The organism is Streptomyces sp. MNU89 (genome assembly GCF_020982505.1).
In the GTDB taxonomy this organism is placed as follows: domain Bacteria; phylum Actinomycetota; class Actinomycetes; order Streptomycetales; family Streptomycetaceae; genus Streptomyces; species Streptomyces xinghaiensis.
In genome coordinates this window covers 1,198,106-1,313,448 of record NZ_JAJKLL010000001.1, presented here as the reverse complement: position 1 = coordinate 1,313,448, position 115,343 = coordinate 1,198,106, and the positions used below count along the sequence as shown (strand labels likewise).

General features: G+C 73.6%; 83 protein-coding genes, 2 tRNA genes, 1 other RNA gene and 5 pseudogenes. 54 read left to right on the top strand and 37 right to left on the bottom strand.

What is annotated here, in order from left to right:
* The first annotated feature begins 491 nt into the window (after positions 1-491).
* Positions 492-1,484 (top strand): L-glyceraldehyde 3-phosphate reductase, encoded by a 993-nt coding sequence (gene mgrA / locus E4N63_RS05715; protein ID WP_230240108.1) that lies wholly within the window; start codon positions 492-494, stop codon positions 1,482-1,484.
* Between the two features lie 34 nt (positions 1,485-1,518).
* Here mgrA and E4N63_RS05710 read toward each other — a convergent pair whose 3' ends face one another.
* The 7 genes from E4N63_RS05710 to E4N63_RS05680 all read right to left on the bottom strand — a co-directional run bounded on the left by E4N63_RS05710 (position 1,519) and on the right by E4N63_RS05680 (position 8,092).
* Positions 1,519-2,520: a phosphorothioated DNA-binding restriction endonuclease gene (locus E4N63_RS05710; RefSeq protein ID WP_230240107.1), complete on the bottom strand. Its 1,002-nt coding sequence runs from the start codon at positions 2,518-2,520 to the stop codon at positions 1,519-1,521.
* Between the two features lie 292 nt (positions 2,521-2,812).
* Positions 2,813-3,241 carry a pyridoxamine 5'-phosphate oxidase family protein gene (locus E4N63_RS05705; protein ID WP_125624235.1) on the bottom strand — a complete coding sequence of 143 codons (429 nt, stop codon included), beginning with the start codon at positions 3,239-3,241 and terminating at the stop codon, positions 2,813-2,815.
* Positions 3,242-3,396: 155 nt separating this feature from the next.
* Positions 3,397-4,377 (bottom strand): PDR/VanB family oxidoreductase, encoded by a 981-nt coding sequence (locus E4N63_RS05700; RefSeq protein ID WP_230240106.1) that lies wholly within the window; start codon positions 4,375-4,377, stop codon positions 3,397-3,399.
* Positions 4,378-4,390: 13 nt separating this feature from the next.
* Positions 4,391-4,627, bottom strand: coding sequence for a hypothetical protein (locus E4N63_RS05695; RefSeq protein ID WP_125624237.1), 237 nt, complete (start codon positions 4,625-4,627; stop codon positions 4,391-4,393).
* Positions 4,624-5,685, bottom strand: coding sequence for an aromatic ring-hydroxylating dioxygenase subunit alpha (locus tag E4N63_RS05690; RefSeq protein WP_230240105.1), 1,062 nt, complete (start codon positions 5,683-5,685; stop codon positions 4,624-4,626). Before E4N63_RS05690 ends, E4N63_RS05695 begins: the two co-directional genes overlap by 4 nt.
* A 368-nt stretch (positions 5,686-6,053) precedes the next feature.
* Complete coding sequence (locus tag E4N63_RS05685) at positions 6,054-6,965, bottom strand: IclR family transcriptional regulator (RefSeq protein ID WP_230240104.1); 912 nt, start codon at positions 6,963-6,965, stop codon at positions 6,054-6,056.
* 266 nt (positions 6,966-7,231) lie between these two features.
* The gene (locus E4N63_RS05680) at positions 7,232-8,092 is read right to left on the bottom strand and encodes a PaaX family transcriptional regulator C-terminal domain-containing protein (protein ID WP_268270973.1); all 861 of its coding nucleotides are present in this window, start codon (positions 8,090-8,092) and stop codon (positions 7,232-7,234) included.
* A 181-nt stretch (positions 8,093-8,273) separates the two neighbouring features.
* Between E4N63_RS05680 and E4N63_RS05675 the strand changes: the two genes are divergently transcribed.
* Genes E4N63_RS05675 through E4N63_RS05660 form a run of 4 tightly spaced genes read left to right on the top strand, consistent with a single transcriptional unit; the run spans position 8,274 to position 12,911 of the window.
* Positions 8,274-9,461 carry an ABC transporter substrate-binding protein gene (locus tag E4N63_RS05675; RefSeq protein WP_125624240.1) on the top strand — a complete coding sequence of 396 codons (1,188 nt, stop codon included), beginning with the start codon at positions 8,274-8,276 and terminating at the stop codon, positions 9,459-9,461.
* Positions 9,458-10,240: an ABC transporter ATP-binding protein gene (locus E4N63_RS05670; RefSeq protein ID WP_125624241.1), complete on the top strand. Its 783-nt coding sequence runs from the start codon at positions 9,458-9,460 to the stop codon at positions 10,238-10,240. Before E4N63_RS05675 ends, E4N63_RS05670 begins: the two co-directional genes overlap by 4 nt.
* A complete protein-coding gene (locus E4N63_RS05665) occupies positions 10,237-11,880 on the top strand; it encodes an ATP-binding cassette domain-containing protein (protein ID WP_230240103.1) in 1,644 nt (547 codons plus the stop codon). Before E4N63_RS05670 ends, E4N63_RS05665 begins: the two co-directional genes overlap by 4 nt.
* A gap of 35 nt (positions 11,881-11,915) precedes the next feature.
* Entirely contained in the window at positions 11,916-12,911 is a 996-nt protein-coding gene (locus E4N63_RS05660) for a branched-chain amino acid ABC transporter permease (protein WP_230240102.1), read from the top strand.
* An 85-nt stretch (positions 12,912-12,996) separates the two neighbouring features.
* Here E4N63_RS05660 and E4N63_RS05655 read toward each other — a convergent pair whose 3' ends face one another.
* From E4N63_RS05655 to E4N63_RS05645, 3 genes are all read right to left on the bottom strand, one after another.
* Positions 12,997-15,306, bottom strand: a complete 2,310-nt coding sequence (locus E4N63_RS05655; RefSeq protein ID WP_125624244.1) for an ABC transporter permease — start codon at positions 15,304-15,306, stop codon at positions 12,997-12,999.
* Between the two features lie 5 nt (positions 15,307-15,311).
* Positions 15,312-16,037, bottom strand: a complete 726-nt coding sequence (locus E4N63_RS05650) for an ABC transporter ATP-binding protein (RefSeq protein ID WP_043464277.1) — start codon at positions 16,035-16,037, stop codon at positions 15,312-15,314.
* A gap of 140 nt (positions 16,038-16,177) precedes the next feature.
* Entirely contained in the window at positions 16,178-16,684 is a 507-nt protein-coding gene (locus tag E4N63_RS05645; RefSeq protein ID WP_125624245.1) for a PadR family transcriptional regulator, read from the bottom strand.
* 172 nt (positions 16,685-16,856) lie between these two features.
* On the opposite strand from E4N63_RS05645, the gene E4N63_RS05640 reads away from it, so the two are divergent.
* From E4N63_RS05640 to E4N63_RS05620, 5 genes are all read left to right on the top strand, one after another.
* On the top strand, positions 16,857-18,134 hold the full coding sequence (locus E4N63_RS05640) for an ABC transporter substrate-binding protein (RefSeq protein WP_230240101.1): 1,278 nt from the start codon (positions 16,857-16,859) through the stop codon (positions 18,132-18,134).
* 239 nt (positions 18,135-18,373) lie between these two features.
* A complete protein-coding gene (locus E4N63_RS05635; RefSeq protein ID WP_125624247.1) occupies positions 18,374-20,029 on the top strand; it encodes a glycoside hydrolase family 13 protein in 1,656 nt (551 codons plus the stop codon).
* Positions 20,026-21,360: an ABC transporter substrate-binding protein gene (locus E4N63_RS05630; protein WP_125624248.1), complete on the top strand. Its 1,335-nt coding sequence runs from the start codon at positions 20,026-20,028 to the stop codon at positions 21,358-21,360. The genes E4N63_RS05635 and E4N63_RS05630 overlap by 4 nt, the downstream gene beginning before the upstream one ends.
* A gap of 15 nt (positions 21,361-21,375) precedes the next feature.
* Positions 21,376-22,770, top strand: a complete 1,395-nt coding sequence (locus E4N63_RS05625; RefSeq protein WP_230240100.1) for an ABC transporter permease subunit — start codon at positions 21,376-21,378, stop codon at positions 22,768-22,770.
* 153 nt (positions 22,771-22,923) lie between these two features.
* Positions 22,924-23,754 carry a carbohydrate ABC transporter permease gene (locus E4N63_RS05620; RefSeq protein WP_228430371.1) on the top strand — a complete coding sequence of 277 codons (831 nt, stop codon included), beginning with the start codon at positions 22,924-22,926 and terminating at the stop codon, positions 23,752-23,754.
* A gap of 435 nt (positions 23,755-24,189) precedes the next feature.
* On the opposite strand, the gene E4N63_RS05615 is transcribed toward E4N63_RS05620, so the two are convergent.
* The 4 genes from E4N63_RS05615 to E4N63_RS05600 form a co-directional block, all read right to left on the bottom strand.
* Positions 24,190-26,109: an N-6 DNA methylase gene (locus E4N63_RS05615; RefSeq protein ID WP_308188652.1), complete on the bottom strand. Its 1,920-nt coding sequence runs from the start codon at positions 26,107-26,109 to the stop codon at positions 24,190-24,192.
* 854 nt (positions 26,110-26,963) lie between these two features.
* Positions 26,964-28,298, bottom strand: coding sequence for a glycoside hydrolase family 6 protein (locus E4N63_RS05610; protein ID WP_308188771.1), 1,335 nt, complete (start codon positions 28,296-28,298; stop codon positions 26,964-26,966).
* A 738-nt stretch (positions 28,299-29,036) separates the two neighbouring features.
* Positions 29,037-29,534, bottom strand: coding sequence for a DoxX family protein (locus E4N63_RS05605; protein WP_230240099.1), 498 nt, complete (start codon positions 29,532-29,534; stop codon positions 29,037-29,039).
* Positions 29,531-30,550 (bottom strand): glycoside hydrolase family 6 protein, encoded by a 1,020-nt coding sequence (locus E4N63_RS05600; RefSeq protein WP_230240098.1) that lies wholly within the window; start codon positions 30,548-30,550, stop codon positions 29,531-29,533. The genes E4N63_RS05605 and E4N63_RS05600 overlap by 4 nt, the downstream gene beginning before the upstream one ends.
* A gap of 1,500 nt (positions 30,551-32,050) precedes the next feature.
* Here E4N63_RS05600 and E4N63_RS05595 point away from each other — a divergent pair.
* The 5 genes from E4N63_RS05595 (at position 32,051) to E4N63_RS05575 (ending at position 38,052) form a co-directional block, all read left to right on the top strand.
* On the top strand, positions 32,051-34,663 hold the full coding sequence (locus E4N63_RS05595) for a glycoside hydrolase family 48 protein (protein ID WP_230240097.1): 2,613 nt from the start codon (positions 32,051-32,053) through the stop codon (positions 34,661-34,663).
* A gap of 166 nt (positions 34,664-34,829) precedes the next feature.
* Positions 34,830-35,828, top strand: coding sequence for a hydrolase (locus E4N63_RS05590; RefSeq protein WP_230240096.1), 999 nt, complete (start codon positions 34,830-34,832; stop codon positions 35,826-35,828).
* 483 nt (positions 35,829-36,311) lie between these two features.
* Complete coding sequence (locus E4N63_RS05585) at positions 36,312-37,355, top strand: LacI family DNA-binding transcriptional regulator (protein WP_228430297.1); 1,044 nt, start codon at positions 36,312-36,314, stop codon at positions 37,353-37,355.
* A 255-nt stretch (positions 37,356-37,610) separates the two neighbouring features.
* Positions 37,611-37,883, top strand: coding sequence for a WhiB family transcriptional regulator (locus tag E4N63_RS05580; protein ID WP_019710803.1), 273 nt, complete (start codon positions 37,611-37,613; stop codon positions 37,881-37,883).
* A gap of 95 nt (positions 37,884-37,978) precedes the next feature.
* Positions 37,979-38,052: transfer RNA gene (locus tag E4N63_RS05575), tRNA-Met, on the top strand.
* A 128-nt stretch (positions 38,053-38,180) separates the two neighbouring features.
* Here the strand turns inward: E4N63_RS05575 and E4N63_RS05570 are convergent.
* Together E4N63_RS05570 and E4N63_RS05565 are read right to left on the bottom strand one after the other, a co-directional pair.
* The gene (locus E4N63_RS05570) at positions 38,181-39,152 is read right to left on the bottom strand and encodes an acyl-ACP desaturase (protein ID WP_125624299.1); all 972 of its coding nucleotides are present in this window, start codon (positions 39,150-39,152) and stop codon (positions 38,181-38,183) included.
* A 187-nt stretch (positions 39,153-39,339) separates the two neighbouring features.
* Positions 39,340-40,956 carry an ABC-F family ATP-binding cassette domain-containing protein gene (locus E4N63_RS05565; RefSeq protein ID WP_230240095.1) on the bottom strand — a complete coding sequence of 539 codons (1,617 nt, stop codon included), beginning with the start codon at positions 40,954-40,956 and terminating at the stop codon, positions 39,340-39,342.
* Positions 40,957-41,378: 422 nt separating this feature from the next.
* Between E4N63_RS05565 and E4N63_RS05560 the strand changes: the two genes are divergently transcribed.
* The gene (locus E4N63_RS05560) at positions 41,379-42,116 is read left to right on the top strand and encodes a GPP34 family phosphoprotein (protein ID WP_230240094.1); all 738 of its coding nucleotides are present in this window, start codon (positions 41,379-41,381) and stop codon (positions 42,114-42,116) included.
* Positions 42,117-42,208: 92 nt separating this feature from the next.
* On the opposite strand, the gene E4N63_RS05555 is transcribed toward E4N63_RS05560, so the two are convergent.
* The gene (locus E4N63_RS05555) at positions 42,209-42,622 is read right to left on the bottom strand and encodes an SsgA family sporulation/cell division regulator (RefSeq protein WP_043471725.1); all 414 of its coding nucleotides are present in this window, start codon (positions 42,620-42,622) and stop codon (positions 42,209-42,211) included.
* Positions 42,623-42,838: 216 nt separating this feature from the next.
* Here E4N63_RS05555 and E4N63_RS05550 point away from each other — a divergent pair, with 216 nt between their 5' ends.
* Positions 42,839-43,927: an iron-containing redox enzyme family protein gene (locus E4N63_RS05550; protein ID WP_230240093.1), complete on the top strand. Its 1,089-nt coding sequence runs from the start codon at positions 42,839-42,841 to the stop codon at positions 43,925-43,927.
* 62 nt (positions 43,928-43,989) lie between these two features.
* Here E4N63_RS05550 and E4N63_RS05545 read toward each other — a convergent pair whose 3' ends face one another.
* The 3 genes from E4N63_RS05545 to E4N63_RS05535 all read right to left on the bottom strand — a co-directional run bounded on the left by E4N63_RS05545 (position 43,990) and on the right by E4N63_RS05535 (position 46,597).
* Positions 43,990-44,235, bottom strand: coding sequence for a CDGSH iron-sulfur domain-containing protein (locus E4N63_RS05545; RefSeq protein ID WP_374112690.1), 246 nt, complete (start codon positions 44,233-44,235; stop codon positions 43,990-43,992).
* 157 nt (positions 44,236-44,392) lie between these two features.
* Complete coding sequence (locus E4N63_RS05540) at positions 44,393-45,046, bottom strand: HemK2/MTQ2 family protein methyltransferase (protein ID WP_125624302.1); 654 nt, start codon at positions 45,044-45,046, stop codon at positions 44,393-44,395.
* Positions 45,047-45,073: 27 nt separating this feature from the next.
* Complete coding sequence (locus tag E4N63_RS05535) at positions 45,074-46,597, bottom strand: FAD-dependent oxidoreductase (protein WP_125624296.1); 1,524 nt, start codon at positions 46,595-46,597, stop codon at positions 45,074-45,076.
* 161 nt (positions 46,598-46,758) lie between these two features.
* Here E4N63_RS05535 and E4N63_RS05530 point away from each other — a divergent pair, with 161 nt between their 5' ends.
* The 7 genes and pseudogenes from E4N63_RS05530 (at position 46,759) to E4N63_RS05500 (ending at position 54,540) form a co-directional block, all read left to right on the top strand.
* The gene (locus E4N63_RS05530) at positions 46,759-46,956 is read left to right on the top strand and encodes a hypothetical protein (protein WP_125624295.1); all 198 of its coding nucleotides are present in this window, start codon (positions 46,759-46,761) and stop codon (positions 46,954-46,956) included.
* A gap of 186 nt (positions 46,957-47,142) precedes the next feature.
* On the top strand, positions 47,143-47,850 hold the full coding sequence (locus E4N63_RS05525; RefSeq protein WP_230240092.1) for an endonuclease V: 708 nt from the start codon (positions 47,143-47,145) through the stop codon (positions 47,848-47,850).
* Between the two features lie 207 nt (positions 47,851-48,057).
* Entirely contained in the window at positions 48,058-48,357 is a 300-nt protein-coding gene (locus tag E4N63_RS05520) for a YciI family protein (protein WP_125624293.1), read from the top strand.
* 307 nt (positions 48,358-48,664) lie between these two features.
* Positions 48,665-49,817: pseudogene (locus tag E4N63_RS05515) on the top strand (CaiB/BaiF CoA transferase family protein).
* Positions 49,814-50,956, top strand: a complete 1,143-nt coding sequence (locus E4N63_RS05510; protein ID WP_125624291.1) for an acyl-CoA dehydrogenase family protein — start codon at positions 49,814-49,816, stop codon at positions 50,954-50,956. Before E4N63_RS05515 ends, E4N63_RS05510 begins: the two are co-directional and overlap by 4 nt.
* 138 nt (positions 50,957-51,094) lie before the next feature.
* On the top strand, positions 51,095-52,309 hold the full coding sequence (locus E4N63_RS05505) for an acetyl-CoA C-acetyltransferase (protein WP_230240091.1): 1,215 nt from the start codon (positions 51,095-51,097) through the stop codon (positions 52,307-52,309).
* A 50-nt stretch (positions 52,310-52,359) separates the two neighbouring features.
* Positions 52,360-54,540: a 3-hydroxyacyl-CoA dehydrogenase NAD-binding domain-containing protein gene (locus tag E4N63_RS05500; RefSeq protein ID WP_230240090.1), complete on the top strand. Its 2,181-nt coding sequence runs from the start codon at positions 52,360-52,362 to the stop codon at positions 54,538-54,540.
* Positions 54,541-54,674: 134 nt separating this feature from the next.
* Here E4N63_RS05500 and E4N63_RS05495 read toward each other — a convergent pair whose 3' ends face one another.
* The 3 genes from E4N63_RS05495 to E4N63_RS05485 all read right to left on the bottom strand — a co-directional run bounded on the left by E4N63_RS05495 (position 54,675) and on the right by E4N63_RS05485 (position 59,165).
* Positions 54,675-56,153: an ABC transporter substrate-binding protein gene (locus tag E4N63_RS05495; RefSeq protein WP_125624288.1), complete on the bottom strand. Its 1,479-nt coding sequence runs from the start codon at positions 56,151-56,153 to the stop codon at positions 54,675-54,677.
* Between the two features lie 61 nt (positions 56,154-56,214).
* The gene (locus E4N63_RS05490; RefSeq protein WP_230240089.1) at positions 56,215-56,892 is read right to left on the bottom strand and encodes a hypothetical protein; all 678 of its coding nucleotides are present in this window, start codon (positions 56,890-56,892) and stop codon (positions 56,215-56,217) included.
* Between the two features lie 1,544 nt (positions 56,893-58,436).
* On the bottom strand, positions 58,437-59,165 hold the full coding sequence (locus tag E4N63_RS05485; protein WP_125626295.1) for a MerR family transcriptional regulator: 729 nt from the start codon (positions 59,163-59,165) through the stop codon (positions 58,437-58,439).
* A 140-nt stretch (positions 59,166-59,305) separates the two neighbouring features.
* Here E4N63_RS05485 and E4N63_RS05480 point away from each other — a divergent pair, with 140 nt between their 5' ends.
* The 4 genes from E4N63_RS05480 (at position 59,306) to E4N63_RS05465 (ending at position 65,267) form a co-directional block, all read left to right on the top strand.
* Positions 59,306-60,061: a DNA alkylation repair protein gene (locus E4N63_RS05480; RefSeq protein ID WP_125626290.1), complete on the top strand. Its 756-nt coding sequence runs from the start codon at positions 59,306-59,308 to the stop codon at positions 60,059-60,061.
* 445 nt (positions 60,062-60,506) lie between these two features.
* Positions 60,507-61,367 (top strand): oxygenase MpaB family protein, encoded by an 861-nt coding sequence (locus tag E4N63_RS05475; protein WP_374112689.1) that lies wholly within the window; start codon positions 60,507-60,509, stop codon positions 61,365-61,367.
* A gap of 196 nt (positions 61,368-61,563) precedes the next feature.
* Positions 61,564-63,594, top strand: coding sequence for a BCCT family transporter (locus E4N63_RS05470; protein WP_374112688.1), 2,031 nt, complete (start codon positions 61,564-61,566; stop codon positions 63,592-63,594).
* Positions 63,591-65,267 carry an ABC-F family ATP-binding cassette domain-containing protein gene (locus E4N63_RS05465; RefSeq protein WP_230240088.1) on the top strand — a complete coding sequence of 559 codons (1,677 nt, stop codon included), beginning with the start codon at positions 63,591-63,593 and terminating at the stop codon, positions 65,265-65,267. Before E4N63_RS05470 ends, E4N63_RS05465 begins: the two co-directional genes overlap by 4 nt.
* Here E4N63_RS05465 and E4N63_RS05460 read toward each other — a convergent pair.
* From E4N63_RS05460 to E4N63_RS05445, 5 genes and pseudogenes are all read right to left on the bottom strand, one after another.
* On the bottom strand, positions 65,254-66,201 hold the full coding sequence (locus tag E4N63_RS05460; protein WP_230240087.1) for a DMT family transporter: 948 nt from the start codon (positions 66,199-66,201) through the stop codon (positions 65,254-65,256). The two genes, E4N63_RS05465 and E4N63_RS05460, sit on opposite strands and share 14 nt — an antisense overlap.
* Before the next feature lie 92 nt (positions 66,202-66,293).
* Positions 66,294-68,704, bottom strand: a pseudogene (locus E4N63_RS05455) (Tex family protein).
* 111 nt (positions 68,705-68,815) lie between these two features.
* Complete coding sequence (locus E4N63_RS30475; RefSeq protein WP_019710773.1) at positions 68,816-68,941, bottom strand: LPFR motif small protein; 126 nt, start codon at positions 68,939-68,941, stop codon at positions 68,816-68,818.
* A 188-nt stretch (positions 68,942-69,129) separates the two neighbouring features.
* A complete protein-coding gene (locus E4N63_RS05450; RefSeq protein ID WP_125626869.1) occupies positions 69,130-69,999 on the bottom strand; it encodes a hypothetical protein in 870 nt (289 codons plus the stop codon).
* Between the two features lie 149 nt (positions 70,000-70,148).
* Positions 70,149-70,976 (bottom strand): enoyl-CoA hydratase/isomerase family protein, encoded by an 828-nt coding sequence (locus E4N63_RS05445; RefSeq protein ID WP_268270972.1) that lies wholly within the window; start codon positions 70,974-70,976, stop codon positions 70,149-70,151.
* 1,240 nt (positions 70,977-72,216) lie between these two features.
* Between E4N63_RS05445 and E4N63_RS05440 the strand changes: the two genes are divergently transcribed.
* Complete coding sequence (locus E4N63_RS05440; RefSeq protein ID WP_308188651.1) at positions 72,217-72,630, top strand: ATP-binding protein; 414 nt, start codon at positions 72,217-72,219, stop codon at positions 72,628-72,630.
* 179 nt (positions 72,631-72,809) lie between these two features.
* Here the strand turns inward: E4N63_RS05440 and idi are convergent, their stop codons facing one another.
* Positions 72,810-73,436 (bottom strand): isopentenyl-diphosphate Delta-isomerase, encoded by a 627-nt coding sequence (gene idi / locus E4N63_RS05435; RefSeq protein ID WP_125625430.1) that lies wholly within the window; start codon positions 73,434-73,436, stop codon positions 72,810-72,812.
* Positions 73,437-73,654: 218 nt separating this feature from the next.
* Positions 73,655-74,599 (bottom strand): cation diffusion facilitator family transporter, encoded by a 945-nt coding sequence (locus tag E4N63_RS05430; RefSeq protein ID WP_230240086.1) that lies wholly within the window; start codon positions 74,597-74,599, stop codon positions 73,655-73,657.
* Positions 74,600-75,039: 440 nt separating this feature from the next.
* On the opposite strand from E4N63_RS05430, the gene E4N63_RS05425 reads away from it, so the two are divergent.
* The 7 genes from E4N63_RS05425 (at position 75,040) to E4N63_RS05395 (ending at position 82,179) form a co-directional block, all read left to right on the top strand.
* Positions 75,040-76,878: a DUF5941 domain-containing protein gene (locus E4N63_RS05425; RefSeq protein WP_230242358.1), complete on the top strand. Its 1,839-nt coding sequence runs from the start codon at positions 75,040-75,042 to the stop codon at positions 76,876-76,878.
* Entirely contained in the window at positions 76,875-77,627 is a 753-nt protein-coding gene (locus tag E4N63_RS05420; RefSeq protein WP_125625427.1) for a sugar phosphate nucleotidyltransferase, read from the top strand. The genes E4N63_RS05425 and E4N63_RS05420 overlap by 4 nt, the downstream gene beginning before the upstream one ends.
* Positions 77,615-78,676, top strand: coding sequence for an iron-containing alcohol dehydrogenase family protein (locus E4N63_RS05415; protein ID WP_019710766.1), 1,062 nt, complete (start codon positions 77,615-77,617; stop codon positions 78,674-78,676). The genes E4N63_RS05420 and E4N63_RS05415 overlap by 13 nt, the downstream gene beginning before the upstream one ends.
* Positions 78,654-79,433 (top strand): CDP-alcohol phosphatidyltransferase family protein, encoded by a 780-nt coding sequence (locus E4N63_RS05410; protein ID WP_125625426.1) that lies wholly within the window; start codon positions 78,654-78,656, stop codon positions 79,431-79,433. Before E4N63_RS05415 ends, E4N63_RS05410 begins: the two co-directional genes overlap by 23 nt.
* Before the next feature lie 11 nt (positions 79,434-79,444).
* Positions 79,445-80,326, top strand: coding sequence for a glycosyltransferase family 2 protein (locus E4N63_RS05405; protein ID WP_125625434.1), 882 nt, complete (start codon positions 79,445-79,447; stop codon positions 80,324-80,326).
* A gap of 118 nt (positions 80,327-80,444) precedes the next feature.
* Positions 80,445-81,383 (top strand): ABC transporter permease, encoded by a 939-nt coding sequence (locus E4N63_RS05400; RefSeq protein ID WP_230240085.1) that lies wholly within the window; start codon positions 80,445-80,447, stop codon positions 81,381-81,383.
* Positions 81,376-82,179, top strand: coding sequence for an ABC transporter ATP-binding protein (locus E4N63_RS05395; protein ID WP_230240084.1), 804 nt, complete (start codon positions 81,376-81,378; stop codon positions 82,177-82,179). The genes E4N63_RS05400 and E4N63_RS05395 overlap by 8 nt, the downstream gene beginning before the upstream one ends.
* A gap of 78 nt (positions 82,180-82,257) precedes the next feature.
* Here the strand turns inward: E4N63_RS05395 and E4N63_RS05390 are convergent, their stop codons facing one another.
* A complete protein-coding gene (locus tag E4N63_RS05390) occupies positions 82,258-84,498 on the bottom strand; it encodes an MMPL family transporter (protein WP_230240083.1) in 2,241 nt (746 codons plus the stop codon).
* Positions 84,499-84,582: 84 nt separating this feature from the next.
* Here E4N63_RS05390 and E4N63_RS05385 point away from each other — a divergent pair, with 84 nt between their 5' ends.
* The 8 genes and pseudogenes from E4N63_RS05385 to hpnH all read left to right on the top strand — a co-directional run bounded on the left by E4N63_RS05385 (position 84,583) and on the right by hpnH (position 94,294).
* On the top strand, positions 84,583-85,251 hold the full coding sequence (locus E4N63_RS05385; RefSeq protein ID WP_230240082.1) for a TetR/AcrR family transcriptional regulator: 669 nt from the start codon (positions 84,583-84,585) through the stop codon (positions 85,249-85,251).
* Positions 85,252-85,672: 421 nt separating this feature from the next.
* Positions 85,673-86,534, top strand: a pseudogene (hpnC, locus tag E4N63_RS05380) (squalene synthase HpnC).
* Entirely contained in the window at positions 86,531-87,538 is a 1,008-nt protein-coding gene (gene hpnD, locus E4N63_RS05375) for a presqualene diphosphate synthase HpnD (RefSeq protein WP_374112687.1), read from the top strand. The pseudogene hpnC and the gene hpnD overlap by 4 nt, the downstream one beginning before the upstream one ends.
* Before the next feature lie 112 nt (positions 87,539-87,650).
* A pseudogene (gene hpnE, locus E4N63_RS05370) lies at positions 87,651-88,987 on the top strand (hydroxysqualene dehydroxylase HpnE); the annotation flags it as partial.
* Between the two features lie 350 nt (positions 88,988-89,337).
* Positions 89,338-90,396, top strand: a complete 1,059-nt coding sequence (locus tag E4N63_RS05365) for a polyprenyl synthetase family protein (RefSeq protein WP_230240081.1) — start codon at positions 89,338-89,340, stop codon at positions 90,394-90,396.
* 345 nt (positions 90,397-90,741) lie between these two features.
* On the top strand, positions 90,742-92,622 hold the full coding sequence (shc, locus tag E4N63_RS05360) for a squalene--hopene cyclase (protein ID WP_230240080.1): 1,881 nt from the start codon (positions 90,742-90,744) through the stop codon (positions 92,620-92,622).
* Complete coding sequence (locus E4N63_RS05355) at positions 92,622-93,278, top strand: 1-hydroxy-2-methyl-2-butenyl 4-diphosphate reductase (RefSeq protein ID WP_125626482.1); 657 nt, start codon at positions 92,622-92,624, stop codon at positions 93,276-93,278. The genes shc and E4N63_RS05355 overlap by 1 nt, the downstream gene beginning before the upstream one ends.
* Positions 93,279-93,283: 5 nt before the next feature.
* Positions 93,284-94,294, top strand: a complete 1,011-nt coding sequence (gene hpnH / locus E4N63_RS05350; RefSeq protein WP_019710756.1) for an adenosyl-hopene transferase HpnH — start codon at positions 93,284-93,286, stop codon at positions 94,292-94,294.
* A 122-nt stretch (positions 94,295-94,416) separates the two neighbouring features.
* Here the strand turns inward: hpnH and E4N63_RS05345 are convergent, their stop codons facing one another.
* Positions 94,417-95,232, bottom strand: coding sequence for a tyrosine-protein phosphatase (locus E4N63_RS05345; protein ID WP_125626481.1), 816 nt, complete (start codon positions 95,230-95,232; stop codon positions 94,417-94,419).
* Between the two features lie 284 nt (positions 95,233-95,516).
* The gene (locus E4N63_RS05340) at positions 95,517-95,981 is read right to left on the bottom strand and encodes an ATP-binding protein (RefSeq protein WP_230240079.1); all 465 of its coding nucleotides are present in this window, start codon (positions 95,979-95,981) and stop codon (positions 95,517-95,519) included.
* 137 nt (positions 95,982-96,118) lie between these two features.
* On the opposite strand from E4N63_RS05340, the gene E4N63_RS05335 reads away from it, so the two are divergent.
* The 6 genes from E4N63_RS05335 (at position 96,119) to E4N63_RS05310 (ending at position 104,681) form a co-directional block, all read left to right on the top strand.
* A complete protein-coding gene (locus E4N63_RS05335; RefSeq protein WP_230240078.1) occupies positions 96,119-96,985 on the top strand; it encodes a helix-turn-helix transcriptional regulator in 867 nt (288 codons plus the stop codon).
* A gap of 3 nt (positions 96,986-96,988) precedes the next feature.
* Entirely contained in the window at positions 96,989-97,234 is a 246-nt protein-coding gene (locus E4N63_RS05330; RefSeq protein WP_230240077.1) for a DUF397 domain-containing protein, read from the top strand.
* A gap of 78 nt (positions 97,235-97,312) precedes the next feature.
* Positions 97,313-98,152 (top strand): SAM-dependent methyltransferase, encoded by an 840-nt coding sequence (locus tag E4N63_RS05325; protein WP_125626479.1) that lies wholly within the window; start codon positions 97,313-97,315, stop codon positions 98,150-98,152.
* A 438-nt stretch (positions 98,153-98,590) separates the two neighbouring features.
* Complete coding sequence (locus E4N63_RS05320) at positions 98,591-99,814, top strand: MBL fold metallo-hydrolase (protein WP_230242356.1); 1,224 nt, start codon at positions 98,591-98,593, stop codon at positions 99,812-99,814.
* Positions 99,815-99,865: 51 nt separating this feature from the next.
* The gene (locus E4N63_RS05315) at positions 99,866-100,177 is read left to right on the top strand and encodes a trypco2 family protein (protein WP_230240076.1); all 312 of its coding nucleotides are present in this window, start codon (positions 99,866-99,868) and stop codon (positions 100,175-100,177) included.
* A 55-nt stretch (positions 100,178-100,232) separates the two neighbouring features.
* Positions 100,233-104,681 (top strand): trypsin-like peptidase domain-containing protein, encoded by a 4,449-nt coding sequence (locus E4N63_RS05310; protein ID WP_230240075.1) that lies wholly within the window; start codon positions 100,233-100,235, stop codon positions 104,679-104,681.
* Positions 104,682-105,069: 388 nt separating this feature from the next.
* Here the strand turns inward: E4N63_RS05310 and E4N63_RS05305 are convergent, their stop codons facing one another.
* On the bottom strand, positions 105,070-105,822 hold the full coding sequence (locus tag E4N63_RS05305) for a uridine kinase (RefSeq protein ID WP_125625883.1): 753 nt from the start codon (positions 105,820-105,822) through the stop codon (positions 105,070-105,072).
* A gap of 208 nt (positions 105,823-106,030) precedes the next feature.
* Positions 106,031-109,351 (bottom strand): amidohydrolase family protein, encoded by a 3,321-nt coding sequence (locus E4N63_RS05300; RefSeq protein ID WP_230240074.1) that lies wholly within the window; start codon positions 109,349-109,351, stop codon positions 106,031-106,033.
* 526 nt (positions 109,352-109,877) lie between these two features.
* Here E4N63_RS05300 and E4N63_RS05295 point away from each other — a divergent pair.
* Positions 109,878-110,267 (top strand): MmcQ/YjbR family DNA-binding protein, encoded by a 390-nt coding sequence (locus E4N63_RS05295; RefSeq protein WP_230240073.1) that lies wholly within the window; start codon positions 109,878-109,880, stop codon positions 110,265-110,267.
* Between the two features lie 231 nt (positions 110,268-110,498).
* On the opposite strand, the gene E4N63_RS05290 is transcribed toward E4N63_RS05295, so the two are convergent.
* Entirely contained in the window at positions 110,499-110,789 is a 291-nt protein-coding gene (locus tag E4N63_RS05290) for a YiaA/YiaB family inner membrane protein (protein WP_019710747.1), read from the bottom strand.
* Positions 110,790-110,988: 199 nt separating this feature from the next.
* On the opposite strand from E4N63_RS05290, the gene E4N63_RS05285 reads away from it, so the two are divergent.
* The 3 genes from E4N63_RS05285 (at position 110,989) to rnpB (ending at position 114,480) form a co-directional block, all read left to right on the top strand.
* A tRNA-Pro gene (locus E4N63_RS05285) sits at positions 110,989-111,065 on the top strand.
* A gap of 999 nt (positions 111,066-112,064) precedes the next feature.
* Entirely contained in the window at positions 112,065-114,023 is a 1,959-nt protein-coding gene (locus E4N63_RS05280; protein ID WP_230240072.1) for a zinc-ribbon domain-containing protein, read from the top strand.
* Positions 114,024-114,075: 52 nt separating this feature from the next.
* Positions 114,076-114,480: RNase P RNA component class A (gene rnpB / locus E4N63_RS05275), an RNA gene on the top strand.
* A gap of 278 nt (positions 114,481-114,758) precedes the next feature.
* On the opposite strand, the pseudogene E4N63_RS05270 reads toward rnpB, so the two are convergent.
* Positions 114,759-115,249: pseudogene (locus E4N63_RS05270) on the bottom strand (IS5 family transposase); the annotation flags it as partial.
* Positions 115,250-115,343: the final 94 nt, after the last annotated feature.

Sequence of the window (115,343 nt, the reverse complement as noted above, 5' to 3'; positions counted from 1 at the left end):
AAGATGTATGGCCGGCCGAACTCGGCTGAGCGACAAGCCCGTTGGGACGGCCTCTGCGGGGCGCACCCCGGCCCGCCGCGATCGCCGCGAGCCGTACCGGCCGCCTGGCCAGGGGATTTCCGGACCGGTGCGGGGCTGCTCTCCTGCGGCCGGGCGGCGCGGAGAGGTGCGGACGGAAGCCGGGGCCGGCTGCGGGGACTCCCGCCTGTCCGCCCGCCGGAGCCGGAATCGGGTCCCCCGGGCCGGAAGCGGTTGCAGAACGGAACGGAGCGCGGTCGCCGCGGGTTCCGGAGGGGCGACGGGGCCCGGGCGCGCTCCGGGCGGAGGCGCGGTACGGCGGCCCTCCGCCCGCGTCCGGTTAGGGTGATCCGCGGCGCGGGGATGCCCGTCCCGTCCGCCGCCCCCGTCCTTCCGTCCCCTGTCCCCGTCTCCCGGTCCCGCTGTCCTCGTTCCTCGTTCCTCGTTCCTCGTCCTTCGTCCCAAGGAGCACCGTGACCCACGTCGCCGCCGAGCAGCGCTATGACACCATGCCCTACCGCCGGACCGGCCGCAGCGGGCTCAAGCTGCCCGCCGTCTCCCTCGGGCTGTGGCACAACTTCGGTGACGAGAAGCCGCTGGAGACCCAGCGGGCGATCCTGCGCCGCGCCTTCGACCTGGGCGTCACGCACTTCGACCTCGCCAACAACTACGGGCCGCCGCCCGGCGCGGCCGAGCGGAACTTCGGCGAGATCTTCGCCCGCGACTTCCGCCCGTACCGCGACGAGATCCTGGTCTCCTCCAAGGCCGGCTACCACATGTGGCCCGGCCCGTACGGGGAATGGGGATCCCGCAAGAGCCTCCTGTCCAGTCTCGACCAGAGCCTCGGCCGGCTCCGCCTGGACCACGTCGACATCTTCTACTCCCACCGCCCCGATCCGGACACCCCGCTCGAAGAGACCATGGGGGCGCTGGACTCCGCCGTGCGGCAGGGCAAGGCGCTCTACGCGGGCATCTCCAACTACTCGCCCGAGCAGACCCGCGAGGCCGCCCGCATCCTCGCCGGCCTGGGGACACCGCTGCTCATCCACCAGCCCTCGTACTCGATGTTCAACCGCTGGGTGGAGGACGGCCTGCTCGATGTCCTCGACGAGACCGGCGCGGGCTCCATCGCCTTCTCGCCGCTGGCCCAGGGCCTGCTGACCGACCGCTACCTCAAGGGGATCCCGGAGGGCTCGCGCGCCGCGGGTTCCAGCCCCTTCCTGACCGCCGAGGGCATCACCCCGCAGACCCTGGAGAGGGTCCGGGCGCTGCACGGGATCGCGGAGCGGCGGGGGCAGAGCCTGGCGCAGATGGCTCTCGCCTGGGTGCTGCGCGGGGGGAGGGTGACGTCCGCGCTGATCGGGGCCAGCAGCGTCGAGCAGCTGGAGGCGAATGTCGCCGCCGTCGGCAACCTCGACTTCGACGCCGGAGAACTCGACGAGATCGACCGGCACGCGCCGCGGTAGGCAGGGGCGGGCCGGGGCGGGGAGCGGACGGTGCCTACCGGTCGCCGCCCTCCGCCTGGGCCGGTACGGAACCGGGCACCCGCTCCGGCGTGTGCTTGAAGACCTGCCGGGAGTGCCAGGCGACGTACCGCGGCGCGGGAGCGGGGGAGCCCGGCCGGGGGGCGGCCAGGCGCTTGTCGTGGAGATCGTCGACGGCCCGGCCGGCGTCACTGCGGCAGGTGTAGAGGCCGGAGACCCGGATACGCAGATCCTCGGTCAGCCCCAGGACGCCGTAGTCGAACAGCGTGTGGTGCTGAGCGCAGAGGGCCAGCGCGTTGTCGGCCGTGTCGGGGCCGTCCTGGCTGTGCCAGCGGATGTGCGCCGCTTCGAGGCCCACCGGGTTGCGGCCCAGCGCGCCGTCGTAGCCGCACATGGCGCAGGCGTAGGCGTAGGCCCGCAGCACCTCCTCGGCGAAGCCGGCCCGGCGGGCGGACGGAGCGGATGCCCGGACGGGTGGCTGCCGCCGCGGCTCACGCGAGGGGGAGGGGAGGCACAGCTCCGCCCCCTCCTTCGCGGCGGGCGAGTCCAGGCCCGTGTCGGCGCGGATGGCGGTCTCCAGGGACGGCGTGAAGTGCTGGTCGAGCAGGATCCGCGTGGCGGCCGTGAGCGTGCCGGGGTCCGCGAGCAACTGTTCGACGTGGGGGAGGAGCCGGCCGGTGGCGCCGTGCTCCCGCAGCCAGGTGCCGCGTTCGGGCGCGTCCGGGCCGATCGGCCGCCCGTTCCCGTCGCACAGCGCCCACAGGGTGCGCTCCAGATGGACGAAGGGCATCGCCGCGCGCTGCCGGGCGAGGGCGGGGCTCATGACGGCCGGGCCGTAGTCGTTGATCAGCCGGCTGACCGGCTCCTCGGCCTCCTCGTAGGCGACCGCGGTGGAGCCGGTGGCGGTGAACCGCCCGAGCAGCCACAGCAGCAACAAGGGTTTGTGCGGGGCGCGGACCGCCCCGATACGGGCCCGGCGCAGGGCGGCCAAGGCGTTCAGGAGTTCGTCCCGGGTCACCGGACCACCTTTTCACGCCGCCCGCGGGAGTGGGGTACTCCGCGTCGACAATGTCCGGCCGGTGATGTCACCGATGACGTTCACCGGGCCCGGCCGCAGGATGGCGGACGGGCGGCCGGCGGGCCGCTCACCCCGGAACCCCCGGCCGGGGCGAGCCGGAGCCGCGCCGCCGCGCCCCGGCCGGGTTCCCACCTCGGTTCCCGCACCTCCGGCCGCCGTACGGAGCCGGCCCGTTCGAGCGGCCGCGGCACCGTGGTGTGCCGCGCCGCGGACCGCCGGCACCGTCCGCGGCTCAGACCTGGCCCAGGTCCGAACTGACCCAGCGCTGGGGGCGCATGGTGATGACGACCTGTTCGCCGTGCTCCTGCCAGGCGAAGTCGACGTAGCCCTCCACCTTCTCCGGCGGGAGGTAGCGGGCCGAGATCTCCCGCAGCAGTTCCTTCTTCGCGGGGGTGGTGGAGACGACCGGGCCCTCCACGGACACGTACCGGATCGTCGGTTCGAGGCGGTCCACCATCAGGCAGAACCGGCCCGCCCTGGTGATGAGGCGTTCCTTGCGGGAGCCGAGGCCCGTCATGATCCAGATGTCGCCGCCCGGCTGGTACTGGTACCAGATCGGCACGGTCAGCGGAGCCCGGTCCTCCTCGCCCGCGTCCACCGACAGGGCGGCGACATGGGGTTCGGCCAGGAACTGCTCACGCTCTTCACGGTTCAGGGGCATGCGGTCTCTCCTTCGCGGACAGGTCGGTCGGGACCGGCACGGAGCGCGCCGGCCCCGACCGACGCTAGAGGATTGCTCGGGGGACGGAGCGTTGTTCCGCGCTCCGCGGCTCGTCGGCCAGGGGCTCGCGCGGCGCCACAGGCGGAGCCGGGCCGTCAGAGATCCAGAACGAGACGGGGGCAGGCGGCGCGCGAGACGCAGATGAACATGGTGTCGTTGGCGACCTGTTCGTCCGGTGTGAGCAGGGAGTCACGGTGGTCCACGGCCCCGTCCAGGACGGCGGTCTCGCAGGTCCCACAGGTGCCCTCTCGACAGGAGGACAGCACCGGCACACCTGCCTCCTCGACGGCCTGGAGGACACTCCGGTCCGGAGGCACGGACACCGTGATACCGCTGCGGGCGAGCTCCACTTCGAACGCCTCGCCGGGACCGTGCGGGCCGGGGTCCACGGGGGCGAACCGCTCCAGGCGCAGTACGCCCGGTGGCCAGGCGAGTGAGCAGTGCTGCTCCACAGCCTTCAGCAGACCCTCGGGCCCGCAGCAGTAGACCAGCGTGTCCTGCCGGGGGGTGGCCAGCAGCCCGTTCAGGTCGAGTACGCCGCACTCGTCCTGGGGATGGAGGGTGACCCGCTCTCCGTAAGCCGCCCGGAGTTGTTCGTGAAACGCCATCGTGGCGCGTCTGCGTCCGCCGTAGGCCAGGTGCCAGGCGGCTCCGTGCCGTTCCGCCTGGGCGATCATGGGAAGGATCGGGGTGATGCCGATGCCGCCCGCGATGAACAGGTACCGGGGTGATGCCTCCAGTGGGAAGCGGTTGCGCGGCCCGCGGACCCTCACCCGGGTCTCTTCGGGAAGGTCTTCGTGGACTTGTTCCGAGCCGCCACGGCTTTCCGGTTCCCGCAGGACCGCCACCTGCCACCGGGAGCGGTCGGCCGGATCGGAGCACAGTGAGTACTGCCGTACCAGGCCGGGCCCGAGACACAGATCGACGTGGGCGCCCGGGGTCCACTCGGGCAGCGGTGATCCGCCGGGACGCGTGAGTGTCAGGCGTACGACGCCCTCCGCGAGGGCCTCCTTGCGCGCCACGGTCAGATCGAGCTCCACCTCGGCCGCGACGCCGGGGGTGATCACGGTGGGCACAGTTCTTCCTCCGCTATGCCGGGACGGGGTGCGGCCGGGGACGGGTGGGGTGGGAGCCGCCGGGCTCGACGGCGGTGCCGGGGTGGTGGTCTTCGGGATGGCCCAGCAGCCAGTCCCACACCTCCTCCGGGTCCTCGAACTGACGCTCGGCACCGCAGTGGCAGACGGCCAGCAGCCGGTCCGTGCCCAGCAGCCAGTGAATACGGAAGATGCCGTCGCCCGTCAGGACGGCGGGGTGGAGGGCCTTCACCGGGCCACCGTGGTCGGCTGGTCCGCACCGGTCTGCGCCAGGCGGGCGAGGATCCGCCGGGCGGCGAGGCCGCCGGTGTCGATGTTGATGCTCAGCTCCTGGTAGCCGGCCTTCTCGGTGTCCAGGGACTTCTGCAGCGCGTTGAGTGCCACCACGTCCTGCATGACCACGGTGTGGTTGCTGGTGTGCAGGAACTCGCTGACCTTCTCGTCGCCGAGGGCGAAGTCGCGGGCGACCGCCCAGAAGTTGTAGGTGGTCCGCTCGGTGGAGGGGGTGATGCCGTAGACGACCTCCACGTGAAAGGCGTGCGGGTCGCTGCCGTCCGGGCCGGGAGCGGGGGCGCCGACGGGGGCGATGCGGGAGTGGAGCAGGTACAGGCCCGGGGCGTGGTACTCGATGTCCTGCCACCGGGTGATCCGGGTTTCGATGCCGGTGGACTCCGCGTAGAACGGCGGGCACTCCGCGTCGTCCATGTGCCGGCTCACGTAGACGATCCCGGCCGCGTCGTCGACCTCGGTGGTGATGGGCGTCTGCGCGACCTCCGGGGTGCCGATGTAGCCGCCGTGCAGGTAGGTCTCGTGGGAGAGGTCCATGAGATTGTCGACGAGCAGCCCGTAGTTGCCGTCGATCGGCTCCATCCCGGACACGACGGTGTAGTCGGGGGAGTCCATCCAGTGGGCGCGCGGCGGCACGATGTCGCCGGGCTCGTGGTCGCCGATCCACACCCATACGAAGGAGTCCTGCTCGATGACCGGATAGGTCTTCAGGCGCGCCGTGCGGGGGATGCGCTGTTGTCCGGGTACGAAGACGCAGACGCCGTCGGTGCCGTAGGTGAAACCGTGATAGCCGCACATCACTTGATCACCGTTCAGGCGGCTCGGTGCCTGGGACAGGGGAAACCGGCGGTGCACACACCGGTCGGACATCGCCACGGTCCGGCCGTCCTCGGTGCGGTACATCAGGATCGGCTCACCCAGTACGGTCCGTCCGAGGAGTTCGCGCCCGACCTCGCGGCCGTAAGCGGCGACGTACCACTGATTTCGCACAAAAGCGGTCATGGTTTTCCCTTCAGGTATGGGGTCCGGTGCCGCTCCCGGCGGGGCCGGGGCGCAACGGCAGGCGAGTCCAAAGGGGCGGGACGCGGCAGTTCTCCGTGGCCGAGTGCAGTGCGGTCGTCGGAGCCCGGGGCGCACACCGGCCGGCGTGGCCCGGCGGCGAGTGGTGGCCCGGACGCCGAATCGTCGGTTCATGGTGCCCGCCGGGCCGCCCGTCGCCCAGAGGCCTTTCCGGATGCCGGGAAACATTGTCGAAATACTCGCCGCGTGCGTGGGTGCGTGCCTGCCTGCGTGCGGCCCATGGGGGGCGGCAGACGGTGTTCAGCCGCCCGCAGTCACCCGCGTGAAAGGCCGGCGGGTGGGCGGTGACGTCAGGCGTGCGGCGCGGCCATGGCGCGGGAGATGGCCCGGGCGCTGGTGCAGACGAGTTGCGCCAGCGCGCGCGGTGAGGCACTGCCGTGGTGAACCACCAGTGACACGGCGGCGATCACCGCGTTCTCGCCGTCGCGCACCGGGGCGGCGACCGACAGTGAATCCATCGTGACCTGACGCTCGCTGACCGCGTAGCCGTTGGTCCGGATGTCGGCCAGCAGGCGGCGCAACACCTGCGGATCAGTGATCGTGCGGGGCGTGAAGTGTTCGAGGGGGCCGGTGAGCACCTGCTCCTGCACGTCGACGGGGGCATGCGCGAGCAGCACCAGTCCGACGCCGGTGGCTGTCAGGGCGAACCGCCCGCCCACGCGGGTGAGCACGGGTACCGCACCGGACCCGGCGATGCGCTCGACGAAGACGAGTTCGGTCCCTTCACGCACAGCCAACTGCACGTTCTCGCGGGTGATCTGGGAAAGGTCCTGCAGAAACGGCATCGCGTGTTCCCGCAGTCCCTGGCTGCGCGGCGCCAGCGAGCCGACCTGCCACAGCCGCAGGCCGATCCGGTAACGGCCGTCCGCGCCCCGTTCCAGAGCTCCCCAGGCCGTCAGCTCGCCCAGCATCCGGTGCACGGTCGACACCGGAAGACCGGACTTCCGGGACAGCTCGCTCAACGACATCTCGGGGTGGTCCGTGCTGAAGGAGCCGAGGATCTGCAGTGCCCGGCCCAGCACGGGGCCGCTGCCGGACTGGGGGACGCGACGGATCCTGCCGGGCTGTCCCGTCCGGGGGTGCTGTGAACCGGGGCCGTGGGAGAGCGGACCCGTGCGGCTTCCCCGTCCCTGGGTGTGCGGCTCCGCCGCCGGTGGTTCGCCTCCGGTCTGCTCGGCTCCGTCCGCGGCCGCGTTCCCCACCGGCACTCCCGTCCCATCTGTTCGCCGTGCCCGTCGGAAACTCACCGGATGCCTCCCCGCCGCGCCGGTCAGTGTGCAGGACGCTGCTTCCCGTGTCGAGATTCGGGGCACCGCGGAGCGTGACGCGTTTCTGCGCCCGAGGCGGCACCGCCACCGGGCGTTCGGCCGCCCGCCGGGTCTCGCCGTCTCGGATGCGCGGGAGGTGGCAGGGGCGCCGCCGGGGCTGCTCGGGCCCGCTGCGCCGGGAAACCGCCGGGTGACTTCCGTCAGACCGCCGTCTCGTCGGGCACGGTGTCGAGCATGCGGTTCGCCATCTCCCGGGCCGGGCCCGAGACCCTGGCGTGGACTTGCCGGAACACCTGTTGCGCGGGGCCGGCGGGCCAGTCCCCGGGCAGGTGCCGCACGGGCAGCCGCGGATCGGTCCTGATGATGCCGAGCCACTGGGTCTCGAGCCGGAGCTGGAGCACGAGCGGGTCCTCGGGCTCGCCCGGGGAGGGCGGGCTCGCCAGGCGGGCCCATTCATCGTGGAAGGCCCGGTACCGGGCGGCCAGTTCCTCCAGGTTGTAGGCGTCTTTGATCATTTCTTCGATGTTCATGCCGGGATCGGCCTGTGCGCGGAAGACCTTGATGTGCGCCTCCAGTCCCAGCCCCGTGACGATCTCCTGGACGTCCACCTCGCCGGGGGCGATCCACAGCCCGCTGAGCACCGGCCCGAAGCCTGCCCACGCCAGCTTCGACCGCAAGTTGTGGCGCTGGCGCTGCCAGGACTCGGGGAGTGAGAAGCCGAGGATCGTCCAGGTGCCGTCCCAGCTCTTGTTGACCGCACCCGTCTTCCAGATGCGTTCCTTCCCGTTGTCGAGGATCTCCCGGGAACGCGGGGTGAGGCCGAAGTACATCCGGCGGCCCTTCCGCTGGCGCCGGAGAAGCTGGCGGTTGGCCATGCGTGTGAGGGTCGAGCGGGTTGCCTGTTCGGACACGCCCTGGCGGGCGAAGACGTCGATGATGCTGCCCGAGAAGACGCAGATGTCCCGCCCGAGGACGCACCTCCCGAGGAAGCCGAACATCAACGACTGCGGGCGAAGGGACGGGCCGTACCTGGTGCCGGGCGGCCATGGCGTGCCGTTCAAGGTGATGCCTCCGAGGGGTTCCCGAGCCGGGGCGCGTTCGGCGGACCGGCGGGAAACAATATTGTGCATCTAGTTGACGGTGGTCAAACGTGCGCCTAGGTTCGCCCCCACGGCGCTGAGAGGTGCGCACGAAGCGCCCCAGACGCGCATCAAACCCCCGTGACCCACCCCAGGAGATCCCGTGCGTCCCCTCGTGCCCATTGCCGCCCTGGTCCTGTCCGTGAGCCTGACCGCCACGGCCTGCGGATCCCCCTCCGCCTCCTCCGAGGACGGTCCGGTCAAGCTCGGCCTCATCGCCTCCCTCACCGGCAACTACCAGCCGCTCGGCACCGACAACAAGAAGTCGGTCGAGCTGGCGGTCCAGCAGATCAACGCCGACGGCGGGATCCTCGGCCGCACGATCGAACTGCAGGTCAAGGACGACAAGAGCCAGCCCGACCAGTCGGTGCTCGCCTTCAACACCATGAAGGACGACGTGACCGCCGTCATCGGCTCGCCGTTCTCCAACTCCGCGCTCGCCACCATCCCGGTCGTGGACCGGGCGGAGATCCCCTACCTGTCCCTGACGCCGGCGGACGAGCAGGTGGACCCGATCCACCCGTACGTCTTCCTGGCCCCGGCCACCTCCAACACCTACGCCGAGCGGCTGCTCCAGTACTACAAGGCCACGGGCGTCAAGAAGATCGCGGTCGCCTACGACACCAAGAGCTCCTACGCGGTCGCCGGCTACAAGGGAACGAAGGAACTCGCCGCCGAGTACGGCGTCGAGGTGGTGGCCACGGAGACGTTCCACACCACCGCCACGGACTTCAGCTCCATGTTCACCCACATCAAGCCCACGGACGCCCAGGCCCTGCTCGTCTGGGCCACCGGCGCCCCCGGCGTCATCATCACCAAGCAGTACGCGGCCTCCGGCCTCGACGTCCCCCTCACCCTCACCGGCGCCCAGGCCAGCAAGCTGTGGGCCGGCCCCGCCGGCAAGGCGGCCGAGGGCGTCACCGTCGCCAGCTCGGTCGGCGTCGTCGCCGACCAGCTCCCCGAGAGCAAGCTGACCAAGACCGCCGTCGACTTCGCCCGGGCGTACAACAAGAAGTACGGGGAGAACCCGCCGCAGTTCGCCCAGGACGGGTACAGCGCGGTGCAGTTGCTGGTCGCGGCCATCGAGAAGGCCGGCAGTACCGACCACAAGAAGATCCGCGACGCACTCGAGGGCATGACCCTCACGACCCCCAACGGCATCTACCGCTACAGCGCGAAGGACCACTCCGGCCTCACCGCCGACCACATCTCCGTCAACACCGTCAAGGACGGCGCCTTCGTGCCGACCGAGTGGGCCAGGGCCGAACTCGCGAAGGGCGCCGAGAAGTGACGGAGCCCGGCGCCGGTCCGCTTCTCCAGGCCACCGGACTCGCCCGCTCCTTCGGCGGGGTGTATGCCGTGCGCGACGTCGATCTCCGGGTCGCGCACGGCGAGGTCCGCGCGGTGATAGGCCCCAACGGCGCGGGGAAGTCGACCCTGTTCAACCTGGTGAGCGGCCAGCTCCCCGCCCAGCGCGGGCAGATCACGCTGGGCGGGCGGCGCATCGACCAGCTCTCCCCGCACCGCCGCGCGCACCTCGGGGTGGCCATCGTCTTCCAGGGCGCCAGGGTGTTCCACGGGATGTCCGTCCTGGAGAACGTGATGGTGGGCGCGCACTCCACCGGCCGTGCCGGATTCCTCGCGGGGTCGCTCCGGCTGCCACGCCACCGCGCCGAGGAACGCGCCATCCGGGCACGTGCCGAGGAGGCGATCGAACGGGTCGGGCTCGCGGCGTGGGCCCACCGCCCGGCGCAGACACTCCCGCTGGGACAGCAGCGCGTCCTGCAGGTCGCCCGCGCCCTGTGCGGCGATCCGCGGCTGCTGCTCCTGGACGAACCGGCTTCCGGGCTGCGCGCGGCGGAACGCGAACGTCTCGCCGTGCTGATCGAGCAACTGCGCGCCGAGGGACTGACGATGATCCTCGTGGAGCACGACGTCGCCTTCGTCACCCGCCTCGCCGACCGGATCACCGTCCTCGACCTCGGCGAGGTGATCGCCGAGGGGACCACCGGCGAGGTGCGCACCGACCCGCGGGTGGTCGCCGCCTACCTCGGGAAGGAAGCCACATGACTCAGCAGACCGGGCGCGGTGCGGCCACTCGGTCCGCACCGGCCGGAGACCGCCGGAACGACCACGACGTCATCGAGGTCAACGACCTGGTCGTCCGGTACGGGGCCGCGACGGCTCTGGACCGGGTCAGCCTTCGGGTCGCCCCGGGCGAGGCCGTCGCGCTGGTGGGGCCCAACGGCGCGGGGAAGTCGACCCTGGTCAACACCCTCACCGGCCTGCTCGCCCCGGCAGCGGGAAGCATCGCGGTACGCGCCCCGATCGCCCAGGTGCCCGAAGGCCGCCAGATGTTCGCCGACCTCAGCGTCGACGACAACCTCCGGCTCGGCGCGTGGCGGCTGCGCGACCGCCACAAGCGGGACACCTCCTGGGTGTACGAACTGCTGCCCGAACTGGTACGGGTGCGCCGCCAGCGCGCCGGGAGCCTGTCCGGCGGCCAGCAGCAGATGGTGGCGGTCGGGCGGGCCCTGATGAGCCGTCCGCAGGTGCTCGTGGTCGACGAACTGTCGCTCGGCCTCGCCCCGCTGATCGTCGCCGGCCTCGCCGGCCATCTGACCGAGCTCAACCGGGAGCAGGGAATCGCCGTGCTGCTCATCGAGCAGAACGCCCGGCTCGCCCTCGAGCTGTGCACCCGCGGCTACGTGATGGAGGCGGGACGCATCGCGCTGGAAGGGACCAGCGCCGAACTGGCCGCGAACCCCGCCGTGGCCCGGGCATACCTGGGCGGTCACGCCGACACCCCGGCACCCCGGGGCCACCGACCCCGACGCCGGAGGCACGCCGTGAACGACTTCCTCGTCTACCTCGTCACCGGCCTCGGTGCCGGATGCGGATTCGCGCTGGTCGGCAGCGGGATCGTCGTCATCCACCGGGTGACGCGGGTGGTGAACTTCGCGCAGGGGGCCTTCGCCGTCATCGCGGGACTCACCGTCTCCTCCCTGCTCGGCGCCGGACTGCCGCACATCGCGAGTGAGGCACTGGCCGTCGTCGTCGCCGCGGTCGCGGGCCTGCTCGTGGGACTCCTCGCCACCGGCCGCCGGGACACGAGCCCGCAGTCCGCGCTGATCGTCACGCTCGGCGCCGGCGTCCTCATGTACGCCGTGGAAATCATGATCTGGGGTGACCAGACCAGGTCCTCCGAGGGGGTGCCCGGTGCCGTGCATCTCTTCGGGGCCCGGATACAGAGCCACTACCTGCTGATCATCGGGGTCACCGCGGTCGTGTTCGCCGCGGTCGCCCTCTTCTTCAGCCGTACGGACCTGGGCAAGGCACTGACCGCCTGCTCCGCCAACCCGTACGCGGCGCGCGTCGTCGGTATCGACACCAGGCGCATGGGCCTCGTGGCCTTCACGTGCGGAGGTGCGCTCGGCGGTCTGGCCGGGGTACTCGTCACCCCGATGCAGTCGATCAGCTTCGACTCCGATGTCGTGCTCATCGTCAACGGGTTCGCCGCAGCCGTCCTCGGCGGTCTGGCCCGGATCGGACTCAGCCTCGCCGGCGGCCTGCTCCTCGGCGTCGCCCAGGCCCTGGTGGCCGGCTACGGCAATGCCGCCTACCAGCTGGAAGTCGCCCTCGTCCTGATGCTCGCGCTGATGATCGCGCAGGGTGCCCGCGTCCGAAGCGTCGTACAGGAGACAGCGTGATAAAGGATCGAATCGGAACCCGGACCGAGGAGTCCGTGAACTCCGCGCCAGCCGTCCGGAAGCCCGCGCCCTCGCTCGCACACCTCACGACGGCGCTGCCGGCCCTGGTCTCCCTGGTGCTCCCGTTGGCGCTCGACGACAGTCAGATGTCGGTCTACGTCCTGCTCTGCCTCGCCGGCACGGTCGTTGTCGGACTGTCCCTTCTCATGGGGTACGCCGGGCAGGTCTCCCTCGGCCAGGCCTCCTTCTACGCCGTGGGTGCCTACACCGCGGGTCTGCTGTCCGTCCACGGCTTGCCGCCGCTGCTCGCGCTGGCTGCGGCTCCGTGCGCGGCGGCGGTGTTCGCCGTGATCGTCGGTGTGCCCCTGCTCCGCCTGCGCGGCCACCATCTGGCGTTCGCCACGCTCGCCCTCCAGTTGATCACGGTGTCCCTGGTGGGCGAGGCGGAGTGGGCGGGCGGAGCCATCGGCCTGCAGGGCATCCCCGACATGTCGCTGTTCGGATTCACGCTGACCGAGGACATCCACTACGCCTATATGGCGTGGGCGGCGCTCGCCGTGACCGTGGTGCTGGCCCGGAACATCGTCAACTCCCGCAGCGGGCGCGGTCTTCGCGCGCTGGCCACCAGCGAGACCGCGGCGAGCGCGAGCGGTGTCCCCGTCGGCCGGTACAAGCTGACCGTCTTCACCCAGGCCGCCGCCTTCGCCGGCCTGGCCGGAGGCATCTACGCCTTCTACCTCGGCTATGTCGCCCCGGGATCCTTCCCGGTGCTGCTCTCCATCACATACGTGGTGATGGTGGTCGTCGGTGGGCTGGGCACCGTCTGGGGCGCCGTTGCCGGGGCCGCGGTGATCACCCTCCTCGTCCAGCTTCTCAACGCGCTCGGCACCTCGCCGGGCATGCCCGACTCCGCGCCCACGGTGCTGTCCTACGCGGTCTACGCGATCCTGCTGATCGCCGCCGTGCTGTTCGCGCCCCGCGGGCTCGTGCCCACCCTCCAGGACGCGTGGCGGCGCAGGCGGCAGCCCTAGGGCAGGGGTCGGAAGGGGCGTCGTCCGCCCGAAGGGCGGGTCCGGCGGCGTCCAGGTGCGTGCGACCGCAAGGTCCGCCGGCCCCTCAGAGCGTGTCGCTCAGCGAGTCCGCCAGGCGCCGGCGCACGGCGCGGGCGGCGGGCGGGACCGAGACGGCGATCGCTCCGGCCACCACGGCGGTGCCCATCAGCGCCAGCGCGGCCGGTGACGGCGGCCGGGCGATGCCCGCGCCGATACCGGAGGAGGCGCCCTGGAGGTCGATCAGCCAGCCGGCGGCCGGGGCCCCGAGGAGGATGCCGGCCGCGGTGGCGGCCAGGGCGGTGAAGCCGGTGCCCGCCACGATCACCGCCATGATCTGACGAGGCGTCAGCCCGATGGCCTTGAGCGCCAGCAGGTCGCGGCGGCGGTCCCGCACCCCCGCGGCGATGGTCGTCGACAGCTCCGCGAGACCGATCAGCGCCAGCACCGCGACCAGCCCCACGATCACGCCCCGCACGGACGACAGCCGGTCCGCCGGATTGGCGGTCTGCCGTACGTCGAGCCCGCCGTCGGCGTCCCGGGACAGCCGGGCGCCGACGGCCGCCGGATCGGCGCCCTCCGCCAGCACCAGCCGGTAGAAGCCCGGCCCGTCCGCGGCGCCGCCCTCCCGCAGGGTGTCGAGGGAGGTGGAGACCACCCGCCCGCCGTCCTCCGGCTCGATGCTGCGGCCGACCAGGTGGAGCACCTGCGGGCGGCCGCCCACGGTCATGCGGACCCAGTCGCCGACGTCCACGTGCAGCAGGTCGAGGAGCCCCTGCCCCGCCACGGCCTCGTCCGGCCCCCGCGGCGCCCGGCCCTCGGCGACGGAGAACGGGTACGGATCGCGCGCCGTGCCCAGTCCGCGCAGGGTGATCGTGCCGGTCTGGCCCGGGACGAGCGCCGCGGCCTCCGAGCCCGGATGCGCCGCGGCCACCGCGTCCTCGGCGGCCAGCCGCCGCCGCAGTTCCCCGTCGTCCATCCCGTCCCCGCGCACGACGAGGGAGGCCGCCAGACCGACCTCCTCCGGCCGGCTCTCGAAACGGTCGAGGGTGCTCCACGCGCTCAGCGCCACGGTGATCAGCAGCAGCGGAACGGCCAGCCGTCCGACGGCGGCGGCCGACCGCCCGGGCCGGTGGAACGCCCCCCGCCAGCCCAGCACCAGAGCCGGCGGCAGCCGCAGGCCGAGGGCGCGCCGGGCCGTGCCCGACATCCGGCGGCCCGCCGGGACCGCCGCGCGCGCCACGGGCACGGGCGGGACCCGCCCCGCCCGCCAGGCCGCGGACGCCGTGGTGGCGGCGATGAGGAGCACGGCGCCCGCCGCCGTCACCAGGGGGACCCAGGCGTGCTCGGGGAGTTCCCGCCACAGCCGCATCGCCTCCCCGGTCCGGCCGGGCAGGTGCGGGCCGAGCAGTTCCGTGAGGAGGGCCCCGGCGGCCACCCCGGCCAGCGCCAGGGCGAGATGCTCGGCCAGGAACATCCGGACGAGCTGTGCCGGGGTGAAACCGATGGCTTTCAGGACGGAGATGTCCCGCAGATGGCCGTGGACCCGGGTGCCGACGGCGCCCGCGACCGCCATGGCCGCGGCCAGCAGCGCGCCGATCCCGAACGCGCCCAGCAGCAGCCCGAGGAGCCGGTCGCCGCCGACGGCCTCGGCCCGCGCCTGCTTCCAGGTGGACACCTCGGCGATCTGGTCGGCGCCGAGCGCGGTGACGGCCTGCTGGACGGCGAAGTCGGTGTCCTCCGGGTCGTCCAGCCGCAGGCCCACCGCGAGGCCGCGGCGGTCCTCCTCCGGCGCGAGGCGCTCCAGCGCCGCGGGGAGCACCCAGCCGGTGCCGGGGTTCTCACCCGGGGCGTACTGCGGCTCCGCGCTGTCGGCGACACCCACCACCCGCAGCCGGCGGACGCTGCCGTCCGGGCCCCGGACCCGCAGCGCGTCACCCGGCTCGGCCCACAGGGCGCGGGCCACCGAGCTCTCCAGGACGACGCCGTCCGGGGTGCCGGGGCCGAGCCACCGTCCGGAGCCGAGCAGGGGACGGCCGACCGCGGGCGGCCGGGCCCCGGCGGCGCGCAGCCGCACCGCTGCCCGGTCGCCGCCCAGCTCGGCGGTGACGCCCGCCGTGGGGAACGGCCCGGAGGCGGCCCGGACACCGTCGAGCCCGGCCAGCGTTGCCGCGTCGGCCGACGCCTTGGTGTGGATCCACACATGCGCGCCGGACGACTGGGTGAAGACCCGCTGCCAGGGGTTGGCGGCGTAGGTGAGGAAAGCGCCCGCGAGCAGCAGCGAGGCGATGATCCCGGCCGTGGCGAGCACCAGGAACAGCGCCTCCCCGCGGTGCACCCGGAGATCGGCGCGCACCCAGCGCACCGTGGCACGCATTCCGTTCAGCCCTTCAGTTCGAGCACGCCGGACACGCCGCCGGTGCGCGGGGCGCCGCCGCCGAGTACGGCGTCGTCCGCGATCCGGCCGTCGAAGAGGCTGATCACCCGGTCCGCGGCGCTCGCCATCCGGGCGTCGTGGGTGACGAGCACGATGGTCTGGCCGCGCGCGTGGAAGCGGGAGAGCAGCCGCAGCACCTCGCGGGTGCCCTTGCTGTCGAGGCTGCCGGCGGGTTCGTCGGCGAGCAGCACGTCCGGGTGGTTGACGAGGGCGCGGGCGAGGGCCACGCGCTGCTGCTCGCCGCCGGACAGCTCGCCGGGCGTGCTGTTCTCCTTGCCGTCCAGGCCGAGATCGGCGAGGAGCTCGGCGCGGCTCTCCCGGGCCTCCTTGGGGGAGCGGCCCGCGAGCAGCGCCGGCAGCTCGACGTTGTCGGCCACGGTCAGATGGGAGACCAGGTTGAAGAACTGGAAGACGATGCCGACGCCGCGGCGGCGGAGCACCGCCCAGCGGGCCTCGCTGTAGCCGTCCACCCGGCGGCCGTCGAGCCAGATGCGTCCCTCGTCCGGCCGGTCGAGTCCGCCCAGGAGGTGCAGCAGGGTGGACTTCCCCGCGCCGGAGGGGCCGGTGACCGCCAGGAACTCGCCGCGACCCACGCTCAGGTCGACGCCGCGGACGGCCCGGACCGGGGCGCCGTCGGCGCGGTGGGTCTTGACCAGGCCCTCAGCGCGCAGGAGGGGACCACCCGGTCCGTCACCGCTGCCACCGGACCCGTCACCGGCGCGGGACGCCGCTCCGGCGGCGTCCGCACCCGGCTCCCGGGCCGGGCCCGTCCCGCCGGTCCCGGCGGGAGCCGTCTCGTGGTTCTCGCGGCTCACTCCAGCTCCTCCTGACAACGCTCCAACCAGTCGAGATCCGCCTGCAGATGCAGCATCGCGCCCTCGATGAGCAGCTGAGCCACGCGGTTGTCCCGGTCCTCGGCCGCGGCCAGCTTCGACAGATCGCGCATGGTGTTGAGGTAGTGGCGGCGCTGCTTGTTGATCAGGGCGATCTGGTCGGCCACCCCCGAGTCGGGAGCCAGGGCGAGCTTCATGAAGAACTCGTCCCGCACCCGGGGCTCGGCGGTCGGCTCCTCGAACCAGGCGGCCACCGCCTCCCGCCCCGCGGGCGTGAGCCGGTAGATGCGCTTGTTCGGCCGTGCCGTCTGGGCGACGTCCTCGCCCTCGATCAGTCCCGCTTTCTCCAGCCTGCCGAGAGTGACGTAGATCTGCCCGATGTTCGGCTGAGGGTACGCGGCGCCCAGAAGCTTCTCAAGAGCCTGCTTGAGCTCGTATCCGTGGGCGGGCCCCTTCGCCAGGAGTGCCAGGAGGGGCAGACGCACGGACTCCCGCCTCCTTCCCCGGCCCTACCTGCTTGTTGGGGGGCCGGCTCCGGCTGTGAGCCCGATCGCCCCAGCACATTGTCGCAACCCCTAGTATCCCGTATGCCCAACGGGTATACAGGGGCCTTGGACGCCGGGCGGGCCGCCGGCGCCGAGTGCCAAGGAGGAACCTATGCGGTGGACGCGGGCCGCGGGTAGGGGGCTCCTCGCCGCCGCGGTGATCCTCGCCGGTTACGCGGGCCCGCAGGCCGGTGCGGGGGAGCGGACCGCCGGCTCCGGAGGCCGCGGCCCTCTGACGCTGGTGACGGGCGGCGACCTCACCGGCTATCTGCGGGGCGTCCTGGCGGACTGGAACCGCGCACATCCGCGCGAGAAGGTCACGCTCGTCGAACTGCCCGAGGCGGCCGACGAGGTGCGGGCCCAGATGTCCACGAGCCTGCGCTCCGGCAGCGACCGCTACGACGTCCTCAACATCGACGTCGCCTGGACGTCCGAGTTCGCCGCGGCCGGCTGGATCGCCCCGTTGAACGCCGACCGCTTCCCCGTCAAGCGCTTCCTGCCGCCCGTGGTCGACACCGCCACCTTCGGCGGGCGGCTGCACGCGCTGCCGTATGTCACCAACGCGGGCCTGCTCTACTACCGCAAGGACGTCCTGGAGCGGGCGGGCGAGAAGCCGCCGCGCACCTGGGGCGAGCTGGAGCGGCTGGCGCGCACGGTGGCCCCGGAGCACGGTCTGGACGGCTACGCCGGGCAGTTCCTGCCGTACGAGGGGCTCACGGTCAACGCCGCCGAGGCGGTGCAGTCCGCCGGCGGCTCGATCCTGGCCGGCGAGGGAACCCGTGTCACGGTCGGCTCCCCCGAGGCGCGGGAGGCCCTGGAGTTCCTGGCGGACGGGGTGCGGGAGGGATGGATCCCGGAGGAGGCCCTCACCTACAAGGAGGAGGAGTCCCGGCGCGCCTTCCAGGAGGGCCGGCTGCTCTTCCTCCGCAACTGGCCGTACGTCCACGCGCTGGCCGGCGGCGCGGAGTCGAAGGTGGCGGGCAGGTTCGGCGTGGTCCCGCTGCCCGGCCGGGACGGTCCCGCCGCGGGTATTCTCGGCGGCTCGAACCTCGCGGTCAACGCCCGCTCCCGGCACCGGGAGTCGGCGGCGGACCTGCTGGCCTATCTGACCAGTGAGACGGTCCAGCGGCGGGTGCTCACCGAGGGCGCGCTGCCGCCCGTGTGGGCGGAGCTGTACGAGGACCCCGGGCTGGTGCGGCGGTTCCCGTATCTGCCGACGCTCCGGGAGAGCGTGCTGGCCGCGAAGCCGCGGCCGAAGAGCCCGCGCTACGAGCAGGTGAACCTGGCGGTCCAGGCCGTGGTGCACGACGTGATGGCGCAGCGGGAGACGCCCGCGTCCGGGGTGGCGCGTCTGGAGCGGGAGCTCCGGGCGATCGTCCGCAAGGGCTGACGGCTCGCCCCGCGCTGTTCTCTCGGGTTCTCCGGGAGACTCTCCTCTACTTACCTGTTAGGTAACGGCCTGCCGGATTTCTACGGGCATAACGGAACGAATCCCCCTGCCTTCGCTGCTTTGTGCTGCACGCTCGTTGACACCCGTTCGTCATCGCTACATAACATGCATGCATAGCAGCGGCGCCGGAACAGCGCGGCCGCAGCACTGCCGAGCGACCGAGCGAACAGGTGTCAGCCATGCTCACCACCACCACACCGACCACCACCGCGCACTGGTGGCGGGATGCCGTGATCTACCAGATCTACGTCCGCAGCTTCCTCGACAGCACCGGGGACGGCATCGGGGACCTCACCGGCGTCCGCGCCGGGCTGCCGTACCTCAAGAAGCTCGGTGTGGACGGCATCTGGCTCAGCCCGTTCTACCCCTCACCGCACCACGACCACGGCTACGACGTGGCGGACTACTGCGGCGTCGACGAGACCTTCGGGGACCTCGCCGAGTTCGACCGCCTCGTCGGCGACGCCCACCGGCTCGGCCTCAAGGTCGTCATCGACATCGTCCCGAACCACTGCTCCAGCGAGCACCCGTGGTTCCGCGCCGCCCTGGCGGACGAGCCCGGCGGCCCGGACCGCGCCCGCTTCCACTTCGCCGACGGGCGCGGGGAGCGGGGCGAACTGCCGCCCAACAACTGGCGCGCCATGTTCGGCGGACCGGCCTGGTCCCGCGTCACCGAACCCGACGGCCGGCCCGGCCAGTGGTACCTCCACCTCTTCACCCCCGAGCAGCCCGACCTCAACTGGCGCAACCCGGAGACCGGCCGGTCCTTTGAGGAGATCCTGCGCTTCTGGCTCGACCGCGGCGTGGACGGCTTCCGCATCGACGTCGCCGCCGGCCTCTTCAAACACCCCGAACTCCCCGACTCCCCGGACCCGGAGGCCGACGAACGCGCCCGCGACTCGGTCAACCCCCTCGCCTGGAACCAGCCGGAGGTCCACCAGGTGTGGCGCGACTGGCGCGCGGTCTGCGAGGAGTACACCGCCCGCGACGGGGTCGACCGGCTCCTCGTCGGCGAGGTGTCCGTGCCCACGGCCCGCGAGCACGCGCGCTACGTACGCCCCGACGAACTGCACCAGGCGTTCTTCTTCGACCTGCTGAGCGCCGCATGGGACGTGGACGCCTTCCGGAAGACCATCGGCGAGGCCCTCACCGACATCGCCGGCACCGGATCCACCGTCACCTGGGTGCTCAACAACCACGACCAGGTGCGGACCGTCACCCGCTACGCCGGCGAGAACACCACCGTCGGCCCGGCCCGCGCCCGCGCCGCCGCCCTGCTGATGCTCGCCCTGCCCGGCGCCGCCTACGTCTACCAGGGCGAGGAACTCGGACTGCCCGAGGTCGTCGATCTGCCCGACGAGGTGCTCACCGACCCCATCTTCCGCCGCACCGGCAGCCGCCGCCGGGTCCGCGACGGCTGCCGGGTGCCGCTGCCCTGGTCCGGCCACGCCTCACCGTTCGGTTTCACCACCGGCGAGGGGGCGGCCAGCCCGTGGCTGCCGCAGCCCCAGTGGTTCGCGGAACACGCCACCGACCGGGCGCTCGCCGACACCCGCTCCTTCTGGCACCTCTACCGCGACGGACTCCAACTGCGCCGCACCCTGCCCCAGTTGCGCCAGGACGGCCTGCGCTGGCTGGAGACCCCGCCGGAGGTTCTCGCCTTCGTCCGCGGCGACGGCCTGGTGTGCGCGGTCAACTTCGGCCTCCACCCCGTACCGGCGCCCGTCCCCGGCACCCCGCTGCTCGCCAGCGGGGACTGCCCCGCCGGGATCCTCCCCGGCTCGACCACCGCCTGGTGGATCAGCGATCTCTCCACGAAGGGAACCACCCGATGAAGCACACCACGAGACGGCGGCGCACGGCGGCCGGCACCGCGGTGCTCGGCCTCGCCCTCACCGCGACCGCATGCGGCGGCGGCACCTCCGGGGACTCCGGCTCCGGCTCGCAGAAGCTCCGGGGCGAGACGGTGACGGTCGCCGGCGTGTGGACCGGCACCGAGCAGAAGAACTTCCAGAAGGTGCTGGACGCCTTCTCCGAGAAGACCGGCGCCGAGACCCGCTTCGTCCCCACCGGCGACAGCCTCTCCACCTTCATCGGCACGAAGATCGAGGGCGGCAACGCCCCCGACGTGGTGATGGTCCCCCAGCCGGGCGTGCTCCAGCAGTTCGCCGACAAGGGCTGGCTCCAGAAGCTGTCCGCCAGGACCTACCAGAAGGCCGGCATCCACTTCGCGCCGGTCTGGCGCGACTACGGCACCGTCAACGGCACGTACTACGGCCTGTACTTCAAGGCGTCCAACAAGTCGACCGTCTGGTACAGCCCCGGCGCCTTCGAGCAGGCCGGCGTCGAACCGCCCGAGAGCTACGACCGGATGCTGGAGACCGGGAAGACCCTCTCCGAGTCCGGTATGCCCGCCTTCGCCGTCGCGGGCCAGGACGGCTGGACGCTCACCGACTGGTTCGAGAACGTCTACCTCTCCCAAGCCGGGCCCAAGAATTACGACAAGCTCGCCGCCCACGAGATCCCCTGGACCCACCCCAGCGTCATCGAGGCCCTGACCACACTCGGCGAACTGTTCGCGGACAAGAACCTCGTCGCGGGCGGCGGCGCCGGCGCGCTGCGCACCGACTTCCCCGAGTCCGTCGAGCAGGTCTTCGGCAACGAGCCCGAGGCGGGCATGGTCTACGAGGGCGACTTCGTCGGCGGCATCGTCGCCGGCGACCACAAGAAGAAGGTCGGCGAGGACGCCAAGTTCTTCCCCTTCCCGGCCGTCGGTGACGGCAAGCCGCCGGTGGTGGGCGGCGGGGACGCGGCCGCCGTGCTCAAGGCCGGCAAGAACCCGGAGGCCGCCCAGCAGCTCGTGGAGTTCCTGGCCACGCCCGAAGCAGCGGAGATCTGGGCGGCGGAGGGCGGCTTCATCTCGCCCAACGAGTCCCTCGAGCCCGAGGCGTACCGGGACGAGACGACCCGCGAGATCGCCGTCTCCCTGGTCGAGGCCGGTGACGCGGTGCGCTTCGACATGTCCGACCAGGCCCCGGCCGCCTTCGGCGGCACCGCCGGAGTCGGCGAGTGGAAGCTGCTGCAGGACTTCCTCCGCGACCCCTCCGACCCGAAGGCGACGGCGGCGAAGCTCGAGGCCGCCGCGGCCAAGGCCTACAAGGACTGAGGACTGAGACTCCCCATGTCGGTCACCTCCCCGCCGGGTGCCGCGGCACCCGGCACCACCGAAGGCACGGCGCCGCTCCCGAAGACGGACGGCGCCGTGCCCCCCGGGCGCCGGCGCGCCGCCCGGCGCAGGCGGCTCACCACCGTCCTCTTCCTGCTGCCCGCGCTGCTCCTGCTGGGCGCGCTCGTCGCCTACCCGATCCTCTTCACCATCGGCCGGAGCCTCTTCGACGCCTCCGGGAGCCGCTTCGTCGGCGCGGACAACTACGCGGAGATGTTCCGCGACCCGGCCACCCTGACGGCCATCCGCAACAGCACGGTCTGGGTGGTGGTCGCCCCGGCGCTGCTGACCGGCCTCGGCCTCGTCCTCGCCGTGCTGACCGAGAAGATCCGCTGGGCCACCGCCTTCAAACTGCTGATGTTCATGCCCATGGCGATCTCCTTCCTCGCCGCGGGCATCATCTTCCGCGTCGTCTACGAACAGGATCCGCAGCGCGGCGTGCTGAACGCGGTGGCGGTCGGCGTGCACGACGTCTTCGACGAGAGCACCGGCTACCCCACCGCCCGGGCCCGGGACGGCGAGATCCTGGAGAAGCGGCCCGACGGCTCGTACCGCTCCGCGGAGACGGTGTCGCCCGGCGGCGTCCTGAACCTGCCGCTCGTCGGCGTCCCGCCCAAGGACCTGCCCGCGGAGGCGGAACCGGCCCGGACCGCCGCCGCGGCCCCGGCGGCCGGGGACGAACTGCGCGGCGTGGTCTGGATCGACTTCACCCCGGGCGGGGGCGGCGAGCCGGACCGGGTGGACCCCGCCGAGCGCGGACTGCCGGGAATGACCGTCGAGGCGGTACGGGACGGCGAGGTGGCGGGAACGGCCACCACGGCCGCCGACGGCTCCTACCGCTTCACCGGCCTGGCGCCGGGCGGCTACGAACTCCGGCTGCCCGCGAAGAACTTCGCCGAACCGTACGGAGGCGTCGCCTGGCTCGGACCCGCGCTGATCACCCCGGCGATCATCGGCGCCTATCTGTGGATCTGGACGGGATTCGCGATGGTGCTGATCGCCGCCGGGCTCTCCGCGATGCCCCGGGACGTCCTGGAGGCCGCCCGGATGGACGGCGCGGGGGAGTGGCAGATCTTCCGCCGGATCACCGTGCCCCTGCTCGCCCCGGTCCTGGCGGTGGTCTTCGTGACCCTGGTGATCAACGTGATGAAGGTCTTCGACCTCGTCTACGTCATCGCCCCGGGCCCCGTGCAGCAGGAGGCGAGCGTGCTCGCCATGCAGATGTGGCTGGTGTCCTTCGGCGGCGGCAACGACCAGGGCCTCGGCAGCGCGCTGGGCGTACTGCTGCTGCTCACCGTCACCCCGGCCATGATCTTCAATATCCGACGCTTCCGCAGGAGCCAAACATGACCGCCCAGGGAACCGTCACCCCCGGCTCCGCACCGGACTCCGCCGGTCCCGGGACCGCCCTCCGGCCCGGCCCCCGTCCGCCCGGCGGGCCCGAACCCGCGCCGCCGCCCGGCCGGGACCGCCGGCCCGCCGCGGCCGGGTCTCGTCTCCCGGCTGGCCGGGCGGACCCGGGGCGGTCTGGTGCAGGTCCTCCTGGCCGTCATCGGGCTGGTGTGGCTGACCCCCGTCGCGGGCCTGCTCGTCGCCTCCCTCCGGCCCGAGGAGGACAACACCTCCAGCGGCTGGTGGACCGCCTTCGCCGACCCCGGCCGGCTCTCCCTCGACGGCTACACGGCCCTGCTGCGGGACTCGGGCATCGTGGACGCCTTCTGGAACACGGTACTGATCTCCGTGCCCGCGACCGTCACGGTGATCGTGGTGGCCGCCCTCGCCGGATACGCCTTCGCCTGGCTGGAGTTCCCCGGCCGCGACTGGGTCTTCCTGGTGGTCGTGGCCATGCTGGTCGTCCCCGTCCAGGTGGGACTGCTGCCGGTGGCCAAGATGTTCGGAGCGCTCGGACTCTTCGGCACCATCCCGGGCGTGATCCTCTTCCACGTGGCCTACGGACTCCCGTTCGCGGTCTTCCTGCTGCGCAACTACTTCGCGGAGATCCCCCGGGAGATGCTGGAGGCCGCCCGCATGGACGGCGGCGGCGAGTGGCGGATCTTCACCCGGCTCGTGCTGCCCCTGGGCCGGCCGGCGATCGCCTCCCTGGGCATCTTCCAGTTCCTGTGGGTGTGGAACGACATGCTGGTGGCGCTGATCTTCGCCGACAGCGGGTCCCAGCCGCTGACGGTCGCCCTGCAGTCGCAGATGCGGCAGTTCGGCAGCAACATCGGCGTCCTCGCACCCGGCGCGTTCCTGTCACTGATCGTCCCGGTGGCCGTCTTCTTCGCCTTCCAGCGGCACTTCGTCCAGGGCGTCATGGCCGGCTCGGTGAAGTGACGGACGGCTGTACGGGTCCGGTATCCGCTCCCCGCCGGCCCGTACGCCGGCCCGCCGCCACCACGCTCCAGCGTCCGTGCGGACGTGAGGCCCCACCCGGCCTCGCCCACCGACACGGCGCTGCCGCGCCGATGAGCGCTCGGGGTTCATCGGCGCGGCGGCGCCGCCACGAGAAACCGGCCCCGCCCCGGCCCAGCCGTCGGTCCCGCCCCCGGCAGCCGCCCACGGGCGGGCGGGCGGCATGACGACGCCCCCTGCTCCAGCCCGGTCCGGCCCAACGGCCTCGCCCCCAGCGGGGGTTCGTCCTGCCGTGTGCCGCAGACTCCGGAGCGGCCCCCGGTTCCCGGCGGCCGGGCGCCGCCGGAACGAACGCACCCCCGTCGGTGCGGCGAGTCCCCGGCCTCGCCGCCTCGCTCCGTTCCGGCCGCGCCCGGCTCAGCCCTCGTTCCCCCGGTCCTCCGCCGTGAGGCGCCCCGCCGCGAGGCCGTCGCTCAGGGTGCGGGTCAGCTCCGTGCCCAGGGCGCGGGCCTCGCGCAGCAGGCCGTCGAAGGAGGCGAGGCGGCGGAAGACCTCGCCGTAGCGCCGCTGTTCCGCCAGCGGCAGGCGCGGGATCTGCAGGCGCCGCACGTCGATCCGCGAGGTGGCGGAGGCGTGGGTGCCCGCCTGCCGGGCGTTGGCCGGGGCGCGCAGGCAGCCCGCGAGGAACCACGGGTCGAGGACCGACGGATCAACCCGGAGGGCGTGGATCTGGGGGCCGAGGACCGTGGGGCCGCCGTCGTCCACCCAGGCGTCGAAGACGCGTGAGGAGCCGATGACGACGACATCGGCCGGCTCGGTCACCGTGAGCGTGCCCGTCTCGCGCCCCTTGGCCGCGTCGGCGTGGGAGACCCGGCCGTTCGGCGCGCTGCCCAGCAGGAGATGCTGCACGGTCAGATACGGAACCGAGCCGTCGACGGCCGCGGAAGCGGCGTCCCGGACCACCCCGTCCGCCGGTGACTGACCGGTGTGGACGGTCAGCGCCCCGGCGCGGGCGAGTTCGCCGACCGTGGTCGGCCCCTGGCTGCCCGGCGCCTCACCGGCGTCCGGGGCGAGCGTGAGCGGGGACAGTTCGGCCGCCGTGGCGCGCAGCCGGTCCAGGAGGCCGTCGAAACCCGACCAGGACTCGCCGAGTCCCGGGCCCGCGACCGGGGCCGCGACCGGTACGTGCCGGGCCGGGGTCAGGTCGACCTGCTCGTCGAGGAGGTCGATGACGGGAACGGCCTTGGTGCCCGGCGGGACATCGGCGCCGGCGGCGGCCCCGCGGTCCGAGTCCGGGGCGTGGTGGGCGCGTACGGCGGTGAGCACCGTGTCGCGCAGCACCGTCCAGTCGAGGGCGGCCTTGCCCGCGGCGCCCGCCGCCGTTGCCGTGCGCGTCCCGTCCGCGCCGGGACCGGCGGGCGGCGCGGCACCCGCCGCCCGGCCGGGACGGCTCTGTGCGGCGTCGACGAAGAGCAGCTCGCTGCCGGCCTCCGCGGGGGACACCGGAGAGCGGAGCACCCACAGATGCAGCGCCACGCCGTGCGGCGGCGCGGCACCGGGCGGCAGGGCGATCACGGCCCGCAGCGCCCCGGCGCGCAGCAGCGCCGCGCGGATGCGGCGGCCCGCCCGACGGGAGGCGACGGCGGGCGGCAGCAGCAGCACCGCCGTGCCGCCCGGCCGCAGGCAGGCCAGCGCGTGCTGCACCCAGGCGAGTTCGGGCTCGGTCCGCGGCGGGTGACCGTAGACCCAGCGGGGATCGGTGGCGAGTTCGGCGTGCCCCCAGTCGCGTTCGTTGAACGGCGGGTTGCACAGCACCACGTCCGCCTCACCGCGGAACGCGGGGCCGTCCTCCCGCAGCGAGTCCGCCGGCCGGAGATGCGTGGTGCGTACGGGGCGCGGGGCGGCGGCCGCCCGCTTCCTGCCGCGCCGGGCCCCGGGGCGGCCCGCCCGCGGTTCGGGCGGATCGGTGAGCGCCAGCCGGGCGGCGGCCAGATCGACGAGGACGGGGTCGCTGTCCTGTCCGGACAGCCGGAGTTCACCGTGCGCGCCCCACCGGTGGACGGCGGCGGTCAGCAGCCCCCCCACGCCGCAGGCGGGGTCCAGCACGGTCCAGGGGCCGCCGCCGGCCCGCTCGCTCTCCGGCCCCCCGCCGACCAGCTCGGCGAGCTCCGTCATCAGCGCGGCCAGTGGTTCGGGGGTGGTGGTGATCTGCCGTACGTGGGTGCCGAGCCAGCGGCCGAGCAGGAACCCGAACGTCTCCGCCAGGCCGTCCTCGCCCGCCACCCGCACCGCCTGTTCCACGGCCTGCTCCTGCGCCTCGGACAGCTCGGCGTCCACGGGCGGGGGGACGGAGCCGGAGGGCGCGAGCGGCGTTCCGGGGCGTCTTCAGGGGTGCGGACGGGGAGGGCCCGGCCGGGTCGGCGCGGCCCGCCCGGGCGCCGACGGCGGCGATCGCCAGGCCCATCAGTACCCGGTCGCCCAGCGCCTCGAAGCGCGGCCAGAGGCGCTCGCGGCCGCCCTCGTCCGCACCGAGCTTGCCCTGGGCGCGCAGCCACTCCTCGACCTGGGAGAGCGAGAACTGGGGGCTGGTGTCGGTGCCGCCCACCGGGCGGGGGAAACTGCTGTGCCGGCGGCGCCAGTTGCTCACCGCGGCGCGGCCGACACCCGCGATCCTCGCGATCTCCGCCAGGGTCACCGAGACATGGGGTTCCGGGGTGTCGGGCATGGCCTCTCCGGCGGGATGGGGATCGGCGGGCCCCGGGCGTGGTGGCCGGGGTGGGGATGGCGGGTTGCCAGCCGCCGTCACCGTATACCGAAAGCGTAACGCTGTGCTAGCAGGATCCTTGACTCAGTTCACGTTTGCCCCGCTTTATTCTTGGCCAATGGTCTCTGCCCGTGACGAGCGGGGCCAAGGGTAGGAGACGCACACACCGGGCATCGGGTTGCTCCGGTCCTGCGGAGAGGGGTACGGAAGGCCCGCCTGATCCGCTCACCGGCTCGCCCGCCCGGCGGTCCCGGCTCGCGGCCGCCGCCCGGGCGGTGCGGGTCCGGGCTTCCGGGGCCCCGGCGTGCGAAGAGGGGCCCGGCGCGGCCGTATCGGCCGTACCGGGCCCCTCGGGGCTGTGCGTTCGAACCGGGTTCACCGTCGGGCGGTCACCCGGCTCCGGTGCTCAGCTCACGCGTCACCGTGGTCAGTTGACCGGCGGGTAGGCGTTCTCGATGAGCTCCTCGAACTGCGCCTGGAACCAGTGGCCGGAGACCGGCGCGTCCGGCAGGGCACCGGACATGTTGTTCTGGTTGCGCGGGTTCCCCTCGTAGGTGGGGTCGCACATCCGGTCGAAGCCCTTGCCCTCGTCGTTGTCGATCTCCTTGCTGGAACCGTCCGACTCGCCCGGGGGCTTGATCCACGCGTAGGCGTCGATGCCCGGAGCGGGCGAGGCGGTGGGCCGCTCGCCGAGGCCGGCGCCGGCCTGGTTGCACCAGTTGCCGAGGTGGATACGGCGGTCGACGCGGCTGGAGTCGACGTACTCGTCGGCGGTGCCGCTGGTCGAGCCCGGACCGGTGGGCCGCTCGGACCCGCCCCAGCCGTTGCGGGAGGTGTCGATGATGACACCGACGTCGCTGTTGAAGCCGGCGGAGACGGCCTCCTCGCGGAACGCCTGCGAGAAGGACAGCTCGTCGACGTAGCGGTTCCAGTCGACCCACTTGGAGCCCTCGCGGATCGACTTCCCGCCGACGGTGTCGTCGATCGAGAAGTACGGCTCCTCGGTGGCGCCGTAGTTCGCCGTGTTGGCGGCGAAGCCCGCGACGTCGTCGACGGTGGCGCCCTCGGTGGTCGCCGCCTCGTGCAGCAGGTCGGCGGTGGGCCCGAAGTTGTCGTCCCAGCCGATCCACCCGTGGTGGCCGATGTCGATGTAGTTGTAGACGTTCTCGATGTCGCCGAGGGTGGCCAGCGCGTAGCCGACGCCCTTGACGTAGTTGCCGTTCGCCTTCATGACGTCGCACTCGGGGGTGGCCGTCTCGCGGCTGCCGACGTTGGTGATGAGGTTGGGCAGCGAGTCGATCTCGACGACGTTGATGATCCGGATGCCGGCGTACTTCGGGTCCGACAGGATCTCCGCGATCGGGTCGATGAACTCGTTCTTGTACTTGTCGATCTCCTCCGGCCCGAGCTGGCCGTTGGAGGCCAGCGCGGCGCAGTCGCGGCCGGGGAGGTTGTACGTGACCATCTGCAGGGCGTTGGCACCCTGGTCCAGGGCCGCGTCGAGGTGGTCCCGCAGGCCCATGGTGTTCTCACCCGCGGAGCCCGAGTCGATCGCCTCGATGCGGTCCAGCCATACGGCGGTCGGCTCGTCGGCGATGGCCTGGCCGCCGCTCGCCGCCGCCTGCCGGGACCAGTCTTCGTTCACGTACAGCTGGGCGCCCTCGTAGGGGTTGTCCACGCGCGCCGCGGCCGCCGAGGAGGACGCCTCGTCACCGTTCGCCGTGTTCCCCGCGGCGATCATGAAACCGGAGGCGAGCGCCATGGCGCTCACTGCCGTAACGGCGCGACGGAAGCGCGTTTTTCGCATTCCGCCTGGGGAATCGGTTGTCATCTGAGCTCCTATTCGGTGTCATCCCGCGGCGCGTTGACCGACGCGAGACGGTGGGGGACTGGGAAGCGCCCGACGGCTCAATGGGAGCGCTCCCACAGCAAGGACGCTACCAGTGGCGGAAGAAACTGAGAAGACCTCCGACACATGGAATTTCAATGACCGCCGCACGGACGAAACATCACCCCACCACCATGGCGTGAGTGGGGTACGAACCGGCCGGTGCGCTCTTTGCCGGCGGACTTCCCGGCACTCCGTACAGCGCTGTGCGGTGGGGCCCGGAGCCGGGCAGCGGACGACGGCCGGCCGGTGGGCATCGAGGGAGCCCCGGGTGGGCCGGACGGCATGGCGTCCGGCCCGCCCGGGGAACTCGGGAGACCGCTTTGACCAGGGAGTATCCGAGTGTCCGCAGGTGCGGCGGGTGGTGTGGTGCGGCCGTGCGGGCCGCCGCCCGGCACCGGTGCGGAGTATGGGCCGGGCGGTCGTTCCCCGGCCCGGCCGTCCGGCCCCGGGCCGCCGGATCCCCTTCTTTCCGGTGACGGAATTCGCCGTGCTTCCGCAATCCGCTTTTCGGTGACTTAACCGGGTGCCGTCACCGAAAAGCGGTGGGCTTCGAAGAGATCCTCATGCGAGGGAATCCGGGCTGTGCGGATCCGCGCAATGGCACGGAATTCACACGGCGAGCGCATTCCTTCCGTCGCTCTCCCGCTCCCTCTCGTACGCCGGGCGGAAAAGCGAATCAAGAGCCAGCCTGCCGGGGCCGAGCACGGCGATCAGCAGGAAGGCCCAGCAGAACATCGCGGCGGCCTCGCCGCCGTTCTGCAGCGGGAACAGGGCCTCGCCCTGGTGGCTGACGAAATAGGCGTACGCCATGGAGCCGGAGCAGATGGTGGCCGCGATGCGCGTCCAGGCGCCCAGCATGACCAGGCCGCCGCCGACGAGCTGGATGGCCGCGGCCCACCAGCTCGGCCAGGCCCCGACCTGGGGTACCACGCCGCCGTGCGGACCGCCGAGGACGTTGAAGAGGGTCGCGGCGCCGTGGCAGGCGAAGAGGAAGCCGACGACGATCCGGAAGAGGCCCAGCACATGGCCGCTGCTGCGGTTCAGCGCACCGGTCAGTCCTCTCCCGCCCGACGCGACCGTCACGGGGCTGACTCGGGATTCACTCATCGTGCACCGTCCTCGGAAGCGGTCCTGGAAGAAGAAGAGGTGGCAGCGGCGGGCGCCGCGTTGGCCATGTCGTAGGCGAGCTGCGGCACGAACTGCCCGGCCGCGGCGGCACAGCCGTCCGCCTCACCGGGGAGCTTGACCCACAGATAGGCGTCGATCCGGTCCTGGCCGGTGTCGGCGGTGGTGGGGGTACCGATCGCCCGGCCCGGCGGGTCGCACCATTCGCCCCGGGCGTCCGGGCCGTTGCCGTTGCGGCTGGTGTCGACCACGGCGGTCAGCTCGTTCGAGCCGATGGCGTTGAGCACGGCCTGGCTGTAGGCGACCTCGTCGGCCGTGTGGTTGTAGTTCGACACATTGTTGGAGATGCCGTCGGCGCTGTTCACGATGTCCGAGGCGGCCAGCCGGGAGGCCATCTCCTGCGGGGAGTGCCAGCGGGAGTGGCCGGCGTCGAAGTACACCTTGGCCTCCGCCGAGCCGGCCTTGAGCGCCTTGCCCGCGTAGGCCATCGACTCCTGGGTGGCCCGCTGCTGCGAGGCGTCCTGGCAGTTGGACATCAGGGCCAGCACATCGGGTTCGATGATGATCGCGGCGGGACGCCCGTTCAGGCCGGCGGCGATCTCGTCGACCCACTGCCGGTACGCGGAGTGGTTGGCGGCGCCGCCGCTGCTCGCCCCACCGCAGTCGCGGTTGGGCATGTTGTAGACGACCATGATCGGGATCTGCCCGGCGCTCTGGGCGTCGCCGACGAAGGCGTCGACCTCGGCACGGACCTCGCCGGTGTTGGTCGTGGTGAACCAGCGGCCCTGCGCCACGGAGGCGATCCGGTCCCGGATCACCGCCGCCCGTGAGTCACCGGGGTTCGCGGCGACCCACTTGGCGGACTGGGTCCCGGGGTCCACGTAGTACGTGCTGTCGGCCTCCGGCCCGGCCTCGGAGGCGCCGGCGGGGGCGGGGGTCAGGAAGGCGGCGACGGCCAGGGCGGCCGCACCGGCCGCCGCACAGGAGGATTTCTTCATGGGTGAAGCTCCATGGGGGTGGGGTGGAAAGCGGTCCCGGCCCGGTGCCCGGAGAGGTGGAAGCGCTTCCAGGAGGGGGTTCTGGAGCGCTTCCGGGCACGTCAGGGACGGGACGTGGGCTGCGGGAGCTGGCGTCGGTGGAGTCCTCCCGGGGATGCGGGGGCCGGAGAGTGAGGGGCCGGGGTCCGGCGCCTGTCCGGCGGACGGGGGTGGCGGCGCCGGGCGCCGGACACGGGCCGGGTGCGGGGCCGGTCCGCGGAGGGCGGTGGTCGTGGCGGTGGTGGCCGGGCGGGGAGGGGCCGGGCGGGCGGGCGGCACCCGCCGGGACGGTGACCGGCGTCCGGCCGCGAAGGGGTGCGCGCCGCCCGGCCGCCCGGTCCGGCACGGACCGGGCGGGGTCGGCCGTGCCGGAGCTCGGGCTGGGCGGTTCCCGCCGCACGGGGATTCCCCGGTGCGGCCGGGAGGGCCGTGGCGGCGGTTCCCCGCCGCGGCAGCGCCCCGCACCGGCCGGCCCGTCGGCGGTCCGGGCCGGCGCGGCAGCCGTCAGCGCGACGGGGGACGAGGGCCGCCGTCGCGGCGGTCCGTCCCCCGTCCGCTGTCGGATGGGGTTCATCTGCAAGCCTCCGTGCTCGCGGTGGGGCGGTACGGGTGGGGGTGCTGCTTGCGGGTGGTGCGGCGGGGTGCTGCTTGCGGGGTGCGGCGGGCGGTGCGGGTGGGGGCGGAGCTCGCGGTGCGGGGAGGTGCGGTGGCACGGCGGCCGGTGTGCGGTCGGCCGGACGGAGGCCGGGTCAGGGCAGTCGCTTCCGTCCGTCCCGGGCCGCCGTGCCGGGACGATCACTGGGCTCGCGCCGACGACGGGGTGCGCGGTGGCCGGCCGGTGATCGGCTCCGTCGGTCAGGACCTGGGAGCGCTCTTAGAGTGAGCGCGGCCGGTAGCCCTGTCAATAGGAGCGGTGCGAACCACTTGCCAACCCGCAGGTCAGAGAGGCGAGTTGGGGAGACTTCGGCTCTCGCGGCGATTCATCCGCCGCCGTGTCAACAAAAGCGCTGGTGAATGGCATGGTGCCGAACACAGCCGCTTACTTTGTCCAACTGGACTGACGAGTAAGGGTTTTCAGAGCCCGGCGTGACCGCTACAGTCCCGGCACTGGAAGCGGTTTCAGTACACCGTGCCGAGAGCTGACCACCCCCCACCCGCGTACGGCTCCCGGGAAGCCGTTGACGACGGCACGGTACGAGGAACCGCGGACCCGAGCCGCACACCCCCACCCGTCCGGCCCGCCCGCACCGTCCCGACCCCACGGTGCCCGGGCCGTTCCGCCCCCACGATCACCGGCCCCGTGAGTGGCCGCACCGCACCGCACAGCCCACTCACGGGGCCGGATCCACCGTGTGACGCGCACACCCCGACCGGGCGCGCCCGTCCACGCCCGACAGCACCACCCCTCCATGCCCCACACATATGGCCCCACACCATGTGACAGAGAGGAACCAGCAGGCAATGAGATCACACCTACGGCGCAGGCTACGGCCCGGCCCGGTCACGGGAGGACTCGCCCTCGCCGCTCTCGTCGCGGGGGTGGTGCCGGGGACGACCTTCGCCTCCGAGGCCGCCGGATCCGCCGAGGCCCAGGCCATCGGCGTCGCTCTCACCTCCTCGGAGACGGGCGCGGACAACTACGCGCTGGCCCCCGAGGGCGTGCCGCTGAAGGCGAAGACCACCGGGGACGTCGCCAAGGTCGAGTTCTACGCGGACAGCAAGCTGCTGGCCACCGACTCCAAGGCCCCGTTCGAGGGCGAGTGGAAGAACGCCCCCGAGGGCCAGTACTCCATCACCGCCAAGGCGTACGACAAGGACGGCAAGCCGGTCGGCTCGCACCCGTCCCTGGTCAACGTCCTGGAGAAACCGGCCGTGATCGCCTCTCCCGTCGCGCGGCAGGTGAAGCAGGGCGGGGAGACGACCGTCGGCGTCAAGCTGTCCGCCAAGCCGTCCTCGGACGTGCGGGTGACCCTGGAGCGCGCCTCCGGCACCAAGGACATCAGCGCGGCCAAGTCGGAGCTGACGTTCACCCCCGAGAACTGGGACCGCGTCCAGCAGGTGCCCGTCAACTCCGCGGACACCACCGGTGACCTGGCCAAGGCCGTCTTCAGGGCGACCGCCGCGGGCCACGACGCCGGCTCCGTACCGGTCCAGGAGATCTCACCGCAGGCCTCGGAGTACCAGCAGGACTTCCTCGACCTGTACAACAAGATCAACGACCCGTCGAGCGGCTACTACCGCACCTTCAACGGACTGAAGGTGCCGTACCACGCCATCGAGACGCTGATCGTCGAGGCGCCGGACCACGGCCACGAGACCACCTCCGAGGCGTTCAGCTACTACCTGTGGCTGGAGTCGGAGTACGGCCGGATCACCGAGGACTGGGGCCCGTTCAACGACGCCTGGGCGTCGCTGGAGGAGTTCGCCATCCCGGGCACCGAGGACCAGCCGACCAACGGCGCCTACGACGCGAGCAAGCCGGCCACCTACGCGCCCGAGCACCCGAGCCCGACCGCGTACCCGGCGAAGCTCGACTCCGGCGTGTCGGTCGGCCGGGACCCCATCGCCGGCGAGCTCAAGTCGGCCTACGGGACCGACGAGATCTACGGCATGCACTGGCTGCTGGACGTGGACAACACGTACGGCTTCGGCTTCTGCGGCGACGGCGAGACGGCGCCCGCGTTCATCAACACCTTCCAGCGCGGCTCCCAGGAGTCGGTCTGGGAGACGGTGACACAGCCGTCCTGCGACACCTTCGCGCACGGCGGGGAGAACGGGTTCCTCGACCTGTTCACCGACGACGCGGAGTACGCCAAGCAGTGGAAGTACACCAACGCCCCGGACGCCGACGCGCGTGCGGTGCAGGTGGCCTACCAGGCCAAGAAGTACGCCGAGGAGCAGGGCAAGGCCGGCGAGGTCGCCGACGTGGTCGGCAAGGCCGTCAAGATGGGCGACTACCTGCGCTACGCCATGTTCGACAAGTACTTCAAGAAGATCGGCAACTGCACCAGCCCGTCCTGCCCCGCGGGCAGCGGCAAGGACAGCGCGCACTACCTGATGTCCTGGTACTACGCCTGGGGCGGCGCCAACCAGGACGCCCAGTACCCGTGGGCCTGGCGCATCGGTGACGGCGCGGCCCACCAGGGCTACCAGAACCCGATGGCCGCCTACGCCCTGGCCGAGGACCCGGACATGAAGCCGAAGTCCTCCTCGGGCCAGGCCGACTGGGCCAAGAGCCTGGACCGGCAGCTGGAGTTCCTGCAGTGGCTGCAGTCCTCCGAGGGCGGCATCGCGGGTGGTGCCACCAACAGCTGGGACGGTCAGTACGCCAGCCCGCCGTCGAACGCCTCCACCTTCTACGGCATGTACTACGACTGGCAGCCCGTCTGGCACGACCCGCCGTCCAACCGGTGGTTCGGCTTCCAGGTCTGGGGCCTGCAGCGCACGGCCGAGCTGTACGCCGAGACCGGTGACGAGCGCGCCGGGAAGATCATGGACAAGTGGGTCGACTGGGCCCTGGAGAACTCCACGATCGACGGCACGGGCAACTACCAGATCCCGTCCGACCTGGAGTGGAGCGGCCAGCCCGACACCTGGAACGCCTCCAACCCGGGCAGCAACAGCGGCCTGCACGTCGAGGTCCTGAACCACACCAACGACGTCGGTGTCGCCGCCTCGTTCGCCAAGACCCTGCTGTACTACGCGGCCGGCTCGGGCGACGCGGAGGCCAGGGAAGCCGGCGAGGGCCTGCTCGACGGCATGCTCGCGCACAAGGACGACCTGGGCATCGCGATTCCCGAGGTCCGCAAGGACTACAACCGGTTCGAGGTCACCTCCGGCGAGGACAAGCTCTACGTCCCCAACGGCTGGACGGGCACCATGCCCAACGGTGACGAGATCAACTCGGACTCCACCTTCCTGTCGATCCGCTCCTTCTACGAGAGCGACCCCGACTTCCCGAAGGTGCAGCAGTACCTGAACGGCGGCTCCGCGCCGGAGTTCACGTACCACCGCTACTGGGCCCAGACGGAGATCGCCACGGCGTTCGCCGCGCACGACGCCCTGTTCGGATGATCCGGACGCGGCGGGCCGGGCTCCGGCCCGGCCCGCCGCGGCCACCCGGCCGGCCCTCCGGGGCCCGGCCGCCACACACCACACGGGCGCGTCGACGTCGGCGGCAATGCGTTCCTCCCGCGCGCCGCGGCGTCCAGCGGATCCGCACGCGCCCGCCCCGCGGTGGATGAATCACCGCCCGTCGCGGTGGGGGCCTGGGGAGGCCCCCACCGCGGCGCTGATCTCTCCGCCGCCATCTCACCTTTCACCGAGGAGGGTCGGGACCCATGTCCTCACCTACGACTTCACGCTCGTCCTCGTCACCCGGCCTGCCGGACTCCCCGTACCCCCGCCCGCCGGCTCCGCACCGCCGCGGAGCGCGCGCCCCACCCGCCGCCGGCAGATCCTGGCCGCGTCGGCGACCGTCCTGGCGCTCACCGCCGCCGGCGCCACGGGCAGCGCCTCCGCCGCGGACCCGTCCGCCGATGACCGGCCCGCGGCCGCCTGCGACGCCTCGGGCTTCTGCGAGGACTTCGAGTCGCAGACCGGTAGCGCTCCCTCCGGCCGCTGGACCGCCGGGGCCGCCAACTGCACCGGCACCGGCACCGCGACGGTCGACTCCGGCACCGCGCACACCGGGAGCAAGTCGCTCCGGATCGACGGCGGGGCCGGCTACTGCAACCACATGTTCGCCTCGACCCCGCTGGACGAGGTGGCCGGGAGTCCCTCGCTGCACGTCCGCTTCTGGGTGCGGCACACCACCGCGCTGCCCGCCGCCCATGTGACGTTCGCGGCCATGAAGGACGCGAACGACGGCGGCAAGGACCTGCGGATGGGCGGCCAGAACGGCGCCCTGCAGTGGAACCGCGAGTCCGACGACGCGACCCTGCCGGAGCAGAGCCCCGTCGGGGTGTCCAAGAGCATGCCGCTGCCCGTGAACGAATGGACCTGCGTCGAGTTCGGCATCGAGGGCTCCACCCTGGAGACCAAGGTGAACGGCTCGGCCGTCGAGGGCCTCGTCATCGACGGCACGCCCACCCATGACATCGACCGGCAGTGGCTCAACAAGCCCGGCTGGCGCCCCTCCCTCACCGACCTGCGGCTCGGCTGGGAGAGCTACGGCAGCGGCGACGACACCCTCTGGTACGACGACATCGCGGTCGGCACCGCGCCGATCGGCTGCTGACCCATGACCCGCGGACGGATCCGCGGACGGCGCCGTCCGCCGCGCTCCCGGCCCCCGCGCGACGCGCGGGGGCCGGGAGGCCGCGGCGCGCACGGCGGCTTCCCGGAGACGGCCGCCCCGCGCGGCCGGCGGACCGGGGGAGCCCTCCCTTCCCTGGCGGTCCTCCTGTTCCGTGGGTAGTCTGAAAGCGCTTCCAGTGCGCTGCCGGCGAGGCGTCGCCCGGCGGTCACCGGAATCGGACGGCGTCAGTGGGGGTGGGGGAGTGTCCAGCACGAAGCAGCGAACCGGCATGGCCGGCCGCGGCCTGCCGCGGGTTCGCGGCGGCGCCCGACGGCCCGCCCCCGCGCGGCGGAGCCGCGGAATCCCGCACCGCGCGGCCCCCGCGGGCCGCCCCGGGCGCGCCGCCCGGGCCGTCGCCAGGGCCGCCGTCCCCGGCGCGGGCCGCCGCGCGCGGCGCGCGACACTGCCACACGCGGAGAGCCGGTGACTGAATCAGCAGGGGCTCAGCCTCTGGGACGGCCGGGCCCGAGCGCGAGCCCCACTCTCGAACAGGTCGCCAGGGCCGCCGGGGTCTCCCGTGCCACGGCCTCCCGGGCGATCAACGGCCTGCCCTACGTCAGCGAGAAGGCCCGGGAGCAGGTGGCCCACGCGGTCGAGGTCCTGGGCTACCGCGCCAACCAGGTCGCCCGGTCCCTGGCGACCAGGCGAACGGGCTCCATCGCCCTCGTGATGTCCGAGCCCGGCAACTTCGTGCTCAGCGACCCCTTCTTCGCCCGGGTGCTGCGCGGCATCTACAGCGGCCTCTCCGGCAGCCAGCTCCAGCTGGTGCTGCTGATGACCAACGAGCAGGACGAGGACGGCTTCGCCCGCTACCTCTGCGGCGGCCACGTCGACGGCGCGCTCGTCGTCAGCCTGCACGGCGAGGACCCGCTGCCCAGCCTGCTGGTGGAGGCGGGCCTGCCCGTCGTCCTCGGGGGCCGGCCGCTGGTCCGGGTCGACGCCCCGTACGTCGACGTGGACAACTTCAACGGCGCCTGCCTGGCGGCCCGTCACCTCATCGACACCGGACGGACCAGGGTCGCCACCATCGCCGGTCCGGCCGACATGGCGGTCGGCATGGACCGGCTCAGCGGCTGGCGCCGCGGCATGGCCGGCACGGGCTTCCCCACCGACGCGGTCGCGCACGGCGACTTCACGGTCGAGGGCGGAGCGGCCGCCATGCGGCGGCTCCTGGAGTCCCACCCGGACCTCGACGCGGTCTTCGCGGCCTCGGACCTGATGGCCGTCGGCGCCCTGCAGGCGCTGCAGGCGGCGGGCCGGCGCATCCCGGAGGACGTCGCCGTCGTCGGCTTCGACAACCTCGACATCGCGGCCACCGCCTCGCCCCCGCTCACCACCGTCCGGCAGCCGATCGAGGAGTTCGGCCGCACCATGACCTGGCGCCTGCTCGCCCAGCTCTCCGGCGAAGCGGGCCTGCCGCCGTCGATCCTGCTGCAGACCGAGCTGGTGCGCCGGGAGTCGGCCTGACGCCGGGGCGGTTCTCCGGCGTGAGGCCGCGTGGCGTACGGACCGCTCCCGCGGCCGGAACGGGCCGGCAGCGGGGCCCGGGCCGGGCGGGCCGGCCGACGCGCCGGCGCACCGACGCCGAACGCCGTGGCCGGACCGGTAACCTCCCACGCGGGTCGGTCAGTCGGGCAGGGCGGGGCGCCAACAGGAACCGGGCGCCAGCGCGTTGACCCCTCGTTCAGCGAACGTTGATCCACCCGCTGCAGCATGACCTGCATGTTGATCGAGTTCATCGGGCCGGCGGAGCACGCTTCCGGCTGGCGGGAGCGCGCGCTGTGCGCGCAGACCGGGCCCGACTTCTTCTTTCCGGTCCCCGGCGGCTCCACCCGGGAGGCCAAGCAGGTCTGCCGGGCGTGTGAGGAACGGGTGGAGTGCCTGGAGTACGCCCTGGAGAACGACGAGCGGTTCGGCGTCTGGGGAGGTCTCTCCGAGAAGGAGCGGCGCCGGCTGCGCAAGTCCCGCAGAAGCGGCGGCAGCGGTACGTCCTGAGGGCCGCGGTCCGCACCGGCGGAGGACCGGGCCGGTGCGGGCCGCGTCACCGATTTTGCACAGGGGCCCGCACCACGTAGAGTCGGGTTCAACGACGCGGGGTGGAGCAGCTCGGTAGCTCGCTGGGCTCATAACCCAGAGGTCGCAGGTTCAAATCCTGTCCCCGCTACGAAGACGTCGGGCCCGGTGTGCACAGCGCACCGGGCCCGACGCGTTGCCCGGCCCCGGCCGGACCCGGCGGCCGTCGCCGGACCGGGGCCCGGCCGACGGCCGCCGGCGGGAAGGCCGGCTGATGCGTCAGGAGGCCTTGCGGGCGGCGCGGCGGGCGAGCAGGGCCTCGCGCCGCTCGTCGAACTTCGTGGCCTGCTCGTCGAGACCGCCCATGTACATCCCCAGCTCCTCCTGGGCCTTGAGCCCTTCGGGGCCGAGCCCGGAGATCTCCAGCACCTTGAGGAAGCGCAGCACCGGCTGGAGAACGTCGTCGTGGTGGATGCGGAGGTTGTAGATGCCGCCGATGGCCATCTGCGCGGCGGCCCGCTCGAACCCGGGCATCCCGTGGCCGGGCATCCGGAAGTTGACGACGACGTCGCGGACGGCCCCCATCGTCTGGTCCGGCGCCAGTTCGAACGCCTTGCCGAGCAGGTTGCGGTAGAAGACCATGTGCAGGTTCTCGTCGGTGGCGATCCGGGAGAGCATGCGGTCGCAGACCGGGTCACCGGAGTGGTGGCCGGTGTTGCGGTGCGAGATCCGGGTGGCCAGCTCCTGGAAGGCGACGTAGGCGACGGAGTGCAGCATGCTGTGCCGGTTGTCGGACTCGAACCCCTCCGACATGTGCGCCATGCGGAACTCCTCCAGCTGCACCGGGTCCACGGCCCGGGAGGTCAGCAGGTAGTCGCGCATCACGATGCCGTGCCGGCCCTCCTCGGCGGTCCAGCGGTGCACCCAGGTGCCCCAGGCGCCGTCGCGGCCGAAGAGGGTGGCGATCTCGTGGTGGTAGCTGGGGAGGTTGTCCTCGGTGAGCAGATTGACGACGAGGGCGATCCGGCCGATGTCGCTGACCTTGGACTGCTCCGGGGCCCAGGCCTCGCCGCCCAGCGGGCCGTCGAAGTTGCGGCCGTCGCTCCACGGCACGTATTCGTGCGGCATCCAGTCCTTGGTGACCTTGAGGTGCCGGTTGAGTTCGTCCTCGACGACCTCCTCCAGCGCGTACAGCAGCTTGGCGTCGCTCCACCCCTCGGAGCCGGCGAGGGGGGCGGGGGTCTGGGTCACAACGAGCTCCTGGAGACGTGCGGATCACCTACGGCTCCGTAGGTTACGAAACCGTAGGTTAAGCATGGGGGGAAGCCCGGGACCAGGGGGGTGCGGCTAATCGGAGGGTAGATCCCGTAATGTCGGGTGACGGACGGGGTGTGCGGGCGGCCGGTCAACACGCCGAACCGGCCGCCCGCACCCCCCATCAGAGGTCCTCCGGGGCCGTCTCCGTCAGTTCGCCGTCCAGATGGAGCCGGCGGGTGATGCCCAGGCTCCGCAGGAACGGCAGGTCGTGGGTGGCCACGATCAGGGCGCCCTCGTACGACTCCAGTGCCGCCGTGAGCTGTTCGACGCCGGACAGGTCGAGGTTGTTGGTCGGCTCGTCCAGCATCAGGAGCTGTGGCGCGGGCTCGGCCAGCATGAGCGCCGCCAGGGTGGCGCGGAAGCGTTCGCCGCCCGAGAGGGTGCCCGCCGGCTGGTCGGCGCGGGCGCCGCGGAAGAGGAAGCGGGCGAGCCGGGCCCGGATCCGGTTGTCGGTGGCCGAGGGGGCGTGCCGGGCCACGTTCTCCGCAACGCTCAGCCCGTCGTCGAGCAGATCCAGCCGCTGGGGCAGGAACCTCGACGGCACCTCAGTCCGCACCTCGCCGTGCACCGGCTCCAGTTCGCCCGCGATGGTCCGCAGCAGGGTGGTCTTGCCCGCACCGTTGTTGCCGGTCAGCGCGATCCGCTCGGGGCCGCGCACGGTGAACTCCGGTACCCGCGCGCCGTACCGGAGTTCCGCCTCCCGCACGGTGAGCACGGTGCGGCCCGGCGGGACGGCGGTGTGCGGCAGGTCGACGCGGATCTCGGCGTCGTCCCGCACGGCGTCCGCGGCCTCGTCCAGCCGTTCGCGCGCGTCCTCCAGCCGCGCGGTATGGGTTCCGCGGTGCTTGGCGGCGGAGACCTGCTGTGCGCGCTTGCGCGCGTTCATCACGATCTTGGGCTCGCGCTTGTTCTCGTACATCTTCCTGCCGTAGCGGACCCGGCGGGCCAGCTTCTCCCGGGCCTCGGCCAGCTCCCGCTTCTGCCGCCGCACATCGGCCTCCGCGGCGCGCAGGGAGCGCCGGGCGGCCTCCTGTTCGGTCGTCAGCGCCTCCTGGTAGGCGGAGAAGCCGCCGCCGTACCAGTGCACCTCGCCCTCGCGCAGATCTCCGATCCGGTCGACCAGCTCCAGCAGTTCGCGGTCGTGGCTGACGGTGAGCAGCACGCCCCGCCAGGAGGACACGGCGTCGTACAGCCGGCGCCGGGCGCGCAGGTCGAGGTTGTTGGTCGGCTCGTCCAGCAGCAGGACGCCGGGCCTCCGCAGCAGCAGGGCCGCCAGCCGCAGCAGCACCGACTCGCCGCCGGAGAGCTCGCCGACGGTGCGGTCGAGACCGATGTGGCCCAGGCCGAGCTGGTCCAGGGTGGCCAGGGCCCGTTCCTCGATGTCCCAGTCGTCGCCGACGGCGGTGAAGTGCTCCTCGCTGGGGTCGCCGGCCTCGATGGCGCGCAGGGCGGCCCGGGGGACGGCGATGCCGAGCGCCACGTCGGCGCGGAGCGCGGTGTCCAGGGCGAGGTTCTGCGGCAGGTAGCCGGTCTCGCCGGTGACCCGCACGGTGCCACCGGACGGCCGCAGCTCACCGGCGATCAGGCGGAGCAGGGTGGACTTGCCGGAGCCGTTGAGCCCGACGATGCCGGTGCGGCCCGGTCCCACGGCGAGATCGAGACCGTCCAGGACGGTGGTGCCGTCCGGCCAGGTGAAGGAGAGATCGGAGCAGCTGACGGAGAGAGCGGACGGTGCCATACAGGGCCTCCTGGTCGCCGGGGAACACGGGGTACGGGGCAGCGGAGGAGACACCGGGGAATGCCGTGGCGGAAGAGGGGCACCAGAGAACAACCAGAGAAGAAGCCCCGGTCGGGGCGGGTGGCTCGGTGCCGAGGTCGCACAACGGCCCACGCCGGTGCGGCCTTCCGGCCGGGGCGTGGCACACGGTGTCCCATGACCTCAGACGAGCAACGCCTTCTCCATCCACCGACAACAGGGCCGGTGACCACGGTACGGAGACGGCCGGGCGGCGGCAACGGAATTGCCGCCCGTGCGGCCGGGGCCGGCCCGCAAGGGGTCCGCAGGGCCCCGCCGACCGGCCCGGGGCCCCGTCGCCGGCCGTCCGCGGCGCTCGCCACCGCCACCGGCCGCACCGGCCGCCCGATCCGCAGGAGGCCCTTGTGACCCCGGTGACCCACGGTTCCCGTTGCCCCCGCTCCCTCGCCGCCCGGCTCTGCCTGCTCGGCCGGGCCCCGGAGAGTGTCCGGCCCGGGACCGGCGGCCCGGACGGCGCGGATTGGCTGCCGCCCCTGGTGCGGGCCGGGGCGCTGACCGAACTGGCCCGGCGGGGGCTGCTCACCGACGACGGCGGAGTCGTCACACCGGACCTCGACGCCCGGACGGACGATCCGGCACTCGACGACCTGCTGGAGCTGGTCACCGAGTCCCCGCCGCACGGCTGGCGGGACTGGGTGACCCGGCACGCCGGCACCACCCTGGACGCCGTACAGGCCGGGCTCGCCGAGGAGGGCGCCCTGCGCGTGGTGTCCCGGCGGTGGCTGGGTCTGCTGCCGCCCCGGGACTACGCCCTGGTCGACGGGGAGGCGGCGCGGGCTCTGCGGGCGGACGCGCGGCGCGTGCTGCACGGGCGGGAGCCGGTGGCGCGGGTGGCGCCCGAGGACGCGGCACTGGTCGTCCTGGCCGCGGCGGCCGGGCTGACGGGGGTGGTCTCCGCGGAGGAACGGACCACCCGCGGGCGGCGGCTCGGCGAACTGGCGCGGCGCGCGGGCCAGTGCGGCCCGGCCGGAGGGCCGGCCGCGGTGGCGCCCGTGCGGGCGGTCGCGGAGGTGCGGGCCGCCCTCGCCGCGGCCGTCGCCGCCCCGGAGGAGTCCGCGGCGGCGTCCGCGGCCGGCGGCTGACCGGCCGCTCCGGTGGCACGCGGCCCTGCCGGTGTCCCGTTGCCCGCGCCGGTGGCTCGGGGCCGTGCGCCGCCCCGGTGGCGGGCGGGGTGTCAGGCCTCGCGCAGCAGGGCCGCCAGGTCGCCGTCGAGGTCGAGATGGAGTTCTTCGCGGCCGAACGGCACCAGGGCGTACGTCTGCTCCAGGAAGCTCCGCACGTCCGCGCTGTCCATCCGGACCAGCGCCGTCCCGGCGGCCGCGTGGAACTCCAGCACCGTCACCAGCGGTCCGAACGGCCGTACGTGCACATCCCCGTCCCCGACCGGCTCCAGCAGCCCGGCGGCCAGCAGATCCCGGGAGAACACCCAGGTCACGTCCGCACCGCCGAGGGAGGCGCGCGGCGGGAAACAGGCACGGACGGCGAGCGGATCGTCGCGCCGGTAGCGCAGCGCCGCGGGAACGTCCATCACCTGCCCGTCGGACGTGATGAGGCCGGCCTGTACGGCTCGGTCGATGACAGGGGACAACTCCTGCCTCCTGAGAGGTGTTCGGAAGACGGCTGACACTCTCTATGACGATCCGGCGGCCCTCTCAGTGTGCGGATCGGCAGCGTGACCTCTGTCACTCCGCTCCTCCGCGGCCTCCGCGAACGCATGACCGGGGCGGCGAAGGGCACTCGAACGACCCGGATGTGCCCCGGGGCGGACGGTCCCCGGGGACGAGGGAAGAGGAGGCCCGGAGCCATGGCGACCGGAGCGACGACGACCCCCGGCACCGCCGGCCGCACCGGGGCCGGGAACGCCGGGGGAGCCGGGACCGCGGCCGGCGGACCGGCCCTGCCCGCGCCGCGCGGCGACCTGTCGGCTGCGGTGACCGCCCTGCTCACCGGCGGCTCCCCGGACCTGCCCGGCGGACCGGCCGTCACCGCCGCCGACCCCTACGGCGACGATCTCCAGCTCGCCCTCTACCTCGCCTACGAACTGCACTACCGGGGCTTCGCCGGGGTCGGCGGCCACTGGGAGTGGGACCCGGACCTCCTCCGCCTCCGCCGGGCGCTGGAGGAACGCTTCCTGACCGCCCTGCGCGCGGACACCTCCCGCCCGGAGAGCGCCGCGGCGGCTCTGGACGCCCTGCTCGTCGAACCCGTGGACGGCGACGGCGTCAGCCATCGCCTCCAGGAGTCCGGGGAGCTGTGGCAGCTGCGCGAGTACGCCGCGCAGCGCTCGCTCTACCATCTCAAGGAGGCCGACCCGCACGCCTGGGTCATCCCCCGGCTGACGGGCCGGGCGAAGGCCGCCATGGCCGCCGTCGAGTTCGACGAGTTCGGCGGGGGGCGGGCCGACCGCGTGCACGCCCGGCTCTTCGCCGAGCTGATGACCGACCTGGGCCTCGACCCCGCCTACGGGCGCTATCTGGACGTCACGCCCGCCCCGATGCTCGCGGTGGTCAACCAGATGTCCCTGTTCGGCCTCCACCGGGCGCTGCGCGGGGCGCTGGTGGGGCACTTCGCGACCGTCGAGATCACCTCCTCGCCCGGTTCGCGCCGGCTGGCCAGGGCGCTCGAACGGGCGGGCGCGGGCCCGGCCGCCGTGCACTTCTACACCGAGCACGTCGAGGCGGACGCGGTGCACGAGCAGATCGTGCGCCGGGACGTCGTCGGCGGACTGCTGGAGGAGGAGCCCGGCCTGGACGCGGACGTGGCCTTCGGGGCCGCCTCGACGGAGTTCCTGGAGGACCGGCTCGGCGGCCATCTGCTGGCGGCCTGGGAAGCGGGCCGCACCTCCCTGCGCGAGCCGCTCCCCGCGCCGCCGCCCGTGCCGGCACCCGCCTGAGCGGTCGCGACCCCGCGCCCGGCCCCGCGCCCCCGTGGGGCCGGGCGCGGGGCCGGAGGGGTTCAGCCGGTGGAGGAGGACCCGCCTTCGCCGGGTGAGCCGGAGACTCCGCCGGGGGAGTCTCCGTGCTCGTCCGCGGTACCGCGGACCCGTCGGCGGTGACTGGTGTCGCACCAGGGGAAGCGGCGGCTGCGGCGGCAGGTGCACAGCGCCACGGTGAACCGGTCCGAGCGCTCGGTGCTGCCGTCCTCCAGCACCACCTCCACCGGGCCCTCCACCAGCATCGGGCCGCCCCGCACCAGGCTCACCCGGCGGGCCTCGCGCGCGGCGGGGACCTCCGCGGCGGCGCCGGCCCCGGTGCGGGTGCCGGCAGGAGCACCGCGTCCGGCGGCGTCTCCGGGCCCGGCGGCGGGTCCGGTGACGGGTCCCGCGGTGGCTCCGGACGCGGCGGTGGCTCCGCCTGGCTCAGAGGGCGGCTTCACCGCGGATCACCACCAGTTCCTCCTTGTCCTCACCGGGCGGCAGCAGCCCCCGGCCGCGCAGCCACTCGGCCCGTTCCCGCAGCCGCGGCCCGAAGGGGACGTACCGGCGTTCGGTCACCTGTGCGTCGAGACCGGCCCGCACCAGCGCGTCCAGCGTCGGTGTGACACCGCTGAGCGCCGACTGGACGAGGAGCAGGACGCCGCCGGGGCGCAGCCGCCCCGGTGCCTCGGCGCAGATCCGGTCGAGCAGCGCCCGCCCGTCGTGCCCCGCCTCCCAGGCGCGTGCCGGGCCGCGGCGGGGCAGGCGCGGGTGCGGTGACGGCACATACGGGGGGTTGCTGAGGATGACGTCGAACCGTTCCCCTCCGACGGCCGACAGCAGATCGCCCCGGACCGCCCTGATCCGTACGCCCGCCAGGCGGGCGTTGAGGCGGCAGGTGAGCACCGCGCGGACCGACGTGTCGACGGCGGTCACACGGGCTCCGCGCCGGGCCGCCGCCACGGCGAGGGCTCCGGTGCCGGTGCACAGGTCGAGCACCCGGACGCCCGGGGCGAACGTTTCCTCGCGGAGAGCGGCGGTGAGGCAGGACGTATCGTCCTGCGGCGCATAAACCCCTGGGGGCTTCAGAAACAACACGGTCACCGGGTACCCCGGCCCTCACGGCTAAACGTCGCGGGGAGCCAGCGGCCGGTTCGCGGGACCCTGGATGACCTGGCCGTCCACCCCGAACCGGGAGCCGTGGCAGGGACACTCCCAGGCCCGCTCGCCGGCGTTGAAGGCCACCAGGCAGCCCAGGTGCGTGCAGCGCGCGGAGACGGCGTGCACGGCGCCCTCCTCGTCCCGGTAGACGGCGCAGCTGCGGCCGCCGCTGCGGACGACGGCGCCCGCGCCGGGCGGGATGTCGTCCACCGAGTCGGTGTGCGCGGTCCTCAGCCGGTCGCCGACGAAGTGGCGTCCCACGGTCGCCTGGTGCCTGAGGAAGCCGCCGCCCTCCCGGACGGTGCTCATCAGCCGCCGCGGGTCGTACAGTCCGGCCCACTCCGGGGTCTCGCCGCGGATGAGTGCCGACAGCAGCCGGCCCGACATCACCCCGCTGCTCATGCCCCAGCCGCCGAAGCCGGTGGCGACGTAGGTGTGCCGGGCGCCCGGGTGGAGCGGGCCGACCATGGGCACGGTGTCGGTGGGGTCGTTGTCCTGCGCGGCCCAGCGGTGGGAGATCTCCGTGCCGGGGAAGTGCTCGGCCGTCCAGTCCGCCAGCCGCCGGAACCGCTCGCCCGCGTCGGCCGTGCCCGGCAGGAAGCTCTCGCCGGTGACGACGAGCAGCCGCCGCCCGTCCGGTCCGGGTGCCGTCCGCACCGAGCGTTTGTTCTCCTCCTGGGTGATGTACATGCCGGCGGGATCGCGGTCCGCGGGGAGCGTGCCGGCGACCACCAGTTCGCGGTGCGGGGAGAGCTTGGCGAAGCCGAGGGAGCGGTCGAAGACCGGGTAGTGCGTGGCGACCACGACATCGCGCGCCGTCACGGCCGCCCCGCCCTCCGTCGTCACCCGGCAGGGCGTCCCCTCCCGCAGCCCGGTGACCCGGGACCGTTCGTAAATCCGTCCGCCCCGGGCCCGCAGGTCCTCCGCCAGCCCGAGGAGGTACTTGCGCGGGTGGAACTGCGCCTGGCCGTCGACCCGCACGGCACCGGCGACGGGGAAGGGCAGGCCCGTCTCCGTGACATAGGAGGCAGGGAGCCCGGCCTCGGCGGCCGCCCGCGCCTCCGCCTCGACCTGCGCCGCGGCCGCCGGGTCCCGGACGTAGGTGTACGCGGGCAGCCGCTCCAGATCGCAGTCGATGCCCAGTTCGGCCGCCGTCGCGGCGACGTGCTCCACCGCGTCCGCCTGCGAACGCGCGTACAGCCGGGCGCCGTCGGCGCCGCGCGTCGTGCGCAGCCGGTCGTAGACCAGGGTGTGCAGGGCGGAGACCTTGGCGGTGGTGTAGCCGGTGACACCGGTGGCGATGCGGTCCGCCTCCAGAACGACGACACCGAGTCCCGCGCGGGCCAGTTCCCACGCCGTGCACAGCCCGGCGATACCCCCGCCGATCACGGCGACGTCGGTCTCCAGGTCCGTGTCCAGGGAGGGGTGGGAGGTCTGCGGGGTGGTGTCGATCCAGTACGACTCGTGTGTGCCCGGGAGATCTGTCATGCGGCAGCGGGTTCCCCCGGAGGCCGCGTTCTGCACTTGCCGGGAGCGCCCGCGGGCCGCCCCGCGGTCCGCCGGGGCCGCTCGTACGGGTGGGTATGAGTACCCCCGCTGAGTACGCGCACTCATGTGTGGTGTCAGTGGCAGGGGACAGGATGTGAGGCATGGAGAAGATCGCGAACACCCGGGTCCAGCAGTTCCAGCCGCACTACCGCCCGCAGGGCGGCGAGGCTCTTCCGTACGGCGGCGGGCAGGCCGTCGCGGGCGCCATGAAGGCGGCCCTGGCGCTCGGCGGCGCCGCGGCGGTGCTCTGGGTGATCTTCATGGTCTACACCCTCACCCTGTGGACCCTGGGCGGCTGACCGGCGCGTTCCCCACCGCCCCGCGGTACCCGGCACCCCGCGGTACCCGGCACCCCGCGGTACCCGGCACCCCGTGGCACCCCCGGCCGTACCCGCGGCGCGCCCGCGGTGGCAGGATGCGGCCCGGACCACCCGCTGAGCGGAACCCCGGTCCCGCACCGGGCAGCGAGCCGGAGGACGGACCCCATGCGACCACGACGGACGGCCGGGAACTGGCCCGCCACGGAAGCCGAGGCGGTGGCCGAGCAGAACCGGCTGCGGGAACGGGCCGACACGGCCGGCCCCGGTCCGGCACCGGGCGAGGTGCCGACGATCGCGGGCGTGGACGTCGCCTATGACGAGGCGACCGGACGGCTCGCCGCGGCCGCCGTCGTCCTGGACGCGGAGACGCTGGAGCCGCTCGACGAGGCGACCGCCACCGGCCACGCCGCGTTCCCGTACGTTCCCGGACTGCTGGCCTTCCGCGAACTCCCGCCCGTTCTCGACGCCCTGGAACGGCTGTCCGAACCGCCCGCGCTGGTCGTCTGCGACGGCTACGGCCTGGCCCACCCCCGGCGGCTGGGGCTCGCCGCCCACCTCGGCGTGCTGACCGGCATCCCGTCCTTCGGCGTCGCCAAGACCCCGTTCGGCTTCGCCTTCGCACCGCCCGGCCCCGAGCGGGGCGCGAGTTCGCCGCTGCTCGACGGCGAGGAGGAGGTGGGGCGCGCGCTGCGCACCCGGGAGGGCGTCAAGCCGGTCTTCGTCTCGGTGGGCCACGGGATCGGCCTGGACCACGCCGTCGCCCACACCCTCCGGCTCACCCCGCGCTACCGGCTGCCGGAGACGACGCGGCGGGCCGACTCCCTCTGCCGCCGCACCCTCGCCGCCGCCCTCGGGGACACCGCCCCGGTCTGAGCGCCGGGGCGCGGGCCCTCCCGCGCCACGCCGCTCCCCGCCGCGGCGGCCCCGCACCCGCCGCGCCGGCCCTGCGGACGTACGTCCGGACCGCCTGACCGTCCCGCCCGGACCGCTGTCCGGGCTGCGCAACGGCGCCGTCCCGGCCTCCGCCCGCCGCGGCCCGGGGGTGCCGCCCGCACACGGTGGCGTGCGTAGGGTGAGCCCATGTTCGTACTCGAATTGACCTACTGCGCGCCCGCCGACCGGATCGAGGCCCTCCGCGAGGCCCATATGGCCTGGGTGGACGAGCAGTTCGAGGCGGGGGAGTTCATCGCCTCCGGCCCCAAGAAACCGCGTGACGGCGGGGTGATCCTCGCCGTGGGAGCCGACCGCGACCGGGTGGAGGCCATCGCGGCGAGCGACCCCTTCGCCCAGGAGGAGGTCTGCGAGTACCGGATCACCGAGTTCACCGCGAGCCGCACGGCGCCTCCCCTGCGGGAGTACCGCCAGCCGGCGCGGAGCTGAGCACCGGCGCACACCGGTCCGGGCGGCACGGCCCCAGAGGCGTCCGCGGTCCGGCCCCGGAGCACCCACCCGCGACACGCAGCGAAGCACGGCCGGGAGACGGCACCGAGCACTACTGGGACGCGGCGGCCACCCGGCCGCCGCGTCCCACGTTTTTCCCGGTCCGGAGGGCTTGTGCGAACTGGAACACGTTCTTAGCATCAGTGGTGTTACATCGATGGTGTCATGCCGGGCCGCCGTGGCAGTCACCGCACCACCGCGGCGGCGCACCAGGGCGGTATCACCAAGGTTTGGGGTCGGGGTCTCGATGGCAGTCACCGGGAACGGTCCGCTGGCGGGCGTGCGCGTGGTGGAGCTGGCGGGCATCGGGCCGGGCCCCTTCGCCGCCATGCTCCTCGGCGATCTCGGGGCCGACGTCGTCCGCGTCGACCGCCCCGGCGGGGCCGGGCTCGGCATCGACCCGGCGTACGACCTCACCAACCGGAACAAGCGCTCCGTCCTGATCGACCTCAAGACCGGGGCCGGGCGGGCGGCCGTGCTCGGCCTCGCCGCCCGGGCGGACATCCTGCTGGAGGGCAACCGGCCCGGCGTCACCGAACGCCTCGGCGTCGGCCCGGAGGACTGCCTGGCCCGCAACCCCCGCCTGGTGTACGGCCGGATGACGGGCTGGGGCCAGGACGGCCCGCTCGCCCCGCACGCCGGGCACGACATCGGCTACGTCGCCGTCACGGGGGCCCTCGGCATGATCGGTGCGGCCGGCGGCCCGCCCGCCGTGCCCGCCAACCTCCTCGGCGACTACGCGGGGGGCTCCCTCTATCTCGTCGTCGGCGTCCTCGCCGCCCTCCAGCACGCGCGGACCACCGGCACCGGACAGGTGGTCGACGCGGCCGTCACCGACGGCACCGCCCACCTCACCACGATGATCCACGCCCTGCTCGCCGCCGGCGCCTGGCAGGACCGCCGGGGCGTCAACCTGCTCGACGGCGGAACCCCCTTCTACGGCGTCTACGAGACCGCCGACGGCGGCTGGATGGCCGTCGGCGCCCTGGAGGAGCGCTTCTACGAGGAGTTCACCCGCCTCCTCGGCCTCGGCGAGGAGGCACCCGGCCGCGGCGACCCGGGGGACTGGGAGGCGCTGCGCGCCGCCGTCGCCGACCGCTTCCGGACCCGCACCCGCGAGGAGTGGACGGCCGTCTTCGCGGACTCCGACGCCTGCGTCGCCCCCGTGCTGTCCCTGCGCGAGGCCCCGCGCCACCCGCATCTCGCCGCCCGCTCCACGTTCACCGACCACGGCGGCATCACCCAGCCCGCCCCCGCGCCGCGGTTCTCCGCGACCCCGGCGCCGTCCGCACACCCCCGCGCTGCCCGGCGCCCACACCGCCGAGGTGGCCGCCGACTGGGACGTCCCCTGCCTCACCGCCGACCCGGCTCCCACCACCTCGTCAGGAGGCGCGCGTTGAAGCGCACCGTCTTCACCGCCGAGCACGAGGCCTTCCGCGGGACCGTCCGCGCCTTCCTGGAGAAGGAGGTGGAACCGCACCACGAACGCTGGGAGCGGGAGGGCGTCGTCGACCGCTCCGCCTGGCTCGCCGCCGGCCGGCAGGGGCTGCTCGGGCTCGCCGTCCCCGAGGAGTACGGGGGCGGCGGCGCCGGCGACTTCCGCCACAGCGCCGTCCTCACCGAGGAGTTCGCCCGGGCCGGTGCCTCCGGCCTGGCGATCGGCCTGCACAACGACATCATCGGCCCCTACCTCACCGCCCTCGGCACCGAGGAGCAGAAGCGGCGCTGGCTGCCCGGCTTCTGCAGCGGCGAGACCATCACGGCCATCGCGATGACGGAGCCCGGCGCCGGCTCCGACCTCCAGGGCATCCGCACCACCGCCACCGACGCCGGCGACCACTGGGTGCTCAACGGCTCCAAGACCTTCATCTCCAACGGCATCCTCGCCGACCTCGTGATCGTGGTGGCGCGCACCACCCCCGAGGGCGGTGCCAAGGGCCTCAGCCTGCTCGTCGTCGAACGCGGCATGGAGGGCTTCGAGCGCGGCCGCAACCTCGACAAGATCGGCCAGAAGGCACAGGACACCGCCGAGCTGTTCTTCCACGACGTCCGCGTCCCCAAGGAGAACCTGCTGGGCGAGGAGAACGGCGCCTTCCTCCATCTGATGACCCATCTCGCCCAGGAGCGGATGAGCATCGCCGTCGCCGCCATCGCGGGCGCCGAGGAACTGCTGGAGATCACCAAGCGGTACGTCAAGGAGCGGGAGGCCTTCGGCCGGCCGCTGGCGAAGCTCCAGCACATCCGCTTCGAGATCGCCGAGATGGCCACCGAGTGCGCCGTCACCCGCGCCTTCCTCGACCGCTGCATCGAGGAGCACACGGCCGGGCAGCTCGACGCCGTGCACGCCTCGATGGCCAAGTGGTGGGCCACCGAACTCCAGAAGCGGGTCACCGACCGCTGCCTCCAGCTCCACGGCGGCTACGGGTACATGACCGAGTACCGGGTCGCGAAGGCGTTCACCGACGGCCGCATCCAGACCATCTACGGCGGCACCACCGAGATCATGAAGGAGATCATCGGCCGGTCGGTCCTCGGCTGACGGCGGTCCGTGCGGCGGCATCCGCACGGCACCACCGGCGGAACGGCACGCACCGCACCCCCACCACCCGGACGACCGCACCACCCGCCGCCCGCCCCGGGCGGCACGGCATCGAACAGCACGGAAAGGCTGCCGACGTTGAGCACCGAAGCGTACGTCTACGAGGCGATCCGCACCCCGCGCGGCCGCGGCAAGGCCAATGGCGCCCTGCACGGCACCAAGCCCATCGACCTGGTCGTGGGCCTGATCCACGAGCTGCGCCACCGGTTTCCCGGGCTGGACCCGGCGGCCATCGACGACATCGTGCTCGGCGTCGTCAGCCCCATCGGCGACCAGGGCTCCGACATCGCCAAGATCGCCGCCATCGCCGCCGGGCTCCCGGACACCGTGGCCGGCGTGCAGGAGAACCGCTTCTGCGCCTCCGGTCTGGAGGCCGTCAACCAGGCCGCCGCCCGGGTCCGCTCCGGCTGGGAGGACCTGATCCTGGCCGGCGGCGTCGAGTCGATGTCCCGGGTCCGGATGGGCTCCGACGGCGGCGCCTGGGCCATGGACCCGATGACGGCCTACGAGACCGGCTTCGTCCCGCAGGGCATCGGCGCCGACCTGATCGCCACCGTCGAGGGCTTCACCCGGCACGACGTCGACTCCTACGCCGCCCTCTCCCAGGAGCGGGCCACCGAGGCGTGGAAGGACGGCCGCTTCCAGCGCTCCGTCGTCCCCGTCCGGGACCGCAACGGCCTGACCGTCCTCGACCACGACGAGCACATCCGCCCCGGCACCACCGCCGACTCCCTGGCCTCCCTCAAGCCGTCCTTCGCGGACATCGGCGAGCTGGGCGGCTTCGACGCCGTCGCGCTGCAGAAGTACCACTGGGTCGAGAAGATCGACCACGTCCACCACGCCGGCAACTCCTCCGGCATGGTGGACGGTTCCGCGCTCGTCGCCATCGGCAGCGAGGAGGTCGGGCGCCGCCACGGCCTCACCCCGCGCGCCCGGATCGTTTCCGCCGCCGTCTCCGGCGCCGACCCGACGATCATGCTGACCGGCCCGGCGCCCGCCGCCCGCAAGGCGCTCGCCAAGGCCGGGCTGACCATCGGCGACATCGACCTCGTCGAGATCAACGAGGCCTTCGCGGCCGTCGTCCTGCGCTTCGTCCGGGACATGGACCTGGACATCGAGAAGGTCAACGTCAACGGCGGCGCGATCGCCATGGGACACCCGCTGGGCGCCACCGGCGCCATGATCCTCGGCACCCTCGTCGACGAACTCGAGCGCCGCGAGCAGCGGTACGGGCTCGCCACCCTCTGCGTCGGCGGCGGCATGGGCATCGCCACCATCGTCGAACGCCTCTGAGCGCCCGGAACCGGCCCTTCCCGACCCCCTCCACGGAGACTGCGAACACCATGAGCGAGCCCACCACCATCCGCTGGGAACAGGACGGCACCGGTGTCGTCACCCTGGTCCTGGACGACCCCCGGCAGTCCGCCAACACCATGAACGCCGCCTTCCGCGACTCCCTCACGGCCGTCGCCGACCGCCTGGAGGCCGAGCGCGACTCCGTCCGCGGCGTGATCGTCACCTCGGCCAAGAAGACCTTCTTCGCCGGCGGCGACCTCCGCGACCTCAGCCGGATCACCCCCGACCGGGCCCAGCAGGCGTTCGACTCCGGTATGCGCATCAAGCGCGACCTGCGCCGGATCGAGACCCTCGGCAAGCCGGTCGTCGCCGCCCTGAACGGCGCCGCGCTCGGCGGCGGCCTGGAGATCGCCCTCGCCTGCCACCACCGCGTCGCGCTCGACAACGCCAAGGCCAGGTTCGGGCTGCCCGAGGTGACCCTCGGCCTGCTGCCCGGCGGCGGCGGTGTCGTCCGCACCGTGCGGCTGCTCGGCATCACCGACGCCCTGCTGAAGGTGCTGCTGGAGGGCCGCCAGTACAACCCGGCGCGGGCCCTGGAGGCCGGCCTCGTCCACGAGGTGGCCGCGAGCGAGGAGGACATGCTCGCGCGGGCCCGTGCCTTCATCGACGCCCACCCCGAGTCGCGGCAGCCCTGGGACGTCAAGGGCCACCGCATCCCCGGCGGCACCCCCTCGACCCCGAAGTTCGCCGCCAACCTGCCCGCCTTCCCGGCCAATCTGCGCAAGCAGCTGAACGGCGCGCCCTACCCGGCTCCGCGCAACATCATGGCCGCCGCCGTCGAGGGCGCCCAGGTGGACTTCGAGACCGCCCAGGTCATCGAGGCCCGCTACTTCACCGAGCTGGCCACCGGGCAGACCGCGAAGAACATGATCCAGGCGTTCTTCTTCGACCTCCAGGCCGTCAACTCCGGAGCCGGCCGCCCGGACGGCCCCGAGCCGCGCACCGTCCGCCGGGCCGCCGTGCTCGGCGCCGGGATGATGGGCGCGGGCATCGCCTACTCCTGCGCCCGCGCCGGCATCGAGGTCGTCCTCAAGGACGTCTCCGCGGAGGCGGCCGAGCGCGGCAAGGCGTACTCCGCCAAGCTGCTGGAGAAGGCCGTCGCCCGCGGCCGCACCACCGAGGCCGAGCGGGACGCGCTGCTGGCCCGCATCACCCCGGCCGCCGACCCGCAGGCGCTGGCCGGCTGCGACGCCGTGATCGAGGCGGTCTTCGAGAACCCGGAGCTCAAGCACCAGGTCTTCCAGGAGATCCAGGACGTCGTCGAGCCCGACGCGCTGCTCTGCTCCAACACCTCCACCCTCCCCGTCTCGCTGCTGGCCGAGGGCGTGAAGCGGCCGGAGGACTTCATCGGCCTGCACTTCTTCTCGCCCGTCGACAAGATGCCGCTGGTCGAGATCGTCAAGGGGAAGCGGACCGGGGAGGAGGCCCTGGCCCGCGCCTTCGACCTCGTGCGGCAGATCCGCAAGACCCCGATCGTGGTCAACGACTCCCGGGGCTTCTTCACCTCCCGGGTCATCGGCCGGTTCATCAACGAGGGCGTCGCCATGGTCGGCGAGGGCATCGACCCGGCCTCCGTCGAACAGGCCGCGGGCCAGGCCGGCTACCCGGCCAGGGTGCTCTCCCTGATGGACGAGCTGACCCTCACCCTGCCCCGGAAGATCCGCGAGGAGACCCGGCGGGCCGTGGAGGAGGCGGGCGGCAGCTGGGAACCCCACCCGGCGGACGCCGTCATCGACCGCATGGTCGACGAGTTCGGCCGCACCGGTCGCAGCGGCGGCGCCGGCTTCTACGACTACGAGGACGGCGGGCGGGCCGGTCTCTGGCCGGGCCTGCGCGAGCACTTCACCCGGCCGGACGCGGAGATCCCGTTCGAGGACATGAAGGAGCGGATGCTCTTCTCCGAGGCGCTCGACTCCGTCCGCTGCCTGGAGGAGGGCGTGCTCACCTCGGTCGCCGACGCCAACATCGGCTCCGTCCTGGGCATCGGCTTCCCCGGCTGGACCGGCGGCGTGCTCCAGTACATCAACGGCTACGAGGGCGGGCTGCCCGGCTTCGTGGCCCGCGCGCGGGAACTGCGCGAGACGTACGGGGAGCGCTTCGCGCCGCCCGCGCTGCTGCTGGAGAAGGCGGAGAAGGGCGAGATCTTCACCGACGGCCCGCGCGGCTGAGCCGGCGCGGCAGCGCACCGCGCCGGTCCCGGGCAGGGGAGCGGCGCGCGGGCGGGCCCGGTGGATTCCTCCACCGGGCCCGCCCCGCTGGGTCGTTGGCGTTCCCCGGTCGTTCCCGTCCCTTCCCCGGCCGTTCAGCGGTTGTCGCCGCGGAGGACGTCGTCCAGGGCGAAGTGCCCGTTCGGCCCCAGCTTCAGCACGGGGACGGCCCGGTCGATGGGATCGCCGTTGTTGCGGAAGGAGAGGAAGCCGCTGGCCCCCTCCACCCCCTGGTCCCGGCCGCGCAGCTGCCGGAACCTCCGCGCCACCGCCTTCCCGCTGAGCACGCTGCCGTCGAGGGAGGTCATCCGGACCGCGGTGATCGCGGTGAGCACCGCGTCGTGGGCCATCATCGCCTGGGCGTCGTCGCGCCGTTCGTCGGGGAACTGCTTGCTCATCCAGCCGCCCTCCTGGAAGAACGCGGCCGACGGCCGCGACACCGCGGTCCTGTCCTTCTCCCACATGTCCGGGTGGGCCAGCCCGGTGTAGTACACCTCGACGCCCTTCTCCGCCGCCTCCCGGAGCTGGTCGGTGGTGAGATTGGTGGTGTCGTCGCCCGTCATCACCGTGAAGTCGCGCTGCTGGCACTTGCGGTTGGCGAGCTTGTTGATGAACGACATGAGGTGCTTGCCCCGGCCCGCGAAGTAGACGACGTCGGGCTCCTCGCCGCAGAGGTTCTGGACGATCCAGCGCAGCTCGCCCTCCCAGCTGTCGGGCTGCGAGGCGTCGTACACCGCGTTCTCCTCCGGGAGGGTGTGCTCCTCGTCGGGGAACACCTTGCGGAACTCCTCGGCGAGCGTCCTGGCGTAGAGGTTCTTCTTCGCCTCGTCCTCGACGATGACGGCGTCCTCGTACCCCCGCTTCTTGAGGTACGCGGAGGCGGCCCTCGCCTCGTCCCGGTTCGTCGGCGCGACCCGGACGAGCCCGGCGATCCCGGTGAGGTTGGTGGCGCTCATGGTGCTGGCCACCATGGCGATGCCCTCCTCGGAGAGCCGGCCCATGGCATCCATGTTCTCGGTGGTGCTGGGGCCGAGGCCCGTCACCGCCAGCACCCGTTCCTCGCGCCGCTCCGCCCGGCTCAGTGCGATGAGCCGGTCCACCGTGTACCGCCAGTGCTCGGCGCCGCTGCCGGTGTTGGCCACCAGCAGCCGGATCTTGGGCGAGCCGGACAGGTCACGCCTGTTGGCGCGGATCTGGGCGAGATAGGCGCCCTGGAGCTGCCGCCGGATGGCGTCCCGGGAGTTGCTGTCGTCCTTCTCGACGGTCAGCGAGGTCATGTAGGCGATGGTGACGTAGTTCTTCTCCTTCTCCATCACCTCGCGGTTCTCGTCCCCGATCTTCTGCTGGATGTCCTTCAGATGCCCGGCGAAGGCGAACTTCGGGTCCGTGACGCCGTCCGTCGCGCCCACGCACTCCTCGTCCGGGCCGCGTCGCTCCACGCCCTCCGCGCACCGGGCCTCCCGCTTCTGCCACCAGCCGTACAGCTGCGGGACCCCGAGCCCCAGGACCAGCGCCGTCACCAGAATGCCGACGGCCCAGTGCACCACCGGGCGGGTCGGCCGCCACATCTCCATGTCCCCCACTCCCCACGTCCTGCCCCGTCCGTGCCCGTGACCGCCCTGCCGCGGGCGGATGTCATTCGTCGCGCCACTGCCGGTAGCGCACCGCCTCGTCGTAGAGCGGGACGATCCCCGAACTGCGCATCGCGGCGAGATGGTCGTAGTTGCCGGCGATCACGGCGTTGAGCCGCCGGCCCGGGTCGCTCAGCGGATCGCTCCAGATCCACCGGGCCACCACCAGCCGCCGGATCACCGCCTCCGGCGACATGGCCGGGGTGTCGCTCCCGGTGGTGAGCGAGTCCAGCAGCCGCAGCGGCGGGACCGCCTTGTCCAGCCGGTTGGGCGCGGAGGTCACCAGGTCCAGGTCGCGGATGAAGTCCTCGCTGCCGCGCTCCGTGAACCGGCGTGCCAGCAGGGCGGCGACCGGTTCCGTCTCGCCCAGCGCCAGCCGGTGGTACATCTCCTCCAGCTCCATGTCCTTGCCGGGCGTGAGCTCCGCCGGCCGTTCGCGCCCGGTCCGGAAGTGCGCGGCCAGCCGTGCGTGGCTGTCCCGCCACATCTCCTCGTCGGCCGCCAGTTCCCACAGCAGCAGCCGGCGCAGCCACGGGTGGAGGACGAGCCGGCCGTCCTCGGCCGCGAGCAGCCAGCGCTCCCGGAGCAGGCCCGGCAGGGGCTCGCCGTGGTCGCCGGTCCCCGTTCCGAACACCTGGGCGCAGACGGAGAGATCGCGTGCGGCGGACCAGCGCACGAGCACGGCGCGGCGGTCGCTCCCCGGCTCGTCGGCCAGGTCCTCCAGGAGGTAGCCCAGGGAGGCCTGGGCGAGGGTGGGGCCCCGGGGTCGGGGCCGGGCACCGGGGAGCCGGGGGCAGCCCCGGCACCCGGCGCAGGCAGGCGTAGGGGTCCTCCTCCGGGGCGGGGTGCTCCCGGGCGGCGCGGAGCAGGGTGTTCACCGTGTGCCGGACGGCCCAGGGCAGCCCGCCGGTGAGCCGCTGCACCCCGGGGACGATGTCGGGCCGGCGGGGTGCCCCGGCGCTGAGCACCCGGGTGTCGGCGAGCCGCAGCGGCCGCAGCTCCAGCGGGTACCACCAGAAGTCGTCGGAGCTCTCACTGCCCCGTCCCGCCTCCCAGTGCCCGAGCGAGGCCAGATCGGAGTCCTGCGGCCGCAGCGCCCACTGGACGCCGGTGGCGGGGCCCCACTCGGGCAGCCAGCGGTGCACGCTGGCGAGGGTGACCAGCGGGTCGCAGCCGCGCCGGGCGGCCTTGTCCTCGTGCCGCGCCTCCAGCAGCAGCTCCAGGAATCTCCGCCCGGTCTCCGTATGGCAGTTGTCGAGCAGCAGCAGGAAGGCGCGGTGGTTGAGCCACCCCTTGGCGTGCTCGCGCAGGTCGGCCAGGAAGGCGCGGAGGAGGACGCGTTCGACGTCCCGCGGGCCGTTCTCGCGGCCGTCGTCGGCGCGGTGCTGCCAGGAGTTGAGTTCGACCAGCGCGTCCGCCGGGTCCGCGCAGGGCGGGATGCGCCCGTCGCCGTACCAGCCGATGCCGCGGTTCAGGGCCCGCCACGGGAGCTGGCCGGTGCGCGGGGTGACGGAGGACAGGACGGCGGCCGCGGCGTCGGAGACACCGGGCGGGGCGTCCAGCGCCTCCGCCAGGACTTCCGCCAGCTGGCCGAGGAAGCTGCCGTAACGGCCCTCGCGGTTGCGGAGTTCGTCGCGGATCAGCCGGGGCAGCTTGCGCCGCGAGTGGGCGCGGAGCAGGTCCTCCATCGGCGTGCCGGTCGTGAGCAGTCCGACGATGAAGCGCGGGAAGCTCGGCTCCTTGTAGTTCGTCAGCTTCCGTTCCAGCTCCCGGGCCAGACCGCCGAGGACGGTCCGGATGTCGAGCCCGGCCGCCGCGTCGAAGTTGAGATACGCGCACGGGGTGTCCGGCGCGAACCTCTCCTTCACGTAGGCGTGCAGATCGGTGGCGCCGATACCGGTCGGCCCCAGCAGGACGGTCACCGGCCGGTCCGCCCCCGGGGGCAGCGCCAGGCAGTCGCGGATGAGTTCCCGCACGGGTTCGCGGCCGCGCAGACCGCCCGGCAGTTCAGGCATGTACGTCCCCCGTGTGTCGGTCCGTGTCGCACGGCTCTGCCCGCGGCTCCCCCCGCGTCGTACCGACGGCAGTCTTTCCCGGCCGGGCCGCCGCCGACCGCGGAACGGGCGGGTCGTAACGGAAGGGATATGAACCGTGCGAGGTGCGTGACCGGTTCCGGGCATCTGTGCGAGACGGGGGACGGCTCGCGGGCGAGCCCGGGGGCGCGGCTCATTCCTCCGGGAAGGAGGCCCGCAGTTCCTCCCGCATGGACCGCTGGAACGCCGTGACCAGGGCCTGCACCACCAGCGGCTGCATGTGCGCCGACAGCACGCGCACCGTCTCCACCTGGTCCGGGTCCTCCTCCCGCTCCCGGTACGGCTCCCAGACCTCGTCCCGGAAGAGCCGGCTGAGCTCCCGTGCCGCCTCCCGGGTGTGCTCCAGGACGACGGAACGGGCCGCGAGGAGCGTCTCCAGGCCGACCGGCACATCGAGCAGCCGGACGCCCAGGTGCAGCAGCGGGGGATCGACCCGGAAGACGTCCGGGTCCTCCGTCCGCACCGCCACGTTCATCGCGGCGAGCCGGTCGATGTCGCTCTCCTCCAGCGGCCGGCCCGCGCGCCGCTCCAGCTGCTCGCGGGTGGCCTCCTCCGCCCCGTCGGGCGCCCAGGACGCCACCAGGGCCCGGTGCATGGCCAGGTCCTGGGCGCTGAGGTCCTCCGGGAGGCGGCGCAGATAGCGCTCGATGGCGGCCAGCGTCATGCCCTGGTGCCGGAGTTCCTCGATCAGCGCCAGCCGGGACAGATGCTCCTGGCCGTACCGCCCGACCCGGCGCGGGCCGATCTCCGGGGGCGGCAGCAGCCCGCGGGTGCTGTAGAAGCGGATGGTGCGGACGGTCACCCCCGCGCGGGCGGCCAGCTCGTCGACCGTCAGGCCGTGGACGGTCAGCTCCTGGGGCATCGGCTGCGCCTCGCTCTCTCGTTCCTCTGCGCCGGTCGTGTTCAACAGTATTGCTGTCTCACCGCCCGTGTGAAACCTTTCGGAAGCAGGTGATCCGCCCGGCCGCCCCGGCCGGACGCACTCGGACTAGGATCCGGGCCGTGGACGTGGAAACGGCCGCCGGTGACCTCCTGGCGTCTCTCGCGGCGAAAGCCGACGCGGATTTCGCGCTCGGTGTGCAGCGGTATTTTCCGCAGGAGATCCGCGCGCTCGGTGTGCGCAACGCCTCCGTCGTACAGCTCGCGAACGACTGGTTCCGCGAGAGACCGGACGTTCCCGCGGTCACGCGCATGGCTCTGGCGGAGGAGGTGCTGTCGCGCGCCTCTCACCACGAGGAGGTCCTGCTCGGATTCGCGCTCCTGCACCGGGTCGCGAGGACCGGACTGGGCGGCGAGCTTCTCCAGCGCTCCGAGTACTGGCTCGAAACATATGTGTCGAACTGGGCCCAGTGCGACGATCTGTGCCTGAAGCTGCTGTATCCCTTCTTCCTGGGACACCTCGACCGGATCCCGCAGACCCGGCGCTGGGTCGCGTCCCCGTCCCCATGGGCGAGGCGTGCCGCGAATGTCGCCGTCGTGAAGTTCGTCCGGCGCAAGGTGGGGCGGTCGACGTTCGAACTGCCGCTGTCCCATGTCTTCGACAACTGCACCCGGCTGATGCGCGACGACGATGTGTACGTGCAGAAGGGCTGCGGGTGGCTGCTCAAGGTCACCGGTGGGGTTCATCCGGACGAGGTGGCCGCGTTCCTGCACACATGGCACACGGACATGAACCGCGAAACCTTCCGGTACGCGCTCGAAAAGATGGACGAGGAGACCCGGGCCTCCCTGATGGCGCCGAGGTCCTCGCAACGGTGATCGCGTCCGGAGCCCGCTGAGGACGCCTGCTGACCGGGGGCAGCCGGCCTCGCCGGTCCGTACGAGACGTGCGGCGGAGCGCGCCGGAGCCGGGGGACGCGGTGCGTGAGCCGAGGAGAACACGTCAGGGACGGTGGGCGCGCCGCTTCGCTCGCCCCATGAGATGTTGGTGGTACGGGTGCCGCCGCCCCTGCGGACCGCCGGGGCCCCGGCCATCGCCGACGGAGCCGCCGACCGGCCCGCCACCGGTCCCGGACGGCGTCCCCTCCCTGCGGGACACCGCGACAGCGGGACGGCCGGGCAGCCCCGACGCCGGAAGACGGGCAGCCCCGACGCCGGAAAAGCCGGAAGAACGGGAGACCCATGACCCCCGCACCCCGGCCCCGGCGCGGACCCCGGGCCGATACGCCGGACGGCGGACCCCGAGCCGCCGCCCGTGGGCGGCGTGCTGTGGAGCATCGCCGGGGACATCCGGGGGCTGATGTCCCTGCCCTCGGCCCTGGTCCTGCAAGTCGCGCACCCCGCCGTCGGCGCGGGCGTCGACGACCACTCCGTCTTCCGCACCGACCCCTGGGGCCGCGGCGAGCGCTCGCTGCGCTCGGTGATGCTCTGGGTGTACGGCGGCGAGCAGGCCGCCGAGGAGGGCCGCAGACTGCGGAGGCTCCACCGCACCGTCCGGGGCACCGACGTCCGCGGTCGCCGCTACCACGCCCTGACCCCCGCCCACTACGCCTGGGTCCACGCCACCGGCTTCCCCGTCCAGCGGCACGCGCAGCGCTACCTCGGCCGTCCCTTCACCGAGGCCCAGGAGCGGCAGCTCTACGCGGAGTGGCTCCAGGTCGGCCGCATCCTCGGCATCCACGACCGGGACATGCCGCAGACCATCGAGGAGTTCTGGCCGTACTACCGCAGGATGCTCGACGAGGAGCTGGAACGGACCGTCGTGGTGGAGGAGTTGGTGGCCACGGACCGCCCCGTGCCACCGCCCGGGGGCGGTCCCCTGCCGCTGCGGCTGCTGCTGCGCGCCCTCTGGCCCGTCCTGCTGCCGCCGCTGGCCCGCGTCCGCCGCTTCCTCACCGTCGGGCTGATCCCGCCGGACGCGCGGCAGGCCCTCGGCCTGGAGTGGACGGACCGGCAGGAGCGGGCGCTGCGCCGGTTCGGCCTCGCCGTCCGGACGCTGGTACCGCTGCTCCCCGAGCGGCTGCGCTATCTCCCCCTGGCGCGGGAGGCGCGCCGCGAGGCCCGGCGCGGCGCCCCGGGCCGTGCCGGGCGGAGGGCCCCGGGCGGGGCGCGGCGCGCTCCCTGACCGGCCGGTTCGCCGGTATCCCTCCGGGCCCCGGGTCGGTCCCGGGCCGGCCCCGGAGCGGAGGTCCGGCGTTCCACCGTTCCGTACAGGAGCGGCGACGGGGAGTCATGTTGCCACCGGGACGACTGCGACGCCTGATGAGCGGGTATCGGACACCCGCGTTCGCATGGCCGGATCGTCGAGGAAAGGTGCAGAGGTGTCGGAGAACGAGCAGCGGACGGAGGGAAGCGGCGGCGCCCACACCGCACCCGTCCACGAAGTGGTGGCCCTGCTGCCGGGCAGCCCTCACCTCAGCCGCCCCCCGCGGACCGACCGCGTCGTCTTCGGCGTCAGCGCCGTACTGGCGCTCGCGTTCGTCCTCTGGGGCTCACTGGCGACCGAGACCCTGAAGAGGCTCTCCGGCTCGATGCTCGAAGGGCTGATGCACAACGCGGGCTGGGCGTTCGTCCTGGCGGCCTCCGGCTTCGTGGTCTTCGCCCTCTGGCTGGCCGTCAGCCGCTACGGCCGGATCCCCCTGGGCGCCGAGGACGAGAAGCCCGAGTTCCGCACCGTCTCCTGGGTCGCGATGATGTTCAGCGCGGGCATGGGCATCGGCCTGATGTTCTACGGCGTGAACGAGCCCCTGGCGCACTTCACCGACCCCCCGCCGGGCACCGACCCCGCCGACGCGGCCGCCGCGATGCGGACCGCGATGTCCACCACCCTCTTCCACTGGACGCTCCACCCCTGGGCGATCTACGCCGTCGTCGGCCTGGCCATCGCCTACAGCACCTTCCGGCGCGGCCGCCGGCAGCTGATCAGCTCCGTCTTCAAGCCCCTGATCGGCTCCCGGTACGCGAACGGCTGGGGCGGCCGGATCATCGATATTCTCGCCATCTTCGCCACCCTCTTCGGCTCCGCCACCTCCCTGGGCCTCGGCGCCCTGCAGATCGGCAGCGGCTTCACCGAGCTCGGCTGGATGGGGCAGGTGGGCACCGGCCTGCTGGTCGCGATCATCGCCGTGCTGAGCGTGGCCTTCATCGCCTCCGCCGTGTCGGGCGTCGCCAAGGGCATCCAGTGGCTGTCGAACATCAACATGGTGCTGGCCGTGGTGCTCGCCCTCTTCGTGTTCGTCGGCGGTCCGACCGTCCTGATCCTCGACCTGCTGCCGACCTCCCTCGGCGGCTACCTCCGCGACCTGCCGCAGCTCGCCGGCCGGACGGAGGCCGCCAGCGGTGAGGACGTCGCCGGCTGGCTGTCCTCCTGGACCGTCTTCTACTGGGCCTGGTGGATCTCCTGGACGCCGTTCGTGGGCATGTTCATCGCGCGCATCAGCCGCGGCCGCACCATCCGCCAGTTCATCGGCGGGGTGATCCTGGTCCCCAGCACCGTCAGCCTGGTCTGGTTCGCGGTCTTCGGCGGCACGGCCATGAGGTTCCAGGAACTCGGGCGGCTCGGGGACGAGAAGACCCCCGAGGGCCAGCTCTTCGGCGTGCTGCGGGAGTTCCCCCTCGCCACCGCGGCCGCCGTGCTCGTCATGGTGCTCGTCGGCATCTTCTTCGTCTCCGGCGCGGACGCCGCCTCCGTCGTGATGGGCACCCTCTCCCAGAGCGGCTCCATCGAGCCCCACCGGATGGTCGTCATCTTCTGGGGCGTGGTCACCGGGGCGGTCGCGGCCGTCATGCTGCTCGTGGGCGGCGGGGGAGGCGACGCGCTCTCCGGCCTCCAGCAGATCACCATCCTCGCCGCCGCGCCCTTCACCCTCGTCATGATCGGCCTGTGCGCGGCCCTCCTGCGCGATCTGCGCCGGGACCCGCTGATCGTGCGCGGCGAACGGGCCGAGGCGGCCATCGAGACGGCCGTGATCGCCGGCCACGAGCAGTACGCCGGCGACTTCGCCCTCCACATCGGACCGGGCAACGACGAGGACGGTGAAGACGGCGAGGACGGCACCGACCGCGGGAGCGGCGGGGGCCGGCACGGCGGGCGGCGGGACCCCGGGCCCGGCGGCTCCTCCACGCCGGACACCGCCCGCACCGACCCGGCGGCCCTCCGGAGAAGCCCGCGGACGGAACCTGAGCCGACCCCGGCCCCGCGGGCGCCCGGTCGGGGGCGCCCGCGGGAGCACCGGGGGCGTCCCGGCGGCCGGGGCGGCCGGGGACCGGGCTCCGGCAGGGCCGAGGGCGCCGGACGGGGACGGAAGGTCCGGCCGGCGCCGTACCGGCCCCTAGAATCGGCACCCTCATGAACGCCACCCTCGTCGCCAAGAACCTCACCGCCGGCCACGGCGAACGCTCCCTCTTCTCCGGGCTCGACCTGGTCGTCGCCCCCGGTGACGTCATCGGCCTCGTCGGCGTCAACGGCGCGGGCAAGTCCACCCTGCTCCGGCTGCTCGCCGGGCTCGACACCGCCGAGGACGGGCAGGTGCGGCTCAGCCCGCCCACCGCCACCGTCGGCCACCTCCCGCAGGAGCCCGAGCGCCGGCCCGGCGAGTCGGTACGGGACTTCCTCGCCCGCCGGACCGGGGTGAGCGCCGCCCAGGCCGCGCTGGACGCCGCCACCGAGGCCCTCGTCGAGGAGCGGCCGGGCGCCGACGACGCCTACGCGGCCGCCTTCGACCGCTGGCTCTCCCTCGGCGCGGCCGACCTGGACGAACGCGCCGAGGAGGTCACCGCCTCCCTCGGTCTCGACACCGGCCTCGACCGGCCCATGACCACCCTCTCCGGCGGCCAGGCCGCCCGCGCCGGCCTCGCCTCCCTGCTGCTCAGCCGGTACGACGTCTTCCTCCTCGACGAACCCACCAACGATCTCGACCTGGACGGGCTGCAGCGCCTGGAGACCTTCGTCCGCGGGCTCCGCGCCGGCACCGTCCTCGTCAGCCACGACCGCGAGTTCCTCACCCGCACGGTCACCAAGGTCCTCGAACTCGACCTGGCGCAGCAGCAGGTGAACCTCTTCGGCGGCGGCTACACCGCCTACCTGGAGGAACGCGAGACCGCCCGCCGCCGGGCGCGCGAGGCGTACGAGGAGTACGCCGGCACCCGCGCCGGCCTGGAGGCCCGGGCCCGCACCCAGCGCGCCTGGATGGAGAAGGGCGTCAAGAACGCGCGGCGCAGGATGAGCGACAACGACAAGGTCGGCCGCAACGCCCGCACCGAGACCACCGAGAAACAGGCCGCGAAGGCCCGGCAGACCGAGCGGCTCATCGAGCGTCTGGAGACGGTGGAGGAGCCGCGCAAGGAGTGGGAACTGCGGATGGAGATCGCCGCCGCGCCCCGCTCCGGCGCCGTCGTGGCGACCCTGCGCGCCGCCGAGGTGCGGCGCGGCGACTTCCGCTTCGGCCCGGTCGACCTGCAGATCGACTGGGCGGACCGGGTGGCCGTCACCGGCGCCAACGGCTCCGGCAAGACCACACTGCTCGCCGCCCTCCTCGGCCGCCTCCCGCTCGACGCCGGGCAGGCCGCGCTCGGGCCGGGCGTGGTCGTCGGCGAGGTGGACCAGGCACGCGGACGGCTCTTCGGCACGGACGGTGCGAGCGGTGTGGGCGGTGCGGGCGCGGACGGTACCCCGCTGCTGGAAGCCTTCCGGGCGGCCACCCCCGAACTGGACCCGGCCGAGGCCCGGACGCTGCTCGCCAAGTTCGGACTCGCCGCCGCCCACGTCCTGCGTCCCGCCGCGACCCTCTCGCCGGGGGAGCGCACCCGCGCGGCTCTCGCCCTCCTCCAGGGCAAGGGCGTCAACCTGCTCGTCCTGGACGAGCCGACGAACCACCTCGACCTGCCCGCCATCGAGCAGCTCGAAGCGGCCCTCGCCTCGTACAACGGCACGCTGCTGCTCGTCACCCACGACCGCCGGATGCTCGACGCGGTCCACGTCACCCGGCGGATCGAGGTCGCCGGGGGACGGATCACGGAGCGCTGACGGGCGGGGTGCGCGGCGCCGGGGGAGTGAGCACGGCGCCGATGCTCGCGGCCACCACCAGACCGATGGCCAGGCCGGTGACCAGCGAGAGGGCTTGGTCGAGGACGAGGAAGCCGGCCGCGGCCGCCACCGCCGGCTCCACGCTCATCAGCACGGCGAACGTCGCGGCGGGCAGCCTGCGCAGGGACGCCAGCTCCAGGCTGTACGGCAGCACCGAGGACAGCAGGGCCACCGCCGCGCCCAGCCCCAGCGTCACCGGGTCCAGCAGCGTCCGTCCGGCGCTCGCCACACCCAGCGGCAGGCTCAGCGCGGCGGCCACCACCAGGGCCAGCGCCAGGCCGTCGCTGCCGGCGAAGCGGCGGCCGGTGCGGGCGGACAGCAGGATGTAGAGGACCCACATCGCGCCCGCGCCCAGGGCGTACGCGACCCCGGCGGCGTTCAGCTCGTCGAAGCCCCCGCGCCCCAGCAGCAGGACGCCGCCGAGCGCCAGGACCGCCCAGAGCCAGCTCACCGGGCGCCGGGACGCCACCACGGACAGCACCAGCGGGCCGAGCACCTCCAGGGTCACGGCCGCGCCCAGCGGAATCCGCTCGATCGCCTGGTAGAACAGCGTGTTCATCCCGCCGAGCGCCAGCCCGAACGCGGCCACCAGGCCCCAGTCGGCCCGGCTGTGACCGCGCAGCCGCGGCCGGCAGAGCACCATCAGCACCACGGCCCCGAACAGCAGCCGCAGCGTCACCACCCCCAGCGCTCCCGCCCGCGGGAACAGCAGGGCCGCCACCGCCGCGCCGAACTGCAGCGACAGGGCACTGCCCAGGACGAGCCCCGAGGCCCGCACTCTCCCGCCGGGCCGCCGCCCGGACGGGGCACGGCCGGTGCCGGTGGCCGCGGCGGGAGACGGGGAACCGTCGTGAACTGCGAGATCGTCGGGCATGAGCCCACGCTAAACGGCCGCTGCCGTCCACCGGAAACTGGATTCCGGGCCCGCCCACCCGAGGCCGCCGGAACGTCCGCCACGCCCCGTCGCTACGAGCGGCCGCCGTCCTTCGGGTTGAGCAGCCCCGCGCGGCGCAGCGCGTCGGCCATCGCGCCGTTCGCCGGGGCCGCGTCACGGCCGCCGCCGCCCCGGTTACCGCCCGGCCCGCGCCGCCGCCCCGGCCGCCCTGGCCCGGCCGGCCCTGCCGGGGCTGCCGGGGCTGGGGCGCACGGCCCTGACGCCGCTCACCGCCGTTTCCGGCCGGGGCCGCCGCGCCGGGCGCCGGGACCTCGTCCTCCAGCCGCAGCGTCAGCGAGATCCGCTTCCGCGGGATGTCCACGTCCAGCACCTTCACCCGGACGATGTCGCCCGGCTTCACCACGTCCCGCGGGTCCTTGACGAACGTCTTCGACATCGCGGAGACGTGGACCAGGCCGTCCTGGTGCACCCCGATGTCCACGAACGCGCCGAACGCGGCGACGTTGGTGACGACGCCCTCCAGCAGCATTCCCGGCCGCAGGTCGCCGATCTTCTCGACGCCCTCCTTGAACGCGGCGGTGCGGAACGCCGGCCGCGGGTCGCGGCCCGGCTTCTCCAGCTCTCTGAGGATGTCCGTGACGGTCGGCAGCCCGAAGGAGTCGTCGACGAACTCCTCCGGCCGGAGCCTGCGCAGCACGGCCGTGTTGCCGATCAGTCCGCGCACGTCGCTGTCCGCCGACCGCACGATCCGGCGCACCACCGGATACGCCTCCGGGTGCACGCTGGACGCGTCCAGCGGGTCGTCCCCGCCCTGGATCCGCAGGAAGCCCGCGCACTGCTCGTACGCCTTCGGCCCCAGCCGGGCCACGTCCTTGAGCTCCTTGCGGGTCTTGAACGGGCCGTGGGTGTCGCGGTGGGCGACGATGTTCTCGGCGAGCCCGGCGCCGATGCCGGAGACCCGGCCGAGCAGCGGCGCGGAGGCGGTGTTGACGTCCACCCCGACGCCGTTGACGCAGTCCTCCACGACCGCGTCCAGCGAGCGGGAGAGCTTCACCTCGGAGAGGTCGTGCTGGTACTGGCCGACGCCGATCGACTTGGGGTCGATCTTCACCAGCTCCGCCAGCGGGTCCTGCAGCCGGCGGGCGATGGACACCGCGCCGCGCAGCGAGACGTCCAGCTCGGGCAGTTCCTGCGAGGCGAAGGCGGAGGCCGAGTACACGGATGCGCCGGCCTCGGAGACCATGACCTTGGTGAGCTTCAGCTCCGGCTCGCGCGCGATGAGATCGGCCGCCAGCCTGTCCGTCTCCCGGGAGGCGGTGCCGTTGCCGATCGCGATCAGCTCGACGCGGTGCTCGCGGGCCAGCCGGGCCAGGGTGGCGAGGGAGGCGTCCCACTTCTGCTGCGGGACGTGCGGGTGGATCGTCTCCGTGGCGGCGACCTTGCCGGTCGCGTCCACCACGGCCACCTTCACACCGGTACGGAAGCCGGGGTCGAGCCCCATGGTGGCGCGGGAGCCGGCCGGGGCGGCCAGCAGCAGATCGCGCAGATTCGCCGCGAAGACCCGCACGGCCTCGTCCTCCGCCGCCTGCCGCAGCCGCAGCCGCAGATCGATGCCGAGGTGGACGAGGACGCGGGTGCGCCAGGCCCAGCGCACCGTGTCGGCCAGCCAGCGGTCCGCCGGGCGGCCCCGGTCGGCGATCCCGAACCGCCGCGCGATGGCCGCCTCGTAGGCCGTCGGCGCCCCGGCCGTCTCCGGCTCCTCCGGTTCCAGCGCGAGGTCGAGGACGTTCTCCTTCTCGCCCCGGAACATGGCGAGGACCCGGTGCGAGGGAAGCTCGGTGAATCCCTGGGAGAAGCCGAAGTAGTCGGCGAACTTGGCGCCCGCCTCCTCCTGGCCCTCCCGGACCTTCGCGGTCAGCCGACCCCGGGTCCACATCCGCTCGCGCAGCTCGCCGATGAGGTCGGCGTCCTCGCTGAAGCGCTCGGTGAGGATCGACCGGGCGCCGTCCAGCGCCGCGGCGGCGTCCGCGACGCCCTTCTCCGGATCCACGAAAGCCGCCGCCGCGGCCTTCGGCTCGACCGAGGGGTCGGCCAGCAGGCCGTCGGCCAGCGGCTCCAGCCCGGCCTCCCGGGCGATCTGCGCCTTGGTGCGCCGCTTGGGCTTGAAGGGGAGGTAGATGTCCTCCAGCCGCGCCTTGGACTCCGCGGCGAGAATGCTCGCCTCCAGGGCGGCGTCGAGCTTGCCCTGGCTCCGCACCGATTCCAGAACGGCGGTGCGCCGCTCCTCCAGCTCGCGCAGATAGCGCAGCCGCTCCTCGAGGGCGCGCAGCTGCGCGTCGTCGAGCATCTCGGTCGCTTCCTTGCGGTAGCGCGCGATGAACGGCACGGTCGAGCCGCCGTCGAGCAACTCGACGGCGGCCCTGACCTGCTGTTCCCGTACGCCGAGCTCCTCGGCGATCCTGCCCTCAATCGACGTCGTCACGATCCCGTTCCGCCTTGTCGTCGTGCTGGAGACTGCATTGTGGCAGGCGGCACGGACAGCCGGGCCGGGGACTCGTCGGCCGGGCGCGGCCGACAGGAGCGGCGGTCGCGGTCAGACCCGGCGGGTGCTGCGGGAGGCACCGCCGAACAGCTTGCTCAGGACACGGAAGGGCAGGGTGACGACGGTGGCCAGGGCGCCGCCGACGGCCCGGAGTGCGTCTGCGATGGCACGGAACACGTGATCCTCCTGTGGTCGGGCGTGCTCTGACGGCTACGTCCGCTTCGCGGCCGTGTGCACGGATCCTTCTGATCCGTGCGGCCGTACACCGCGTCTGACCGGATGCGGCCGGTCCAAACAAACGCGCCCGCGCCCCGCCGGGCCCGCCAGTCCGCCGGTCCCGCCGGGCACGCCGGGCCCGCGGCCGCTCAGCCCTTGCCGAAGAGGTCGGGCGGGAAGGCGCCGGCCATCACCGCCGTGTTCCGCCACTCGACCGCCAGAGCGGTCAGCCGTTCGACACCGGCCGCGCCCAGGTGCTCGTACGGGGCCCGGTCCAGCCGGTCCGTCTCCTCCTCCAGGGACTTGCGCAGCTCGGTGCCGGTGTCGGTCAGCTCCCCGGCGGTGTCGAGCAGTTTGCGGTCCCGCAGCCGGTCCTGTGCCGCCGACCAGTCCGCCTCCGTCCAGCCGCGGGTCCGCAGGGCCCAGGCCGGCGCCATGCCCCGCCCGCTGGCCGTGTGGCTGACCAGGGCCTCCAGCGGGTCCAGTTCGGCGCCGACGAGCAGCGCCACGTGGCCGTCACCCCGGTGCTCGCGCAGCAGCGTGGCCGCGTGCCAGAAGGCGAGGTGCGGTTCCTCCGGTACGGGCAGGTCGGCGTGGGCCGCGTACAGGGGCCGCCCGGACCGCCCGCAGGCCTCGGTGGCGCGCAGCGCGAGCTCCGCGGCCTCGGCCATCCCGGGCGAGGCGATGACGTCCTCGCCGAGCAGCCGGCGCAGGGTCGCGTCGGCGGCGCGCAGCCGGGCGGCGAGCACCGCCTCGGGGGACGCGGTCTCCCAGATCGCGGGGACGTGCCGGGCGACCAGGTCATGGCTGAAGTTGTAGAAGGTGGCGGTGACGGTGCCCGCGCCGACGGCGCCCATCGGGGCGGAGCGGGCCGCGAAGTAGGCCGCGCGGGAGCTGCCGAGGCCGAGGGCCGCCAACTCCCGGCCGAGGTCCGGGGAGAAGTAGAGCGCCGAGTGCAGCGGGTTGACAGCGTTGTGGCAGTGCCGTCCGGCACGCGGGGGCAGGGAGGTCGTCGTCATGCCCGGCAGGTTACGCGCCGGTAATGAGGCCGGGGAAGGGTGGCTGCCGGCGCTGCCCGCGGGGCCCGGGGCGCCTGCCCCGACTGCCCCGCCTGCCGTGCGGGGCCCCGGCTGCTCGGCGCGCACGGGTGCCCGGCGGCCGCCGGTGCTCAGCCCGCCCAGGTGAAGCGCGGCGGGCGGCGCTCCAGGAAGGCGCTGACGCCCTCGGCGGTGTCGCCGCTCCCGCGTGCCTGCTCCGCCCAGTGGGCCACCCGCTCCGGCCCGGCGCCGCCGTTGGCGAACTCCTTGGCGGCGGCCTGGGTCAGCAGCGACCGGGAGGCGAGGGTCCGGGCGAACTCCGCGACCCGCCCGTCCAGTTCCTCCGGCGGCAGGAGTTCGTCCACCAGGCCCGTGCGCAGGGCGCGGTCGGCGTCGATCAGCTCGGCGGAGAACAGCAGGAACTTTGCGGTGGCCGGGCCGACCAGTCCGGCGAGGCGGCGGGTGGCCGTCGCCGGGTAGACGATGCCGAGCCTGGCGGGGGTGACGCCGAAGGAGGACCCCTCGGCGGCGAAGCGCAGGTCACAGGCCGCGGCGAGCTGGCAGCCGCCGCCCACGCAGTAGCCGCGGACGGCGGCGAGCGCCGGCTTGGGGAAGGCGGCCAGCGCCTCCTCGGCGGCCACGGCCAGGCTCTGCGGCCCGCCGCCGGGCTCCCCGTCCCCGTCCTCGTCCCGGGCGCCGCTCAACTCGGCGATGTCGGCGCCCGCGCAGAAGGTGCCGCCGGAGCCGGTGAGCACCAGGACCCGTACGGAGGCGTCGGCCGCGAGCCGTTCCAGCAGCACGGGCAGCTCGCGCCACATGGCGGCGGTCATCGCGTTGCGCTTCGCCGGGTGGTGGATGGTGACGGTCGCGACGCCGTCGCGGACATCGCACAGCAGGGTGCCGGCGGGGACCGCGGGGCCGGTGCCCGCGGCGGAACCGGCGGAGGGGGAGAGCGCCATGCGCCGGATGCTATCCGGGCCCTCGGACCGGGGACGGGGAGGTGGGCGAGCCGGACGGCGTCGGGCGGCAGGGGCCGCCGGCCGTGGCGCTCATCTCCCGCCTCGCCGGTATCAGGAACCTCGTCAACCCCACCGACAACGGCATGAACGCTCTGCTGTGCCCCGGAGGCCCGGATGGCGGGGGCACCGGGGTGGTCGCCGGGAACGGCGACGGCGGACGGGAACGCTCAGAACTTGTCGATCGGCGCACACTTCCGGGCAGCAGACCGGATTCGACCGTTCCGTTGCCAGCATCGGTCCGGGAGCGAAGCAGCCGCGACGCGGATGTGCCCGGCTGCCCCGGCACGACCGCGGGGCGGGAGGAGCTCTCCGAACCGGAGGGGCGGGCAGATGGAGAGCTGGGGGACGGACCACCGGACCGGGCCCGGACCGCCGACGGGCGACCGGTGGCGGACGGCCCGTCCCCGCGCCACCGCGGCCGGAACCGGGACGGGAGCCACCGGCCGGACAGGACCGCCCGCAGCGCCCGCCCGGCCCGGCCCTGCCGCCGGAACCGGCCGGGCCGCCCCGGCCGGTGGTACCGCCCGGACCGCCTGCGCCGCCCGGGCCGACGGACCCCGTCCCGGTGGCACCGCCCGCGCCGGCCGTACCGCCGGAGCCGCCCGGGCCCCGTGGACGGGAGAGCCGCCGAAGCCGCCGGAGCCGCTCGGTCCGCGGACTCCCGGCCCCCACCCGCATCCCGGTGCGCGCCCCCGTTCCCGGCCCACGGCCGCGGAGGCGGTCTCCGGCGGGCGCCGGCGGCGGCCACCGGGGAGCACCCGGGGCACCCGAGGGCCCGGGGCACCCCGAGGGCCCGGGGCACCCCGAGGGCCCGGGCTACCAAGTCCCCTTGGCGCCAGGGCAGTTCTCCGCGCGGCAGCACGGGCGGCCCCCGGAGACGACTCCCGGTCCGGGTGGCTTCGAGGCACCGTACGAGCGCCCCGGCGGACGCGCCGGGCAGCCCGGGCCGCAGCCCGGACAGCCCTTCGGAGGGCCGGAGCACCAGCGGGCCCGGGAGTCGCCCTCCGCCTCGCGGCCCGGCGCAGCCCCCGTCCCCGGGGAACGCCGCCCGGGAGAAAGCGGACCGGGGGAGACGGAAGCGGGACGGGAGCCCCCCGCACCGCGAGAGCCCCCCGCACCGCCCGGGAAGGGGCAGGAGGAGCCCCCGTACGCGGGGGCCTGGCGGTTCACCGCACCGTGCATGGACTCCGCGGCGCCCCGGGCCCGGTCCGCGGTCCGCGATCTGCTGGTGCGCCGCGCGGTGCCCGTACGCGGTGAGCTGATGGACACCGTGCTGCTGGTCGTCACCGAGTTGGTCGCCAACGCCGCGCGGCACGCGGCCCTGCTGACCCCGGAGATCGGGATCGAGGTCTCCGCCGGTGCGGGCTGGATCAGAGTGGCCGTCGAGGACGATCACCCCTACCGGCCGGCGGCCCTGGACCCCGGCCGGCTCGGCACGGGTGGGCGCGGGCTGCTGCTCGTCACGGCGCTCACCCGTGAAGCGGGCGGCGTCTGGGCCGTCGACCGGACCGCGAGCGGCGGCAAGACGGTGTGGGTCAGGCTGCCGCTGAGCGGCGGCCCCGGAGGGAAGGGGTACGGCGCGCCCGGCGGGTGAGCGGCGCCTCCGGCCCGCCCGGGCCCCCGGGAGGCGGTACGGCCCCACGGCCGCCACGGGCCCACACCGGGACGGGCCCGCGAGGAGAGGCGCCCCGGCCGGGCCCGCTCCGTCCGCGGAGCCCGCCGGCCACCGCCCCCGGGCGGCCCCGGGGCGGCGGGAGGATCCTGCCGGCGGTCCTACCAGCCGGCCGACGGCCCGGTCAGCTCGCGGACGGCCGGGCGCACGGTGTCGAGAACGGTCGGAAACCAGGCCGAGAACGTCCGCTCCCGGTGCAGCCGTTCCAGTTCGGCGGCGGTGACGAAAGCCGTCTCGCCGACCTCCTCCGGGTCCGGCCGCAGCTCGTCCTGGACCAGGCCGACGAAGAGATGGTTGAACTCCTGCTCCACCAGGCCCGAGGCGGGATCCGGGTGGTTGTAGCGGACCGTGCCCGCCGCGCACAGCAGCGACGGGGAGACCCCCAGCTCCTCGGCGGTGCGCCGGGCGGCCGCCGCGAAGGGCGCCTCGCCGGGATACGGGTGTCCGCAGCAGGTGTTGGACCACACACCGGGGGAGTGGTACTTGCCCAGCGCCCGCTGCTGGATGAGCAGCCGCCCCGCGGAGTCGAAGAGGAAGACCGAGAAGGCCCGGTGCAGCCGTCCGGGCGGCAGATGCGCGGAGAGCTTCTCCGCGGTGCCGGTGGTCACGCCGCTCTCGTCGACCAGTTCGAGCATGATCGGTTCAGCGGTGCCCCCCGGCACCGGTCCCGCTTCCCCGGCGGGGTGCTGGGAGCGGGTCTCAGCCGTCGTGGCTGGTGTGGTCGGCATGGCCATCCTTCGGTTCGGCTACGACGAACCAGTCTGCCGTACGGACCGGGCGGCCCGCTTCGCCGGGTATCCGGAGGTACACCCGAATGATGCCCAAAAGGGCCACTTGCCACCTCTTGACGGGGTATCCCGGCGTGTGCCGGTCCCGCCCCGGGCGGACGGAACGAGGAGAGGCGGACGCGACGCGGAGAAGACGGGGGGAGCCCGGCGCGGCGGCCTCAGTGGCACAGGCCCGCCTCGTGCTCCGCGTGCCCGCCCGGCTCCAGCTGGAAGGTGCAGTGCTCCACGTCGAAGTGCCGGTCCAGGCAGCCCTGCAGCTCGTGCAGGAGCTTCTCGTAGCCCAGCGCGTCCAGCACCTCCGGGCTGACCACCACGTGCGCCGACAGCACCGGCAGCCCCGAGGTGATCGTCCACACATGCAGGTCGTGCACGTCCTCCACGCCCGGCTGGGCGAGCATGTGCTTCCGCACCGAAGCCATGTCCACATGGCGCGGTGCCGCCTCCAGCAGCACGTCCACCGCCTCACGCAGCAGCTTCCACGCGCGCGGCACCACCATGAGGCCGATCACGAGGGAGGCCACCGCGTCCGCCCGCTGCCACCCCGTGACGGTGATCACCAGGGCCGAGACGATCACGGCGACGGAGCCCAGGGTGTCCGCCAGCACCTCCAGGAAGGCCCCCCGGACGTTGAGGCTCTCGCGCTGCCCGCGCATCAGCACCAGCAGCGAGATGACGTTCGCCACCAGGCCGATCCCGCCGAACACGGCGGCGAGTCCGCCCTCCACCGCGGTGGGCCGGAACAGCCGCTCCACGCCCTCGTACAGCACGAAGCCGCCGACCCCGAACAGCAGCAGGCAGTTGGCGAGCGCGGCGAGGATCTCGGCGCGCGCGTAGCCGAAGGTGCGCTGCTCGCTCGCCGGGCGGTTGGCGAAGCGGATGGCCAGCAGCGCCATGGCGAGCCCGACGACGTCCGTGGCCATGTGCCCGGCGTCCGCCAGCAGGGCGAGGGAGCCGGTGATCAGCCCGCCCGCCAGCTGGGCGAACAACACCGTCAGGGTCAGCCCGAGGGCGATGCGCAGCCGGCCCCGGTGCGCCGCGGCGGCGGTGCCCGTACGGGCCGGCGAGGCACCGCCGACCGGCCCGTGGCCGTGTCCTGCCCCCATCGAACCGCCCTCCGTCCGCGCGCCGGCGGCCGTGCCCGCCGTGCCGCCCGGCCAGTGAACTACGGGCCGGGGGTATCCGCAAACATGGCACCGAACACCGTTGTCATCGTCCCCGGCCTGCGCGTTCGCGCCCGCGGCTCCGGCCGGCGGACGGGATGCCGCGCCCGGTGTCCCCGGCCCGGGAGGAGAGCCGGGGCCGGGCCGGGCCGGAGGCGCCCGCGGCTCCGGCAGCCCGGGAGGCTTCGTATGACCGGGATGGCCGGGATGGCCGGAAGTGCCTGCCCCCGTCCGGCCACGGGTAAACGGCCGATGAACGGCGGCTTCCGCCGATCGGATAGCCTCTGCCGACGTGCCACCCACGGTGAGAAGCCGGGTGGAGCCTGCCCGCGGCCCCCGTGTGCCGCGCCCCGGTCATGCCAGTTGCCAAGGAGTGAGTTCGTCTGTCGACCGCCATCCTCACCGGTCCACCGGTCGCCGGGGAGCAACTGCCGAGTGACCTCCGCGCGCTGGGCTTCACCGTGGTCACGGCGGCGGACGACGGCGACCTGGCCGCCCGGGTCGGCGCCGTCCCCGCCGGGGAGCGCGTGGCCGTGGTGGACACCCGCCTCGTCGCCCACCGGCACGCGCTGCGGCTGGCGCTGACCGACCCCCGCTTCCCGGCCGCCGCGGTCCCCGGCGCCGTCACGGCACAGCCCGCCGCCCGCGCGGCCCTGCTGCGCGCCCTCGCCGCGCCCGCGGCCGGGCCGGCCGCGCCCCCCGCCGGGGAGGGCGCCGTCCCCCGGGCGACGGCCGGTTCCGTCCCCGACGCGGCCGCCGCCGCCCTCGCCGCCGCCGGGGAACAGGTCCACCGGCCCGAACTCGGCGTGCTGACCGCCACCGTGCCCGAAGGCCCCGGGGAACGAGAACAGGCCCTCGCCGCCCTCGCGGAGACCGACGACGAGCAGGTGCGGCTGCGCACCGCCGTGAAGGCCCGCGACGGCTTCTTCACGACCTTCTTCGTCAGCCCCTACTCCCGTTATCTCGCCCGCTGGTGCGCCCGCCGCGGCCTCACGCCGAACCAGGTCACCACCGCCTCGCTGGTCACCGCGCTGATCGCCGCCGGCTGCGCCGCGACGGGCACCCGCCCCGGCTTCGCCGCCGCCGGGCTGCTGCTCCTCTTCTCCTTCGTCCTCGACTGCACCGACGGCCAGCTCGCCCGCTACTCGCTCCAGTACTCCACGCTCGGCGCCTGGCTCGACGCCACCTTCGACCGGGCCAAGGAGTACGCCTTCTACGCGGGCCTGGCGCTCGGCGCGGCCCGGGGCGGTGACGACGTCTGGGCCCTCGCGCTGGCGGCGATGATCCTGCAGACCGTGCGGCACGTCGTCGACTTCGCCTTCAACGAGGCGGACCACGACGCACCCGGCAACGCCAGCCCCGCCGCCGCGCTCTCCGGCAGGCTCGACAGCGTCGGCTGGACCGTCTGGGTCCGCCGCATGATCGTGCTGCCCATCGGGGAGCGCTGGGCGCTGATCGCCGTCCTGACGGCGCTCACCACCCCCCGCACCGTCTTCACCGTCCTGCTCATCGGCTGCGCGCTCGCCGCCTGCTACACCACCGCCGGACGGCTGCTGCGCTCCCTCGCCCGCCGCGGCCCCCGCACCGTCCGCGCCGGGCGGGCCCTGGCCGACCTCGCCGACTCGGGACCGCTCGCCGAGGCCGCCGCCCGCGCCCTGCGGGCCCCGGCCCGCACGCTGCCCGCCCTCCTCGGCGCGCCCGCCGCGGCCCTGCTCGCCACGGCGCTGATCCTGCTCACGGCCTCCCTCACCCCGTCCGGCGGCCCCTGGCCGGCCGTCGCGGCCCTCGGCTACGCGGCCCTGTCCGGCCTCGCCGTCGCCCGTCCGCTCACCGGCCCCCTCGACTGGCTCGTCCCCCCGCTCTTCCGCACGGCCGAGTACGGCACCATCCTGGTGCTGGCGGCCCGCGCGGAGACGGACGGCGCCCTGCCCGCGGCGTTCGGGCTGGTGGCGGCCGCCGCCTATCATCATTACGACACGGTGTACCGCATCCGCGGCGGCACCGGCGCCCCGCCGGCCTGGCTGGTACGGGCGGTCGGGGGACAGGAAGGACGGGTCCTCGCGGTCACGGCCGCCGCCGCCCTCCTCCCCGCCACAGGTTTCACCATCGCGATGACCGCCCTGGCCGCGGTCATCGCGCTCGCGGTGCTCATCGAGAGCATCCGCTTCTGGGTCTCCTCCGGAGCACCCGCCGTACACGACGAAACAGGAGAACCCGCATGATCGGCCTCGTGCTGGCAGCCGGCGCCGGACGGCGTCTGCGCCCCTACACCGACACCCTGCCCAAGGCTCTGGTGCCGGTGGGCCCCGCGGACAACCCCGAGGCGACCACCGTCCTCGACATCGCCCTGGGCAACTTCGCCGAGGTCGGCCTGACCGAGGTCGCCATCGTCGTCGGCTACCGCAAGGAGGCCGTGTACGAGCGCCGGGAGGCCCTGGAGAAGAAGTACGGCCTCAAGATCACCCTGATCGACAACGACAAGGCCGAGGAGTGGAACAACGCCTACTCCCTCTGGTGCGCCCGTGACGTCCTCAGCCAGGGCGTGATCCTTGCCAACGGCGACACCGTGCACCCCGTCTCCGTCGAGAAGACCCTGCTCGCCGCCCGCGGTCAGGGGCAGAAGATCATCCTCGCCCTCGACACGGTGAAGAACCTCGCCGACGAGGAGATGAAGGTCATCACGGACCCCGAGAAGGGCGTCCGGCGCATCACCAAGCTCATGGAGCCCGCCGAGGCCACCGGCGAGTACATCGGCGTCACCCTGATCGAGGCCGAGGCCGCCGCCGAGCTGGCCGACGCGCTGAAGACCACCTTCGAGAAGGACCCCGACCTCTACTACGAGGACGGCTACCAGGAGCTGGTCAACCGCGGCTTCAAGATCGACGTCGCCCCGATCGGCGATGTCCAGTGGGTCGAGATCGACAACCACGACGACCTCGCCCGTGGACGGGAGATCGCGTGCCGGTACTGACCCGTCTCATTCCGTCCCCGGTCGTCGTCGACATCAGCGCCGGCGCACTGGACGACCTGGCGGGGCTCCTCGTCGACCAGCGGATCTCCGCCTCCGGCAAGCTGGCCATCGCGATCAGCGGCGGCTCCGGGGCGGCGCTGCGCGAGCGGTTCGCGCCGGCGCTGCCGGGAGCGGCCTGGTTCGAGGTCGGCGGCGGCACCCTCGACGAGGCGATCAAGCTGGCCGACGCCATGAAGTCCGGCCACTACGACGCGGTCGTCGGCATGGGCGGCGGCAAGATCATCGACTGTGCGAAGTTCGCCGCGGCGCGGATCGGCCTCCCGCTGGTCGCCGTCGCGACGAACCTCTCGCACGACGGTCTCTGCTCGCCGGTCGCCACCCTCGACAACGACGCGGGCCGCGGCTCCTACGGGGTGCCCAACCCCATCGCGATCGTCATCGACCTCGATGTGATCCGCGAGGCCCCGATCCGCTTCGTCCGCTCCGGCGTCGGCGACGTCATCTCCAACATCTCCGCCGTCGCCGACTGGGAGCTGTCCCACCGGGAGACCGGCGAGCAGATCGACGGCCTGGCCGCCGCCATGGCCCGGCAGTCCGGCGAGGCGGTGCTGCGCCACCCCGGCGGCTGCGGGGACGACGACTTCCTCACCGTGCTCGCCGAGGGCCTGGTCATGACCGGCATCTCCATGTCGGTCGCCGGCGACAGCCGGCCCGCCTCCGGCGCCTGCCACGAGATCAACCACGCACTCGACCTGCTCTACCCCAAGCGCGCCGCCGCCCACGGCGAGCAGTGCGGGCTCGGCGCCGCCTTCGCGATGCATCTGCGCGGCGCCCGCGAGCAGTCCGCGCACATGGTCGAGGTGCTGCGGCGGCACGGTCTGCCGGTGCTCCCCGGCGAGATCGGCTTCACCGACGAGGAGTTCGTCAAGGCCGTGGAGTTCGCGCCCAAGACCCGCCCCGGGCGCTACACGATCCTGGAGCACCGGAACCTCTCCACCGACCAGATCAGGGACGCTTACGCCGACTATGCCAAAGCCATCAGTAGCTGAACTCCGCCCGGTCGTTCACCCCCCGGGCGTGAAGGACCGGCGGAGCGGCGAGCACTGGGCCGGCCGGCTCTACATGCGCGAACTCTCGCTGCGTGTGGACCGGCACCTGGTGAACACGCGGGTCACGCCCAACCAGCTGACCTACGTGATGACCGTCTTCGGCGTCCTCGCCGCCCCGGCCCTGCTGGTGCCGGGGATCACCGGTGCCGTGCTCGGCGTGCTGGCGGTCCAGCTCTACCTGCTGCTGGACTGCGTCGACGGCGAGGTGGCCCGCTGGAAGAAGCAGTTCTCCCTCGGCGGGGTCTACCTCGACCGGGTCGGTGCCTATCTGTGCGACGCCGCGGTGCTCGTCGGCTTCGGGATGCGCGCCGCCGACCTGTGGGGCGAGGGGCGCATCGACTGGCTGTGGGCGTTCCTCGGCACCCTGGCCGCCCTCGGCGCCGTCCTGATCAAGGCCGAGACGGACCTCGTCGGCGTCGCCCGCCACCAGGGCGGGCTGCCGCCCGTCAAGGAGGCGGCGTCCGAGCCGCGCTCGTCCGGTGTGGCGATGGCCCGCCGGGCGGCCGCGGCGCTCAAGTTCCACCGGCTCGTGCTCGGCGTCGAGGCATCCCTGCTGATCCTGCTGCTGGCGGTCCTCGACGCGGTCCGGGACGACCTGTTCTTCTCCCGGCTCGGGGTCGCCGTCCTGGCCGGCATCGCGATGCTGCAGACGCTGCTCCACCTCGTGTCCGTCCTGGCCTCCAGCAGGCTGAAGTGAGCGCCCCCGCGATGAGGCTCGGGGCGGTGGTCCTCACCATGGGCAACCGCCCCGAGGAGCTGCGCGCGCTCCTCGACTCGGTCGCCAAGCAGGACGGCGACCCGATCGAGGTCGTGGTCGTGGGCAACGGCTCGCCGCTGCCCGAGCTGATGGTGCCCGATCTGACCGTCAGGACCATCGAGCTGCCCGAGAACGTCGGCATCCCCGCCGGGCGCAATGTCGGCATCGAGGCCTTCGGGCCCGGCGGCCGCGACGTCGACGTCCTGCTCTTCCTCGACGACGACGGCCTGCTGCCGAACACCGACACCGCCGAACTCTGCCGGCAGGCGTTCGCCGCCGACCCGGAGCTGGGCATCGTCAGCTTCCGGATCGCCGACCCCGACACCGGGGTCACCCAGCGCCGCCACGTCCCCCGGCTGCGCGCCTCCGACCCGATGCGCTCCTCCCGGGTGACCACCTTCCTGGGCGGGGCCAACGCGGTCCGCACGGCCGTCTTCCAGCAGGTCGGCGGGCTGCCGGACGACTTCTTCTACGCCCACGAGGAAACCGACCTCGCCTGGCGGGCCCTGGACGCTGGGTGGATGATCGACTACCGGTCCGACCTGGTGCTCTTCCACCCCACCACGGCCCCCAGCCGGCACGCGGTCTATCACCGCATGGTGGCCCGCAACCGGGTCTGGCTGGCCCGCCGCAACCTTCCGCTGCCGCTCGTACCGCTGTACCTGGGGGTGTGGCTGCTGCTCACCCTGGTGCGCCGCCCGTCCGGCCCGGCCCTGCGCGCCTGGTTCGGGGGCTTCGCCGAGGGCTGGCGGTCACCCTGCGGACCGCGCCGTCCCATGAAGTGGCGTACGGTATGGCGCCTGACCCGACTGGGCCGGCCTCCCATCATCTGACAAGCTCTACCCCTGAGAGCATCGGACGTATCCCGGGGACCGGGCCGAGCCGGGGCCGGCCCCACATGGCTGCGTTGTTCCTTCTGGCTGCGTATCTAGAGAGCGAAAGTTTCCACTTGTGAGTGAGACGACATCGCACAAAGGTGCGGTCGCGGTGAGCGCCCCGCCTTCCCCCGACGACGGCCTGTCCCCGGCCGAGCTCGCCGCCAAGTACGGCCTGACGGTGAGCGGGGCCCGGCCCTCCTTGCTGAGTTACGTCCGGCAGCTGTGGGGGCGGCGCCACTTCATCCTCGCCTTCTCGCAGGCCAAGCTGACCGCCCAGTACAGCCAGGCGAAGCTGGGCCAGATCTGGCAGGTGGCGACACCGCTGCTGAACGCGGGCGTGTATTTCCTGATCTTTGGGTTGTTGCTGGGTGCGCGCGGAGGCATGGATCACGATGTCTATGTCCCGTTCCTCGTAACCGGTGTCTTCGTCTTCACCTTCACCCAGAGCTCGGTGATGGCGGGAGTGCGGTCGATCTCCGGGAACCTCGGGCTGGTGCGGGCGCTGCACTTCCCCCGGGCCTCGCTTCCGATCTCCTTCTCGCTCCAGCAGCTCCAGCAGCTGATGTTCTCCATGATCGTCCTGGTCCTCGTGCTGGCTGCCTTCGGGCACTATCCACGGCTGTCGTGGTTCCTGGTGCTGCCGGCCCTCGCTCTGCAGTTCGTCTTCAACTCCGGCCTGGCCATGGCCATGGCCAGGCTGGGCGCCAAGACCCCGGATCTTGCCCAGCTGATGCCCTTCGTCACCCGGACCTGGATGTACGCGTCCGGTGTGATGTTCCCGTTGGACTACATGCTCTCCAAGGCCCACGCCCCCGGCTGGCTGGCCGAGGTTATGCTCGCCAACCCCGCCGCCGTCTACATGGACCTGATGCGGTTCGCGCTGATCGACGGCTATGGCAACGAGTACCTGCCCAACCACGTCTGGGCCCTGGCCCTCGGCTGGGCGCTGTTCGCCGGCATCGGCGGTTTCATCTACTTCTGGAAGGCTGAGGAGCGTTACGGCCGTGGCTGAGCAGCAGAGCGAGACCCACGCCGGCGGCGCCCCCGCACAGCGCGTCCCCACCGTCATCGCCGACGACCTCCACATCGTCTACCGGGTCAACGGCGGCCCGCGCGGCAAGGGCAGCGCCACCGCCGCCCTCAACCGGCTGATCCGCCGCAAGGCCCCGGCCGGGATGCGGGAGGTCCACGCCGTACGGGGCGTCTCCTTCGTCGCCTACCGCGGCGAGGCCATCGGCCTGATCGGCTCCAACGGCTCCGGCAAGTCCACCCTGCTGAAGGCCGTGGCCGGGCTGCTGCCCGCCGAGCGCGGCAAGGTCTACACCGACGGCCAGCCCTCCCTGCTGGGCGTCAACGCGGCCCTCATGAACGACCTCACCGGGGAGCGGAACGTCATCCTCGGCGGCCTGGCGATGGGCATGTCCCGCGAGCAGATCCGCACGCGCTACCAGGACATCGTCGACTTCTCCGGGATCAACGAGAAGGGCGACTTCATCACCCTTCCGATGCGCACGTACTCCTCCGGCATGGCGGCCCGGCTGCGCTTCTCCATCGCCGCGGCCAAGGACCACGATGTCCTGATGATCGACGAGGCGCTGGCCACCGGTGACCGCAAGTTCCAGAAGCGCTCCGAGGCCCGCATCCGCGAGCTGCGCAAGGAGGCCGGCACGGTCTTCCTGGTCAGCCACAACAACAAGTCCATCCGGGACACCTGCGAGCGGGTGCTGTGGCTGGAGCGGGGCGAGCTCGTCATGGACGGGCCGACCGACGAGGTGATCAAGGCGTACGAGAAGGAGTCCGGGAAGTAGCCCGGCACACCGCGCCCGCCCGCGCACCACGGAGCCCCCGCCGGGACGGTGCACCGTCCCGGCGGGGGCTCCGCCGTGTCAGCCCGTCCGCACCCCCGTGAGCGGACGGGACTCCTCGGCGGCCCCGGGCCCGGGCGGCGCCTCCCCCTCCGTCAGCCCGATCCGCCGGTGCAGCCGGCGCAGCGGCGCGGGCGCGTACCAGGCCGACCGGCCCAGCAGCCGCATGGCGGCCGGTACCAGGACGCCCCGTACGGCGATGGCGTCGATGAGGATGGCGAGTCCGGTGCCGAGTCCGAACATCTGGATGAAGCTGACCTCGCCGGTGCCGAAGGCGAAGAAGCTCACCGCCAGCAGGCCGGCGGCCATGGACACGATCCGCCCGGTGCGGGCCAGCCCGCCGGTGACGGCGGCGGCCGGGGCGGCCTCCGGGTCCGCGTCCCGCAGTTCCTTGATGCGGCTGACGAGGAAGACCTCGTAGTCCATGGAGAGGCCGAAGGCGACGCAGAACAGCAGGACGGTCATCGAGGTGTCGGTCGGCTGCGGTGTGAAGCCCAGCAGCCCCGACAGATGCCCTTCCTGGAAGATCCACACCATGGCGCCCAGGGCCGCCCCGAGGCTGAGGGCGTTGAGCAGCAGGGCCCGCAGCGGCTGGACGACGCTGCCGGTGAAGAGGAACAGCAGGACGAAGGTGGTGACGGCGATCAGCCCGGCGGCGGCCGGGAGCCGGGAGCCGATCGCGTGCTTGGCGTCCACGAGCCGGGCGTCCTCGCCGCCGACCAGCGCCTCCGCCCCCGGCGGTGCCTCCACGGCCCGCACGGCCCGGACCAGGTCCTGCGCGTCGTCCGACCGGGGCGCCAGGGCGTGGACGACGGTGAGCTGCTGGACGCCGGGCCGGCCGAGCGCCGGGTTCCCCGGTCCGGCGGCGGCCGCGTCCGCACCGGCGCCGCTCCCGGCGTAGCTGCCGCCGGCGGTGGTGACCCGGGTGACGCCGTCGAGCGCGGCCACCTCCCGTGCGTAGCCGGTGAGCTCCTGCCGCGGTACGGCTCCGTCCAGGACGATCCTCAGCGCCTCCCGGTCACCGGCCGGGAAGTCCCGGTCCAGCGCTGCCGCCACCCGGCGGCTCTGGGCGTCCTCGGGCAGCACCCGCTCGTCGGGGGTGCCGAAGGTGACACCGAGGAGCGGGGCGGCCGAGGCCAGCAGCAGGGCGAGCACCGGCAGCGCGGTGAGCGCGGGGCGGCGCATCACCACGGCCGCGAGCCGGCCCCAGACGGCGGAGTGTGCGCCGCCGCCCCGCGCCCACGGGAAGCGGCTGCGGGCCACCCGGTGGCCCAGCACGGCGAGCAGCGCGGGGACGACGAAGAGCGCCGCGACGGCCGCGATGGCCACCACGCCGATGCCCGCGTAGGCGAAGGAGCGCAGGAAGTACGGCGGAAAGAGCAGCAGGGCGGCGAGCGCGGCGATCACGGTGGCCGCGGAGAAGGCGATGGTGCGGCCCGCGGTCCGCACGGTGCGGTGCAGCGCCTCGGGGATCTCCGCGCCGGCGGCGAGCTGCTCCCGGAACCGGCTGACCAGCAGCAGCGCGTAGTCGATGCCCAGCCCGAGGCCGAGGGCGGTGGTGATGTTCACGGCGAAGACCGAGACCTCGGTGACGCTGCCCAGCACGAAGAGTTCGGCGAAGGTGCCGAAGATCGCGATCACCCCGATGACCAGCGGCAGCAGGGCGGCCACCAGACTGCCGAAGGCGAGGACGAGCAGCACGAGCGTCACGGGCACGGCGACGGCCTCGGCCAGGGCGAGGTCCCGGGACACCTGCCCGGAGATGTCGTGGCCGACGGCCTCCCGCCCGCCGGCCTCCACGGAGACCGGGCCCCGGTCGCCGGTGTAGCGCTCGACGAGTTCCGCGGTGCGCTCGCCGGCCTGGGAGTCGCCCCCCTCGACACGGGCGGCGACCAGCGCCTGGTCGCCGGTGCGGGAAACGAGCGCCGAACCCCCCTCGTCCCAGGCGGACACGACGCCCGAGACCCCCGGTTCCCTCCGCAGCGCGGCGGCGAGGTCCCGGCCCGCGCGCTCGGCGGCGGGTGCGGTGATGCGGCCGCTGTCCGCGCGCACGAGCAGCAGCAGGCCGGGCTCTCCGCCGAACTCCTCGTCGATCAGCACCTGGGCACGGCTCGACGGTGAGGCCGGATCGTCGAAGCCGCCGCTGAGCAGCTTGCCGAAGGCGCCGAAGCCCAGCGCCGCCATCGCGACCACCACCACCGCGGTCACGGTCAGGACGAGCCTGGCCCGGTGCAGGGCCAACTCGGCGATGCGGTCCAACACGGGAATCCCCCTCTGATGTTTACGGTAGTAACATGCAAGGTGGCAGAGGATGTTACTGCTGTCAACATGGGGCAGGATGAAGACATGGCGAAAGGCAGCGGCGGCAAGACCGGTTACCACCACGGCGATCTGCGGAACGCGCTGATCGGCGCCGCCGTCGAACTCGCCGTCGAAGGCGGTCCCGAACGGGTCGTCCTCCGCGAGGCCGCCCGCCGCGTCGGGGTGTCGCCCACCGCCGCCTACCGGCACTTCTCCGGCCACGGCGACCTGCTCTGGCAGGTGAAGGCCCGTGGCCAGCAGGCGCTGGCGGCCTTCATGCTGGAAGCGGTGCGCGAGGTGCCGCCGCTTCCCGACCCGGGCGAGGAGGCCGAGCGCCGGCTGGCCGCCATCGGCCGCGGCTACGTCCGCTTCGCCGTCGAGAACCCCGGCCTCTACCGCACGGCCTTCCGGCGTATCCCGGCCGACGCCCCCGGGGCCGATGGCGTCCGGGCGGCGTTCGCGGGGGCCGCGCCGCCCGGTGACGAGCCCCGGTACAGCGCCTTCCGGGTGCTCACCGACACGCTCGACGCGGCCGTCGCCGCCGGGCGGATGCCCCCGGCGGCCCGCCCGGGCGCGGAGATGGCGGCCTGGGCCGCCGTGCACGGCCTGGCCCAGCTCCTCCTCGACGGGCCGCTCGCCGGGCTCCCGGCCGGGCAGTGGGAAGCCCTCACCGACCGCACCGTGCGCATGGTCGTGGCCGGCCTCTTCGGCTGACATCCGGATGGGTGGAGGATCCGGCGGTCCGGCGGGTCCGGCGACCCTCCGCCCCGCCGGACCCGGCCCGCCCCTCGCGCCCCGGGCGAAAGGCCCGCGCCACCACCCGCCACGGTGCGCCGGCCGGGCCCGCATCGCCTAGGCTGGGCGGCGTCGATTCACGGGCAAGTCCTCCCAAACGCCGCGGCATCGGCCCACGCGTACGGTACCGGGGGCGCGTCCCACGGGCGGCGTGTCCGAAATCGTATGTTCTGGGTGGACGGTGTAGAACAGGGGATGTGACGGCCATGGCTACGGGAACCCCTCAGCTCCGGGACGCCGCCGTCCCGCGGCGCACCCCGCCGCCGGCCGCCCGCGGCGCCGTGCGCCGGGCACCGGGCGGGCCCCGGTGACCGCCGGCACGGAACCGCATCCCGGGGCCGTGCTGGAGAAGGCCGCGCACGAGAACTTCCCCGTCGCCCCGTTCTTCCTGCCCCGCCTCTGGCGCGCCGACCTCATGGCCGTCTACGGCTACGCGCGCCTCGTCGACGACATCGGCGACGGCGACCTCGCCCCCGGCGGCACGGACGCCGCCCTGCTCGGCGCCGGCCCGGGCGCCGACGGCGACCGGCTCGCCCTGCTCGACGCCGTCGAGACCGACCTCCGCCGCGTCTTCACCCCGGCGGCAGCCCGCGCCACCCCTGCTCCGCGCCCTCACCCCGGCCGTGCGCCGCCACCGGCTCACCCCCGGGCCGTTCCTCGACCTCATCGCCGCCAACCGCCGGGACCAGCACGTCCACCGCTGCCCCCGCTACGAGGACCTGCTGGCCTACTGCGAGCTCTCCGCCAACCCCGTCGGCCGGCTCGTCCTCGCCGTCACCGGCACGACCAGCCCCGAACGTGTCCGCCGCTCCGACGCCGTCTGCACCGCCCTGCAGATCACCGAGCACCTCCAGGACGTCGCCGAGGACCTCGCCCGCGGCCGCGTCTACCTTCCCGCCGAGGACATGGAGCGCTTCGGCGTCCGGGAGGACGATCTGCGCCGCCCCACCGGCAACGCGCGGGTGCGTGCCCTCGTCCGCCACGAGGCCGACCGCGCCCGCGCCCTGCTGGACGAGGGCGCACCGCTCGTGGGGAGCGTCTCCGGACGGCTCAAGCTGCTGCTCGCCGGCTTCGTGGCGGGCGGCAGGGCGGCGCTGGCCGCCATCGCCGCCGCCGGCCACGACGTCCTGCCCGGACCGCCCAGGCCCACCCGAACCGCCCTTCTGCGCGCGGCGGCCGCCACACTGCGAAGAGAGGGGTGAGCCGGACCGTGACCCCGTCGGCCTCCGCATCCGCACCCGCGTCCGCTTCCGTACCGGCGCCGGTGCTCGCCGCCTACCGCTACTGCGAGACCGTCACCGGGCACCAGGCCCGCAACTTCGCCTACGGCATCCGCCTGCTGCCGCCCGGCAAACGGCAGGCCATGTCGGCGCTGTACGCCTTCTCCCGCCGCGTCGACGACATCGGCGACGGCGACCTCCCCGCGTCCGCCAAGCTCGCCCGCCTGGACGACACCCGCGCCCTCCTCGCACGGGTGCGCGACGGCGGCGTCCGCACCGACGACACCGACCCCGTCGCCGTCGCCCTCACCCACGCCGCCGAGCGCTTTCCGATCCCCCTGGCCGCGCTCGACGAACTCATCGACGGCGTCCTGATGGACGTGCGCGGCGAGACCTACGACACCTGGGACGACCTCCGGACGTACTGCCGCCGGGTCGCCGGCACGATCGGCCGGCTGTCCCTCGGCGTATTCGGGGTCACGAGCCCCCACGGCCACAGCGCCCGCGAGACCGAACGCGCCCCCGAGTACGCCGACACCCTCGGCCTCGCCCTCCAACTCACCAACATCCTTCGGGACATCCGCGAGGACGCCGCCCACGGCCGCCTCTACCTCCCCGCCGACGACCTCGCCAAGTTCGGCTGCACCGCCGGCTTCCACACCCCCGTGCCGCCGGCCGGCGCCGACTTCACCGGCCTCGTCCACTACCAGGCGCGGCGCGCCCGCGCCCTGTTCACCGAGGGCTTCCGGCTGCTGCCGCTCCTCGACCGGCGCAGCGGCGCCTGCGTCGCCGCCATGGCCGGCATCTACCGCCGGCTGCTGGACCGCATCGCCCGCGACCCCGAGGCCGTCCTGCACGGCCGGGTCTCCCTGCCCGCCCCCGAGAAGGCGTACGTCGCCGTGCGGGGCCTGTCCGGCCTGGACGCCCGGCACATCACCCGCCGCACCGCCCGCCACCGCGCCGGCCGGGCCGGAGGACGCGCCTGATGCGCCCGCCGGTCCCCGAACCGTCCCCGCCCGGCCCGGCCCGGCCGCCGCCCGCCGCCGCCCCGGCCCGTACCGGGCCGCCGGGCGCACCGCCGTCGTCGTCGGCGGCGGCATCGCCGGCACGGCCGCCGCCCTCGCGCTCGCCGACGCCGGTGTCCGCGTCACCCTCACCGAGGTCCGGCCGCGTCTCGGCGGACTAGCCTTCTCCTTCCGCCGCTCCTCCCCGGCCGGTGACCTCACCGCCGACAACGGCCAGCACGTCCACCTGCGCTGCTGCACCGCCTACCGCGCGCTCCTGGAGCGCATCGGGGCCGCCGGCCTGGCGCCCGTCCAGCACCGCCTCGACGTGCCCGTCCTCGACGCCGCCCGGAACCGCGCCGGACGGCTGCGCCGCGCCGCGCTGCCCGTACCGCTGCACCTCGCGGGCTCCCTCGCCCGCTATCCGCACCTCTCCCCGGCCGAGCGCGCCGCAGCCGCCCGCGCCGCGCTCGCCCTGCGCCGCCTCGACCCCGCCGACCCGGCGCTCGACGGCACCGACTTCGGCGGCTGGCTCCGCCGGCAGGGCCAGTCCCCGCGCGCGGTGGAGGCGCTGTGGGACCTCATCGGCGTCGCTACCCTCAACGCCCCCGCCGACCGGGCGTCCCTGGCCCTGGCCGCCATGGTCTTCCGCACCGGGCTGCTCTCCGCACCGGGCGCGGCGGACATCGGCCGGGCCCGGGTGCCGCTCGGCGAACTCCACGACACCCGCACCCGCCGGGCCCTGGAGGGCGCCGGCGTGCGCGTCCTGCTCCGCACCCGCGCCCGTGCGCTGCACCGCCGGGGCGCCGGCTCCGGCGGCTGGCGGGTCGCCGTCACCGCCCCCGGCGGCCCGGAGACGCTGCGCGCCGACACCGTCGTCCTCGCCGTGCCGCAGGACGAGGCGCACCGGCTGCTGCCCGGCGGCGCCCTGGACGATCCCGGGCGGCTGCTGGACATCGGGACCGCGCCGATCCTCAACGTCCATGTCGTCTACGATCGCAGGGTGCTGCGCCGCCCCTTCCTCGCCGCGCTGGGCAGCCCCGTCCAATGGGTCTTCGACCGGACGGAGCCCTCCGGGCTCACCGGCGGCGCCCAGTACCTCGCCCTGTCGCAGTCGGCCGCCGGAGACATCATCGACCTGCCCGTCGCGGAGCTCCGCCGCCGCTTCCTGCCCGAGCTGGAGCGGCTGCTGCCCGGCACCCGGAACGCGCGGGTCGCCGACTTCTTCGTCACCCGCGAGCGCGCCGCCACCTTCGACCCCGCCCCCGGCACCGGACGGCTCCGCCCGCCCGCCCCCACCCGCGTCCCCGGCCTCCAGCTCGCGGGGCATGGACCGCCACCGGGTGGCCCGCCACGATGGAGGGCGCGGCCCGCAGCGGCGCCACCGCCGCCGCCGCGGCCCTGCGCCACCTCCGCACCGTCCGCACCCATCCGGACCCGCCCCCGGGCCCCGGCCGGGTGGACCCCAGCAGGAGGCTGCCTGATGCCGACACCACGCCACGGGACGGAGCACCGGCACCGCGCGGCAGCCCGTACCGCCGCCCGGCTCCCGGAACCGTCCGGGGCGGCGGCACCGCGGCCGTCACCGCCCCACCCGCCCGTCCCGGGGCGCACGCCGCGGGCACGCACCCAGGAAGGCAGGGCCGCATGACCGGCACGTCCCACGCCGCGACCCCCGGCCCGCGCACCCCGTGCCGACCCCGGAGGCGCGGCCCCCGGGGCCAGAGGAGGCAGACGCGCGGCCCGGCACCCACGACCGCAGAGGAACCGAAGGAGAGACAGTGAATACGGCGCAACCCGCCATCGACACCGCGGATGTCGCCGCGCTGCTGCTGCGCGGACGGACGCTCGCCACGCCGGTGCTGCGGGCCGCCGTGGCCCGGCTCGTACCGCCCATGGACACCGTCGCCGCCTACCACTTCGGCTGGATCGACGCCGAGGGCCGCCCCGCCGAGGGCGACGGCGGCAAGGCGGTCCGCCCGGCGCTCGCGCTGCTCTCCGCCGAGGCGGCGGGGGCGGCCGCGGAGACCGGCGTCCCGGGCGCCGTCGCCGTCGAGCTGGTGCACAACTTCTCCCTGCTCCACGACGACCTCATGGACGGCGACGAGCAGCGCCGCCACCGCGACACCGTCTGGAAGGTGCACGGTCCCGCCCTCGCCGTCCTCGTCGGTGACGCCCTCTTCGCCCTGGCGGGGGAGATCCTGCTGGAGATGGGCACGCCCGAGGCGGCCCGTGCCGCGAGACGGCTGACCACCGCGACCCGCAAGCTCATCGACGGCCAGGCCCAGGACATCTCCTACGAGCACCGGGAGCGGGTCACCGTCGAGGAGTGCCTGCGCATGGAGGGCAACAAGACCGGCGCCCTGCTCGCCTGCGCCACCTCCATCGGCGCCGTTCTCGGCGGTGCCGACGACCACCTCGCCGACAGTCTGGAGTCCTACGGCCACCACCTCGGTCTCGCCTTCCAGGCGGTCGACGACCTGCTCGGCATCTGGGGCGACCCGGAGGCGACCGGCAAGCAGACCTGGAGCGACCTGCGGCAGCGGAAGAAGTCCCTGCCGGTCGTCGCCGCCCTCGCCGCCGGCGGAGCCGCCTCCGACCGGCTCGCCGCCATCCTCGCCGTCGACGCCAAGAGCGACCGCACCGAGGACTTCGACGAGACGGAGTTCGCCGAGCGCGCCGCGCTCATCGAGGAGGCCGGCGGCCGCACCTGGACCTCGGAGGAGGCGCAGCGGCAGCACACCGCCGCGATCGGCGCGCTGGACTCGGTCGAGCTGGATCCGCACGTCCGCGAACAGTTCGTCGCCCTCGCGGACTTCGTGGTCGTGCGGCGGAAATGACCGGGCACGCACCGTGCGGGACGACCGCTCCACCGGCCGGTGGAGCGGCCGTCCGCGGAGAGCACCGCCGGCACATATAGAACGCTGTCACCGGCCGCCGCCGCACGCCCTCCCGGGCGGCGCGCGGCGGCCGGTGCGCACCCCAGCACAGCAGAGCGCGTTCACTGCACGAAGGGGAAGCCATGACAGCGACGACCGACGGCAGCTCGGGCCCACGGCCCCCGCCCTCCCGGCCGGCGGCCCGCCCGGCAGCCCTCACCGGGACTCCGGAACCCCGAACCCGGGCCCTCCCGTCCCCGGGCCCCGGGACACCCCGCCGCCGCCGAGCGCGCCGCCGCGCGGGCGGTGCGGAACCTGCTCGGCCGGCAGCACGACGAGGGCTGGTGGAAGGGCGACCTGGAGACGAACGTCACCATGGACGCCGAGGACCTGCTGCTCCGCGAGTTCCTCGGCATCGGCGACCGGCGGACCACCGATGCCGCGGCCCGTTTCATCCGTTCCCGCCAGTGCCCGGACGGCACCTGGGCCACCTTCCACGGAGGCCCCGGCGACCTCTCCGCCACCATCGAGGCCTACGTCGCCCTCCGGCTCGCCGGCGACGTCCCCGCGGACCCGCACATGGCCGCCGCCTCCGCCTGGGTGCGCGAGCACGGCGGCATCGCCGCCTCCCGCGTCTTCACCCGGATCTGGCTCGCGCTCTTCGGCTGGTGGCCCTGGGAACAGCTGCCCGAACTGCCGCCCGAGATGATCTACCTGCCGAAGTGGTTCCCGCTCAACATCTACGACTTCGGCTGCTGGGCCCGGCAGACCATCGTGCCGCTCACCGTCGTGTCCGCCCTGCGCCCGGTGCGCCCCGCCCCCTTCCCCCTCGGCGAACTCCACCCGGACCCGGCCGCGCCACGCCGCGCCGCGGCCACCGCCGCCGGCTGGGACCGCGTCTTCCGGCGCCTGGACCGCCTCCTGCACGCCTACCGCCGGGTGGCGCCGCCCCCGCTGCGGCGCACGGCGCTGCGGGCCTGCGCCCGCTGGATCGTCGAACGCCAGGAGAACGACGGCTGCTGGGGCGGCATCCAGCCCCCCGCCGTCTACTCGGTCATCGCCCTCCACCTGCTCGGCTACGACCTCGACCACCCCGTGCTGCGCGCCGGGCTCGACTCGCTCGACCGGTTCGCCGTCTGGCAGGACGCGCCCGGCCCCGGCGGCGGCCCCAGCCGCATGGTCGAGGCATGCCAGTCCCCGGTCTGGGACACCTGCCTCGCCACCATCGCCCTCACCGACGCCGGGCTGCCCGCCGGACACCCCGCACTCGTCAGAGCCGCCGACTGGATGCTCGGCGAGCAGGTGCTGCGCCCCGGCGACTGGTCCGTCCGCCGGCCCGGACTGCCCCCGGGCGGATGGGCGTTCGAGTTCCACAACGACAACTACCCGGACACCGACGACACCGCCGAGGTCGTCCTCGCTCTCCGCCGCACCGCCCACCCCGACCCCGAGCGGGTCGGCCGGGCCGTCCGCCGCGCCGTCCGCTGGACCCTCGGCATGCAGTCCGCGGACGGCGCCTGGGGCGCCTTCGACGCCGACAACACCAGCGCCTTCCCCAACCGGCTGCCGTTCTGCGACTTCGGTGAGGTCATCGACCCGCCGTCCGCCGACGTCACCGCGCACGTCGTCGAGATGCTCGCCGCCGAGGGCCTGGCCGCCGACCCGCGCGTCCGGCGCGCCGTGGCCTGGCTGCTCGCCGAACAGGAACCGAGCGGCGCCTGGTTCGGCCGCTGGGGCGTCAACTACCTCTACGGCACCGGCTCCGCCGTCCCCGCCCTCGTCGCGGCCGGCGTCCCCGCGGAGCACCCCGCGATCCGCCGCGCCGTCGACTGGCTCAACGGCGTCCAGAACGAGGACGGCGGCTGGGGCGAGGACCTGCGCTCCTACCCGGACCCCGAATGGATCGCCCGCGGCGAGTCCACCGCCTCCCAGACCGGCTGGGCCCTCCTCGCCCTGCTCGCCGCCGGCGAGGAGGACGGCAAAGCCGTCGAACGCGGCATCGGCTGGCTCGCCCGCACCCAGCGCGAGGACGGCTCCTGGGACGAACCCCAGTTCACCGGCACCGGCTTCCCCTGGGACTTCTCCATCAACTACCACCTCTACCGGCTGGTGTTCCCGCTCACCGCCCTCGGCCGGTACCTGACCGCCGTGGGGCGACCGCCCCGGACCGGCCCGCGGGACGCCTGATGGCCGCGGACGGCGGGCCCGGGACGCTGCTGATCGCCTGCGCGCTCGGCATCGAACGGCTCGCCCTGCGCGGCGGCGACCGGACCGGCGCACCCGGCGCCCTGACCGTCCTGCGCACCGGCATGGGACCCCGGTCCGCCGAACGCGCCGTGCTCCGCGGCCTGCGCCGGGCCGACCCGTACGCGGCCGGCACGCCCGTCCTCGCCACCGGCTTCTGCGCGGCGCTCGCCCCGGGGATGCGCCCCGGCGACCTGGTCGTCGCCGCCGAGACCCGCGACCGGAACGGGCGTGTTCCCTGCGCGGGCACCGCCGCGCTGGCCGGCGCCCTGGCCCGGCTCACCCGCGTCCGGTCCGGCACCGCCGTCCACACCGGGCCACTGGCCGGTACCGACCACCTCGTACGGGGCGCCGAGCGCGCCCGCCTGCACGCGACCGGAGCGATCGCCGCCGACATGGAGTCCGCCGCCGTCCTCCGCACCGCGCTGGCCGCGGGGCCGCGTCCCGTTGCCGCCGTACGGGTGGTCGTGGACACCCCGGAGCGCGAACTGGCCCGGGGCGGCACGGTGCTCGGTGGAATATCGGCCTTCCGCGTCCTGCGGACCGTCCTGCCGGCTTTCTACGAATGGCACCGTTCCCTGCCGCTCCCCAGGAGGTGAGCCAGATGGCCATGCCGCTCCGCCAATCCATCCGGGTCGGAACCTATCTCTTCGCCCAGAAGCTCCGCCGCCGGGAGAAGTTCCCGCTGATCGTCGAGCTGGAACCGCTCTTCGCCTGCAACCTCAAGTGCGAGGGGTGCGGGAAGATCCAGCACCCGGCTGGGGTGCTCCGCCAGCGGATGCCCGTCGCCCAGGCCGTCGGCGCGGTCCTGGAGTCGGGCGCGCCCATGGTGTCCGTCGCGGGCGGCGAACCGCTGATGCACCCGCAGATCGACGAGATCGTGCGGCAGCTCACCGCGCGCAGGAAGTACGTCTTCCTCTGCACCAACGCCGTGCTGCTGCGCAAGAACATCGAGAAATTCGAACCCTCGCGCTACTTCGCCTTCGCGGTGCACATCGACGGGCTGCGCGAGCGGCACGACGCCTCCGTCGCCAAGGAGGGCGTGTTCGACGAGGCCGTCGAGGCGATCAAGGAGGCCAAGCGGCGCGGCTTCCGGGTCACCACCAACTCGACCTTCTTCAACACGGACACCCCGCAGACCATCATCGAAGTCCTCGACTACCTCAACGACGAGCTGCTGGTGGACGAGATGATGATCTCGCCCGCCTACGCCTACGAGAAGGCCCCCGACCAGGAGCACTTCCTCGGTGTCGCCCAGACCCGCGAGCTGTTCGCCAAGGCCTTCGCGGGCGGCAACCGGCGCCGGTGGCGGCTCAACCACAGCCCGCTCTTCCTCGACTTCCTGGAAGGCCGGGTGGACTTCCCCTGCACCGCCTGGGCCATCCCCAACTACTCCCTCTTCGGCTGGCAGCGGCCCTGCTACCTGATGAGCGACGGCTACGTCCCCACCTACCGGGAGCTGATCGAGGAGACCGACTGGGACGCCTACGGGCGGGGCCGCGACCCGCGCTGCGCCAACTGCATGGCGCACTGCGGCTACGAACCGACCGCAGTCCTCGCCACTCTCGGCTCGCTGCGGCAGTCGCTGCGCGCGCTGCGCGAGACGGCCGGCTGAGACCGGGCCGGGAGGGAGGCGGCGGGGCCGCGGGGCGGTCCGGCCGGTGCGGAGGGTCCGCTCGTCCGCACCGGCGGCCGGGTCGGCCGATCCAGCCGGGTCGGCCGATCCGGCCGGCCGGCTCAGCCGTCGAGCATCCGGGCCCGCAGCCGCTCGCGCCGGTCGGGCCCGAAGCCCAGCCCCCGGGTGAGGTAGGCGTCGACCGTTCCCCACTCCTCCTCGATCGTCGTGAAGGCGGCGGCCAGGTACTCCCGGCGGGCGTCGAAGAGCGGGCTCAGGAGATCCTCGACCTCCGGCGTCAGGGCGGCGGGGGAGTTGTCCGAACGGCGGAACCGGTAGCGGCGGTGCGGGGCGGCGCTCGCGAGGTAGTCCTCCTCGATCGCGTCCCGCTCGACGCCCAGGGCGAGCAGGGTCACCGCGACCGACAGCCCCGCCCGGTCCTTGCCCGCCGCGCAGTGCATCAGCGCGGGCACGCTGTCCTCGGCGAGCGCGTGCAGCACCCGGCTGTGCTCGGTGGTGCGGGTCTTCATGATGACCCGGTAGGTGCTCGACATCCGCAGGGCGGCCTTGCCGTCGCCCAGCGCGGCGCGGAGCTGCGCCAGGTCGCCGTCCCGCACCATCCGCCAGAACTCCGCACCGTCGGCGGGGTCGGTCAGCGGGATGTTCACATGGCGCACGCCGTCGAGCGCGATGTCGTGGCCGTCGAGGGCCACATCGGCGTCATTGCGGAAGTCGAAGACCGTGTGGAGTCCGAGGGACGAGAGGAACGCCGCGTCCTCGGCGGTGGCCTTCGCCAGATGCCCGCTGCGGTAGAGCACCCCGCGCCGGACCGTCCGGCCGTCGCCGGTCGGCAGTCCGCCCACGTCGCGGAAGTTCCGCACACCCGAGAGCCGGGGCTCGGTCTGCTCGGCCCGGGGGACCTGAGGCGTCTGCGTCACGGGCGCTCCTCGGTGTCGGCCGCCGGCCCTCTCGCCGACGAGGCGGTGCTCCTGATGCTGCTGACCCTACGATATGGATTACCCGGGCAACCGGTTCCCCCATGCTGCCGGATCTCCGCCGGACCGCGCTCCACCTGGCCTGATCCGGCCCGCACCGGCCCGCGCTGTGGAACGCGTCACGGCAAGCGGACCTGAAGACGGACGGGAGGGCGCGGGGAGGCGGACCGGGGCGGGGCGCCCCGGCGGGCGGTGCCCCGGCGGTCCCGGGGCCGCGGGCCGGCGGCTCAGTGGGCGGCGGTTCTCCCGGAGCGGCGCAGACAGGCCCAGACCACCTGGCCGCGCCCGGTCTCGTCCGGCCGGACGCCCCACTCCTCCGCCAGGGCGCCGACCAGCATCAGCCCGCGCCCGCCCTCCTCGTCGATTCCGGAGAACCGGGCGCGCGGCTCGGTCTCCGCGCAGCCCTGGTCGGTGACCTCCAGCCGCAGCCGCTGCCCGGTGAGCCGGATCTCGCAGGTCACCTTCACGCTGTCGGTGTGCCGCACGGCGTTGGTGAACAGCTCCGACACCACCAGCTCGGCGTCCGCGCGGCAGCGCTCGTCCACGCCCCACTCGGAGAGCAGCGTGAGGACACGCCGCCGGGCCTTGCAGACCGAGGCGCTCATCGCCGGCAGATGGAACACGTCCTCGAGGTGCCGGGCGACGACGCCGCCGCAGCGGCTCAGCCGGAGCGCTTCATGGGAAGGAGCCACGCTGCAACTATGAGGCTTGTCACTCACGCATGGCAAGGATCAGTCTGTAAATCACAAAACGCTGACGACAGCCTGGCCCGCTCAGCTGACACCATGACAGACTGCGCCCGGGTCAAGGTTGTTGGAGGGGATGTGCGGTGAAGGACGCGCGGTCGGGAGGTGCGCCGACCGTCCTGAGGCTGGTGCTCGGCAAGCGCCTGCAGGATCTGCGGGAGAGGGCCGGGCTGTCGTTCGCGGAGGCGGGCCGCGCCCTCGACGTCACCCACGCCACGGTCCGCCGGATGGAGAAGGCCGAATTCGGGCTGAAAATCCCCTATGTGGAGAAGCTCCTCCGGGTCTACGGCGTCACCGACCAGCGGGACATCGACGCCTTCGTCTCCCTGGCGCGGGAGGCCAACCAGCCGGGCTGGTGGCACCGCTACCGCGACGTCCTCCCCGAGTGGTTCAGCGCCTTCGTCGCCCTGGAGGGAGAGGCCAGCGTCATCCGCGCCTATGAGCCGCACTACGTCCCCGGGCTGCTCCAGACCGGGGCCTACGCGCGCGCCGTCCTCCGCGCCGGGATGCCGCACGCGCCCCAGGCCGAAGTGGAGCGCCTCGCCGCACTCCGCGCCGAGCGCCAGTCCCTGCTGACCAAGGACGACCCGCCGCTGCTGTGGGTCGTCATGGACGAGACGGTTCTGCGCCGCCCGATCGGCGGCCCCGAGGTGATGCGCGCACAGATCGACCGGCTCATCGAGGCGACCGAGATGCCGCGGGTCAGACTCCAGCTCATGCCCTTCTCCGCGGGTCCGCATCCGGCCATGTACGGTCCCTTTCACATCTTCCGGTTTCCGCTCCCGGAACTGCCGGACGTCGTCTACTCCGAGAGCCTCGTCGGCGCCGTCTACGTCGACCAGCGGGACGACGTGTCGGCGTTTCTGGAGGCCCTGGACCGGATGTGCGCGCAAGCCGCGCCCGCACACACCACCCGGACGGTGCTGGGTGGGATTCGCAAGGAGATCTGAACCATGGATCGCAAGAAACGTATTTACAACGGGATGCCCTCCACGGAGCTCGGCACGGAGGGCTGGCACAAGCCGTGGAGCGGCGGGAACGGGGGGAGTTGTGTGGAAGCCATGAAGCTGGGTGACGGAAGGGTCGCGCTGCGGCAGTCCACCGACCCGGACGGCCCCGCCCTGATATACAGCCATCACGAAATCGCGACCTTCATCCGTGGCGCGAAGGACGGCGAGGCGGACTTCCTCCTCGCCTGACCGGCCCGCCTCGACCGAGCCGGCCGGCCTCTCGCACGGACACGGGGGAACTCCCCACGGACAGGGGGAAAGACAGAAATGGAGACCGGTGTGACCGACCAGGGTTTCCCTGTCGAGCATATCGACACCAGCAGACCGCATCCTGCCCGGATGTACGACTACTACCTCGGGGGATGGGACAACTACGAGGTCGACCGCGTGGCCGCGGAGGAAGTCATGAAGCTGGCCCCGGACACCCGCGCCACCGCGCGGGCGAACCGGGCCTTCATGCAGCGGGCCGTGCGGACCGTCGTCAAGGCGGGGGTCCGGCAGATCATCGACATCGGCACCGGCATCCCCACATCGCCCAACACCCATGAGATCGCACGGGAGATCGCGCCCGACACCCGGGTGGCGTTCGTCGATAACGATGTCATCGTGGCGGCCCACGCGGAGGCCAAGCTGACCAACGAGGGCAACGCCGCCTTCGTCCACGCCGACGTCCGGGAACCGCGCACCATCCTGGACCACCCCACCATCCGCCGGCTCATCGACTTCGACCAGCCGGTGGCCCTGATGCTCGTCGCCGTCCTGCACTTCATCGACGACGCGTCGGACCCGGAGGGCATCCTCGCCACCCTCGGCGAGGCCCTGCCCGGCGGAAGCCACCTCATCCTCAGCCACGTCACCGCCGACTTCCACGGGGAGAGGCGGCGGCGCGCGGAGGGTGAGGACGTCGTCAAGGTCTACGACCGGACCACGGCCCACCTCACCCTGCGCGAGCACGCCCGCATCCTGCCCTTCTTCAACGGCTACGAACTGCTCGACCCGGGACTGGTCCAGGCCACGGCCTGGCGGCCCGAGGAGGGGACCGGGAAGGCCGGGGAAGCCGGGGGACGCACCGTCGCGTGCTACGGGGGCGTGGGCCGCAAGCCCTGAACGGCCCGCCGGGGGCCGGGCCCGCGTACGGACGGCGGGCCCGGCCCCGCACGCGCCCGCGCGGCTTCCGCGCGGACCGGCCCCGGCCCCTGCCGCGCCGGCTCCCCGGGCCGTCCGCCGTCCGTCCGCCCTTCCCTGCCGCCCCCTCCGTCCGGCCGCGCCGTCACCCGGGGGCCGGCTCCGCCGTGCCGGGGACGGACCCCGGGTGGCGGCGCGGTGCGGGCATTTTGCGGACCGCCCCACCGTTCTCCTGTCGAGCACAGCGCCGGCGGCACCGCCGGCGGACACCACCGGGCGCCGGGGCGAGTGCCGCGGCGCACCACCGAGCAGCCGCCCCACGGAGGTCCCGTGCCCGAATCCGAATCCAGCTCCGCGCCCCGTCCCGGGGTTCGTCCCGCGCCCCGTCCGGACCGCCCGCGGCGTGCCGCCCCCGGACCGCTGCGTTCCCTCGCCGCCCGGCTGCGGCCCGCAGCCTTCGGCGCGGACCCGGCCGGGGAGCGTCTCGAACGCATCCGCAGATCGCCGCAGTGGGCGGACGGGCAGTTCCGCAACCCGGTGCCCACCCGCATGATGCTGCCGGGCGCCGGCCGGGCGCTGCTGCGCGCCCAGTTCGACCGGGAGGCGCGCAGACGCCGCGCGCCCGCCGGTGCCATACCCGTGCACCGGCCCGCCGCGGAGACCCGGAGCGCCCCGCCCCCGTCCGGTCTCCGGCTGACCTGGATGGGGCACTCCAGCGTGCTCGCGGAGATCGACGGCCACCGGGTGCTGTTCGACCCGGTCTGGGGCGAGCGCTGCTCGCCGTTCGCCTTCGCCGGACCGCGCCGTCTGCACCCCGTGCCGCTGCCGCTGGACGACCTGGCGCCGGTCGACGTGGTCGTCATCTCGCACGACCACTACGACCACCTGGACATGGCGGCCGTCCGCGCACTGGCGGCCACCGGCACCCGGTTCGCCGTGCCGCTGGGCGTCGGGGCGGACCTCGAACACTGGGGCGTCGACCCGGCGCGCATCGACGAACTGGACTGGCATGAGTCGGCGCGGGTCGGTGAGTTGACGCTCACGGCCACGCCCGCGCGGCACTTCTGCGGCCGGGGGATCGTCCGCGGGATGCGGACCCTGTGGGCCTCCTGGGTCGTGGCCGGCCCGGAGCACCGGGTCTTCCACAGCGGGGACACCGGCTACTACCACGGGTTCGCCGAGACCGGCGCCGCGTACGGCCCGTTCGACGCCACGATGATCCAGATCGGCGCGTACTCCGAGCACTGGCCGGAGATCCACATGACCCCGGAGGAAGGGGTGCGGACCCACCTCGACCTGTCCGGCGGGACACCGGCCGGTGCCCTGCTGCCCATCCACTGGGGCACCTTCAACCTCGCGCCGCACCCGTGGGAGGAGCCCGCCGAACGGACCGTGGCGGCGGCGCGGGAGGCGGGGGTGCGGCTCGCCGCGCCCCGGCCCGGCGAGCCGTTCGAGCCGGGCGGGGACGGTCCGCTGCCCGGCGAGCCGTGGTGGCGCGCGGTGGCCGTGCCGGCCGCAGCGGGGGAGCGGACCGCGGACGGTGACCGCGCGGTGGCGCCCGGTGGTGCCGGACCGGCTGCCGGCGGCGCGCCGGAGGCGGCGCACCGTCCGTACTGCTCCGGGCGTGCGCGGGGCGGCCAGTAGGATGCGAGGCCGTGCGGGGGCACCCCGCAGGCGCGGCGGGGGAGGGAACGCGTGATCGAACTGTCCGAGATGATCCGGGAGTTGCGGCGTGAGCTGACGTCCGCCATGGCGGACGGCGAGGGGCAAGCGCTGCGGTTCGAGGCCGGGCCGGTCGAGGTCGAGGCGGCCGTCGAGGTGGGCCGGGAGGCGGGCGGCAGCGGCAGGGTCCGCTTCTGGGTCGTCGAGGCCGGCGCCGAGGGACGGCTCACCCGGGCCGCCACCCAGCGGATCACCGTCACCCTCCAGCCCGTACGGACCGGCGAGGACGGCCGTCCCGCCGGGCCCGCCCTGATCGCGGGCGACGAGGCCGACGGCGAACGCTGACGGCGGCGCGGACGAAAACGGGAACGGACGGGGAAACGGGAACGGGACGGGGCCAGTGGACACCGAGCCGTCGCACGCCGCCCGCGTCGCCGAGATCATCGCGACGCGGGCGGGCGACGGCACCCGGCGCGGATCGGGCCTCCTGGTCCGGCCCGGCCGGGTGCTCACCGCCGCCCATGTGGTCGCGGACGCGGCGCGGGTGCGCGTACGGTTCGACGCCGACCGGCCGGGCGAACGCACCCTCGACGCCGAGGTGACGTGGCGCCACGACGGCGTCGACGCCGCCGTAGTGTCGGTGGACCCCGGAGCGGCGGGCGGCGAACAGCCGCCGTGGCTTCCGCCGTTCGGCCGGATCGGCGAACGGGACGCGGTCCTGCGCTGCAGCGCGGTCGGCTTCCCGCTGTTCAAACTCCGCCGGGACGTGGACGGTTCGTCCTACCGCGACACCGCGCACGCCGTGGCCACCTGCGCCGTGCTGTCCAACCGCCGCGAGGGCACGCTCGACCTGAGCACCGACCCGCCCGCCGAGCCCGGCCCGGCCGTCTCCTCCGCCGGTCCGGCCCCTCCCGCCGGTCCCGCCGGTCCCGTCGTCTCGCCGTGGTCCGGCATGTCGGGCGCCGTGGTGCTCAGCCGCGGCCACGTCATCGGCGTCGTCGCCGAGCACCACCGCACCGACGGGCCGGGCCGGCTCGCCGCGAGCCGCGTGGACCGCTGGGCGGAACGCCTCACGCCCGCGGAACTGCACGCCCTGGAGGCGTGCCTGGACACCCGGCTCGACCCCGCAGCGCTGCCCGACGTGCTGCCCCCGGCGGCCTCCGCCCTGGCCGAGTCCGTCTACCGGGCGCAGCTCCGGGACATCGCCCCGCTGCGACTGGACGGCAGGGAGGAGGAGTTGGCGGAGCTCGTCGCGTTCTGCGGCGGCGGGGAGCCGTACCGCTGGCTCCAGGCACCGCCGTGGGCCGGCAAGACGGCGCTCGCCGCCTGGTTCGCCCTGCACCCGCCGCGCGGTGTCGTACCGGTGTGGTTCTTCATCACGGCCCGGTTCGCCGGCCAGTCGGACAGCGGAGCCTTCACCGAGGCCCTCGTCCACCAGTTCGCCGCCATCGCCGGCCGCGCTCCGTCGGCGCACGCCCTGCCGATGGCCCGGGACGGCGAGCGGCGGCTGCTCCTGGAGGAGGCCGCGCGGCGGGTGGCCCGGGACGGCGGCACGCTGCTGCTCGTCGTGGACGGTCTGGACGAGGACCAGTCCACCCGCCCCGGCGGCACCGGCCCGAGCATCGCCTCACTGCTGCCGCCGCGGCTGCCGCCCCAGGTGCGCGTGCTCGTCACCAGCCGCCCCAACCCGGGCCTGCCGCACGACGTCCCCGGTGGCCACCCGCTGCGGAACCCGGCCGTCGTCACCCCGCTGCGGACCGCCGAGGCCGCGCGCCACACCGAGGACGAGGCCCGCTGGGACCTCTCCCACGCGCTCTACGGCGAGGACGAACTCGGGCGGGAACTCGTCGGCCTGTTCACCGCCGCCCGCGGCAGCCTCACCCCGCGCGACCTGCACGAGCTGACCGGGCGGCCCTACCTGGACCTGCGGAAGTGGCTGGGCAGCGCGTTCGGCCGGCTGCTGCGGGTGCGGGACTACGCGGACGCTCTCAACTCCGGCAGCAGCGGCGACCGGGCGGCGCCCCGGGACGACCCCGACGCCACCCGCGGCCACCTCTTCGCCCACGAGACGCTCTACACCGCGGCCCTCGGCCAACTGGGCGGCGACATCGAGCAGTACCGGGCACGCCTGCACCACTGGGCCGCCCGATACGCGCAGCGCGGCTGGCCCCGTACCACCCCGCCGTACCTCCTGCGCCCGTACAGCCGTCTGGTCACCGGCCTCGGGGACGCCGTGCGGGCCGCCCGGCTGTCCGCCGACGTCCGCCGACACGACCGGCTCCGGGACGCAACCGGCAGCGACGCCGCCGCGCTCGCCGAGATCGACACCGCGATACGGCTGCTGCGCGACACGGACCCGGACGACCTGGCGCACCTGGCGCCCCTGGCGGCGGCGCGGGACCTGCTGGCGGGCCGCAACCGCGCGCTGCCGCCGGAACTGCCGCCCGTGGTGGCCGAGTCGGGGGACCTCCTGCGCGCGGAAGGACTCGCGCGCAGCGTGTACGACCTGTTCGAGCGGGCGATGGCCCTGGTGGGCGTCGCCCGGGTCCTCGCGCGCCGCGGCGACCGGGAGCGGGCCGTCGAACTGGTGCGTGAGGCCGAGGAATTGGCGGTCCACCTTCCCGTGGACGGGTCGCCGCCGGACGGGAACCCCGGCCCTCTGCACCGCGGCGCGGCGGTCGTCCTCGCCGCGTGCGGACGGGCGGACGAGGCGCTGGCCCTGGTGGAACGGCTCAAGGACGTCGACGCGGAGCCCGTCTTCGGCGACGGACCGGACGGCCCCGACGGAACGCCCGAGGTCGTGGCCGTCATCGAGACCGTGGAGACGTCCCCCGAAGCGGCCGAGGCGCTGGCCGAGGTGGCGGCCGCGCTGCGGCCGCACGACGCGCGGACGGCCGCCCGTCTCCTGGACGAGGCGGAGGCGGCCGCGGCCGGCTGGGCCTCGCCGGTCTCCCGGACGCCGGTGCTGGTGGCGGTGGCCCGGGCCTGCGCCGGCCACGACGAGACGCGGAGGGACCGGCTCCTCGACGGGATCGAGGCGGAGGCGGAAGCCGAGGCCCGAGCCGGGGCAGCGCGGATCGGGCCGTTGTCCGTCACGGTTCTGGCGGTACCGGAGCTCAGGGACGCCCGGCCGGAGCGGGCGGCCCGGCTCGCGCGTGCCCTGGCTCGGTGCGCCGACTCCTCCGGTTCCGGGCCGGAGCCCGGGTCCGAGCCGCTCACCGTGTTCGGTGCCGGGATCGCGACCGGGACCGCGGCCGGGACGGAAGCGGTGGTGGCGCTGGCCCTCGGCGGGCTGCCGGAGGAGGCGGTCGCTTTCGCCGCCCGGTCCCCGGCCGAGCGTTCCTCGTGGGCGGCGTGGCGCAGGAGTGAGGCCATCGCCGGAGCGTGGGTGCGCCGGGGGCGCCTCGACCGGGCCCTGAGCATCCTGGACGACGGGGCGGTGATGGGCCGGGACGCCGACAGGCTGCGTCTGGCGCTGGTCCGGGCTCTCGCGCAGGAAGGCCACCCGGAGGAGGCCCTGCGCTGCGCGGCCGGGCTGAGCCGGCTCCAGGACTCCGCCGCGGCGCTGAGCACGGTCGCCGGGCACCTGCTCGGCACGGACCGCCCGCGTGCGACGGAACTGCTCGACGCGGCGGCCGAGGCGCTGTACGGGCCGGAGGCCGGTGCCGGCCTGGACGACGCGGCGCTCGTCCGGCTCGCCGAGGCGCTGGCGGCCGTGGGCGAGTACGAGCGGGCCGGGCGCTCGGCCAGGGCGACGGGGGAACCGGCCCTGCGGTGGTGGGCCCTGGCCGAGACAGCGGTGCGCCGGGGCGCCACCGACAGCGCCGCTGCCCTCCGGACGCTGGAGGCCGCGCTGGAGACCTCCGGCGGCGGGGGCGGCCCGCCGGAAGGGTGGGCGCGGATCGCCGTGGCGGTGGCGCTGGAGCGGCTCGGAGCCGGCGCGAGGGCACGGGAACTCGCGGACACGCTCACCGACGACCAGCGGACCGCACATGCCGCGCTTCTCTCCTCGCTCCTCTGGGACCACGACCGCGCGGCCGCCGAATCCCTGGCGGTGTCCGTGGAGAGCCGCTGCACGGTTGCCCGGTCCCCGGACGAGGACCATCCGGACCATGCCGTCAGCACGCTGCCGTTCCTGCTGGCGGCCCTCGGGTACCGCTCCCCGGCCCGCGCACAGCGCATGGCCGGCCACCTGGCACGGGCCGTGAAGGCCGCGTCACCGATCGAACTTCACCTCTCCCAGGCGGCGTTGCGAGCGGTCGTGCCCCTGCTGCCGGGGGAACCACGGAGGGAAGTCAGCGAACTGCTCGGCCCCCCGGACCCTCGCGACGATCCCTGGCCGGAACCCGGCGACTACGGCCCTGCCGCTCTGCTGCGCGCGGCCGAGGGCGACTTCGCGGGCGCGGAGGAACTCGCCCGGGAGATCCACGACCCGGGGGAGCGCGGCGCGGCACTGACCGAACTCGCGGCCGTACTGGTGGGATCGGCCGGACCGATGCTCGCGATTCCGGGTGACAGCGCACTGTTCGGGCAGGCGGCGTGGATCACGCGCCGGTGGATCGGCGCGGCCGGGCCGCCCGCCGGGGGCCGTACGCCCGAACGCACCGCCCAGGCCCGCCGGCTGCTGGGCGAAGTACTGGCGGCCGAGGGCTGGTACCACGCGCTGCCGCTGCTGGCCGAACTGGAACCGGACGCGGTGCGCGCGGCGGCGGACGTGGTGTTCGCCCGCCCCGACCCGGACGACACGGCCGGAGAGCCCGGCGCGGGGCGCGTCCCCGGGCCGGCCGGGACCGTGGCCTCGGCGGCGGGGAACAGCGGGTTCACGGGAAGTGCGGCCGGCGGCGGCTGACGTTCCGCGCCACGCCGTCACGTCACGAGACGCCCGGTACCGCGGGGGACTGCGGGCACCGGCACGGCGAACGGCGCCCCGGGCCGCGAAGACGGGCACGGGCACCGCACAGACCGGGGGACCGGGGGCCGGGGCGCCGGCACCCCAGACGGGACCGTGGGCGCGGGGCCCTCCGGTACCGTGCGGCACGCTGCCGGAGGAAGAGTCACCACCGGCATCGGCACACGGATCACCTGTGCCGTCACCGCCGTCACCGCCGTCACCACCGCCGTCACCGCCACCACCGGCGTCAGCGCGACCTGCCGTGCCTTTCCGGGGGCACGGAGGGGGGCGCCCGCACCGCCCGGCGCGGAACGGGTGCCGGGGGAGTGGCTGCCGGCCGGTCCGCTCAGAGCGGCAGGGCCGCCGGGTCCTTCACCACGCGGGGATCGGAGAAGACCGTGTTGTCGATGACCACATCCGCCCCGGGGAGTGGGTCGGCCTCCCGGAGGTAGACCCGGTGCGCCGCCAGATACCGGTCGCGGTGGATCGATTCCGCATCCGCGCCGGACCGCTCCCGGTCGCGCTCGGCGCCCCGGCGGACGGAGACCTCCGGGTCCACGTGGAGCCAGATCCGGAAGTCCCAGTACGTGTTGATCTCCGGGCGGAAGGCGAAGACGCCGTCCACGATCAGCACCGTGTCCGGGGCGAGCGGCGTGGGCTGATCGGAGTGGTCCCGCTGGGTGAGCGGGTCGATGGAGCACAGCACGGCTGAGGTCTCGCCGGGCCTGCGGCAGCGGCGCAGCAGCAGGCGCTCGACCGCCTCGTAGTCGAACGCGTTGCGGTAGTAGCCCTCGCCGGACTCCCGGTCGTACAGGTGCCGGTCGCGCCACGGCTTCTTGAAGTCGTCGAGCGTCGCACGGAGCACCGGGCGTCCGGCGGCGGCGACGTGCCGGGCCAGTTCGTGCCCGAAGCCGGTCTTGCCCGCCGCGGTGAAGCCGTCGATCCCCACGAGAAGACGCCCGCCGCCCAGCCGCGCCACGCGCCTGGCGAGTAGCGCGACGAGGGCGCTCCGCTGGGGCGAGGCGGCGGGCGGGGTGGGCTGCTGCCATGTCGAAGCCGAGTGACGCACGTCCGCCTGTCCGGCGGGTCGCAATTCCATGGGCTGAATCTATCGAGTGACGCGGCTGGTTGTGTTGACGGAGTGAAGATCGGTTCTGCCGGGCAGGAGCGGGCGGCGGCTCGCGGTTCCCGTACGGGGCGCGCCCGTCCGGGCGCGCCCCCGACCGTCGTGCCGCACGCCCCGACGGGCTTCGGCCCGCGTCCCCCCCCGTCGGGCCCGTCCGGCAGGGGGTCCCGCGCCCGCCGCGTCACCGCTCCGGGCCCGCGTCGCAGCAGCCGTCCCGGCGCATCTGCCGGCCGACCGCCGCCCAGTCCGTGCCCACCGTCTCGGACCGCCGGTCCGCTTCACCGGGGCCCGTCACCCGCTGTATCAGGTCCGCCTGTTCGTACGGCACCCCGCCCCGCACCACCGACACCGTCCGCACCAGCGCGTCGAAGTCCGTGAACGGATCGCCGTCCACCACGGTCATGTCCGCCAGCTTGCCCGGCTCCAGCGTGCCCAGATCCCGCTCGGCCCCGAACACCTGCGCGGGCAGCACGGTCGCCGTACGCAGCGTCCGCGCCGCCGACAGCCCGCTGCGGCGCAGGGCGCGCAGCGCCAGATGGAGATGGAGGCCCACCGGCGTCAGGGGCGCATCCGTGCCGAGGGCGACCAGTCCGCCCGCCGCCAGCACCCGCCGGTACACCCCCATCTCCTCGTTCAGGGTGTCCAGTTGCGCGGCCGACGGCGGCAGGCCCGCCTGCTCCGTCACCACGGCGACGTCCCACGGGGGCATCAGCGCCGTCACGCGCGGGTCGCGCGCGAGTTCCGGATCGGTGCCGAGCAGCCACAGCGCGGTGAACGGTGTCGCGATCAGATGGAAGTCCCCGCCCGCCGAGTAGACATTGACGACATCGTCGTACGCGTGCCCGGTCGCGGTCGTCGCGTGCCCGTACTCCAGCCTCTGGGTGGCCTGCAGATGCGTGGTCAGGTCCTGCCCGAGCTGGATCCCCGGGGTCAGCAGATGGCTGCCGCAGCGCACCCCGAGCCGGTCGTGCGCGAACCGCGCGGCCTCCTCCATCACCCAGCCGGGCGCTCGCACATACGTCTTCACGAAGTCCCAGTCGAGCGCCGCGGCCCGCTCCAGGGAACGCCGCAGCCCGGCGCGCGTCCGGTGGCCGCGGCCCATGCTGTACGCGACCCGCGGCCCGTCCAGCAGTTCGCCCGTCGTCAGCAGCCGCGGACCGGCCAGCGCGCCCGCGTTGACGGCTTCCCGCAGCCGTGCCTGCTCGTGGGCGAAGCCGCCGAGGGAGACCGCCGTGGTGATGCCGTAGGCGAGCTGGGTGACCGTCTGGCGACCGCCATAGGTGCTCTGCCAGGGGTGGGTGTGGGCGTCCCACAGACCGGGGAGGACCGTTCGCTCCGAGGCGTCGATCCGGCGCCGCGCCGCGCGTCCCGCGCGGTGCGGCTCGACCGCGGTGATCCGTCCGTCCCGTACGAGGAGATCGACGTCCTCGCGGACCCGCTCGCCGGTGCCGTCCCAGAACAGCCCGGCGTGCACGACGGAGCTCGCGGCCTTCGGGCGCCGGTGCCCGAGCGGGACGCGGACCGTACGGGGCGTACCGCCGCCGCGCGCGCCGAGCAGGCGCAGCCGGTCGCCGGAGAGGTAGAGGAGCGTGCGGGAGTCGCCGGACCAGGACGGGTGGTCCGCGGCCTCGTCGGTCAGCCGGCGCGGCTCGCCGTCGGGTGTGCCGTCGGGCCGCACGGGCAGCAGCCACAGTGCCGACTCGACGATGACCGCCATCGAACGCCCGTCCGGAGACCAGACGGGACCCGAGTCGTAGCGGTCGGAGAGGGAGACATGCGGGGCGACGGGATGCAGCCGGGCCGCGCCGCTCTCCGCGTCGACCACCCGGATCAGGTTGTAGCCCTCGCGGAAGCGCTGGTTGAGCCGGTTGCGGTCGCAGAGGGCGAGGAACCGGCCGTCCGGTGACCAGCTCGGCCGGCCGGGCAGGCCACCACTGCCCAGGGGAGCGGCGAGGATCCGTTCCGAACCGCTGCCCAGATCGGTGACGACGAGGTGGCCGCCGAGGTCGAGGGAGGCCAGCCGCCCGCCGTCGGGCGACAGCGCCGGGAACACCCGGCCGCCCCGGGCGAGCACGGTCTCCGCTCCGGTGCGCAGGTCGTGGCGGCGGACGGCGTACAGCCCGTCGCGGTCGTCGGAGTACACCAGGGACGCGCCGTCGGGAGCCCAGGAAGGGCCGAGCAGGAAGCGGGCCGGCTCGGCACGGACCAGTCTGCGCGGCGGGCGCCCGTCTGAAGTAGCGGCGATCCAGAGCGAGTTGAGGGCGGCGAAGGCGACTTGGCGGCCGTCCGGCGAGAGCGCGGGCAGATGGATGCCGCGCACCGGGCGGGCGCGGTGACCGGCGAAGTCGTACCGCTTGACGCGGTAGCGGGGGCGGGTGACGGGCATCGTGGCGGTGAACGGGATCTCCCGCCCGGGCCCGGGGGCGTCCGGGCGCACCAGGCGGAAGCGGCCGCCGATGGTCAGCAGCAGCTCGTCCGGACCGGTCCAGCGCGGCGGCACGGGCGCCACGTCGCCGTCCAGGGGGACCTCGGTGCCGTCCACGACCAGCGTGCAGGAAGCGTCGGGGAACGGCGTGGTCCGCAGATACGCCAGCCGGCCCGAGGGCGACACGGCCGGGGTCATCAGCTGGGCGGTGGAGGAATCGGTGTGCTCAGCGGTCACCGGGCCCCCGCCGTCGGCGGGGACGGACGCGATGGTCCGGGCGTCGAGCCCGGCCCCGTCGAGCCGGGCCCGGACGAAGAGGACGCGGCGGCCGTCCGGCGACCAGACCGGGTCGAAGTCCTCCCAGGCGCCGTGCTGGCCGGGGTCTTCCGGGTCGGGGTCTTCCCGCCCGGGGCCTTCCGGGCCGGGGCCCTTCCGTTCGTCCGGCCCGGTGAGCTGTGTCAGCCGGCCGTCGGCCACGCGGACGGTCCAGATGCGGTACGGGCTGCCGGCCACCGGGTCGCCGCCGCGCTCGGAGGCGAAGGCGATCCGGGTGCCGTCCGGCGACCAGGCCGGGCCGCGGTCGTCCCACGGCCCGTCGGTGAGCTGACGCAAGCCGGAGCCGTCGGGCCGCAGCAGCCACAGATGGAAGCCGCCGCCTCGGTACGCGCAGACGGCGAGCAGTTCGCCGTCCGGCGAGAACACGGGGCGGGTGGGTTCCAGGCCGGGCGGGGTGAGAGCGGTGGCGGAGCCCGCCACATCTCCGGTGGGGCCACCGCCGGCAGCACTTCCGTCACGGCCATGGTCACCGTCCCTGTCACTGTCACTGTCACCGACGGGTACGGACCACAGGACGTTCTGCACCTCGGCGACCAGCCGTCCGCCGCCGGGGGAGAGCGTCCCGGCGCCGTTGGTGGCGGCGGTGAGGGAGAGCGGGACGCGCCGGGCGGGTGTGGGTACAGGCGCGGGTGCGGCGGAGGCCGGAGCGGCGGGCAGCGCGGGGGTGACCCCGGAGACGGCCGCGCCCGCCGCGGCGGTACCGGCGGCGGCGCGGAGAAAGCACCGCCGGGACAAGGGCACGGGCTCGTCCGCGGCGGCCGGCGGACCACCGGGGGCGCCAACGGCGCGAGTAGCGCCGGAGACGCCGGAGACGCCGGGGACAGCGGGGACGCCGGAGGCCTCAGGATCTGGAGCATTTCCGGTGACGCTGCCGGTGCGGGCGGATGCGGTGGTGTCCAACGGGCCTCCCGTATAGGGCCGGACGGAGTCCGGGCGGAGGAGCGGCAAGGCGGGAACGGGCGCGGCCCGGCGGCCGCCTCCGTACACCGCCGCTGACGGACGAGCGCCCCACCACTCTGCCCAGCCCCGCGAGAGCTGACCCGTGCGGCGTGTCACACACGTCACACGCAACGGGCCTCGGCACACCGGCGTCCGCCCGGCGGCCCGGGCGGACGCCGGAAAACGCCGTGAGGGCGCACATCAACGGCGGAACCGCGACCACCGGAACCCGAGCATGAGCATGAGCATCAATGTCAGTGGCGGCACCTACGGTCGGTGACGTCCGGATCCCATACAGCCGCAGGCCCGAACCGATGGGAGCGCCGCCATGACCACGACCGCCGAGGACGTCCGCCGTATCGCCCTCTCCCTCCCCGAGACGCAGGAGAAGCTCGCCTGGGGCATGCCCACCTTCCGGGTGCGCAACAAGATCTTCGCGTCGCTCGCCGACGACGACGCCTCGGTGGGCGTGAAATGCCCGGTCGAGGAGCGCGCGGAGCTGATCGCCGCGGAACCGGAGAAGTTCTTCCTCCGGGAGGGCCACGACGAGCACTACGCCTGGCTGCGGGTCCGTCTCGCCGCGCTGGACGACGAGGCCGAACTGCGCGCGATCCTCCTGGACTCCTGGCGCCAGGCCGCCCCGCGCACCCTCGCCGAGGCGCACCCGGACCTCCGGGACGCGACCGCGGGCCGACCACCGAAGCCGTCCCACCGCTGACACCTCCGTCCGGAACGCGGCCTCATCACCGGACGAACGGGCGCGCTCCCGAACGGCACACGCGGGAGCCGGCCACCGGGCGCCTCGACCGGACCGGCGGCCGGAACACCCGCGCAGCCTCCTGGACGACTCGAGGGAACATCACGGAAAGTAACAACGGCAACCGTACGGTGTGGGAGCGTGACGGACGGTGGCCGCCCGCCGGTGCCCTGACGGCCCTCCCACCGCCCGTCAGAGGTTCTTCGTCTCAAAGGGATCGTGCTCGGCGAGCAGCTTGTCCAGCCGCGCCTTGTCGACGCGGCTGGACACCTCCGTGACCTCCTGCCGGTCCCGCACGCACTTGGCGAGCGTGAAGCTCGACGTCACGACGAAGACCAGCCCGAGGGCGAGAAAGCCCCGCTCCCAGGGGCCGAGTGGCAGCTTGGCGATGCCGAAGGACATCGCCACCAGGGAGATCGCGAACGAGATCGCGGCCTGCACGAAGAACGCCGTGGTCGTGGGCCGCTCGATGGGAGTGCTCATGCCGGTAGAGTCGCCGCTCCACCGCTCCGGCACATGAGTAGCCGTACTCATCCCCGTCCCCCGCCCCTCCCGGCCCCCGCTCGGTTCTCCCGGCCGCTCACTCCCTGCCACCGGAATGGGGTGGGCAAGCACCCCGCAGGGTGCGGTATTGTTTCTCCTGCGCGGTCGGCAAGGGGGAAACCCCAGGCCGCACGGGCACCGGGACGTGGCGCAGCTTGGTAGCGCACTTGACTGGGGGTCAAGGGGTCGCAGGTTCAAATCCTGTCGTCCCGACCAGCGTTTTCGCAGGTCGTAGGCCGTTTCCGCGGGTAGCGGGAACGGCCTTTGCCGTTCCCGGGGTGGGAGCAAGGGGGAGCCCTCTGGGAGCCCTCGCGCTCCCACCTCCCAGACGTGTCAACCACGCCCGTTTCGTCCGTCACCCGATCCGGTAGACGTAGCCGGCCGTACCGAGCCGCTGGGGGCCGTCGTCAACCCTTCCCGTCCGAGGTCACCCGCCCGTACCGGGCCGATCCGGCCGGCGACCGGCCAAAGAACCCCTTGTCCGTTCACGGGCCTCTTCCCGACTGGGAGCACCGGCGCCGCTCCCATACGACGGGGACCGCCGTGCTCCTCGCCGAGGCCCCGTCCGCGGGATCTGCGCAGGCCAACAGGGGGCCAGGGGGCCGGGCTGTCGACGACATCCCGGGGCGAGGGCGGAGGATGCCCCTTGGCGTTTGGCCGCAGACGGGTCACTCCCACAAGGGCCGCGCCGTACAGGGCCGTTCAGCGCTCTGCCAAGCTCTCACCGTTCGGCCTTCCAGAGGTTCTTCAGGGGCGGAGCGGGGTGAACTCCCCGGCCCCGTGTGGCTGCGGCCGCTGATGGTGACATCGTCCGTTTCGCTCTGTACCGGCCTGTACCCGGCGTAACATCCGAGTATCGTTCCCGTCCGGCATAAGCCCAGTTCAGAGCATGTGCGGCAAGCCAAGATTGGCAGGCCGGGTCGAATCCGGGTCGAATTTCGCCGTGCGAGCGCAGAGCGACGTTCGCCGCCTGAGGCGCCAAACGAAGAAAGTGTTGTGACCAGCGGAAAAGCATCCGGCTTGGTTAAATGCGGGTGATCTGGACATCGGTACGGCTCTGTCAGACCTCGCTCGTATCCTCACGCCGTGATCGCAACTCAATGTTCAGACGCGTCCGGGAGTGACGCAGCAGCACTCGCCGCCTGGCCGCCTCGGCTGACGCCCCTCGACATCGGGAGCGGTGGGCGCGACGACCGGTTACGGATGCTTCGACAGATGCGGTCTGTCTGGGAAGACTTCAACGGGACCCGCCGTGAGCTGATCAAGAAGGAACTCGCAGTGGCCCGGGACCGGCAGGCCGAGGTCGTCGCTTACTGGAATCGGCACAAGATCACGGTCATGGACCGGTGGGACAACCGTACTCGTGGTCGCGGAGAAATGGCCGTGGCGGACATCCCAGAGGTCGCAGCACAGTGGCACCAAGACAACCTCGTCCATCCCAAGAACGTCTCGGCGACAGCCCAGAGACGCGGCGAGGTCAGTCCGTACATGTGGCAATGCCCCCTCGCCTTCTGCCATGAGCCGTGGCCGGCATGGCCCAAGGACCGCATTCAGAAGGGTGCAGAATGTCCCGAGTGCCGTCGATTGATCCGGCTCGCGGACCTTCCGACGCTGGCTGCTCAGTACCGTGGACAGACACCAGCGAGTGACATCACCCACGCTTCACACGAGAGTGTGCCGTGGGCCTGCCGAACATGGTCGGTCGATCCAAGCACCGGATTTTGGCAGCCGGTTGAACACTGTTTCGAAGCGGTGATCAAAGAGCGGGCGCTTCAGGGAGACGGCTGTCTGGTGTGCGCGGGGTACGTGATCGACGATACGAACTCCCTGCTCACCTGGTTTCCGGAAATCGCGGACGAGCTGGATGCTCCGGACCTTGACGAGCGTCGGCTACCTACGAGCCAGCACAGCATTTCACGGAAGCGTGCTGCCGAAGCGGGTGGCGCGGGCACGTACGCGACCCTGCCCTGGAGGTGCCGTCACGGCCACAACTGGGAGGCCACGATCCTCAACCGTGTCCAGGGCACCGGCTGCGGCAAGTGCTCGACCTCTGGGATATCGAAGGAGCAGGTCCGGCTGGTGGCTGAGCTGTCGGGACTCATCGACCTTCTAACGCCGACGAGCCGAGATCCGCGGCTGCCGGACGGTGTGCCCGACTTCGCCTCGCACCGTTTGACCGTTCCGCCTGAGCACAAGCCGGCCCACTGGCGCTACAAGGACGTCGAAGTCGACGCGGTCTTCCATCTGCCTCATGGCGTCCGTGTAGGCCTCGAGTACGACGGAGCTTTCCACCACTCGGCCAGACAGAGAGACCGCCGCCAGTACGAGAACGACAAGAGCCGGGTCCTTGTTGAAGCAGGGCTCCTGGATCTGCTCATCCACGTGAGAATCGGCGATCTACCGGAGATGGAGGCCCCCCACGCTCTGGTCGTAGCGGTACCTGAACGGGCCACGGCCTACCAGCAGGCCAGCGCGGTGGCCTCGGCCCTCTCTGCACGCTTTCCCGAGGCTACGCCGGGCCTGGACGCCTACCTCAATGGTGGCATGGCTCGGCACGAGGCCGTCGCTGATGCCTACATCACTGCGGTATGGGGCGAACTGCGTCCTCCGCGCCTAAAGCCGAAGAAGGCGGCCCCGCCGACACCGCGTCGCCTCTCCCCGACGGCCCCGCATGCAGACAGCCTGCTGTCGCCCGTTTCCGAGCCCTATCGGAATCCGGAAAACCCAGATGAGATCGTCCGCGACTACCGGTGCGGTTGCGGCAATCCCGAGATCATCACTTCGGTCCAGTCTCAGGTCACTTCTGGGAACACCCGTAGTTGTGGCTGCCTGGCCACACAGGCCAGGCAGCGTCCGCGACCAGTTATCTCCAAGACTGAGACGCACGCCGTCCGAGCCTGGGCTCAACAGCGGGCGATAGCCATAGGTGGCAGCGGGCGGGTTCCGGACCGGATGACGGCTTCCTTCCGACTTGACCAAGCCGGGCGTGGCGATCTGCTCGGCCCGGATGGGCTGCTTGCCGAGGCGCGCGTTCGTGAGTGGGCAGTGACCGCAGGACTTCAGCTGGGAGCGAGGGGCGGGGTGACCGGAGAGCTCTGGCTCGACTACTCCACGAATGAGCTCGCGGCTGGGGCGCAGATCAAGGAAGCTCCGGATCCGCTCTGCGGCCACTGATCGAAGAAGCAAGGAGCCACGCCTGGTCGGCTAACATGGTCGACACGGCAGACGAGCCGGGCGGACGGCCGCGTGGAGTCCCCTTAGGGGCTTCCCGAGGAACGTCCGGACTCCACAGGGCAGGGTGGTGGCTAACGGCCACCCGGGGCGACCTGCGGGACAGTGCCACAGAAAACAAACCGCCCAGTGCTCAGGCGCTGGGTAAGGGTGAAACGGTGGTGTAAGAGACCACCAGCGCCTGAGGTGACTCAGGCGGCTAGGTAAACCCCACCCGGAGCAAGGTCCAAAGGAGCCGCTGTAGAAGGCGCTCTGCGCGGACGTTCGAGGGCTGCCCGCCCGAGTCCGCGGGTAGACCGCACGAGGCCGGCGGCAACGCCGGCCCTAGATGGATGGCCGTCTCCCCGGCCGCCGCGAGGCGACCAGGTGACAAAATCCAGCGTACAGCCCGACTCGTCTGCCGCTCCGGGAGGGACTCGCGTCAGCGGGTTTGGCTCAGCCGAAGTCGATGGTCGCTCCGTGCGCATCGATCGGTCGGCTGTCGGCGACGACACCATGATCATTACTCGGGACCACCAGGACCTCCCATGTTCCGGGTGATCCTTCCACAGACGGCTTCCTCGCTCACGCGCGCCGCGATGGCCATGGCCGTACGGGACGACAACGACGCCTCGGCCGAACGGATTCTCGCGGCCACCAGCGTTACCCCGACCCGACCGGACGCGCGTACTGCCCGGTGTAGCGGCGGTGCAATCGGCGGCATCCAGCGAGCCAGGACATCGTGCGTTCTATGGGCCAACGGTGGTGGCCCAGACGGGGCGAGGAGTCGATGCCTCTACGGGCGATGCGGTGTCTGATGCCACGCCCGCGTAACCATCGCCGCAGGTGGTCGTAGTCGTACCCCTTGTCGGCGTGGAGCCTTCCCGGCCTGCGTCGTCGGCGTCCGCGCCGGGAGCGGATCGGCGATATGTCCTTCACCAGCGGGATCAAGGCCTGACTGTCATGAAGGTTCGCCCCGAGATTCCGACCGAAAGGGGCAGACCTGTCCGTTCGGTGATCAGGTGGTCTTCGAGCCGTACTTGCCTCGACCCACAGGATTAGGGCCCGTCGGCTCCCCCTTTCAGGGTTCGCATGTTCACCGAGTCGATCGCGCAGCGCGACCAGTCTAGCTCGCAGCAGGAGCCGAGCTCGTCGAGGACCAGGCGATGGAGCCCGGCCCAGCCCCTGGCGACTCCTCCGCAAGCTCCGCTGCTCGACGACCCGGATCACCAGCCTCGTCCAAGCCTCCCCTCCATCCGGCCAACTGCGACTGAGGATGGAACG

Coding starts and splice junctions, on each gene's coding strand:
- E4N63_RS05705 (WP_125624235.1), bottom strand. CDS start 3,241: ATGCCCCTGAACCGTGAAGAGCGTGAGCAGTTCCTGGCCGAACCCCAT.
- E4N63_RS05690 (WP_230240105.1), bottom strand. CDS start 5,685: ATGACCGCTTTTGTGCGAAATCAGTGGTACGTCGCCGCTTACGGCCGC.
- E4N63_RS05665 (WP_230240103.1), top strand. CDS start 10,237: ATGACTCAGCAGACCGGGCGCGGTGCGGCCACTCGGTCCGCACCGGCC.
- E4N63_RS05655 (WP_125624244.1), bottom strand. CDS start 15,306: ATGCGTGCCACGGTGCGCTGGGTGCGCGCCGATCTCCGGGTGCACCGC.
- E4N63_RS05640 (WP_230240101.1), top strand. CDS start 16,857: ATGCGGTGGACGCGGGCCGCGGGTAGGGGGCTCCTCGCCGCCGCGGTG.
- E4N63_RS05635 (WP_125624247.1), top strand. CDS start 18,374: ATGCTCACCACCACCACACCGACCACCACCGCGCACTGGTGGCGGGAT.
- E4N63_RS05630 (WP_125624248.1), top strand. CDS start 20,026: ATGAAGCACACCACGAGACGGCGGCGCACGGCGGCCGGCACCGCGGTG.
- E4N63_RS05625 (WP_230240100.1), top strand. CDS start 21,376: ATGTCGGTCACCTCCCCGCCGGGTGCCGCGGCACCCGGCACCACCGAA.
- E4N63_RS05610 (WP_308188771.1), bottom strand. CDS start 28,298: ATGGCGCTCGCCTCCGGTTTCATGATCGCCGCGGGGAACACGGCGAAC.
- E4N63_RS05605 (WP_230240099.1), bottom strand. CDS start 29,534: ATGAGTGAATCCCGAGTCAGCCCCGTGACGGTCGCGTCGGGCGGGAGA.
- E4N63_RS05600 (WP_230240098.1), bottom strand. CDS start 30,550: ATGAAGAAATCCTCCTGTGCGGCGGCCGGTGCGGCCGCCCTGGCCGTC.
- E4N63_RS05595 (WP_230240097.1), top strand. CDS start 32,051: ATGAGATCACACCTACGGCGCAGGCTACGGCCCGGCCCGGTCACGGGA.
- E4N63_RS05590 (WP_230240096.1), top strand. CDS start 34,830: ATGAATCACCGCCCGTCGCGGTGGGGGCCTGGGGAGGCCCCCACCGCG.
- E4N63_RS05580 (WP_019710803.1), top strand. CDS start 37,611: ATGTTGATCGAGTTCATCGGGCCGGCGGAGCACGCTTCCGGCTGGCGG.
- E4N63_RS05565 (WP_230240095.1), bottom strand. CDS start 40,956: ATGGCACCGTCCGCTCTCTCCGTCAGCTGCTCCGATCTCTCCTTCACC.
- E4N63_RS05550 (WP_230240093.1), top strand. CDS start 42,839: ATGGCGACCGGAGCGACGACGACCCCCGGCACCGCCGGCCGCACCGGG.
- E4N63_RS05535 (WP_125624296.1), bottom strand. CDS start 46,597: ATGACAGATCTCCCGGGCACACACGAGTCGTACTGGATCGACACCACC.
- E4N63_RS05530 (WP_125624295.1), top strand. CDS start 46,759: ATGGAGAAGATCGCGAACACCCGGGTCCAGCAGTTCCAGCCGCACTAC.
- E4N63_RS05525 (WP_230240092.1), top strand. CDS start 47,143: ATGCGACCACGACGGACGGCCGGGAACTGGCCCGCCACGGAAGCCGAG.
- E4N63_RS05520 (WP_125624293.1), top strand. CDS start 48,058: ATGTTCGTACTCGAATTGACCTACTGCGCGCCCGCCGACCGGATCGAG.
- E4N63_RS05500 (WP_230240090.1), top strand. CDS start 52,360: ATGAGCGAGCCCACCACCATCCGCTGGGAACAGGACGGCACCGGTGTC.
- E4N63_RS05495 (WP_125624288.1), bottom strand. CDS start 56,153: ATGGAGATGTGGCGGCCGACCCGCCCGGTGGTGCACTGGGCCGTCGGC.
- E4N63_RS05485 (WP_125626295.1), bottom strand. CDS start 59,165: ATGCCCCAGGAGCTGACCGTCCACGGCCTGACGGTCGACGAGCTGGCC.
- E4N63_RS05465 (WP_230240088.1), top strand. CDS start 63,591: ATGAACGCCACCCTCGTCGCCAAGAACCTCACCGCCGGCCACGGCGAA.
- E4N63_RS05460 (WP_230240087.1), bottom strand. CDS start 66,201: ATGCCCGACGATCTCGCAGTTCACGACGGTTCCCCGTCTCCCGCCGCG.
- E4N63_RS05450 (WP_125626869.1), bottom strand. CDS start 69,999: ATGACGACGACCTCCCTGCCCCCGCGTGCCGGACGGCACTGCCACAAC.
- E4N63_RS05445 (WP_268270972.1), bottom strand. CDS start 70,976: ATGGCGCTCTCCCCCTCCGCCGGTTCCGCCGCGGGCACCGGCCCCGCG.
- E4N63_RS05440 (WP_308188651.1), top strand. CDS start 72,217: ATGGACTCCGCGGCGCCCCGGGCCCGGTCCGCGGTCCGCGATCTGCTG.
- idi (WP_125625430.1), bottom strand. CDS start 73,436: ATGCCGACCACACCAGCCACGACGGCTGAGACCCGCTCCCAGCACCCC.
- E4N63_RS05430 (WP_230240086.1), bottom strand. CDS start 74,599: ATGGGGGCAGGACACGGCCACGGGCCGGTCGGCGGTGCCTCGCCGGCC.
- E4N63_RS05420 (WP_125625427.1), top strand. CDS start 76,875: ATGATCGGCCTCGTGCTGGCAGCCGGCGCCGGACGGCGTCTGCGCCCC.
- E4N63_RS05410 (WP_125625426.1), top strand. CDS start 78,654: ATGCCAAAGCCATCAGTAGCTGAACTCCGCCCGGTCGTTCACCCCCCG.
- E4N63_RS05405 (WP_125625434.1), top strand. CDS start 79,445: ATGAGGCTCGGGGCGGTGGTCCTCACCATGGGCAACCGCCCCGAGGAG.
- E4N63_RS05385 (WP_230240082.1), top strand. CDS start 84,583: ATGGCGAAAGGCAGCGGCGGCAAGACCGGTTACCACCACGGCGATCTG.
- E4N63_RS05355 (WP_125626482.1), top strand. CDS start 92,622: ATGGCCGCGGACGGCGGGCCCGGGACGCTGCTGATCGCCTGCGCGCTC.
- hpnH (WP_019710756.1), top strand. CDS start 93,284: ATGGCCATGCCGCTCCGCCAATCCATCCGGGTCGGAACCTATCTCTTC.
- E4N63_RS05330 (WP_230240077.1), top strand. CDS start 96,989: ATGGATCGCAAGAAACGTATTTACAACGGGATGCCCTCCACGGAGCTC.
- E4N63_RS05325 (WP_125626479.1), top strand. CDS start 97,313: ATGGAGACCGGTGTGACCGACCAGGGTTTCCCTGTCGAGCATATCGAC.
- E4N63_RS05305 (WP_125625883.1), bottom strand. CDS start 105,822: ATGGAATTGCGACCCGCCGGACAGGCGGACGTGCGTCACTCGGCTTCG.
- E4N63_RS05295 (WP_230240073.1), top strand. CDS start 109,878: ATGACCACGACCGCCGAGGACGTCCGCCGTATCGCCCTCTCCCTCCCC.
- E4N63_RS05290 (WP_019710747.1), bottom strand. CDS start 110,789: ATGAGCACTCCCATCGAGCGGCCCACGACCACGGCGTTCTTCGTGCAG.
- E4N63_RS05280 (WP_230240072.1), top strand. CDS start 112,065: ATGCGGTCTGTCTGGGAAGACTTCAACGGGACCCGCCGTGAGCTGATC.